An 82,581-nucleotide genomic window follows, 5' to 3' on the forward strand; every position below is an offset into this window, starting at 1 on the left:
CTTGAACGGCTTGATTCTCTTTTAAGTCTTTCGAACCGCCAATCAGCATCCCGGTCATCGAACCTAGCAGAATGCCGAAAGGTCCTCCGAGAATCCCGACTGCCATACCGATCAACGAACCTTTAAATGCTTTGTTGGAACCGCTCAAGTCGACGGCATCTTCAAAGGAAAAAGCTCCGCTCTCACTTCGTTTAATGACAGCGATCTGTTCAAAATCGACTTGACCATTCGCATGGTATTTTTTTAATTCACTAAATACTTGATACGAGGTCGCTTCTTCTTCAAATGTAAAGGTTATGATATGGTGCTTCTCTTCTTTTTTCGCCACAACTTCCCACCTCTTTCGCAAAAGACAGATTGCCACCACTGACGATGAGGAATACACCATTTATTTACCATTTAAAGCTTAAAACGAAACCTGTTACGGTGTGACCGGTTTACCAGGTTCTAATTGATAATATTCTTCCATTGTCAATCCGGTCATTTTCAGCTGCGCCGCAAGCGTTGCCCCAACATAACGGAAATGCCAGCTTTCATACGTGTACCCTGTCCATGATTCTTTTCCGAGCGGATAACGAAGATGGAATCCGTAACGGTGCGCATTGGCAGCTAGCCATTTCGCTTCTTTTGTAGTTGAAAAGCTGAACTTTGCATATTTCGATGAATCGGCGCCTCCGATATCAAAGCCCAGTCCTGTCTGATGTTCACTTTTTCCCGGTTGTGCACTGTACGTACTGGCTTTCTCAAAACCATCCCGTGCGACATACTTTTCAAACAATGCCTTTTGATACGCATAAGAACGGTATGTACTGAATGCGACAAGCGTAATGCTTTCAGCTTTGGCAGCCCGTCTCATTTTTTCAAATGCTGCCCGTGCGACCGTACTTTCACCAGGTGCATACGTCGATCGTAACGGAAGATTGGGATTGACGATTAGTGTCTTGCCGATGCGTAATCCGCCGATTTGTTGATCTGTCAGCAAATATTTTGTGCTCGCATACCCTGTCTGTGTTCCATAACGGACTTTTGACCATGTCCCAAGTCGGCTGATCTCGTTGACGTAGACAGTAGTCGGAATGACTGCGACGACTGCTTTAGTTGTCGAAGCCCCGCTTCGAAGATTGAGCGGTGTTTTCGCTTGACGGTAACTGGATGCTTCTGCTGCCAGTGAAAAACTGACAAGTGACAGGAGGATCGCCAGCAACCCGATCACCGTTTTCTTTAATTTTTTCATATCTCTTAAAACTCCTTTTTTCCAAAACAGGGTAATTAATCTTAGATTTTAGAATAACATTCATTTCAAAACGTCACCATTTTTTGTACAGGGTGTAATCAAAATGAATTAATTCTCCCACTCTTAAAAGAGCTTCCCCCGTCAGATACGAGGATTGAATCTTTGTTTTTTGGGGTAAACATTTCTTGTATGCGTTTTCTTTAAATAATAATGATTGGCATCAGTCAGGGGCGAATCTTATGACCATTTTAGACAAAGTGTTCATCGCCATCTCTCTTCTTTGGTTACTGGAATTGTTTCTTTTCCGAAACCGTAAGAAGGAACCTTCTCCACTCGAAGAACGGCGAAGTTTTTATTGGATTTTAGCTACATTAATCGCCACCATCCTCTTCTCCGTTGTATTCAGTGATTCAACCGCCCTTTCTTTTTCACGCGAAATCGGATTGTTTCTGTTAACTGCCGGTGTCGCTGTGCGGTACTGGGGGATTTATCATCTCAAGCATCAGTTCACCCGCCACGTCACTGTCAATCCAGGCGATCAGCTTGTCAGCACGGGTCCTTATCGGGCACTACGCCATCCCCTCTATACCGGTCTGTTTTTTATCACATTAGGCTTCCCGTTATACTTCGGGAACTTACTCGTCACGTTATGTGCCGGCGTCCTGATGTTCATCGCTTTGCTTCACCGCATTCGAATCGAGGAACGGATGTTGACGGAAGGATTTGGTCCTACTTACACTGCCTGGGCCCGCAGAAGAAAACGTTTGATTCCATTTATCTACTAAGACATAAGGAGATGTGATTTTTTTGAAGAAACAAGCAGTCGTCATTGGAGCAGGTTTAGCAGGTATGTCAGCCGCAATCCGCCTCGCAGGAGACGGTTATGAAGTCACGATGCTAGAACAAAACGGAAACGTTGGCGGTAAATTAAACCAACGCAGTGGTCAAGGATTTACGTTCGATACCGGCCCTTCTATCTTGACGATGCCTTGGGTACTCGAGCAATTGTTTACGAGTGTTCACCGTCGACTCGACGACTATCTCGAAATCGAACGCATCGAACCGCAATGGCGGACCTTCTTCGAAGATGGGACACAACTTGACGTCAAAGGCGATCTTCCAGGCATGCTGGAAGAGTTCAAAAAAGTTTCCGACCAAGCAGATTTCGTCGAACTGTTCAGTTATTCCAAAAAAATGTACGACCTGTGTTTGGATAGTTTCTACAAATACAGTCTCGAAGATTTAAAGGACTTAAAAAAATACCATACGATGTCTGAATTACTTAAGATGGACCCTCTCAATACAGTAGCAAGCGGTACAAAAAAACATTTGAACAACAAATACCTGGAGCAACTGTTTAACTATATGGTCATGTATGTCGGTTCCAACCCTTACGAAGCTCCTGCTGTCTTCAATCAAATGATTTACGTTCAGATGGGTCTCGGCATCTATTATGTCAAAGGTGGTATGTACAATATCGCCCGTGCCATGAAGACGGTGCTTGACGAACTCCGGGTAACCATTCACGTCAACACACCTGTCGAACGTGTCGTCACAGAAGGCAAGCGTGCAATCGGCGTGGAAACGACAGACGGTACATTTTATCCGGCTGATGTCGTCGTCTCGAACCTTGAGGTCATTCCGACCTATCAACATCTCATTTCAGAGAAAAAAGGACCAAAACATGCTAAAAAATTAAATCAGTCATTCTTGCCATCTGTTTCCGGTCTTGTCCTGTTACTTGGAGTTAACCGCGAATACAAAGACTTGAAACACCATAACTTCTTCTTCTCCGATGATCCGGAACGGGAATTTGCCCAAATGTTCAAGGATGGGGTTCCACCAGAAGATCCAACGATTTATGTCGGTGTCTCTTCTAAATCGGACGCTTCACAGGCTCCTGAAGGAAAAGATAATTTGTTCGTCTTGACACACGTGCCACCACTGACGAAACAAGACAGCAAAACTGATTGGGATGCGTACCGTGAAGTTGTCCTCGATAAATTGGAACGGATGGGACTGACTGATTTACGCGAATCGATTGAATTTGAATACCGCTTTACACCAGAAGACTTGAAATCCCTATACGGTCCGAACGGCGGCTCGATTTATGGCGTGGCAGCCGATCGGAAAAAGAACGGTGGATTCAAGATTCCATCGAAGAGCGATCTTTACGAAGGTCTTTACTTCGTTGGTGGTTCCACACATCCGGGTGGTGGTGTCCCAATGGTCACTTTATCGGGTCAGCTGACAGCTGATTTAATCCAAAAACATGAAAATGTAAAGGCATAATCAAAACAGGAGATTGTCCCTTCAGTGAAGGGACGATCTCCTGTTTTTTTAGTTGTGCTGACAGACTTCTTCAATATGAAGGAAGACTCCGTCTTTAAATATCATTCGATAGACAGCCGGCATTTTTAACGTTTTCCAGAAATCATATCCGTATGTCGGATCAAAGTGTTGCATCAATAACACCATAATATTTCCATGTGTTCCGATGACGACGGTTTGATTTTTATGTTTTTTCAACAATTGTTTGATTTCATGAACGATCCGTTGTTGTGCCGTAACGTTTGATTCACCTCCATACGGATTTTCATCCGGATGTTCCCAGACGTAGCCGACAGCCTGTTGAAAGTCCGACAGTTCTCCCGGTGCCAATAACCGTTCTTGAACAGCCGCTGTTTCTTGAATGACTAATCCGTATTGTGCCGCTAGAGGCTGGACCGTCTCAATAGCTCGTCGGTACGGACTCGCGTAGATATGGTCCGGTTTAATCCCTTTAAAAAGCGTCGTCAATTGTTCCGCATCGTATCTACCTTGTTCCGATAGAGGACGCGCTTGTTCGTCTGTAGAATAGGTCGAATGCGCATGACGAACCAGATAAATCGTCGTTGTCATATTAACTCCCCTTTCAGCTATTTTTTGCCTGCTCCAGCAAACGATAACCCACACCTCGGACAGTTTCCAAGTACTCATCGATTGGAAAACCAGAACGGCGCAGTTTTTCACGAAGATGACGCATATGAGAATCGATAGTTCGTGGTTCAATCGATTGGTCGTCGCCCCAAAGTGACAGAACCAATTGTTCTCTTGATAAGATACCATTCACGGACGCCAGGAGCTTTCCTAAAAGTTGAAACTCTGTTTTCGTCAGTAAAATCTTTTGTTCGTTGAATGTACAGTGATACCCTGCGACATCATACTGCAGTCCATGAAATGTATACTGTTCCCGCTTTTCTCGACCAATCAATAGTTCGATTCGTCCCAATAATTCGCCTTCATGAATTGGTTTTGCCACATAATCATCTGCCCCTACTTTGCGTCCCCGTAACACATCTTCCATTTGGTTCCGCGCTGTCACCATAATGATTGGAAAATCAACCATTCGTCTTATGTTTTCACATAACGTCCATCCATCCATATCGGGCATCATGACATCAAGTAAAGCCAAATCAATGGGAACCGTTTTGACGATTTCGAGCGCTTTTTCGGCCGAATCGACCAAATGACACGTATGACCATATGGTTCCAGATATAACTTCATCAATTGAAGCATCCGCTGTTCATCATCAACGATTAAAATTCGAGCCATCTCTTCACTCCTTCCATTGAATCATCACACTCGTCCCAATATTCTTTTGACTCTTGATATCTAATGTTGCATCGTGTGCTTGAACGATTGCTGACGCAATCGTCAATCCAAGTCCTGATCCGCCTCGACTTCGCGATCGTGACGGTTCACTCCGGTACAAACGTTTTGTCACATGAGGTAAACTTTCTTCGCTGATACCGATTCCGGTATCCCGTACTTGAAAATACGGTCCTGTTTCATTCCTGCCGTATCGGACGATGATGTCGCCGGTTACTGTATATTTCCTGGCATTATCCAAGAGATTCACCAACACTTGCTTGAGCCGAATTTCATCTCCTACTATCTCTACTGGTTCCCCCGATACATGAAAATGCAGTCCTTTTTCTTCAATCGCAGGTCGCATTTTCTTTGTCGTCGAGACAATCAAGTCATCGAGTGAAAGTCGCAACCGTTCGACTGAAAATGCATTCGTATCGGAACGTGCCAGTAACATCAACTGTTCAATCAATGTGCTCAAATGATCGCTTTCTTCTTTGATAATTGACAAATAGGCTGTTTTTTCAGATTCCGGCAAGTCTGGGCGATGTAATATGTCAGCATATCCTTTCATGTAGGTCAGCGGGGTTCGGAGTTCGTGGGAGATATTTGCTAAAAAATCCGTCCGTTCACGATTCAAGAAATCGAGATCTTTTGCCAATTGTGTGATGGACCGTGCCAGTGCCCCAAGCTCATCTGAACGGTTCACCGGTAAATCCACGTCAAGGTTTCCTTCTTTCAACTGGGCGGTCGCACGTTCCATCTCAATGAGTGGTCTTGAAATCAATCGTGTGCATAACATAACAGTCGCAAGCGACAGGAGAATAGCAATGATACCGACTTGAATGAATTGTTGCCTTAACGGATTGACGACTTGTTGAATCAATGTTTCCGGAGCAAACATGAAGACATGTCCACGATGAACACCTGAAATCGTGATTGGACTATCTGTTATTAAAAAACCGTTCGCTTCCGCTTGAGATTGTAAAATCCGATCTTTTCGTTGCGTTTGAAATTCCGTATGGACAAGTTCTTCTGTCATTTTTGGAGTAAGAGGATGCGAAGATTTTAAAATTTTTCCTTTTTGATCCGTAATCACGACAGTAAATTCAGATGCCGATTCCATCAAACTGACATGTTCCAACGTTTCTGCATGAAATGATTTCTCAAGGACATCGCGGTGTGTATTCCCCCGGTTCAGCAAACCGAGGACCACTTCATCCGTCCTTTGATTCACGAGGTTTAAATAGAGGGTACTGAACAGAATACCGCCGATGACAAGAATCGCAGTCAAAAAAAGTAAACCAATATAGTACGAAATATGTCGCATGTCCTGCCCCCTTCTTTCCCTTCAGTATTACGATACACTTTTTCAAAGACTCGTTCAGTCAGGCAATTGAATTGTCACTCTTTCTGCACGGTTTCTGCACGAAACACGGGTATAGTAGTGACATAACCAGATTACTACAGGAGGTATTTTTTTATGAAAAAACAACTATTCGTTACATCACTTGCTCTTTCTGCTGTCCTAGGTTTAGCTGCCTGCGGATCGGATTCAAATTCCTCTAATTCAAATGACATGCACGATAACATGAATGATTCCCATGCAGGAATGATGCATTCAAGTGACGGAAAAATTCCGGCCGGACTAAAACAAGCCGAAAATCCAAAATTTAAGGACGGTGCAAACGTCATTTTGTCATCGGACCATATGAAAGGCATGGACGGGGCAGAAGCAACCATCGTCGATTCATTTGATACGACAGTATATGCAGTCAGCTTTACACCAACAAGCGGAGGAAAAAAAGTCAGCAATCATAAATGGGTGATCCAGGAAGAACTTAAACCGGTTCCGGAATCACAGTTACAAGCAGGTGACAAAGTGACTTTAGCGGCAGATCACATGAAAGGCATGGATGGGGCTAAAGCGACTATTGATCAAGCCGATGAAACAACCGTGTATATGGTTGATTTTAAACCGACGACTGGCGGAAAAAAGATTAAGAATCATAAATGGGTGACAGAAGATGAACTTCAATCCAACGATTAAAACAAAAAAACCCGCTCATCCAAGGATGAACGGGTTTTTAGTATGATTCTGACTGGGCTCGAACCAGCGACCTCTACCCTGTCAAGGTAGCGCTCTCCCAGCTGAGCTACAGAATCATGATGCAGTACGTTATGTACTTGCTAGGACATGTATTAATATAGCAAGAAACTAACCATCTGACAAGTACTTTTCTAAAAAAATTAAAAATAAAAATGAACGGGACCGAAACTTGATTTCGAGTCGGCCCCTTCACATTTACTTATAGAATTGTCGTGACTTGATTGACCGGCAGACGAAGGGCCGGACGTTTTTTCGCATCTTCCACTGCTTTCCCGACGGCAATCAACATGACCGGAACATAACGTTCATCTGTAATAAACGTTTCCGTGAAGAGTTGATGATTGAATCCACCCATCGCAAGTGTTGATAATCCTTTTGCTTCAGCGACCAACATGAGTTGCATCGCTGCTAGACTTGCGTTTGACATGGCTGCATCTCTCGCGTAAGCCTCGCTTTGGTAAGCTCCTTCCACTTGTCCTTTGATCGAGTCGAACAAGTCTTCCGTCATGCCTCCTGCTTCTACGGCTGGACCATAAACCGGATTATAGTTTCGGTTTGCCTGTAAATCCCCTAGTACGGCAATGACGACTGAAGAAGAACTGATGGCAGGCTGATTGTAAGCGATTGGAGCCAATTGCTGCTTCGCTTCTTCCGAATGGAAGGCGACGAAATGCCAATGTTGCAAGTTCCAAGCACTTGGCGCAGCTGTCGTCAATTCGATTAATTCTTTTACTTCTTCCTGCGAAAGCGTAACTGTCTCATCGTAATGACGAACTGAACGGCGTTCTGTCAAAAGTGATAGTGTATCGGATAGTGTTTGATTCATAATGATCCCCCTTTAAGTACATCTGTTTACTTTGTTATCGTATCATCCTCTCCACTACCTGTCATATGACAAGACTTGCTGATGTTCCATCTGTTATAAAACAATAATTGACATAATCTATCTGTACTAGTACAATAAAAGAAATTCAGTGTTTCTTGCTGCCAAATCCATATATTAAGAGGAGGAACAAAATCATGGAACAACCCCTTTACCAAGAAACTTCTCCGGAGTTTTACCGTCAACTTCCGGTCAAGACCTGCTCTCATTGCGGAAAAGAAATGGATGAACAGTGCGAATCATATAAAACAGAATGTGATGAGTGTGCTGTTACAGAACACTGATCGAGAATTGTCCGAAAAAAGAAGTCTCCGATAACGGATGGACTTCTTTTTTTGTTAAAAAAACTTTTTCGGTTTCTATTTTAACAACGTTTTTTTAGATTACAGCTCTTTCGGTCATCTTTTTGTAATATTTTTGTTACAAATGAAACAGACAAAATGTTACATTTAACTCATAAGATTTTCCGTAAAGGAGCTCAGACATCAATGGATCCATACAACTCAGGTAATCCAATCGGCCTTGGACCAAGGTACCGAAAACCAAAACGAAAGTATTTCGCTAAGCTTTTTATTACGCTGGCGCTGATTCTTCTTCCGATTGGCGGTTATATCGTTTATCAGTACCTTACTTCGACACAACAACAAGTCAGTGTAAAATCTGTCCAATCTTTGCGGGAAGTTCCGACTCCGAACTTAGACAAGGCACGCGTCGAGAAATGGAATGGAATTACTAAAAAAGTAGCTTATCTGACATTTGAAGATGGACCAACCGCATTGACTCCGGACATCTTGAAATCATTACAAGAACAAGACGTCAAGGCGACCTTCTTCCTGATCGGAAGTAACATCGATGAGCAACCGGATGTCGTCCGCCTGATGGCAAAGGATGGACATTATATCGGGTCCCACAGTGAAACACATGATTACGACACGTTGTATAAGAAAAAGCAGTATGTTTCCGAAATGCTCCGGGTTCAAAAACAAATCAAGCAACTGACGAATCACAGCCCGTTGTTGACACGTCCTCCTTACGGATCAACACCCGGCATTACCAAGTCCATTGCAAAAGAAATCGAACAGGCTCATCTTCGGGTTTGGGATTGGTCGATTGATTCAATGGACTGGTACTACAAAGATAGTGCCAAGGAAGTCGCAAAAACCGTTATTAGCCGAGCGGAAGATCCGGTCGAAATCATCCTGTTGCATGAACAACCACAAACATTGCGGGCATTACCTGCAATTGTCGCTGGATTAAAGAAAAAGGGCTATCAATTTTCCATCTATGATGAAGATTTTCATATCCCGTATAATTTCGCAAAATTCTCTAATTTATAAGGAGTTCCTTTCATGATTAAAAAACGGATGATCCTCACCAGTTGTTTGACCTGTCTCACCTTCTTGATTCTCAGTGCCTGCTCGAGTGATCCCGCCTCCTCGATGTACGATCAGCTAGAAGAACAAGCGAAGTCCGAACAAAAAGCAGCCGCTGTCGCTGAGCAACGGACGCGCCAAGATGAAATTTCCGTCAATACCTATCAAGCCGTCCTCGAAGCTGGGGCCGATGACATTAAACGGGCACAAAATGAACGGGATGAATTAGCCGCGTTGAATCAAGATCGTGTCGCATTGTTAAAACAGGAACAAACAATCCGTACCCGTGCTTTTGATGAGTTGGATCTTAAAAAATTAGCGAATAGTTTATCTTCGTTACCTGTTGCAGCAAAAAAGGACGGGAAAGTTCTTCTCGATGTCTTCAAGGAGCGCGAGAAGGCTTTTGATACGTTTTTAAAACGTTATGCGGCTACGATTGACTCAGAAAAGAAAGTGCTTTCCTACTTGACCGAAAAACCGAACTTCGTTAAGATTGATGAAGCAACAGCTGATTTAAACCGGACTTCCCGTCAAGCGACAGAGGCACTTAAAACCTTCAATCAATTGACCGTCCGCTACAATGAATTAAAGCCAACCTTTTACAAAAAGGCTGGACTCAACATTAAATAACTCACACAGGTTGCAACCAAACCCTGTCCAAAAAACCTGGACAAGGCCCCGTTGCAACCTTTTTTGTGCGTTCTAAAACATGGAGGAATCTGTATGAACCGTTCAAAAGCAACACTTTTTGTCTTAATCGGCGCCATTAGTTACGGTGTCTTATCGACGATCGTCAAACTGGCTTACGGTGCCGGTTTCGACTCGGCCGCTGTTTCCGGAAGTCAATTCTTCTTCGGATGGCTGATGATTTTTATCTTAGCTCTGTTGTCGAAGAACCTTCGTCTCCGTCCTAAAACGGCCTTTACTTTGATGGCAATCGGAATTTCAAGTGGAACAACCGGCTACTTGTATTATCAAAGCCTTCAAACCGTTTCAGCTTCAGTCGCAATCATCCTCCTCTTCCAATTCACATGGATTGGCGTCGTGATTGATTCGATCCTTGCAAGACGTCTGCCGTCGCGCTCCCATTTCTTATCTGCCATCCTGTTGATTGGTGGTGCCATTTTAGCCAGCGCGGCTTACTCCAGCGCTCTTGATGTGCGTGGTACTTTGTTCGGACTTGGAGCAGCCGTCAGTTTCTCAATATTCTTGCTTGCCAGTGGTCGGGTCGCAAATCATGTACCTGTCATTAAAAAGAGTTTTTACATGATGACGGGTGGACTTCTGTTCGTCATGATCATGTATCCGCCTACGACATTCTTGACTGCAGCCAATTTCGAACAAGGACTGATCTGGTATGCCCTTCCACTTGGTCTGTTTGCTTTAATTTTACCGCCGTTGTTATTCGCAGCGGGAGCTCCACACCTAAGTCCTGCCAGTGTCTCACTGCTTGGTGCAGCAGAACTGCCGACTGCAGTCATCTGTTCTGTCCTCATACTCGGTGAACATCTTACCGGTTCTCAATGGATTGGAATCATCATTATTCTGATCGGGATTTTCTATCCGATTTATGTCAGCAGCCTGAAACAGTCGACCAGTTCTGTCCCACGTCAAAACGACCTCTCCTGATCAATCAGGAAAGGTCGTTTTTTAACATTATTTTTGACGTTTCATCGCATCAGCGACGAATTCAACATCCGTCCCAATAATGATTTGGACATTTTTGGCGCCCATCTTCATGACACCTTTTGCGCCTGCGGCTTTAATCGCCGCTTCATCAATGATAGTTGAATCTTTCACCTGGAGACGGAGACGTGTCGCACAGTTATCAATTGATGTGACATTTTCCGTTCCTTGTAATCCCGCAAAAATCCGGGCTGCTTGTTGCTCATACTTATCTTCCGATACTCCTGTGACAGGACCTGCATCCGTCACAAGTGTTTCATCCTCACGACCAGGCGTCTTCAAATCGAATTTCGTGATCATGAAGTAGAACAGGAAGTAATAGATGACGGCGAATACCAGACCGACGACCAGTAAAAGTAATGGTTTCGTCGCGATTCCGAAGTTCAAGACATAATCGATGAACCCGGCTGAGAAGGAGAATCCGTGCAATATACCGAGTAAGTTGACGACAGCCATTGAAACACCCGTCAGCACGGCATGGATGACATATAGTACTGGAGACAAGAACATGAACGAAAACTCAATTGGTTCCGTGATTCCTGTCAGGAACGACGTTAATCCAAGGCCAATCATCGCTCCTGCGACTGCTTTCCGATTTTCTTTACGTGCTGCCATGACCATCGCTGCGGCCGCTGCCGGTAAAGCGAACATCATGATCGGGAAAAATCCTGCTTGATAAATACCGGCTGTCGGATCTCCTGCGAAGAACCGTGCGATATCTCCATTCGCAATCGTTCCATCTGCTTTTTCATATGAACCGAAGACAAACCAGAAAATATTGTTTAATACATGGTGAAGACCAACAGGAATCAACAGACGATTGAAGAATCCAAACAGTGCGGCTCCTCCTGCTCCGAGACTGACCATCCATTCTCCCGCATTATTGATACCATCTTCAATGAACGGCCACAAGTAACCGAAGACGAATGCCAGGACCAGCATGGCAGCCGAAGTAATGATTGGAACGAAACGACGTCCACCGAAGAACGCCAACCAATCCGGTAATTTAATATTGTAAAATCGATTGTATAACAAGCCGGCGACGATACCGGCAATAATCCCACCGAATACAGCCATATTGACCATTGACCCCAAGGTAGCCTGATTGGCAATGGAACTTAAGGTCGCTCCATCCACTTTTGTCGAGGAGTCATTTATAATGGCGGCAATCGCATCATATTTGGCCTGAATTTGAGCGTTTGAATAATCCTTGTTCATAGAGTCGACGCCCGTTTTTAAGACCAAATATCCGACTGCCCCTGCCAAACCGGCAGCTCCACTGGCATCAATGGATAATCCAATCGCGACACCAATCGCAAAAATCAGTGGAAGGTTATCAAAAATCGCACCACCTGCTGCCACCATTAATGGAACATCCAACATGTCGGCTGAACCGAGTCGAAGGACAATTCCTGCGGCTGGTAAAACGGCGATCGGTAGCATTAAAGCCTTACCGATTCGTTGAAGAAACTGCAACATATACTTCATCCTTTCTTAAATAAAAAACAAATAATGACATGACGATGAAAACGCTTTAACATTTATTATTATTCCACATACACATCTAAATGACTAGACCTTTATACATATTTTTTTCATAAAAAAAGATCCCTATATCCAAGGGACCTTACTGGGTACAGATTAACGACGATTTGTATCTTCGAGATTCTGTTGAACATTCCCAACCGTTTTTTTAGCATCGCCTTTAAGCTGATCTTTTTTTCCTTCACGTTCTGTTGACTTATCTCCTGTTGCTTTTCCGAGCGCTTCTTTCGCTTTTCCAGCAACTTTATCAACTAAACCATCCGTTTTTTTGCTTAATCCGCTATCGTGTGACATGTTCATTACCCCCTATTTTTTTAACGCATAGTAGTATGTTCCCACCTGAAACAGATTCAAACATCACTCCACTATCATTTGATCCAAGTCTTAGGGGTCCATCAATCGAAAAACTCCCTATCGCTTTCCGATAGGGAGTGGACTGTTACTGTGCGACCGAAACACCGAGGACTTGTTCAATCCGTTCGAATGCCCAATCTAACTCTTCTTTTGTAATGACGAGTGGTGGTGCAAAACGGATGACTGTCTCGTGTGTTTCTTTGCAGAGTAAACCTTTTTCCTTTAATGCTTCGCAATACGGACGAGCCGCTTCTGTCAATTCAACACCAATGAATAATCCGCGTCCACGAACTTCTTTAATCATTGGATTGTCGATTTCTTTTAGACGGTTCATAAAGTATGTTCCGAGCTCTAGTGAGCGTTCCGGTAACTTCTCTTCTTCCAGTACTTCGAGTGAAGCGACTGACACGGCACAGGCCAATGGATTGCCGCCAAATGTCGAACCATGCGATCCCGGATTAAAGACACTCAGGATATCATGATTGGCAGCTACACAAGAAATCGGGAATACGCCACCACCAAGTGCTTTTCCTAAGATGTACATGTCTGGTGTTACGTTGTCCCAGTCCGAAGCAAACCATTTACCCGAACGACCTAGTCCTGATTGGATTTCATCTGAGACGAGTAATACGTTTTGTTCTTTACAGACGTCTTGGGCATCTTTCAAGAAACCTTCATATGGAATCAGGATACCCGCTTCCCCTTGAATCGGCTCAACAATGAAGGCCGCCGTATTTTCCGTAATGGCGCCTTTAAGTGCTTCCAGATCTCCGTACGGAATCGTTTTAATCCCCGGTAAGAGTGGTCCGAATCCACGTTGATACTCGGCTTCTGTCGACATCGAGACCGCTGTCATTGTCCGACCATGGAAGTTACCTTCGCAAACGATGATTTCGGCATCGCCTGGAATTTGTTTAACTTCGTAAGCCCAACGACGCGCTGCCTTGACTGCTGTCTCGACCGCTTCTGCCCCTGTGTTCATCGGCAAGACCATGTCTTTCCCTGTCAATTGTGCGACTTTCTCATAAAAGAATCCCAACTGGTCATTATGAAATGCACGGGATGTCAGCGTAATTTTATCCGCTTGTCGTTTCAGTGCCTCGATGATTTTCGGATGACGGTGTCCTTGGTTCACGGCTGAATAGGCACTGAGCATATCCATATATTCGCGTCCTTCTGGATCTTTAACGAAAACCCCTTCTGCCTCTGAGATGACGATTGGAAGTGGATGATAGTTGTGTGCCCCAAATTTTTCTGTCTGTGTGATGATTTTCTCTGTCTGATTCATAAATAATCCCCCTTTTTCACTTAGAAAACGCTTTCATAATGATTATAACAGATTCTTACGGATAATCTTCAAACGAAATACAGGATTTATCCGCATGAAAATTGAATATACTGGGAATAGACAAGACAAGTGAACCGTCATCTCTGTTAATTTAAAAGGAGTGTGCGTCCGTAATGGATCGTTCGACCATTAATTCCTACGAAACTGTCATGCAAGGATTTCCTTTACCTGCATTTATCTTACACGTTGATTTAACCGTCCATTCTTGGAATGAGGCTGCCGAATCCTGCTGGGGCTGGTCGGCACAAGAAGTTACCGGACAACTGGTTCCGCTCCTTAATCCGGAAGACGCTGCGTTTAGTCGGCAAATCTGGCATTCATTTTTAGAAAAACGACAGTCGATGCAATTACCGAATACAACATTTCTGCATAAATCAGGTGACCGTTCAACATCCATGTTGCTCATCTCACCGCTCTTTGACGAAAAAAATGAGCCCGCAGGTGCTTTTTTCTGTCAGCTTCCCTCTTCCAGTCAACAGAACGGAAGCAAACCATTATTTCAAGGATTGATGGATTTACGATATGCGTTTGATCAAATCGCTTGTGTCGCAATATTTGATGCACGGGGAACGATTCAATATGCCAATACCAATTTGACGGATGTCACGGGATTTTGTCCACACCTGTTGCTCGGTCAACCTTGGGCGATATTATTAGATTCGTCCGAAGAGGTCCTCCCCATGATCCGCTCCCAAATCAAGAAGAAAAAAGCTTGGTCCGGAAAGCTATCGATATCGACCCAGGATGAGTCTAAAAAAGTGTTTCATGCCACTTTGATTCCGATTTATGACGTAAACGGTGTCCGTTTCCAACATATTTTCATCGGTACCGATATTACGGAAACCGAACATCTCGAACAGGAACTTGATTTTTTAGTCCATCATAACGAAATGACACATCTGCTGAATAAACGAGGGTTTCTCCGTGAAGGTCAGACATTATTTTCAAAAGCATCCGACGAAATTCCCGTTTCACTCATCCTATTTGATATTGACCGATTTAAAGTCATCAACGATTCTTTCGGGACACATGTAGGGGATCAATTGTTACAGGCGCTTGCCAAACGTTTGTCCCAACATGCCAAACAGCTGTTGACGTTCCATCCGACGAGTGACTTGTTTGGTTTATTGCTAGAAGTCACCGACCGGAATGCCTTGTTCCAGTATGCTCGGAAACTGCAACAAGTGTTGCAACGTCCATATTATATTAACGGACACTCCTTAATCATCTCCTGTACGTTCGGAATTACCGTCTATCCTTCGGAAGCCAAATCACTGGAAGATTTGTACCGTCGTTCGGAGATGGCTTTGTATGCCGGAAAATCAATCGGAACAGGAACGATTCAATATTTGACTCATGAAATGGACGAACAGTTCACCCGGAAATTACAGCTCGAACGATCGCTATTTACGGCTTTAGAGGATCAGGCCCTTCATTTGGTATATCAGCCGATCATCAATCTGAAGACGAAGCATATCGATGGATTCGAAGCGCTGTTACGGTGGAATCATACGGCACTCGGGAGCATTCCTCCTGATGAGTTCATTCCCCTCGCGGAAGAAGCCGCTTTGATTACTCCGATCAACAACTGGGTTGTCATCGAAGCCTGCGAACGACTCGCACTTTGGCAGAAACAGATTGCGGCTGATTTGACGATGGCTATCAACATTTCACCGCACCAGTTCCAAAGCGATTCGTTTGTCCGGACCTTACAACATGTCGTAGCGCAAAAAAATATCAATCCTCAATTCGTGACACTCGAACTGACGGAAAATATCGCGATTTTGCAGACACAACGGACGATCGAACGGATGCAACTGATTAAAGCCCTTGGTTTCCGGTTATCCATTGATGATTTCGGAACAGGTTATTCTTCCTTACAGTATTTGCGTGCCTTTCCGATTGATGAACTCAAGATTGATAAAGTCTTCATTGACGGAATCGATTTAGGAGAAAACGGATTGCTCGATTCAATCATTCAACTTGGTCAAAACTTAAAGTTGAATCTTGTCGCGGAAGGTGTCGAAACGACAACTGCTCTTAATTATTTAGAAGCGACCGCTTGCCAGCAAATGCAAGGATTTATTTTTTCAGAACCGTTGTCTGTTGATGAAGTAGAACTTCGTTTTGGTTCATCAAATCCCGAAGACTGAAATATAAGCAGTAACTAAAAAAACAGGAGCCGGACTCTGACCCGGCTCCTGTTTTGCGTATGAAGACTGACATTGAAGCCCGTCTTGTTGTTTCGTTCATTCGTCTTACAATTGAATTTGTCCACCGACCATCCCGTAAACGGCAACGGCGGCTAATAAAATTAAAATCCCACTCGCAATCATTTCGTAACGGGACATGCCGTCCCGTTTCTGTTCCCGCTCTGCCATTAGGTAAGCAATGATACCCGGTGCATAGACGAGAGCTGCGATGACGATATACCAAATACCTGAAGCATAGACGAGCCAAAGTGAATAGGCAGCGGCAATGGTCGAGAAGATCAACATCTTCGTATTACGTTCTGCTCGTGAAAAACGAACACTGTACACGGCAGACAACAGATATGGTAACAAGGCACAAATTCCGGCAATACTGGATAAGACCAGATACGTTTGTGCCGAAAATAAAGCGATACCCGCAACGAATTGGGTCGCAATTTGAGTGATCAGCAATGCACCAACCGGCGCTCCTTTTCGGTTCGTCTTTGCAAAGAATTTCGGAAACGCACCGTCTTTAGCGACGAGGTAGGAAATTTCAGATGCAAGAATCGTCCATCCGAGCAATGCTCCGGATAACGAAATGATCAATCCGATCATAATCAACGTCGCTCCAAACGGACCAATGGCAGCTTCGAGCACATAAGCCATTGTCGGTTCTTGTAATCCAGCCAATTGTTCCTGATTCAAAACACCGAGAGATAAGACGGAAATCAAGATGTAGATGACAAGTACCCCGACAAGTCCTACGACTGTCGCTTTCCCGACATCACTCCGTTTGTTGGCACGTGTTGATAACACGACAGCACCTTCAATCCCAACGAAGGCCCAGAGCGTCACAAGCATCGTCCCTTTGACTTGCGTAAAGATGCTGCCTAATTCTGTTCCTTCTCCCCAAAAATTAAGGTTAAACGTCTTCACATTAAAAGCAATCGCTACTAATAAAATAAAGATCAAAATCGGAACGAGTTTCGCGATTGTTGTAATCAAGTTGACGAGCGTCGCTTCTTTAATCCCGCTCGAAACGATGAAAAACAGTCCCCATACGACAATAATACTCATCACTAACAAAAATACACGATTTTCTGATGAGAAAATCGGGAAAAAGTAACTGAGTGCATTAAAGACCAACGTGATGTTGGCAACTGTCCCGATCCAAGCCGAGACCCAATATCCCCAAGCGCTGTTAAAACCGACAAAGCGTCCGAATCCTTCACGGGCATACGCGTAAATGCCCCCCTCGAGTTCCGGTTTACTGTTTGCCAAGTGTTGGAAAACCAGGGCCAACATGATCATACCAAGACCCGTAATTCCCCATCCGATTAAAATCGGACCCGCACTCGCTTTTTGAGCCATTGCTCCCGGCAGATTAAAGGCACCTCCACCGACCATCGATCCAATGACCATTGCGGCTAAAGCAAAAAAGCCGATTTTTTGTTGATTCATCCTCTAACACGTCCTTTATTTCTTGTATATCTATTCATATCAAACGTATATTCATTCGAAAGACACAAAATTCATTATAACAAAATCAAAGCCGTTGTAAAGAAAGGATTTGATAAATATGAATTGGATCCATTCGTTCCAACTAGAGGACTTTTTTAAATTGATGATAGCCGCACTGTTCGGTATCATCATTGGATTCGAACGCGAAATCAAAAATAAGCCTGTTGGTATACGTACTAGCCTCGTAATTACCCTGATCAGTTGTCTGTTAACCATCGTTTCCATTAAATCCGTCTTACTGTACAGCACAATTGCCCCCAATGTCCAAATGGACCCGATGCGGCTTGTCGCCCAAGTCGTAGCTGGAATCGGTTTCATCGGTGCCGGTGTAATTTTACGACGGCCGCACGATATCGTCAGTGGCTTAACGACGGCTGCCATCATTTGGGCGGCTAGTGGAATCGGAATTGCACTTGGAGCCGGATTTATCTTAGAAGCGACGTTTTTAGTTCTCTTTTTATTTTTTTCGTTAGAAGGACTGACCTGGGTCATGAAACAGTTCAATAACAGCCGATTCGAAGCCAATGTCATCGTTGCACACCTGACTCTCGCAGCAGGAACAGATGCCCAAACGGTCAAAAAAGCATTGGAAGATCAAGGTGTCCGCATTACCAACATTCGGTTACGCGGTCATCCACAACAGTTGACTTTACGGATGTATTCGCCTCATAAACTGACGATATTCATACTTTATGACTACTTGAAAACACTCGGAATTGAGCATATAGACCTTGATCAATAGAAATTGTCAGAAAATTTGTGTTGCATTTTTACTCGCTTTCACTTAAATTTACATTATGTTCACACTTTTCTGAAATCATTTAAATCTAATCGGGGGGTCATCTTTCACATGAAGAAACAAACTAAAATTGCCTTTGCTGGATTATCCAGCATGGCGCTGCTCGCTGTAGCAGCTTGCGGCCAAAGCAATGAGTCAGATGGAAATTCTTCTTCATCAAAAGAAAAAAAGCAAGAGGTGACGCTCATTTCGACTACGGATGTGCCACAACTTGATCCAACAAAAACAACGGACTCAACATCCATCATCGTTACGAACAACGTCTTTGAAGGTCTGTACCGTCTTGACGGCGACAACAAACCGACTGCAGGGATCGCAGAAAGTGTGGAAGTATCAGATGATAAGAAAACATACACATTCAAACTCCGCAAAGATGCCAAGTGGTCAGATGGTTCAGCTGTCACGGCAGACGACTTCATCTACTCTTGGAAACGTGCACTCGATCCAAAAACAGGAGCAGAGTATGCGTACATCCTCCAGGATTTAAAAAATGCCAATAAAATCTTAGCCGGTGAAGCAGAACTCGATTCGCTCGGTGTCAAGAAAGTGGACGATCAAACTCTTGAAGTTCAATTGGAAGCTCCGGCTCCATATTTCCTTGGATTAACAAGTTTCCCTACTTACCTACCACTCAAGCAATCGTTTGTTGAAGACAAAGGTGATAAGTTTGCGACAAACGTCGACTCGATGCTCTTCAACGGACCATTTATCTTAGATAAGTGGCAATCCAATGCCGGTTGGACATACAAGAAAAACCCGGATTACTGGGATAAAGCCAACGTCAAAATGGAAAAAATCGATGTAAAAGTCGTTAAAGAAATTTCGACTGGGGTCAACTTGTTCGAGTCTAAAGACGTCGACTTCGCACCAATCACATCAGAGTTCGTATCACAATACGAAAAATCGGAAGATTATAAGACTCGTCCAGATGCACGGATCAACTTCCTCCGTTTCAACCAAAAAAATAAATCACTTAAAAACGAAAACATTCGTAAAGCCCTTGCACTTGGTTTTGAGAAACAGGGAATTACAGATGTCATCTTAAATGATGGTTCAAAACCGGCTAACTTCATTGTCGCAAAAGACTTTACGTTCACACCGGACGGTGAAGATTTCCGTGCCAAATATCCGGATCTCCAAAGCTTTGATGCAACAGAAGCGAAAAAAGCATGGGATGCCGGTCTAAAAGAACTTGGGGTCAAAACAGTAGAACTTGACATGTTGTCACGTGACGAAGATGCCTTTAAGAAAGTTTCTGAATTCTTAAAAGGTGATCTCGAGAAAAACTTACCGGGTCTTACTGTCAACATCAAGCAGCAACCGTTCAAAAACTTCTTGGACCTCGAGTCTAAAGGTGATTACGACATCTCTGCTGCCGGTTGGGGCCCTGACTACCAGGATCCAATGACGTTCCTCGATATGTGGTTAACAGGCGGAAGCTTTAACCGCATGGAATACTCGAACAAAGAGTTCGATAAGATGATCAAAGAAGCAAAAGCGGAGCCGGATGAAGCAAAACGTTGGTCAACACTTCAAGAAGCTGAAAAAATGCTCTTGGCAGAAGACTATGCAATCGCTCCGATCTACCAAAAAGGTGAAGCGTACTTGCAACGGGCGAACATCGACAAACTATATCGTCACCCATTCGGAGCAGACATGAGCTTCAAATGGATGGAAGTTAAATAAGTATCTTCCTACCGGTTACCAAGTTTCCCTTGGTGACCGGTTTTTGTATACAACAAAGACCCCTTCTGCCGGAGCCGAGCGGGGTCTTTACTGTGCGATTTGTTTATAAAATTCGATTTCTTCCCGTTGCCCTTCTTCGACAGCACGGAAAAATTCAGCAAAAAATGCGTACAAGACGGTTCGTTCCTGGTAGGTCGGACCAGCCTGTCGAATCACTGAAAACGCAAGATTTCGTAACTGACGTTTTGTACGTCGGTTGTTCGGTAACTCATGAAACTGATCGATAAACGAACGGTACACATCAGCAATCAACTTTTCATGACCTTCGAAATATGACTTATCCATTGAATCTGTCCTTTCTGATTGTTCTATCCTTTTCTACGGAATATCCTTCTAAAAAGTTTCATCAAGCTACACTTTTCACAAAGATATAAGACCTACTATAACAAGGATCAAATAATGATTCAACCGGAAAACTATTAAGAAAAGGTAAAGTCCATGTCATCACGCTTCGTGGACTTTACCTTTTCACTTATGCTTGGACTGTAATATGTTGGAACGTTTTGACATCAAACAATCCACTATCCGTCAACTTCAAATTCGGGATGACCGGCAAACAGAGGAAAGACATCGTCAAGTACGGATTAAAAGAGCGGTCGGCTTCAAGTACATCGAGCGCATCATTGAGTGCTTCCAGTGTATCTCCGACTTCCTGGAAAGGACGACTCGTCATCAATCCAGCGATTTCAAGCGGTAACTCCGCCAAAACTTCTGTACCGTTGACCGCAATGACACCTCCACCAGCCTTGATCAGACGTTCTGCCGCAAGTTTCATCTCGGCATCAGATGTTCCGACGATGACAAGATTATGTGAATCATGAGCGACCGTCGCCGCGATGGCACCACGCTTCATGCCAAATCCTTTAACGATGCCGACAGCTGAGAAGTTAGTCGCATTATGGCGCTCGATGACGGCGATTTTTAATAAGTCCTGCTCCGGAACGGGGATAAATTTCCCATCTTGCAAAGGCACATCCAAAATCAAATGTTCCGTGACGATACTTTTCGGGATGATTCCGATGACGTGTGCTTTGGGTTTCTCTAATACTAATTCAAAAACTTGATCCGTAATCAGCTTCGTTTTCAGTTCGCCGCGCAGTGTCGACGGTACTGCTATCTTTTGCGACGAGATGATTGTTTTACCGTCACGGGCGACTTGCTCACCACTGACAAATACTTCGTCAATCTTCACTTGATCGGCATCCTGTAAGATAACAAAGTCCGCACGACGTCCCGGTACGATCGCTCCACGATCATTTAGTTGATACGCATTGGCTGCATGAAGAGAAGCCATCGCATAGGCTGTTTCCCGCTTAATCCCATGCTTTATGGCATAGCGGATATTGTAGTCAATCGTTCCTTCACGTAACGTGTCGTCCAGGTGCTTATCGTCCGTACAGAAGAGGAATCGACCGGCATTACTTTCCGTGACCGCGTCGAGCACTTCCTTGAGATTCCGAGCGGCCGACCCTTCCCGGACTTCGACGTATAATCCGCGACGTGCCCGTTCAATCGCCTCTTGCTTGCTGACTGCTTCATGATCCGTCCGAATACCTGACACACCGTAGATGTTCAATTCACGTGTCCCAAGTCCTGCCGCATGACCATCGACCAGTTTTCCGGCAGCTTCGATCTGCTCGATTTTTTTCAGCATATCACGATCAGCCCGTTCGACTGCCGGATAGTCCATGACTTCCCCTAAGCCATGCACTCCCGGATGATGGACGAAAGGTTCGAGTGCCACTGCATCAAGCGACGCCCCAGCATGCTCAAACGACGTCGCCGGAACACAGCTTGGCAACATCATCCGGACGTCGAGCGCTAGTCCTTCTGCATCATCTAACATGAATTGGAGCCCTTCCGCTCCCTTCACGTTCGCAATCTCATGCGGATCTGCGATGACTGTCGTCACACCAAGCGGTAAAATTGCCTGCTCGTATTCACTTGGTGTCACCATCGACGACTCGATATGGACGTGTCCATCGATGAAGCTTGGCGCGATGAACTTACCTGTTCCATCAATCGTTTCAATCCCTTCATACCCGTCCCCGACGGCGGCAATATAGCCGGAATCCACCGCGACATCTGCTTGATAGGTCTCGCGTGTCATCACATCGATGACCTGAATGCCTTGATAGACGACCGCTGCTTTTTCTTTTTTAGCGGCAATTGTAATAAGTCGTGCCCGAACTGTCTGATTCATCCTGTTTCCTCCTGGTGTGAACGGTATTTTTACCATCTTACAATTAGTATGTAAGCAGTTGCAATTTATTTTTCCAACGGTCAAGATGAAAACGTACACTTGAAAGCAAAAGGGAGGAACAGTTATGAAATATCGTGTAGGTCAATTGGTTCCAAACGTGGATCCGAGCGTCTATATTGCGGACGGCGCCAAAGTCATCGGAGAAGTCGAAATCGGCAAGGATTCGACCGTCTGGTTCAACACGGTCATCCGCGGAGACGAAGGTCCGATTAAAATCGGCGAACGTGTCAATATTCAGGATGGATCAATGATTCATCAGTATGAAGGTTATCCGACCATCATTGAAGATGATGTCACGATTGGACATATGGCGATGATTCACGGGGGAATTATTCGCCAAGGCGCCTTGATCGGGATGTCGGCGACCATTCTTGATGAAGCCGAAATTGGACAAGGTGCATTTGTCGCAGCCGGAAGTCTCGTCCCACCTAAAATGGTTATTCCTCCAAACTCGATGGTCATGGGCGTTCCGGCAAAAGTCGTTCGTGAGATCAATGATCATGACCGGTTCATCATGGAGCGGACCATTCGGAAATATGTCAAACGTGGTCAACAGTATACTGCCGATTGCACGCCACTCGAAGAAGATTTGACGACAATGTGAAAACGTTTACAAAGTTCACCTGTTTTTAACAATTCTCTTCTATCCTGTTTACATCTTTCCCTTACACTGTAGAGGTAAGGCAGGAATCACGACGGAGGAGGATTTAAAATGACACCATTGTTCGAAGAACGGTTGATGGCTGATTTATTTTCATCCACAAATAATCCGAGTTACGGTTTACCGACTTTCCCCGTATATGAAACAGATGGGTTGACGAAAGAGGTACAAGCACGTATTGTTAATGATGCCGAGCAAAAATCCTTGAGTTTAGGAATAATTCAATCAAGAGAGGAAGAACATGTATGATTCAGCAAAATACAGTTCGCGCTTGGCTCGCTAGTCGAATCAAAAAATAATGATCTACCAGGATTACCTATTTTCCAAAACGATATAGCGCGTCAGCGCGCATGATAAAGAGCCGAAGCGGATTCCCGCCTCGGCTCTCTTTTTGTTACTTTTTAATTAATCCTTCTTCAATCAAGAAGTCACGTGCCACATCTTCCGGACGTTCTTTTTCGACATCCGCTTTAAAGTTCAATTCTTGCATCTTTTCATCTGTGATTTTATCCTTCAACAGATTCAAGACTTCCTTCAGTTCCGGATGTTCTTCCAGTGTTTCTTGACGCACAATCGGGACTGCATAGTACGGTGGGAAAAACTCTTTATCATCCTCTAGGACCGTCAAATCAAACTTCTTTAACAAGCCGTCTGTCGAGAAACTATCGATGACATTCGTTTTTCCATTTGTCAATGCAGTATAACGAAGTCCACCATCGACAGGCTGAACATCTTTGAATTTCATATCAGGATATTTCTCTTTCAATCCGAGGTATCCATCTTCGCGGTTCGCGAATTCAATCGTTGATCCGAGAATAAGACGATTACTGACCGCTGCCATATCGGATACCGTTTTTAAGTCGTACTTTTCAATATCTTCTTTTGTCATTGCTAACGCATACGTGTTATTAAAACCAATTGAATCGAGAACATCGACTTGACTTTTCTCAGGAATCATTTTGCTGACCTTTTCATAAACGGCTTTCGGATCGGTCTCGACATCTTGTTTCAAGACATCGATCAATAACGTGCCTGTATACTCGACGTAGGCATCGATCTCACCCGTTTCTAAAGCGCCGTAGGCAACTTTCGTTCCACCGAGATTGAGTTGACGTTCAACTTCTAAATCGGTTTTGTCTTCAATTAAATCAGCTAACATATTTCCTAAAATCAATTGTTCCGTAAAGTTTTTTGAACCGATGACGATTTTATCCGTTTTTAAGAACGAGTACGCGACAGTTCCGCCAATCAACAGGAAAATGATACTCACAATCGCAATTTTCTTTCCGGCCGTCATCGCTTTTCGGCGTTTACGCGCTTTATTTTTAATCCGACCGTCTGCCAGTTGAATTCCGTTTGGTGCGACAGAATATTCAATTCGACTGACGATGAAATCGATCGCAAGGGCTAAGATACCTGCAGGAATCGCTCCGGCAAGGATTTGGTTATTATCGACGGTCTGGATACCTGAGAAAACGAGATAACCAAGTCCACCGGCACCGATGAAGGCGGAAATTGTCATCAGACCAACAGCCGTCACGGCAGAAATCCGAATTCCAGCCATCATGATCGGTAACGCAAGCGGAATCTGTACCTTTCCTAAAACTTGTCGTTCGGTCAATCCAATCCCTTTTGCAGCTTCCAACATATCTCCTGGAATACTTGATAAACCTGTGTACGTATTTTTGACAATCGGGAGTAAGGAATACAAGACAACCATGATAATGGCTGGTGTTGATCCAATCCCGATAAATGGAATCAAGAATCCAAGTAAAGCAAGGCTAGGGACGGCTTGGACGACACTCGTCAAGGCAAGTACGGGTTTTGCAAACCGTTGATACCGTGTAATCAGAATACCGATTGGAATACCGAGAACGACCGCAATGACGACGGCAAACACAGTTAACTGTAAGTGTTCGAGTAATAAGTCAAAAATCTGACCGGTATTGTTCTGCACATAATCTAAAAATCCATTCATTGTACTTCCTCCTCCTGAATGAACTGCTCACTCAAGACGGAAAGTAAGCTACTTCTTGTAATTAATCCACGTAATTGACCCAATTTGTTGGTAACGGGTAAATAACCTGTTTCTTCATGGTTCATGACTTCAAGTACATCAAGCAACGAGTCTTGTTCATCGACGGCGACGAGTTCACCTTCCATGACGTCTTCAATCCGTACCCCTTTGTCAGGCGCCGTTTGAATATTCTTCAGTTTGACGATTCCCTGGAGGATGCGATCACGATCTGTGATCAACAGGCTGTCGACTTTTCGGCCCCGCATGATTTCAATCCCTTGCAGCAGGGTCCGTTTCCCACTGATGGAAACAGGATCTTCAATCATGATGTCCTCTGCTTTAATGAACGCCGGACTGCTCCAAATCTTATTTTTCCCAATAAAGGATTCGACGTATTCATCTTTCGGATGCCGTAAGATTTCTTCCGGTGTATCAAACTGAACGATTTCTCCATCGCGCATGATACAAATTCGATCCGCTAGTTTAATCGCTTCATCCATATCATGGGTGACGAAAACAATCGTTTTCTTGACTTCTTCCTGGAGGTTGAATAATTCTTCTTGGAGGTCATTTCGTGTGACGGGGTCAAGCGCACTGAACGGTTCATCCATTAGGATGACGTCCGGATCATTCATCAAGGCTCGGGCAAAACCGACGCGTTGCTGTTGTCCACCACTGAGTTCACTCGGGTAACGGTCAATGAATTGTTTTGGATCAAGGCCGACCATTTGCAGCAACTCTTCCGTTCGAACATCCATCTGATCGTGGTCTTTTCCTTCAAGCCCGGCAATCAATTGAATATTCTCTCGTACAGTCATGTGCGGAAAGAGACCGGTCTGTTGGATGACGTATCCCATATGACGACGTAATTCAATCGTATCCGTCTTCATGATGTCCTTTCCATTGACTAAAATCGTTCCTGACGAGGGTTCAATCAAACGATTGATCATTTTTAAGGATGTTGTTTTTCCACATCCACTCGGTCCGATGAATACAACCAGCTCGCCCTCTTTGATTTCGAGAGTCAAGCCTTTTAAGACAACGTTGTCTTTAAATTGCTTCCCGACGTTTTTAAATTCAATCATCCATTTCCACTCCTTTTACTATTTCCATATACCATATGTTCCCTATTCATTTCCGGACTAAACAATTATTTGAGTTTTTTCAGTTTGAATCCGTAAAAAATCGGGAATTATTTCCCTCTTTTTTAGTTTTTTTACTGAGAAAGGGTAATAGATAAGTAGAGACAAACGAGGCAGAGTCATCCGAGAAAAAGGAGGCGAACTACACATGCACAGCAAGTGGATTCGGATCATCATGATTATGTTAATGTCGCTTTTTCCTTTCTTCAGTTATGGTTTGACAGCAGATGCAGCGAGTTCGACATTTGTCACGAAAGGATCGACGACAAGCAAAGTCGTCGCACTGACGTTTGATGACGGTTCAGATGGTGGCAATATCACGAAGATTCTCAGCATCTTGAAAAGTAAAAACGTCAAGGCAACCTTCTTCCTGACCGGTGCAGGTGCGAACAATCACCCTCAACTGATTAAAAACATTGCAACCGCCACCCCGACGCATCAAATCGGGAACCACTCATACACGCACCCCGATTTCACGAAATTAACCGCAGCTCAAATGACAAGCGAACTGTCCAAAACCGAGACATTGATCAAATCCCTGACCGGTCGGACGACTAAACCGATTTTCCGCGCACCGTTTGGCGCCAGTAACAGCACTGTCCTTGCCGCCGTCGGCAATGCCGGATATACAAAAACGATTCAATGGAACATCGATACGACCGACTGGAAAGGCATCAGTTCAACGGCCATTTTGGCGCGTGTCGTGCCGAACGTCGTACCGGGTTCCATCGTCTTGATGCACACCGGTGTAGGAGCACCGGGTACTCCTGTCGCTCTTCCCTCGATGATTTCGCAACTCAAAGCCAAAGGATATAAATTCGTCACGATCTCCGAATTACTGAAATTGCCTCCAAGCGGCAGTAAAACGTATACGGTTAAATCGGGCGATACCCTTTATAAAATCGCGAGCCTCTACAATGTCACAGTTGCCGCTCTCGCTAAAGCTAACAACATCACGAACTACAATCTGATCACTGTCGGGCAAGTCCTTGTCATCCCGGGGACAACCCCACCTCCAACCACTACCGTCACCTATACTGTCAAAGCCGGTGACACGTTATATTCCATTGCAACGAAGTATGGCGTGACTGTCACGGCTCTTGCCAGTGCCAACAAAATCACCAATGTCAATTTGATTTCGGTGGGACAAGTCCTTGTCATTCCGAAATAACTAAAAAAACACCTTCGTCCGCTAAAGACGAAGGTGTTTTTGGGTCATTTTAAGAAGATGGAATGTTTTCCAATCCCAAATCACACTGAATCAAATCGGCATAGGTCTGGCGACGAACGACTTCACGGGAATCCCCTTCATTAACGAAGACGACGGCCGGACGTAAAAATTGATTGTAATTGCTCGCCATCGAATAGTTGTAGGCACCTGTTCCGAACACAGCCAGTGTATCTCCACTGACAGGTTCCGCTAGATCAGCTGACTCAGCGACTAAATCTCCTGATTCACACGCCGCACCAACAACCGTTACATGACGTGTTTCTCCCTTGATTCGATTGGCGATGACGGTTTCATACACAGCACCATACAGTGCCGGACGGATATTGTCCGCCATTCCGCCGTCGACTGACAGATACGTTCGGACGCCCTGCACTTCCTTGATGGCACCAACTGTATAAAGCGTCGTCCCGGCATTCGCGACGACCCAACGCCCCGGTTCAATCCCGATTCGTGGACGGTCAATCGCAAGACGCGTTGTCTCTTCATCGATGATCGCCATCACCCGCTCCATCGTTTGTTCAAAATCAAGCGGCTGATCGTCTTGCGTATAGGCAATCCCGAATCCACCGCCGAGATTCACTTCGCTTGCGATGAAGGATGTCCGTTCATGAATCGTTTCGACAAATCCCATCATCGTCCGGGCCGTCCGTTCAAACAGCTCAATCTCCTGAATCTGTGACCCGACGTGACAATGAATACCAAGCAGTACCAGGTGCTCCGCTGCCAGAATCGCTTCGACGGCTTCCAGATATGAATCGTCATGCGTCGAAAAACCGAACTTCGTGTCGACACCACCGGTCTGAATTTTCGTGTGAGCCCCGCCAATGACTTGCGGCACGATCCGAATCAGGACGTGGACCGTTTGACACGCTTCTGCGGCAATCTGATTGAGTTGGGCGATTTCTTCATAATGATCGATGACGATTTTCCCGACACCCTCTTCGACGGCATACCGTAAATCCTGAGTCGATTTGTTCGAGCCGTGGAAATAAATCCGTTCCGCCGGCACACCTGCTTTACGGGCGATGAATAGTTCACCGCCTGTCACGACGTCAATGCCAAGACCATGTCGGACGACTTGCTGGTAAACGGCACCAATCGTCAAGGCTTTAGAAGCAAACGAGGCGTACGTATTCGGAAATTTTTCTAAAAAGGCATCGCGTACGGTCGCCAGACGGTCCGTCAATTCACGTTCTGCCATGATATAGAGTGGTGTCCCGTATTGTTCGGCGAGCTTTGTTGCTTCCACCCCGTCAATCTGTAGTGCATTGTTTTGTTCCGTCAAATATTGGCTTCCGTACATCTGAATTCCCCCTTATAAATAACGATGTGTTAAACGCCACGAACGGGCGCACATCTGCTCCGAATTATTGGCTGTCCCGGTCCGGGTGATATCATCGATTTCAATACCATCGCCGTATAACACCACTTTATCACCAATCTCAACCGTCGAATCCACGGCAATGAACGTATGACTCATAAACAACTTACTGATGATCGGATAACGTTTCCCGTTGATAATGACGGGCAGTGAGGACCGTCCGCGAACGACCCCGTCCCCGTACCCGACCGGCAGAACCGCAACACGAATCGCTGTCGGTGCCGTATACGACGTACCGTAGCCGACGTGTTCGCCTGCTTCCACTTGACGAATCTCAACGACTTCCGTCGTCATCCGGAGCGATGGCACGAGCCAGTCCATTTTTTCAATCGGTGAGTAACCGAACAGGAAGATGCCGGGCCGGACGTAATTGCAACAGGCAAGGCGCGGATCATGTTTGACGATCGTTGCACTGTTTTCGGCATGGATGTATGTGAACGCGTGTTTCTCCTGTAACGGATTCCCGATTTTGAGGAATCGTTCGACTTGACCGTCATGATCGGCTCCCGGCTCATCGGCAAGCGGGAAATGCGTATAGAGACCCGTCATGATCAGTTCCTGCTCCTGTACGGTTTCGAGCACTGCTAACGCTTCTTCCAGCGAACTGACACCAAAACGGTTCATCCCGACATTTATTTTTAGATGAAGTTCAATTCCCGATAAATCCGCCTGATGGCGTTGCAGCCAATCGAGCGAAGGAATTCCGAGCGCTACTCCGTGCAAGCGGACCTCTTTGAAGTGCGATGCCGGATTCATCGCCAGGACATAACTGTCTGGAAAATTCGTTTTGATTTCAATTGCTTCGTAGACTTCTGCCACTGCGAAATGCCGGACACCGGCTTCCATCAATGTGGCAACCATCTCAATCATTCCTAAGTTATAAGCATTGTTTTTGACGACGGCAAAAATCTGCTTATTGGACCGGGCGAAAACCGATGCGACATTATGCCGCACCGCTTCCCGATCGATTGTAACGATAGTTCGTGAACTCATTATTCTGCGATGGCTGGTGTCACGTAAGTCAACCACGATGCATATTGTGGCAGTTGACCCGAGACCGCTTGACGGTAAAGACCAAGTAACTCATCTGCGACAGCCCGTGTTCCGCCGTTGATGACGATATGATCAATTTCACCGACACTTGTGATTTCTGCAGCCGTACCTGTTAAGAAGATTTCGTCTGCAACGTATAACTCATCACGGCCGATGTGACGCTCGACGACCGGATATCCCTGATCCTGTGCGAGACGCATGATGACTTGACGTGTGATCCCGTCCAATACTGAACAATCGAGTGAAGGCGTGTAGATCGTGCCGTTTTTCAACATGAACAAGTTGGCAACACTCGCTTCACTGACATTTCCGTTCATATCAAGGGCAATCGCCTCATCAAATCCATCACGAAGTGCTTCCCCTTTTAAGAGTTGCGAGTTCATGTAGTTGGCGGCAGCTTTTGCCTGCATTGGCATCATCGTTGACGAAACACGGCGGTAAGAAGCGACTTTCGCCCGGATACCGGTACCTTTGTCAAAGTATTCACCAAGTTCCCAACAAGAAATACCGACGTGAACCGTCGTATCTTTTGCCATCAATGCCTGCCACGGTGTACCGAGGAAAACAAACGGGCGGATGTAACAAGACTCAAAGCCGTTTTTGGCGACAAGATCAATCGTCGCTTGAACAAGTTCTTCCACTGTATAAGGAATCGTCACGTGATAGAACGCGCAACTGCGGAACAGACGTTCAATGTGTTCCGTCAATTGGAAAATCGCCGGACCATCCGGTGTCGCATACGCACGGATGCCTTCAAAAAATCCGCTTCCGTAATGAATCGCATGGGACATGACGCTCGTATTTGCCTCTTTTGGATCATGAAAAACCCCGTCTAACCAAATTGCTTCTCCATACTGTGTATCCACTGCCATGTGTTTTCCTCCTCTTCGACGTCAATCAGAGTGAACGTAAATCATCCACCAGTTGCGTCTTCTCTGCTGTTTTTGCATCTTTCTGTTTGATGACACGTGCTGGCGTACCAGCCACTACGCTGCCTGCAGGAACGTCTTCTGTGACGACACTGCCTGCTGCGACGACCGCATCTTTTCCGACGCGGACACCTTCTAGGATGACGGCATTCGCTCCGATTAAGACACCATCTTCAATGATGACCGGTGTTTTTGAAGGTGGTTCAAGAACCCCTGCGACCACGGCACCGGCGCCGACATGAACGTTTTTGCCGATTGTGCCACGTGCTCCGACAACGGCGTTCATATCAATCATTGTACCATCTCCGATTGATGCACCGATATTAATGATTGCGCCCATCATGATGACCGCGTTATCGCCGATGACGACATGATCGCGAATCCATGAACCCGGTTCGATCCGGGCATTCAAATGACGTGTATCAAGCATCGGCACGGCACTGTTGCGGCGGTCATATTCGACATGCACTTCAGTAATCCGGTCTGCATATTCTTCTAAGAAAGTTGAAGCAAGTCCTGCATCAGCGAAGAAAATTTTTGATTGATCCGTTCCGAATGCCGTCGCTCCTTCAATCGTCAGTCCTGCCAAGTCACCATTGACGTATAGTTTAACCGGTGTTTGTTTTTTAGCATCTTTAATGAATTTTGCAATTTCATAAGCATCAGTTAATAACATGTGAATCCTCCTGTGTGTAAAGCGTCTCCAGTGTATAGAGTCCCGCTGATTTTTGAATGAGCGCTTCCGCTGCCTTGATTGCACCTGAAGCGAATACTTTTTTGGATAACGCCGTGTGTTTGATTTCGATCAACTCATCGACACCCGCAAACAATACTTCATGTTCGCCGAAAATCGTTCCCCCACGCATCGAGTGCATCCCGATTTCGTTTGGCTCCCGCTTCTCACGCGTCGACTCCCGTTCGTAGACAGGTTGGACATTTCGTAAATCCTGGATGGTCCGGAGCAACAGCTCCGCCGTCCCGCTCGGTGCATCGACTTTTTGATTGTGGTGTTTCTCAAGCAGTTCGATGTCGAATGCTCCGGCGAGCGGAACGAGTGTTTTTAACAGCTGTTGCATCATCGCGATTCCAAACGACATGTTATACGATTGGAAAATCGGAATTTGTGTCGAAGCATCGCGAATCGTCTGCAGTTCCGCTTCCGAGAAACCCGTCGTCGCAATGACGAGTGGTGTCTTCGTTTTAATCCCATAAGCAAGCAAGTCCGGCAAAAGACTCGGATGTGAGAAGTCAATGATTGCATCGACCGATTCCGTCATCTCGGCGAGCGTGCCGTATGAGGGAACACGTTCCGCCGTTTTCGTTTTGTCGATGACGGCGACGACAGCATCCGGTGCCAGTTCATGCACGTAATGTCCTGTCGCTCCGTATCCGTGAATGGCGAGTCTCATCCAACCACTCCTTTATAACTCCGCATCGTCTCAAGCAGGTGCGCATGTCCCGCTTCCGACTGACGGACGAGCGGCAGACGGGGAGCACCAACAGCAATTCCGATTTCTTCAAGTGCTGCTTTGACGGGAATCGGATTGACATCGCTGAACAAGGCGGAAATGACGGGCATCAGATCACTCTGAATCCGGCGTGCCGTGTCGTAGTCATTTGCGAGCAGGGCTTCTGCCAAAGCTTGCGTCTCAGCTGGATACGGATTCGACAAGACGGAAATCACGCCTTGTGCCCCCCATGCCATATAAGGAAGAATTTGATCATCGTTACCGCAGAAGACTGCAAAGCCATCTGGTAAGGCCGTCATCAATTCCCCCATGAAACTGACGTCTCCACTTGCTTCTTTAAACGCTTGGATGTTCGGATGTTTGGCAAGTGTGACGGCTGTTTCGACGGAAATCGCGACCCCTGTCCGTGACGGAACATTGTAGAGCATGATTGGCAAATCGACTGCATCCGCAACCGCCGTGAAGTGGGCGACGAGTCCTGCTTGCGATGTCTTATTGTAGTAAGGTGTGACCAGCATGGCAGCATCCGCACCGAGTCGGGCTGCCGTCTGTGTTTTTTCAATCGTTTGAGCCGTATTGTTCGTTCCTGTTCCGGCAATGACCGGGACACGTCCAGCTGTCACGCGGACTGCCGTTTCAAGTAACGTTTCAAACTCTTCATTCGTCAACGTTGACCCTTCTCCGGTCGTTCCCCCGACGACTAACGCTTGAATGTTCGCTGCGAGTTGTTGTTCGATCAGTTGTTCAAATACCGCTAAATCCAGCTCACCGGTTGATGTAAATGGTGTAGCCAGTGCTGTTCCTGCTCCTTTAAACATATCGGATTCCTCCTCGTTTCTTACGAATGGATTGAACTTTCAAGTGCTTGACGCGCTACTTGGACAGCGTTCGAAGCGGCCCCTTTACGGATATTATCGGCAACACACCAGATATGGAACGTATTGGCGAGACTTTGATCCTGACGAATTCGTCCGACATAGACGTCGTCTGTTCCGCTTGCATCAAGCGGCATCGGATATTGGTTTTGACTGACATCATCGACCAAAACGACGCCTGGTGCTTCAGCTAATGCGGCGCGGATGGCTGCAACGCTTGTCTCCTGCTCGAATGTCACGTTGATCGCGACAGAATGAGAGTTCGTGACCGGGACACGAACACATGTCGCACTGACCGGTAACTCCGGTAACTGGAAGATTTTCCGCGTTTCGTCAATCATCTTCTGTTCTTCTTTCGTATAGCCGTCCGGTAAGAACACATCGATATGCGGCAGGATATTATCGTAAATCGGATGCGGATAGTTGACCGGTTCTTCGCCGCGGCTTCCGCGGGCTAAATCCTCGATTCCTTTTTGACCGGAACCGGACACGGCTTGATACGTCGTATAGTTAACACGTTTCAAACCAAATTGTTGAAGTGGTGCTAGGGCGACGACCGATTGAATCGTCGAACAGTTCGGGTTGGCAATCAAACGGTCATTTGGTCCGATTGCTTGCGGATTCACTTCCGGTACGACAAGCGGGATATCGGCCTGCATCCGGAAGGCGCTTGAATTGTCGACGACCAGTGTGCCTGCTGCAGCCAGTAACGGTGCATACTGCTCACTGATGCTGCCGCCTGCTGCAAACAGCGCCACATCGATGCCGTCTTCCGTGATCCGTTCAGATAATGCTTGAATCGTGACGTCCTGTCCTTTGAACTGGACGGTTTTCCCGGCAGAACGGGCTGAAGCGTACGCTGAAATCTGACGAACCGGAAAGTCGAGTTCCGCCAGGACTTGTAACATTTTTTGACCAACGGCGCCGGTTGCGCCAATGACTGCGACATGATACATATGATTTCCTCCTTACAGGTCGAATGCTTGAGCGATTGCTGCGACGGTCCGTTCGATGTCAGCTTGGGCAATCGTATATGAGATGCTGATCTCTGATGTTGTAACCTGATAAAACGTGATGTTTTCGGCCCGGAAAATCGCAAATAATTTCGAAGCGACGCCGGTTGCATCCCGCATGCCGATTCCGACGACCGATAATTTGGCATGTTGGTTATGACGATCGACTTTGACGGTCGGGAAACGATTGATGATATCCTGCAAAGCCTCTTCCAAAAACTCTTCTTCGTCTAACGGACAAGAGAAGGAAAGGAAGATGTCACTGTCAAACGTCGTCTGACTGATCATATCAATGTTGACGTGGCGACCTGACAACAGTTCAAAGATATCCGCGACCGCTGAATTCGTCTGTGGAACGTGTTTGATTGATACCGTCAGGACGTTTTTCGTCACACTGACACTCGTTACTGCTTTCTGTTCCATCGTTTCCGTTGCCTCCATAATCCAAGTCCCTCTTTTCGATTCTAGTGTTTTTCCGACGAAGATGTGGACGCCGTATTTTTTACCGAGTTCGACACTGCGCATCTCCATGACTTTTGAGCCAAGAGCACTCATTTCCATCATCTCATCGTATGAAATGTGCGGAATCGGCTGCGCTGCAGCATGAATCCGTGGATCTGCCGTATAGACACCGTCAACATCCGTATAGATCTCACAACGTTTATCAAGGACGGCTGCTAAGGCAACGGCTGTCGTATCTGATCCGCCGCGTCCGAGCGTCGTGACATCCCCCAGTTCATTGACCCCTTGGAAACCGGCGACGATGATCACATCGTAGGTTTCAAGTTTTTTCCGGAGCAGTTCACCGTCGATTTGTTTGATTTTACTTTTCGTATGCAGCCCCATCGTACTGATGCCGGCTTGGGCTCCCGTTTGCGACAAGGCTTTTGTCCCAAGTGAATTCAGCGCGATGCTGAGTAACGAAATCGTCTGTTCTTCTCCGATTGCAAGCAGACGATCCAGTTCGCGCCGTTCCGGCCGGTCCGTAATGGCTTGGGCTTGCGCAATCAATGAATCCGTCATTTTCCCCATCGCTGACACGACGACGACTAATTTCTCCCCTTGATCCGTCCGATTCTTCAAATAATTCGCAATTGACTGAATCTGTTCGACAGTCGCAACCGAACTACCACCAAATTTAAGTACAGTTGTCACAATCCTATCTCCTTTTGTCCCGAAACAGAAAAAAACGACGGGCCGGTAGGAGCGTTCCTACGGCCCGTCGTTATCACGATCGGACAAACGATGACAGTGTCATTCGTTCTTTTACGTAAGATAGCGCTCCGAAACGTGGGTTTCGGCAGTACAACGGATCTTAACCGTTGTACCAGCAATCAAGAAAAAGCATTTTCCTGTTCACTTCGGCGGATTTCCCCTTTCACATCACTTGGCATGCTTGCCTTTATAAGTGTTGCTACTGATGTCATCCGCGCCTCTATCTGTCGGTTGTTAGTTACAGTTATAGCAAACATTTTTTGTTAAATCCAGTGATTTGCCAAACTTTTTTTGAATTTTATAATTTTTCAAGGTACTTCTTCGCTAATGTGAGTTGTTCCCGGACGGCTGTAAAACCGGTCCCGCCGTAGCTTCCCCGTCGTGCGACGGCTTGAACCGGATCGAGCAACGGATAGACATCTTCCGCAATGACCGGATGGAACGTCTGATACGTCGACAGCGTCAAATCTTTTAAGAAACATCCGCTCTGCACACAATGTAAGACGGCTTTCCCGACGATTTCATGCGCTTCCCGGAACGGAATCCCTTTTGTGACCAGATAATCTGCCAGTTCCGTTGCATTCGAGAAGTCTTGCATCGTCGCCTTCTTGAGCGCTTCTGTCTTAAACGTAGCGGATTCGATCATCCCTGTAAAAATTTGAACGGATTGTAATACGGTATCAGCGGTATCAAAGACACCTTCTTTATCTTCCTGCATATCTTTATTGTAGGCGAGCGGCAGAGCCTTCATCGTCGTCAGAAAGCCCATCAGGTTACCATAGACACGTCCTGTTTTACCGCGAATCAGTTCTGCAAAATCCGGATTTTTTTTCTGCGGCATCATACTCGATCCCGTTGAAAACGCATCGGATAATTCGATGAATGAAAACTCCTGCGAAGCCCAGATGATGATTTCTTCGCAAAAGCGTGACAAGTGCATCATCACGGTTGAGGCGATACCGAGATACTCGATGACGAAGTCCCGGTCCGAGACCGCATCCAGACTATTCGGATAGACCTGTTCAAAACCAAGCAGCTCAGCTGACTTGAACCGGTCAATCGGGAAAGTCGTTCCCGCCAGTGCCCCGGCACCGAGCGGCGACATCCGGATCCGCTTTAAGTTATCCGTCAATCGATCGGCATCCCGTTCAAACATCCAAAAGTAAGCAAGCAGATGGTGCGCCAGTGAAATCGGCTGCGCCCGTTGCAGATGGGTGTAACCCGGCATGACCGTCTCGACATGTTGCTCCGCTTGTTCCGTAATGACGGATTGCAGGTTACGGATGCTGGTCAGGAGTTCGAGAACATGTTGCTCCATCCAAAGATGAAGATCGGTCGCAACCTGATCGTTTCGACTGCGGGCTGTGTGCAGCTTCCCGGCAACGGGACCAATCTGTTCCGTCAGCAACCGCTCAAGATTCATATGGATGTCTTCATCAACCGTCGTGTAGACGTGCTGATCGAGTGTCGTTTGTAACTGTTTCAGCCCGGCTTCGATTTGTTGCCACTCGGTTTTCTCAAGAATTCCTTGTTCATGCAACATCTGTGCATGGGCCAGGCTGCCTTGCAAATCAACGGCTGCTAATTTCTGATCAAATGAAATCGATGCCCCGAAGGCCTCCGCTTGAGCGGAAGCACTTTCCGTAAAACGTCCGCCCCATAGTTTCGTCATTTTTTCACGCCTTCCTGACGATGGACACTGGCATGTGTCGCAATCGCAAGACCGTGCAATTTAATGAATCCTTTCGCTGCTTCGTGATCAAAGGCATCTTCTTTTGTATAGGTCGCGAGTTTTTCGTCGTAGAGCGAAACGGCTGACTGACGTCCTGTGACGGTTGCGTTTCCTTTATAGAGTTTGACACGGACTTCGCCGGTCACGTCCTGTTGCGTCGCCGTCAAGAAGGCTTTGAGTCCTTTTGTCAGCGGAGCATGGAACAATCCGTTATAAATCGTTTCTGCATATTGTTTGCTGAGAATCGGTTTAAAGTGGGCAACATCTTTTGTCAATGTGATGGTCTCAAGGGCTGCATGTGCTTTGAGTAAGACCGTTGCACCCGGGCACTCATAGACTTCACGTGACTTGATCCCGACCAAACGGTTCTCGACATGGTCAATCCGTCCGACGCCGTGTGCACCGGCGATAATATTCAGTTCGGTAATCAATTTTGCCAGTGGATACGCTGTCCCATTGATGGAAACCGGGACACCTGCTTCAAAACCGATAATGACTTCTTCCGCCTGATCCGGTGCGTCTTCCGGTGCGACCGTCAGGGCATATGCATCTTGCGGCGGCTCTGTCCATGGATTTTCAAGAACGCCACATTCATTACTGCGTCCCCATAAGTTCATGTCGATTGAATACGGGCTGTCGAGATTGATCGGAATCGGCACATCATTTTCTTTTGCATAGGCGATTTCTTCTTCACGTGACCATTTCCATTCCCGAACCGGCGCGATGACTTCGAGTGAGGGATCAAGCGCAGCAACCGAAACTTCGAACCGGACTTGGTCGTTTCCTTTTCCGGTACAGCCGTGGGCGACTGCTGTGGCACCGTGGGCATGCGCCACTTCGACCAGTTTTTCAGCAATCAACGGACGAGATAAAGCGGAAATCAGAGGATAGGCGCCTTCATAATGCGCACCATACTGAAGGGCTGGCAAAACAAAGTCATTCGCGAATTCGTCTTTGACATCAAGAACAATCGATTCGATCGCACCGACGAGTAACGCTTTTTCTTTGATGACCGACAAATCTTTTCCTTCGCCGACATCCATACACAATGCGACGACGTCATAATCCTTGCTCAACCATTTGATGGCGACTGAAGTATCCAGTCCACCCGAATACGCTAAAATCAATTTTTGTTTTGTCATTCTTATTTCCTCCTTGAATTCGGCTGTATCTATCTGTATAAAAATTCACTATGAATTATATATATACATAGACTTTCAAAAAAAGAAACCCTTTTTTCAGGATTTCTCAAAAAATCAGCGTTAAATTTTTTTCTCCATCGTCCGGTGCGGGATGCCGGCATCGTCAAATTCATCGGAAACAATCGCATAACCTAGCCCTTGATAAAACGGAATTGCCTGGACCTGGGCACCGAGTGTCAAAATCGTCCGATCTTCACGGCGGGCAATCCGTTCCATCGCCTGCATCAGTTCGCCGCCATACCCTTTTCCTCTTGTCGCAGCAAGTGTCGCGACACGTTCGACCTTCATCCGTTGCTCGTCATACGGGCGGGTCCGCCCCGTCGCTACCGGACGGTTCATCTCATCGAGGACAAGCAAATGAATCGCTGTTTCATCGTGTGTATCATATTCCAAATGGCGCGGAACCCCTTGTTCCTCGACAAAAACACGTTCCCGGATCATTCGGACCGCTTGCTGCTGTTCTGCTGTTTTCACTTGAATCACTGTCATGTATGTAATTCCTCCTTTAATGCTTCTACATAAGCTTGTGCCTCTTCATACGTCTGGAACAATGCCTGGGCATTGTTTTCACTTCCACCGCCACGTCCATTAAACTGCTTTAGATGTGTTTTGGCAAATTGTCCGAGATGAATCGAGCCGGCACTGCACATGAATAATTTTTTAGCTGTCTCGTTCCAGACGAATCCTGTCCGTCCTGCTTCGGCTAGAGCTTTCAGCAGTTTTTCTGAAAAGCGGATGTCCTCTTGACCATGTCGTACGGTGAGAACCGGTTCGTCTGTCGCCAGGATTTGTTTCAAGACCGTTTTGACATGCATATCTTCAGTCTGTCCGATCTGACGGTTCAGACGCACTTGCTCCTGCTTCAGTTCCTCCACGACGAGATGGACCTGGTCTTTTTTAGCAGATAATGCACGTGCAGTCTCTGCTAAGACACGCCGTTCGGTCGTCAGTAATCGAAATGCCCGGTCTTTCGCCACATACGCCAAGCGGATATTTCCCCGAACCTTTTCCAGTCCTGTGAATAAAATCAGTTCCAATTCCGATGTCGAGGCCAGATGTGTCCCTCCGCAGGCACTATAATCGAGTTCACCGATTTGAACGACTCGGATTTTCCCTGTTACCTGTGGTGTTTTTCTTAAGGGTAACTGGAGTGCCGCTTCTTCTGTATACTCTGTCGCCGTGATTGGCAGTTTGGCTTGAATCACCGTCCGCAACCGTTCCTCCAGACGCCCTTGAAGAGTGTCGTCCCATGCATCAAGATTGAGATCCAGGGTCGATTCTTCCGTACCGGTCCGAAAACTGATTGTCTTGATTTGGAACTCGTCTTGAAGAATCGCGGAAATGACGTGTTGCGCCGTATGTTGCGCCGCGTGATCGGTTCGAATGACATCATCGACTTCACCCTGCACTTCGGTTTTAAGAAGCGGACTTTCGAGGCGATGCCAGACGTGTCCATCTTCAAGCTGAACATCTAGGACGGGAATACCGTTTAGCGTGCCCCGATCAGCAGGCTGTCCCCCACTCTCCGGATAAAAGTAACTTTGTTGTAGCGTCACCCAGTATCCTTGTTCGTCCTTCGTACCCGTCACGATTGATTCGAAGGTCCGGACGTCCGGATAAATTTGCTCAGAACGCATCTTCATTCCACCTTTTTGTACTGAATTTGCTTCTATTATGACACAAATCACTTACAATCGTTTGTCGACATCTTCATTTCCTAGTACACTAGATGAAAGACTATCGACCGCGAAGGGACGAAATGCCGTGATTCAGCACATCAATAAAAATTCACCACTTCCAATCTACTACCAAATTGAAGCTGCCCTAAAACAACAAATCGAGGATGGTCTGTTACAACCCGGCGATTTAATTCCCTCGGAACGCGAATTCGCCGAGGCCCATCAAATCAGCCGGATGACTGTCCGCCAAGCCATCTCGAACCTCGTCAACGCCGGTTATCTGATTCGTCAAAAAGGACGCGGCACATTCGTTGCCAATAAAAAAATCGTCATGCAACTGTCTGGTTTGACCAGTTTTTCTGAAGAGATGGAACATCTTGGATTGGAACCGGCAAGTGAATTGTTGTCCTACCAAACGATTGCTGCTGAAATGACGATTGCGAATAAACTCGGTATCCGGGAAGGTGCCAAAATTTATGAATTAAAACGTTTACGCATCGCAAACGAACAACCGCTTGCGCTCGAAACCGTCTATATCCCTGAACAGTTGTTACCCGGTTTGAACCAGGACGTTGCCATCACGTCACTTTATGCCTTTGCAGAGGCCAGTGGACTGAATCTTGGTCGTGCCAGTCAAACTTTCGAATCACGTCTCGCGACAAAAGAAGAAGCGCAACATCTCGGTCTGTCGGTCAGTTCACCTGTTTTGTCCGTCGAGCAACTGACTTTCCTTGCCACCGATCAACCGTTTGAATATGTCATCTCCGCTTATCGTGGCGATCGGTACACATTCACAGTCGAAATGGAACGGCAACGCTGAGTCTGATTCGAAAACAGGAGAGAGCCCTCTCCTGTTTTCGAATCAAAAAGCACATGTTTCGAGATACTTTTCAAGAAAGTATCTGAAACATGTGCTTTTTTTAGGATCATCCGTCTTAAACGGTTATTGAACCGGCTGCTCGACTGTCGTCGAATCCGTTTCCGACGGTGTGCTTGTCTCTTCTTTCATTGGTGATACTTCTTGTCCTTGCATCGCCTTTGTCAGATTGGCTTTGACACGATCAAGTTGATTCGGATCAAGATGGTATTCCCATTTCCCGCTGATTCCGATGTATCCTTCACCTGCGAGCTGGTATTCCGTCGTATTACGTAAAGCTGTCGTAAAATCAGCTAAACGGAGATAATCGTTTGGACCTAAATTCGTCTCGACATTGTCGCCTACAGCGTCTAAGATGTCGCGATACGCACCGAGCGAACGGAAACTTGCCGCTTCTTTCGCAACAGCTTGAATGACTTGCATCTGCTTTTGTCCCCGGCCAATATCTCCGAGTGGATCATCATGGCGATTTCGGACGTAGGCGAGTGCCTGTTCCCCAGTCAAATGCTGCAGACCTTTCGGAACGGTGATCGTTCCTGCTTTACGCGCTGAATCCTGTTCTTTGAACGCATAACGCACATCGATATCAACTCCATCAAGGGCATCGATCAACTGAACGAATCCTTGGAAGTTAACTTTAACGACATGGTTGATTTCAATGCCAAGCAGATTTTCAGTCGTCTCACGTGCCAGTTTAATGCCGTTGTATGAACTCGATTTGTCCATCGAACCAAAATAATGCGCATGGGTGATTTTATCCTGCTCGACACCCGTTTTTCCGTACGGCACATCATATTTAGAGTAATCAATATTGACGAGTGAATCCCGTGGAATACTAGTCAGTACCAATTGCTCGGTCTTCTTATTCAAGACACCGACAATCATGACATCCGATCGTGCCGGTTCCTTGCGTTCTTTACTAGCTTTCGTCTCATCCGTTCCTAGAATCAAAAAAGATTCGGACGGAACATCATCATATTTCGAACTGACTTTCGAACCCGGAATGTTGATTTGTGTTCTCGCCAGAGTTTCCTGCGTCTTTATGAAAACCGCTCCCGCATAACCGGAACCGATAACGGTCAAAAGTAATAACAAGGCAGCGATCACTTTGATGAACATCTTGCCAGCACTCGGTTGCCTCTTTCTTGCTGATCTCGTCTGCATCTGTAAGCCCTCATTTTCATGTAAATTTTCTGTAAAGTTCACTATTCTCCATTATCCCGACTTTTATTAAAATGTCAATTTACGATTCGATTAAGAAGATGTGATTTCACTGTTTTTGCGATGAAACAGCTAAACCAAAATTAAATACAAAACTCGCCTCTTGAGAAGACCGGTCTGAAGCAGTCCGGTCTCATCAAAGACGAGTTGTTGTTTCATTTCATGAAGTTGGTATAGGCAGCTCGGCCTGTACGTTTTGCTTCGTCCGATAACAAGCTTGCGGCTTCTTCGTCCAGGACAACCATCACATCGGCATGCCGTTGTAAAATCGTTGCCGGGCATGCAGTCGTCGCCGGACCTTCCATCATATCGCGAATCGCCTCCGCTTTTCGCTCGCTTGAAGCCACTAACAGAATCTTCTTCGCTTCCATGATCGTTCCAATCCCCATTGTGATGGCTTCTGTCGGCACATCCTCCAACCGGTCAAAAAATCGTTGGTTGGCAATCCGGGTCGACTCGGTCAGTTGGGTGACGTGGGTTTTGGCATCAAAAGGTGTGCCAGGTTCATTAAACGCGATATGACCATTCGAACCGATGCCGAGCAACTGAATATCGATGCCTAACTTCCGGACAAGCTGTTCATACCGTTCACTCTCTTGACTTGGATCAACTGTATTTCCAATCGGTACATACGATTCTTTGAAGTCGACCGCATCAAACAAATGCTCCTGCATGAACGTATGATAACTGTGCGCATGATCCGGACTGAGTCCGACGTATTCGTCCAAATTGACGGTCGTCACATGCCGGCAATCGACTTGATCCTTGCGCCATTCTTCATATACACCGAGCGGAGAGCTGCCGGTCGCAAGTCCGATCGTCAATCCTTCCGGGTGTCTTACAATCTCCTGTTTGAGCAGTTGGTAAGAGACATTTGCCAATTCTTCTGCTTTTTCTACAATCATCCATTTCATCAGTTGTTACCCCTTTCCGTTTGTAAATCGGTGCACTTCCCCGCGGTGAACGGTTTGTTCCACTTTCAAGTCTGCCGTCAATACTACAAAATCAGAATCCTTGCCCCGCTCGAGTCGTCCTTTATGTGTTAAGCCAAATTCTTCTGCCTGGTTGATTGAAGTCATCTGTACTGCTTGTTCGAGTGAACAGCCGGTAAAGGTGATGATATTGCGTAATGCCTGATCCATCGTCAGGACACTGCCTGCCAAGTTCCCGCTGGCAAGACGCGCAGCTCCATCCTTGACGTGCACCGTCTGTCCGCCGAGTTCATATTCTCCGTCCGACAATCCCTTCGCTCGCATGGCATCAGTGATGACCGTCAAACGGTCTGGTCCTTTCATCCGGTAAGCAAATTCGACCATCTCTTTCGAACTGTGAATCCCGTCCGGAATGATTTCCGCGTATACCGATCGTTCGAGGAGGCAATATCCGACGGTGCCGGGTTCCCGGTGATGCAAGGCACGCATTTGATTATAGAGATGTGTCCCGTGGGTGACATTGCCTAAATGATTTTGGTCAAATGTCGCATCGGTATGTCCGGCAGATGGAATCGCGCCCGTCTCTCGAACAGCCGCTTCAAAATCACGGGCACCCGACCGTTCCGGAGCGTACGTGACCAGTTTGATCTGATTTCCGGATGCTTGTTGCCATTTTAAAAATTGATCCACATCCGGTTCGACGATGTATTCCAACGGTTGGGCTCCGGCATAGTCCGGATTGATGAATGGTCCTTCTAGATGAATGCCTTCAATCGTCGTCTGCCGGGAATCGATGACATCTCGCGTGACTTTCAATGCCTGCGTAATCTGATCCCAGTCTTGTGTGATCGTCGTCGCAAAAAAAGACGTGACGCCTTCCGCAAGCATCGCCTTACTCAACCGGTGCATCGCTTCCGCATCCGCATCCATCGTGTCGACATCATATCCACCATGGATATGAACATCAATCATTCCTGGAATCAGTCGTTTCCCTTCAAGATTGATGACGACTTCGTCGCGTGGTGTGTAATCTGACATCTTTCCAATTTCTTGGATGGTCTCTTCAAAGCGGATGAATCCATCTTGAATGACGGTTTGTCCCGTATAAATTTCTGCATGAATCATGCTTGGCATCTTGTTTCTTCCTTTCTCTTTTTGATTCCGACAAGTGATATATCTTCACCATTAGTATACCGTTGTTGATTCTAGTTGTATAGACCTTTATACATTTAATCAACTATGAAAAAGAAGATTCCGGAGTCTAGTCCAGAATCTTCTTTATTTACGGCAATAAAATCCGGTCTTTTTTCTTTGAAATCAGACGTGTCGCTTTTAAAATCGCAATCGTTAACGATTGACGTTTACGGTATGCGAGGTAACGTCCTTCCCACTTCGGATCATATTTTTCCTTATAGCGTCTCAACCCGGTAAAGCTGTACATGTAGCGGATGTTGTTGAATACATCGGCAGCTACACGTTCCTGCCAAAATGATGTTTCGTCCTCACCAACGGATGAGAGCGGAGCCATTCCCATATTAAAGGTATGGTAGCCCTGCTCAGTCGCATAGTCAAACAAGCGGATAAACATGGCATCCATAATCCCGTTCGGACCATCCGGACGAAAACGCATCAAATCAATCGAGAGAACACCTTCCTGATACGCCGGCATGAATGTCATGAAGCCAAGGATCTGCCGATTGGCATCACGCATGATACCAATCGGGGCTTGATTCAAATAAGACTCGTTGAAATAGCCCAATGAAAATCCTTTTTCGGACTTCCCTCCTAACCATTCATCCGAGACGTCACGTAATTGGTTCAGCAACGCTTCACTGAACGGAGGTGATACGACTTCAAATGTCATGCCTTCCCGTTCAAAACGATTTTTAATGGAACGTAATCCGGCCCGTTTTTTCCCGGAAACGGTAAAGGTCGTCATGTCGACGATTGCTTCTTCCCCGAGTTTAAAGAAGTTAAAGCCAAAATCATGATACAACGACATGTTCTGTGCCTGAATCTGATAGATATTCGGGATATAACCCAAATCCTCGACACGCCGTAAAAAACAGGCAATCAACTGGGAATGTTCTTCCGGATTTCCGCTCGGATCACCAAGCATCATAATCCGGTTTCCGGTCTGACTGAACTGAATAAATGAACGTCCGGACTCAGAGAAGAAAAAGCGTTTATCGCCGAGAAAAGCCAGGTGACTTAAATAATTTCCCCCTTCTTCCGTCAAGACATCCTTAACTTTTTGCAGATCTAACTTTTCACCCAAGACCGGCTGATTAAACGTATTGAATAAACGAATGAAGACGAGTGTGTAGACAAGTGCAAAAATCGAGGCACTCGCAGCAAACATGAAGATCTCATGCGCAGGATAGACCTTTGTTCCGTCAGCCGAACCGAGTGTATAAAAGGCATATCCGAAGAAGATGAATCCGCCGATGTATAAAAAACCGGCAAAAGCTGCCCGGATCAGTCGAGTCGTCGTAATCAGCGTCCGTTCACGATGAAAGGCATTTCTTGACATTGTGACCAACACCAAGACAATCAGAACGACGGATAAGGAGATCAAGTTAAATCCACGCAACGCCATCCCAATCAAAGCAAAAGCCGAAACACCATAAATCATATACAGCGAACGTTTCGTCCGTCGGTACAGAGACGGGGCAAGCAGTACATACAACAAGCCGGCCATCAAAAAGAAACTGTTCGCAAGCAGCAACAATTCATGCGGCAGACGGGCTTCCAAGTATTCATACTGCGTCGAGTTAGGGGGTAAAATCGCCAACCCCCAAATCGCGATGCCTGCGAGTAACGTAATCAAGGCTAATGTAAAATGTCGTACTTTACTTAAAAAGCGTAACTGAAGCCGCCAAATGACACCACCGACCTCAACAGACGGACCGACAATCGGTTTATCCTCAATCATCTTGACGACCGGACCACTGAACTCACGCGCCGAGAAAATGACGCCGATCACGAATGGAATCAAATAATACACCAGACGATAAATCAGCAATCCGGTAAGGACGATACCTTCTTCGACACCGGCGCGCTGCATGCCAATCAAAAAAACCAAGTCGAACGAACCGAATCCACCCGGCACCATCGAAATCAATCCGGCAGTTGCGGCGATGATGAAGACGCCGATGACTTTAGAAAAACTGACATCCGTTCCGAGTGCCGCCAGAATGAAATAGACGACGACTCCCGCACTGAACCATTCCGCCAGTGAGACAAGCGAATAGAGGGCAATGGATGACGGACGGATACTGCTGCTCCCCCGTCGGAAAGTAAACAACAGATAGACCGGGAAGAAAAAGGCAACACCGATGATGACCGGCCATAACCATTTCTTTAAATCCAACACTTCAAACGCCGGAAAAACGTTTAATAAGGATAATGCCGATAAAATCGATAATCCGCTGATCAGTGTCGGAGCCATCCAACCGATGGCTTTCAATAACCGGGTTCCTTCGACGAACGGTCGATAGAGGGCTGTTCTGACGCCCATTCCGGCAAGTCCTCCAAAACCGATGATCCCGTTAAACGAGTTGGCAATCCAAGATGCCCGGAAAATCAGCCCGATCGGAACCTTCACTTGAAGCGAACGCAATAAAAAGAAATCGTAAAAAAACATCGTCGCGACCGCTGCAAGTCCCGACACAATCAATAAAATGAACTTCCAGGACGGAATTTGCTGAATCGCCCGAATCGATTCTTTTAACGATAGACTTCTTAATTCGTTTTGTCCTTGATAAAAAATGAACGCAATCAAGATAATCGGCAAAATGATTTTCGCCATTGTCAACACACGTTGTTTATTGAATCTCATTTCACGACCTCCTTTGATTTTCTGACAAGATGCATCAGGCGGAGCAGGAGAAGACTGGCTCCAACGGCAAGTCCGATGATCAATCCCCACCAATACCCGTCCGGTCCAAGTTCCGTAAACCGCTCAAAATAAAATCCGAGTGGCAGTCCGATGACCCAGTACGCGGTAATCGTCAAAATAAACGTGACGTTGACATCTTTAAATCCACGGAGCGCTCCTTGCGTCGGCGCTGCGACCGCATCGGATAACTGAAAGAAAATCGCTAAAATCATGAAATGAGCCGCCATTTTGATGACTGCCGGATCATTGCTGTAAAGTGCCGCAATCCGTTCATTTTGAATGTACAGCAATCCACCTGAGAAAAGGGAGACAACCAGGCACAGCAACAGGCCAATCCATACGTATTGAACAGCATCCTTGACCCGCTTGGCTCCCATCTCGAACCCGACCGTAATCGTCAGGGCTGATGCAGCCGAGAGCGGAATCATGTAGACGAACGAGGCAAAGTTGATCGCTGCCTGATAGGCTCCAATGACGACATCGCCGTAGGCGCCAAGCAGCAAAGTCACGGCTGAAAAGATACTGACTTCCGAAAAGATCGCTAAGCCGATTGGCGCACCGAGCAAGACCAATTCCTTGATTCTTTTTACATCCGGTTTATAAAAACGACGGAGAATCCCGAGCCGTTGAAACAGTTCACCTTTTAAGACGACACCAATAACTGCAATACATAAAATCCAGTATGTGATGGCTGTCGCCACTCCTGCTCCAATACCGCCCAGTTCCGGGAAACCAAACTTTCCGAAGATAAACAGATAGTTGAAAGCAACATTAATGGGTAAAGAGAATAATAATAACGTCATTGTGATGTTCGATTTGCCTAACGAATCAATTAAGGTACGCAGGACGAAGAAAACGAACATCGGAATGATACCAAAACCTAACATGACAAGATAGATGCGGGCAACATGGCGTGCCTGATCCGATAATTCCATTTGGTTCAAAATCGGATTAACGAGCACTAGTCCAAGCAGAATCGTCAAAACGATAATGACGACGGACACATACAATGCCTGTATCACGATTCGCTTCACTTCCCGCTCTTTTCTTGCTCCCATTGCTTGGGACACAAGTGGCGCCACGGCTAATAAAATACCCGTCAATCCTGTATAAACAGGTGCCCACAGACTGGCTCCGACGCCGACGCCCGCTAAATCAGCCGACCCGTATCGTCCGGCCATGACCGTATCAAAAAAACTAATTAAGTAAAACGCTACCTGTGTCACCAGAATCGGAAAGAAAATCTTCATGAACTGTTGAATCTTTCCCGATAGCGTAGTTGTCTCTAACATTGTTCCACCACATTCCAGGGCAACCTGCGCCCTATTTTTATTAAAGCATTCAGTTTCGCACTTTGTTCTACGTAAATTATTTAAGGAGGGATTCATTTGAATCATCGTGATGCGGAAAATTTAACTTTTGAATTACTCGAGACCTGGTCGACATTTAATCATTATGCCGGGGAAGCTCAAACCTTTAAAAATCCTGAAGACGTCCACCAAGCGCGGATCCGTTTACGTAAATTAATCACATTCGCGAAGTTGGTGGATCAAACGGAGGAACCGATTTATCTCATTTGGAAACGATTGATGGCTGCGTTCGGTCAAGTCCGGGATCTTGATGTCCAACTCAGTCAACAAGCTGTTACTTCTCCCATTGAACAGTTATTCGCGGAACATCTTGCCTTACAACTGCAAGGCAAACGGGCCACGTTACTGGAAACGATGCATCTGTTGATTTCTGATGAACTGGACCGCTCCGTCCGTCGATTTTTAGCCGGCCGGTTAACAAAACAATTAAAACGGATTGATGAAAAAGATCTTCTTCAGACAGCTGAAAAACGATTTGATAAAAAGAAACTTCACTATGAAAAAGTTCAGCATAAGGAAGGGAACAAGCGGATTCAGATGATGCATGAGTTACGGCTTGCAACGAAGTTCTACCGCTATACGGTCGAGTATTTACGTCCTTATACCGATTTTCCGAAATCGTCCGTCGACCGGTTAAAACGGATTCAAACCCAATTAGGTGATATCAATGATACGTATAACCGCCTCGAACGTTGGCGCATCTTCAGCGTTCCTGACGATCAGCTTGCGCAACAACAAAAAGAAATCACCCGGCTTGAGAAAAAGCTTTCGAAACTGCTTGATCAAATGACGTTTGATTAAGGATGACGCTGGACGAGCAACTCTAACATCTTCGTTCCGGCAATCGAATTCCCTTTCAAGTCAAGTGCCGGTCCGAAGATGCCGATTCCAAGGTCCGCCATGTCGAAGTCACTTCGACCACAGGCAACGATGGCACCTGATACCCCGCTTTTTCCGGGTAACCCGACCTGGACTGAAAATTCTCCGGACGCATCGTACATCCCGCATGTCGTCATGATCGCTCGGATGATTCGTGCATTACGGCGGGAGATGACTTGATTCCCGGATGGTGTTTTTCCGGACTGACTTAAGATTTTCCCCATCATTGCGAGTCCTTTACAATTGGTCAAAATCGCACACTGCTTCGTATAGACATCGATGATTTCTTCCACGTTTCCTTCGATGACTCCATGATACCGCATGAAGTACAGCAGAGCCCGATTTAAGTCGGTCGTCTCGAATTCGGATTTAGCGACCTCTGCGTCATATTTGACCATATCAAGTTCGATATCCAGCAGATCGGCAATGAATTGGCGTAACCGGTTCAGCTTATCGGCGGCGTCTTCCCCCGGTAACATGCTCGTCACCGCGAGTGCACCGGCATTGATCATCGGATTAAGGGGTTTCGTCGGAATCGTCTCTTCAAGCTTCGCAATCGAGTTGAATGCGTCTCCCGTCGGTTCCATACCGACCTTCGAGAACACGTAATCTTCACCAAATGTCTCGAGGACAAAGGCTAACGTGATGATTTTTGAAACACTTTGTAAGGTGAACATCGTTTCGGCATCTCCCGCTGATACAAAACTGCCGTCTGCATTACAAACAGCGATTCCAAGCTGGGTCGGTTCCGATTTTGCCAGTTCTGGTATATAACTCGCCACCTGTCCAAGTACGGTATAGGGGCGACATTCAGCGATCAACTCTTCTAGTTGTTGTTGCGTTACGTTCATCGTAGTCCCTCTTCCTGTCGTTTTCATTAGCTTATCATGCTTTTTCGTCACGAGATATGCCGTTGTTCTTTTTAGTTTTCCCTCTCATGAAAAAGGTCGTCTCCCCTCTGACAGTCAGAGGATGAGACGACCTTTTGAACTATACTTTAGCGGATAACCAATTCTGTACCGTCTGTATCAATCGCGACATGCGAACCATCCTGGATGGAGCCACTAATCAGAGCCCGTGCCAGTTTCGTTTCAATCGTCCGCTGGATGTACCGGTTGATTGGACGTGCTCCGTATTGTGGTTCAAACGCCTCGTTGAAAATTAACGTTTTTGCCGCTTCTGTTACATCGATTGTAATTTCACGACCGGACAGACGATCTGCCATCTTGCTGACTGCTTTGTCGATGATCCGTTCGATTTCCGCCCGGTGGAGAGGATGGAAGAGGATCGTGTCATCAATCCGGTTCAGGAATTCCGGCCGGAAATACTTTTTCAGCTCTTGACGGACCGCTTCTTCTTCTGCCGCATCAATCTCCCCGTCTTTTGCCGCTTCGAGCAAAATATTCGATCCGATGTTAGATGTCATGATGACAATTGTGTTCTTGAAATCGACCATTCGTCCTTGAGCATCAGTCAAACGGCCATCGTCCAATACTTGAAGTAAAATATTAAAGACGTCACCATGTGCTTTTTCGATTTCGTCAAACAACAACACCGAATACGGACTCCGGCGGACGGCTTCCGTCAATTGACCGCCTTCTTCATAACCGACATAACCGGGAGGTGCTCCGACCAGGCGGGAAACATTGTGTTTCTCCATGTATTCGGACATATCGATCCGAACGATGTGTTCCTCACTGTCAAACATGGCTGCTGCGAGAGCTTTCGCAAGCTCCGTTTTCCCGACCCCTGTCGGTCCAAGGAACAGGAACGAACCGATTGGACGATTCGGATCTTTGATTCCCGCCCGTGCCCGGATGACAGCATCCGAAACCAGCCGGACTGCTTCATCCTGACCAAAAACACGTTCATGTAATGTATCTTCTAAATACAGTAACTTTTCGCGTTCCCCTTGTGCGAGACGGCTGACGGGAATTCCCGTCCACTTCGACACGATATCGGAAATTTCTTCGTCTGTCACAGCTTCCCGGACGAGTTCATGCGAGACGTGTTCCGCTGATTCTTCCGCCACTTTCAACTGATTTTCAAGTGCCGGAATCTGTCCGTATTTGATTTCAGACGCTGTATTCAAATCATATCGTCCTTCTGCTTCCTGAAGAGCGAGTTTTGCTTTTTCAAGATCTGCCCGCAACTGCTGAACGTTTTGGGAACTGTCTTTCTCGCGTTCCCATCGTGTCCGGAGCGCACTTTCGTCTTCCCGGACAGAACTGAGTTCCTGTTGCAGAGTCTCGAGTCGTTTCCGGGATGCTTCATCGGTTTCTTTTTTCAGTGCTGCTTCTTCAATTTCAAGTTGCATGACACGTCGGACTAACGAATCCAGTTCCGCCGGCATCGATTCCATGTCGGTCCGAATCATCGCACACGCTTCATCCACTAAATCAATGGCTTTATCGGGCATGAAACGGTCCGTGATGTACCGGTCTGACAGGATGGCTGCCGCAACCAGGGCATTATCATGAATCCGGACACCATGATGGATTTCAAACCGTTCTTTCAGCCCACGTAAAATCGAAATCGTATCTTCGACATCCGGTTCCGCGACCAGCACTTGTTGGAAGCGGCGTTCAAGCGCAGGATCTTTTTCGATGTACTTCCGGTATTCATCTAAAGTCGTCGCACCGATACAGTGCAGCTCTCCGCGGGCAAGCATCGGTTTCAGCATGTTTCCGGCATCCATCGCGCCTTCAGTCTTCCCGGCACCGACAATCGTGTGCAATTCGTCGATGAACAACAGAATCTGTCCTTCTGCTTCCTTAACTTCATTTAAAACCGCCTGAAGACGTTCTTCGAATTCACCACGGTATTTGGCACCCGCGACAAGCGTACTCATATCGAGGCTGAACAACTGTTTGTTTTTCAGGCTCTCCGGTACATCGCCCCGGACGATCCGTTGGGCCAGGCCTTCGACGATTGCCGTTTTCCCGACCCCCGGTTCGCCGATTAAGACCGGGTTATTTTTCGTTTTGCGGCTGAGAATCCGGATGACCCGGCGAATCTCGTCATCCCGTCCGATGACCGGATCCGTTTTACCGGACCGGAAATCCGCGACGAGATCCCGCCCGTATTTCTTCAGGACATCAAAGGTGGCTTCCGGATTTTTCGTCGTCACCTTCCGATTACCGCGCATTTCAATGATTGCTTCTCGCAAGACCTGTTCCGTCACACCTTGACTCCGCAAATATTGTGTCGCCGGACTGGATTGTTTCACAAGACCTAATAATAAGTGCTCGACAGATACGTAATCGTCCTGCATCAAACGGGCTTCGGTTTCCGCTTCCGTCAAGACCTGCAACAAGGAGTTGCTGATGCGCGGCGTCGAGGATTGAGCAAGCGCCGGTAACCGTCCGAGTGCTTCATTGACTCCTGTCTCTAGCTGATCAATCCGTTGGTCGAGCTTCTCAAAAACAATCCGTGCAATCCCCTCTTCTTGTGAAAGCAGAGCCAGCAACAAGTGCCACTCTGTAATCTCACTGTGTCGACGTTGTTTGGCAATGGCTTGTGCCGATACGATGGCTTCATGTGCCCGGTCCGTTAATTTTTCGAAATCCATTTTTCCGTCACTCCTTCACAGATAAACGATTTTCCCATTCTTCATAAAATGCTGGTTCCATTTCCGGCAGTTTGACTTCCAGTTGTACCAACAAGGCACCGCGATGTCCTTCCCGGTTACTGAGTCCCCGATTCGGGATACGGAGACGGGACCCGGGTTTTGTGCCGGGCTTGATTTTCAATTTGACACGTTTTCCTTCCAACGTATCCGCCACGACTTCTCCCCCGAGAACAAATACCGTCGGATAAACACGGACGGTCGAGATGACATCGGTTTCCTGACGGCGGAACTGCTCATCATCCTTCAGATGAATCGTCACATACACATCTCCCGCGATTCCTTTACGGTTACGTTTCGAACTTTTCCCGCGTAACCGGACTTTTTTTCCGTCATACAAATCTTTTGGCAAACTCATTTGGATGGCACCTGTCGCTAATCGGATCGTCACTTTATCATTTTGACTCAGATGACTTAACGGAACCGTCAATTCGAGTTCTTCGTCCGTTTCTTCCGGTTCTTGACTAAAAAACGAACCGAACATATCTTCAAATCCAAACGATTGCCCTGCCGATCCGGTCGATCGGGATTGACGTCCGTTGAATTGGCGGAAAAGATCGTCATAGTCGGCTGACTGTCCATACCCTGCTCCAGCCATCCGTTCATAGTTACTTCCATATTGATCATACTGCGCTCGTTTTTCTTCATCCCCGAGGACATCAAACGCTTCCTGAATATCTTTGAAACGCTGATCTGCACTCGCTTCCTGATTGACGTCCGGATGGTATTGTTTCGCAAGCTTCCGGTATGCCCGTTTGATTTCCTGGTTCGATGCTGTCTTCTCGACACCAAGCGTTCGATAATAGTCTTTCGCCACTCCGATCACTCCCTTAACTTTTTATTCTGTATCTTAATTATAGAATTGGTCAGTCAATTGGTCAAATATAGTCAAACTTTTTTTGACGATTCTTTTGTTCTTTTCACTTTACGCATTTTCCTCAAACAAGTTTCGTTCCAGGAAACCATGATATACTGACAACTAGCATTATGAAAAAGGAGCGATCAAGACATGGATGGTAAAAAACGCGCCGACGTCAAAATCGGGCAACACGTCAGTATCGTATTAAAACAAGACCAGCGGACAGGAAAACGGACGGAAGGTATCGTCAAGGATCTGTTAACCAAGTCACCGAATCACCCGCACGGTATCAAAGTCCGTCTCGAAGACGGGCAAGTCGGTCGGGTTCAGGAAATCTTATAAGAGAGCACATGAAAAAGACACCCGCTTTCCGGTCATCTGCCGGAGTACGGGTGTCTTTTCGTCAATTACCGGAATGTTCGAGGTAACGTAAGGTCACTTCGATTAAGATCCGGGCCGCATGCTGCATCGCCTGTTCTTCAAAATCAAACTTCGGATGATGATGGGGATAAAAGGTTTCGTCTCCTGCGCCCGTAAAGAAAAAGGTACCAGGCACTTGTTGCAAATAATACGCGAAGTCTTCACCGCCCATCGTCGGAGCAATTTCAAAGACGTGCTCCGCACCCATGATGTCAGACGCAACAGTCCGCAAAAGGTTCGTTTCTTCCGGATGGTTGACGACCGCCGGATACCCTCTTTCGTACGTAAACGAATAGGTCGCTCCCGCCGCGTCACACACCCCTTTAATCGTCCGTTCCATTTCCCGGACGATTTGTTCGGCGACTGCTGGATCAAACGTCCGGATCGTCCCGGTCAGTTCCGCACTGTCGGCAATGACATTAAACGTATTCCCGGCATGGAGTGTACCGATGGTCAAGACCGCTTGCTGAAGCGGATCGAGACGCCGGCTGACAATACTTTGTAATTCTTTGACAATGGTCGCCCCGAGTACGACGGCATCAATCGTTTCGTGTGGCTTCGCGCCATGTCCTCCGCGCCCGAACAGTGTCAGCTCGAACTTATCGGCCGCTGCCATGACAGGACCAACCCGATAACCAATCGTTCCAAGTTTCGTCGTCGACCACAAATGGGTTCCGAAAATGACGTCGACACCGTCGAGGCATCCGTCGGCAACCATGTCCCGTGCCCCGCCCGGAACGACTTCTTCCGCGTGTTGATGAATCAAGACGACATTTCCTGCCAACTGTTCCTTTTGGCGGACAAGAATTTCTGCGACTGCAAGCAGCGTCGCTGTATGTCCGTCATGCCCGCATGCATGCATGACACCGGGTACGGTCGACCGGTAATCCACGGTTTTTTCATCCTGAATCGGCAATGCATCAAAATCTGCCCGCAGTGCGACCGTTTTTCCCGGTTTCCCTCCGCGAATCGTTCCGACCACACCACGTCCGCCGACACCGGTCCGGACTTCAATTCCAAGCTCCGTCAACCGGTCCGCAATGAATTGCGGGGTATCGACTTCATGAAACGATAACTCCGGATGTTGATGTAAATACCGGCGCCGTTCGACCATCACTGGAAATAACTGCTCCACCATCTCTTCCACCGTCTGTTTCATTATGTACGCCCCCTATTTTTTACTGTGCAACATCTTGACACTTTCCCGTGTATACTGCAGCCGTTCAATCGTATCGTCATAATGGACGGCGGCATAGGATAAAAACAATACATCAATCGCAAACAACTGGGCGAGACGCGAACTCAAGGCCGCACTGCGTAACGGCGCTTCCGGAGCCCGTGACGTCCATAAGGCGATATCCGCCAGTTGACTGACACGATTATCCCCGAACCGCGTCAAACTGATGACCTTCAGCCCGCGAATCTTGGCGAGCCGGATCAACTCGACGACTTCCTCGGTTTCCCCGCTGTAGGAAATCGCAAAAAAGACATCATCCGGGCTGGCATTCGCAAGAATCGTCGCAACGAGATGTTGATCCGATTCCTGAATCGTCAGTTTCCCGACACGTGTCCATTTTTGGGCGGCATCCAGTGCGACGACGTTCGATGCACCAATCCCGTAAAAGTAAATCGCCCGTGCCTGGTCCAATATATCCGTCGCTTCGGCAATCCGGTCTTCACTCAATTGTTTCGCCGTATCTTGTAAGGCTTGAATGCTGTTGCTGACCGTTTTTTCCACTAAGTCAGCAGGCCGTTCATTTTTTTCAATATCATGATACCCCTTTAAATCTGTTCGTGCCGTATCCGCTGAAATCCGCATCCGGAGTTCTGGATATCCTTTTAAACCGAGTGCCCTGCAAAAACGGACGACAGCTGCGGCACTTGTTCCCGATTCCTCGGCTAAATGATGAATCGTCATCCCCGCGATTTCATTCATATGCGCTAAAACAAAATCAGCGACTTTCCGCGAAGAAGAAGGCAACTCTTCGTGGACAGCGTTAATCTGTGAAAAAATACCACCTTTCATGCGACCCGCTCCCTTACCATGGATTAAAACAGGCGAATCCAGCGTGTCTCTGCTGATTCGCATGATGCTTCTTTTCTATTATGCGCTTTCAAGACGGCTTTCGTAAATCTAAAGAAATCTGACAATAGTAAATCGTTGTTTTGTTGTGCTTAAAAGTCTGCTTAGACTCAACAAAAAAGACTCCTGCTTGCGCAAGGAGTCTGTCTGTTCAAATGAAATCAACGGATTTTGACAATCGGTTTTTTCGTATCCGGCTCGATGAATAACATCGCTTCCGTATCGCCGTTCAAGTTCGTGACGGTAATCGTTGTCGGGACATTCCGATTGTATTCCCAACGATTTTCGAGCAAGTAGGTCACGTATTGAATGAACGCTACGAGTTCTGCTTTTCCGTAAAACTGAACCGGAATCTTGATTTCCAACTTCTTCAGTTCACCTTCCTGATAAAAGCCTTCTCCCATCATACCGGTGTAGTTCGGGAAATAGTCTTCGAGGCGGTCCTTGAACAAATCAAACTTCGCGGCATCATCACGGACATCGTTCGTTGCGGCACCCGATGGGTAGTAATAATATTTTTCATCATAGTTCTTCCAGTCGTTCGAACTGATCTGATTGCCGCGCCCGATAAAGGCGGAAGATACATAATGTCCGGAAACCGGTGACCCTTCACTTTCCTGTAAATACAAGGCGACGTGGATCGGTGTCGTTTTGATACCGTCCGTTTTCCGCATTTTCTTGACCAATTCATTTGCCATCCGTTTTCCTTCTGCGATGACTTTTTTCTCGTCGAGTTTCACGGTATAGGTCGGACCGTAGTTTTCATCCTGGAAAACATATTCGCTGTTTAAGACTAAAGCGACGGATGTCCCGCCGAGTTCGAGTTTTTTATCTTCTTCCAACATGTAGTCCTGTTCCAAAATGTGCGATAGAATCAAAGGAGACTTTTGGTTTTTTTCTTTGTAAGACTTTCCGGTCGTATAAGCAGGGTTCAAGCCGTTCGGATCACTGACGCCATCCCCGGCTTTTCCTTTTCGTAACAACCACTGGGCAATTTGATCGGCCTCGAGCAGTTGTCCTTCTTGATAATAGTATTTATCCGGAGCAAAAAATTGAGTGGAGTGACGCATCAATCCGGTCTCGATTTCATCCAGCTCCAGGCGTGAACTGACTCGTTTTTGTGTCATCCCGCGGGCGACACTCGGCCGGAACGGTAAGACGGTCCGGTAATAGGAATCGGTCGTATCAATCGCCGGACTGACGACAGCCTGGACTTCTTTTCCTTGTTCACTCTCTGTAATGACTTCTTTTGTATCGCTTTTTTGTGATAAATCAAACGAACACGCGCCGAGGAATAATGTACTCGTCAACGTCAACGCGACTATTTTTTTAGATTTCATCTGTTTTCGCACCCCATGTTTTCAAAATCGTTCTCTCTATCATAACAGAATAGTTTTCCATCGGGGAAGGTGTAGTTTTTCCCTGATTTTCAAAAAAGTATATCCTGCTTTTCAGCAGATGAAAGGATTTTTTTATGAAACGACGACTTCTTGGTCTCCTTCTCTTGATTGCCGGCATCCTGCTCATTCTTTGGCCGATGTATACCAATCATCAAAAACAACAGGCCGCTGACGAACTAAAACAGCAATGGACACAAAATTTAAAGGCGGTCGATGCCAAAGAAACGAAGAAACCGGTCGCAACGAACGGTAGCGGCTTACTGACGATTCCGTCACTTGATTTTGAACAAGTCATCTTAGAAGGGGCTTCGACGACCATTCTTGATCAAAGCATCGGTCACCTGAAAGGAACCGGTGCGCCCGGTAAAGGGAATTACGCCTTAGCGGGACACCGCAGTTTCACGAAAGGACTCCATTTCAACCGTCTGCCCGAGTTGAAAACGGGTGCACATGTGATTGTAACAACAAAAAGTCACCGCTATACCTATCAAATGAAGACATCACAACTTGTCAAACCCACCGATTTGTCCGTCTTGCACCAGGACGTGAAACAAGCAACTATTACACTGATTACGTGTGATCCGCCGGAAACGGCAACCAATCGGTTAATCAAACAAGGTGTTCTAATTAAAACCGAGTCGCTGTAACACATCGTAAAATCATATGCAAAAAGGGAAGGCGCACAATTCTGTCGCCTTCCCTTTTCCTATTCCAATCATCCGTTTGACGAATTTCGTATTATCCTTCGTATTTCGCCAACTCTTCAAGCAGTTGCGTTTCATTCCAAATCTCGATTCCGAGCGACTCGGCTTTCGTTAACTTCGAACCGGCTTTTTCTCCGGCCACCAAAATATCCGTCTTTTTACTGACGCTGCCGGTCACGTCCGCACCAAGCAACTCGAGCCGTTTCCCGGCTTCTGAACGTTTTAACGTCTCCAGTGTTCCGGTCAACACAATCGTCTTCCCGGCGAGCGGTGCATTCGATTGATCGACCCGTTGTCCGAGAAACTGTTGGTTCAATCCGAGTGCTGCCAAGTCCTTGATCAGGTCTTGCGCTTCCGGATGTTCAAAATACTTCGTGACGGAATCGGCAATTTTACTGCCGATGCCATCAATCGCTAAAATTTCTTCATACTCCGCCTGTGCGATCCCGTCCAGTGAATCAAAGCGCTCTGCGAGCAGGTAAGCCGCTTTTTGACCGACCAATCGAATTCCGAGACCAAACACCAGTCGTTCCAAGGAATTCTGCTTCGAAGCTTCAATTGCGGTGAGAAGATTATCGACCGACGTTTCACCCATCCGTTCATACGTCAACAACTCATCCCGGTCGAGACGGTATAAATCGGCGAGCGTCCGGATGGCTTCATGTTCATACAATTGACGCACCACTTTTTCACCGAGACCATCGATGTTCATCGCTTGACGCGATACGAAGTGAATGATGCCTTCCACAAGTTGGGCCGGACATTCCGGACTGACACACCGAATATCCGCTTCGCCTTCTAACCGGACGAGTTCCGATTGGCAGGCCGGACAATGGGCCGGGAATGCAATCGGCTGTTCGTCGCCCGTCCGTTCGGAAACGACGACGCTGACGACTGCCGGGATGACGTCCCCGGCTTTTTTGATGATTACTTGATCGTGCAGTCGAATGTCTTTTTCCGTGATGAAATCGGCATTGTGGAGTGTTGCATAACTAACCGTCGAGCCGGCGACGACGACCGGAGCGAACCGTGCACGTGGCGTGACTTTCCCTGTCCTTCCGACACTGAAATCGACTTCTTCGACCGTCGTCATGACTTCTTCTGCGGCAAATTTATACGCCGTCGCAAAGCGGGGACTTTTCGCCGTGAAACCAAGTTCTTCCTGATCGTCATACCGATCAACTTTCAGAACGATGCCGTCAATTTCGTACGGTAAATTGGAGCGTTCCAGCGTCCAGTGGGCAATGTAGGCTAAAATTTCTTCGACCGTCTCACACGTCTGCATCTCCTTGTTCGTCGGTAATCCGAGTTCAGCTAGTTGCAACATCGCTTCGCTATGCGAACGGGCACTCAGTGTATTGACACCGACACCGTAGACGAACAGTGACAGATTACGGGATGCGGTAATCGAAGAATCGAGCTGCCGCAAACTTCCGGCTGCCGCATTACGCGGATTGGCAAACAAGGCTTCCTCACGTTCTGCCCGGTCTGCATTCAAGCGTTCAAACGATTGTTTCGGCATATAGGCTTCACCCCGGACCTCGACCGTCTGATTTTGACGCAGGCGGAGCGGCAAGGCTTTGATCGTCCGCAGGTTTTGTGTGATGTTCTCGCCGACCGTTCCGTCCCCTCGTGTCGCACCACGGACAAGTTGTCCGTCTTCGTACTTCAGGGAAATCGCGAGTCCGTCAAACTTCAACTCTGCAACATATGTCGTCGAACGTCCGAGTGAACGTTCGATGCGGGCGACCCACTCCCGAATTTCCGTCTCATCAAAGACGTTGCCGAGCGATAACATTGGTAAATCATGGGTCACCTTCTCAAAGGCATCGAGCGGCGCAGCACCGACGCGTTGCGTCGGTGAATCTGCCGTGATCAGTTCCGGATGTGCCGTTTCAAGTTCCGTCAGTTCCCGTAACAATTGATCATAGGTGCTGTCCGGAACAGTCGGCTGATCCTGCACGTAATATTCATAACTGTATTGGTTCAACTTTTGGCGTAATTCCTCGATTCGTGCCTGTTCTATCATCTTGACGCCTCCACTCATACCTTTTTGATTGGTGCGAATTTCGCAAGTAACCGTTTGACACCAACTTCCGGGAAGGCGATATCGATTTCTAAGCTGTCTCCTGCCCCGCGTGTCTGCACGACGGTTCCCCGGCCCCATTTTCCGTGTTCTGCTTTGTCACCGACGTTCCACCCGAGTGACTCTGCTCCTGACGTCTTCATCGCAGTCGGTTTCGTGACTGATCGGCCGATGACGGCTTTTCCTTGCGGTACCGGACGATCTTCCCATGGCAATGGTTTCGGTTTTTTACCGGTCCGTTCCAGTACTTCCTCCGGTAATTCGGCAAGAAAACGGGATTCGAGATTGGCATTGGTCCGGCCATACAGCGAACGCATCCGCGCGTGCGAAAGATACAATCGTTTTTCTGCCCGCGTGATGCCGACGTAGGCGAGGCGACGCTCCTCTTCCATCTCATCTTCATCCTGCAACGAACGGCTGTGCGGGAACAAGCCTTCTTCCATTCCGATCAGGAAGACGATTGGGAACTCGAGACCTTTGGCCGAGTGTAACGTCATCAACGTCACTTGTTCACCCGGATCACTTTCATCCAGAGAATCGACATCGGCGACCAGCGTCAAATCCGTTAAGAACGCGATAATCGTTTGTTCTTCCGAATCTGCTTTTTCGGTCTCTTTTTCAAAGTTTTGCGCAACCGTGATGAACTCGTTGATGTTCTCAAGACGGCTTTGTGCTTCGAGTGTCTTGTCTTCTTTTAAGACTTGACGGTAGCCGCTCTTCTCAAGCACTTCTTCCACCAATTCGGACAGGCTGATGAACTCTTGCATCTGTTGCAGACCAAGAATCATCGTCCGGAAATCCGTCAGTTTGGCTGCCGTTTTCGGCGCAATGCTCGACAATTCGATATCGCGAATCGCTTCCATCAGGGAAACTCCCTGCAAGTCGGCAAAATCACGCAATTTATCAATCGTTGTCGCGCCGATTCCGCGCTTCGGTTCATTGACGATTCGGGCAAACGATAAATCTTCGTTCGGATTCGAAATCAGACGCAGATAAGCCAAAACATCCTTGATTTCCTTCCGGTCGTAGAACTTCGTGCCGCCAATCATCTTGTACGGAACATTGGATTTGAGTAACGTTTCCTCAATCGCCCGCGACTGGGCATTGGTCCGGTACAGAATCGCGACATCGTTTAATTTCATTCCGTAACGTAAGGCATTGCGGATTTCCTGAACGATATAGAACGCTTCTTCCCGTTCATTTTCTGCTGTATGGACCACCAGTTTTTCGCCTTCCGCGTTTTCCGTCCAGAGTTTTTTATCTTTACGGGTGCTGTTGTTCTGAATGACGTGGTTCGCTGCGTCCAGAATCCGTTTTGAAGACCGGTAGTTTTGTTCAAGCAGGATGACTTTCGCTGTCGGATAGTCTTCCTCAAACGACAGGATATTGGCAATGTCGGCTCCGCGCCAACGGTAAATCGACTGATCCGAGTCCCCGACGACACATAAGTTTTGGTGCGCCGCTGCGAGCAGATTGACAAGATCATATTGGGCTTTGTTCGTATCTTGGTACTCATCGACATGGATGTATTGGAACTTGCGTTGGTAAAACGCCAGAACGTCCGGATTTTGTTTGAACAACTCGGTCGTCTTCCCGATCAAGTCGTCAAAATCCAGCGCGTTATTGCGGCGCAAGACGGCTTCGTATCCTTTGTAGATTTCAGCAACGGTTTTTTCGTACGGGTTCGTGACGATCGAGGCGTAAAACTCCGCGCTCCGCAATTCGTTTTTTTGACTCGAGATGATCGACAACATCGACCGTGGATCCCATTTCTTCGGATCAAGATTTTGTTCTTTTAACACAAGTTTAAGCGCCGACTGCTGGTCGCTTGAATCGAGAATCGTGAAGTTTCGGTTGTAGCCGATTTTTTCGATGTCCCGACGTAACATCCGGACACACATCGAGTGGAAGGTCGACACCCAGATGTCGTTGGCGACACCGCCGACGAGCCGGGAAATCCGGTCACGCATCTCGCGTGCCGCTTTGTTCGTAAACGTAATCGCCAAGATGTTCCACGGGGCGACTTGTTTCGCAGCCATCAAATAGGCGACACGGTGTGTCAGGACACGGGTTTTCCCGGAGCCTGCTCCCGCCATGATTAACAGCGGTCCATCGGTATGCTTGACTGCCTTTGCTTGTTCTGGATTCAATCCGCTGACAAGCTGTTCACTTAAATTAAACATCTAAATAGCCTCATTTCTATCTAAATTAGGCGAGAGTACTCGCACTTCTAAACGTAGTGAAAGTGGGAGGTGAATCGCCAGCCTCCCTTTCGGGTATAAACCTCTCAAGGAGGTGAAAATCATGTTGAAGCATAAGGCCTACAAATTCAGAATCTACCCGACAAAAGAGCAGGAAATCCTGATTGCGAAGACCATTGGTTGTTCGCGCTTCGTCTTCAACTACTTCTTATCGAAGTGGGATGAGACGTATCAAGCGACAGGCAAAGGAATGTCTTACGGTTCTTGTTCAAAAGAAATCCCGATGCTGAAGCAAGAGCACAACTGGCTGAAAGAAGTCGATAGCCATTCGCTTCAATCGAGCGTCAAACACCTGACCGATGCGTATGAACGCTTCTTCAAGAAGCAGAACGAACGGCCTCGATTCAAGTCGAAGCGCAATCCCGTTCAATCCTACAAGACCAATATCGAAAAGAAGAACCAGCTTCCCGAGGTCTCAATCGTCGGCAACAAGCTCAAACTTCCGAAGCTGAAGTGGGTGCGTTTCGCCAAATCGAGGCAGGTCGCAGGACGCATCTTGAGCGCAACCATCCGGCGTAACGCTTCAGGAAAATACTTCGTCTCCCTGCTCGTCGAGCAGGAAATCCACGAACTGCCGAAGACCGGTTCCTCCGTCGGCGTCGACGTCGGGTTGAAAAACTTTGCCATCCTGTCGGATGGTACGGTATACAAGAACGACCGCTACTTCCGTTCGCTCGAGAAAAAACTGGCGCGCGAGCAACGCAAGCTCTCTCGTCGTCAGCGCATGGCCTTGAACAAGAAAGTGAAACTTTCCGAGTCGAAGAACTACCAGAAGCAGAAGCGAAAGGTCGCCCGCATCCACGCAAAGATTGCCAACAAGCGAATCGACTTCTTGCACAAGGTATCCACCGAAATCGTCAAAAACCACGACGTCATCGGCATCGAGACCTTGCAGGTGAAGAACATGCAGAAGAACCGCAAGTTGAGCAAGTCCATCTCCTATGTCAGTTGGTCGGCGTTCTTCCGCATGCTCGAATATAAGGCGGACTGGTACGGGAAGACCATCGTGAAGGTCGGCAAGACCTTTGCTTCGAGCCAACTGTGCTCCAGTTGCGGTCATCAACACAAAGACGTGAAACATCTTGGCTTGCGTGAATGGACATGCCCGATTTGTGGCATCCACCACGACCGTGATGTGAATGCAGGACTGAATCTTAAACGAGAAGCGGAACGTATCTTGGCTTCTTCAACCGTCGGGACGACGGGGTTAGCCTGATCAGGTTTCGACCGTTAGGTCGAATAACTCAGGAATCCTACACCTCTAAGCAAAGCGTAGGTGGCGGTAGTTCAAATTCCGAACTTTTGTTCTTATATTTTATCGTGTTGCTGCAACGGTCGCAAGTGCCGCTTCTAAATTGTCATAGATGATGTTGCCGACGACGATGGTATCCGCATGTTTCAACATTTCCTGCGCCCGTTCAACAGAGTCGATACCGCCGCCGTAAAACAACCGACCTTGCTTCAGCACGCGTTTGACCGAGGCGACCAGTTTCGGATCACCGTAGATCCCGCTGTACTCCAAATAAACGACCGGCATCCGGAAGACACTGTCTGCGAGTTGTGCGTAGGCAATGACCGTGTCGTCCGCCAATGGCTTGGCTTGCGTGACACGGGCGACCTTAGCATCAGGATTCAGTACGATATACCCTTCCCCGACAAGATCGGCGTGCGCCAACATATGACCCACTTCCTCGAGCGCCTCGACTTGTTTTTCAATGACGTGCTCAAGCGTTCCGCTGTTGAGGACGCTTGGTGTCAAATACGTATCGAACCCCATCGTCGCCGCTTCGAGCTCTGATACTTCCAGGGCAACGGCTACCGGATAACGACGCAATCGCATCAGTAAATCAAGTGTCGCATCGAGCGTGATGTCATCGGTTCCTCCGACGATGATGGCGTCGGTTCCTGACGTGGCAATCGCTTGGAGGGCGTCTTCTTCAATCTCCTTTGCCGGATCGAGCTTAAAGACATGACGCCATTCATTATACGGTAACAACATGTTCGTTCCATCCTCTCTTCTCATTCTCTTTCCCCAGTATAAAACAAAAACCCATCCCGCGCAGAGCGAGATGGGACAGACCTTTCAAGTCCGGACTTGGCGTTTCGTCAACAACGCGGCAAGTCCAAGGGCGAGGAAGGCATAGAGGACGGCAAACGCCCATGGTTCAGCCAAGAAAAAACCAAGCACCGGCACGTCCAGTAACGGGGAGTCCGGCGAACAGAGCGCCCGCCCGTTGACGATGGCCAGAAACGGTAACGCCGGAACCATGAAGATATAACCAAAGTTGATCCAAAATGCACGTTGCATGACGCAACCTCCTTAACCGATGATGACCGATTCTTTTGGATAATTGTAATTCCGTTTCGGCTGGTTGGCTTTGAGCAGCAAGACAAACGAAATGACACCAATCCGTCCGATGAACATCAAGACTGATAACGTCCATTTGCCGACATCGGATAGTTCACTCGTAATCCCAAGCGACAGCCCTGTTGTTCCGAATGCGGAACAAGCTTCAAAAAACAGGACGAGGAACGGTGCATCTTCAAAAATCAGTAAGACAATCAGTCCAATCATCGTCACACCGGTCGATACGACGATGACGACAAAGGCTTTCCAAATATCCGATTGTCCGATCTCGCGTCCGAAAATCTTGATGCCGTACTCGCCGCGAATAAAGGCGATGACACTGAGCACGGCGACGGCAAACGTCGTCGTCCGGATGCCTCCTCCGACCGAGGACGGCGAGGCTCCGATGAACATCAGAATCGATAAAACGAAAATGGAGGCTTGCGAGAAGGTCGTGATATCGACCGTTGTCAGTCCGCCATTTCGGGTCGTCACCGATTGGAACAAGGCATCGACCATTTTTTCATTAATCGGTAATCCTTTAAACGATTGATTCCACTCAAACAGCAACAGGCTGACCGTTCCGAACAAAACCAAGATGAAAAAGGTCGACGCCGTTAATTTCGTGAATAATGAAAAGTGGTACGGTTGACGGGTCGCTTGACGGGTCGCGCGGTAAGAGATGTACCGCCGGACTTCAACCAAAACCGGAAAACCAATCGCACCAAGCGTCAACAGTAAAATCTGCATAAAGACGACAAATAAATCTCCCCGAAACGGCAGGAGGGATTCTCCGGTAATGTCGAACCCGGCATTGGTCGTCGCACTGACCGAACCAAACAATCCTTGCAACATCGCTTCACCAAGCGTCGGAAAATATTTCGTATAATACAAACCTAAAATCAACGCGCCGATGATTTCAATCGACAGGATGATCAAAATGACTTCCCGAATGTATTTAACGACCCCTTGCATCGTCGTCTGATTTTGGTCACGGACAACAAGTTGCCGTTCCCGAAAGCCGATCCGTTTGCCGAGGATGACCCACATCGCGATATGCAGGGACATCAAGCCGATTCCGCTGACCTGCACGAGAATCATGATCATAAAGTAACCGAACGTCGTGAATGTGTCCGAGACGGAGACGGTCGTCAATCCGGTCACGCTGACGCAACTGACCGCCATGAAGACAAGATCCGTGAAATCCCAGTTGTAATTCCCCTGTGTCGACCAGGGCAACCCGAGTAAAATGACACCGATGATGACGGCAATAAAATAAATAATGACGAGTGACTGGATCGGCGTCAATTTTCGAATGAAGTGTTGCAGTCTTTGTTGATACGCTAAATCCATCCGGCTTCGTCCTCCTTCACAGAAATAGCGGATAACCGGTTAGTTATCCGCTACTTCCTCTTCTACGAGACCTAATCGTGCGAGCGCCAAATCGTAGCCGCCGGAACCGTAATTCAGACACCGTTTCACACGCGAAATCGTTGCTGTCGAAGCACCTGTCGCCTTTTCGATTTTATGATATGTGTTACCTTCGCGTAACTGACGGGCGACTTCGAGACGTTGTGCCAATGCTTGAATCTCATTGACCGTCGCTAGGTCTTCAAACAGCGTATAACAATCTTCTAATGAATCCATCTTCATGATGGCTGTAAATAATTGATCGAGTTCTTTTCCACGCAATTTATCGAGTTGCATCGTCTAACTCCCTTTCCCATGTGTTGCTCTTTAACAGTTTAAAGTGCGACGTTTTAAATTTCAAGCGTCATCGCAAAATTGCCGGGAAAAGTACTTTTTTCCGTAACACTTCATAGATACCTTGCGGAGTAATCCGGACATACGGCAAATGGGTCGACGCCAGGAACAAGAGCGTATAGATCGGGTCTTCATACTGATAACCGCGTGCGAACAAAGCTTCCCGCAGTGCCGTTTCCTGCACAATCAAGTCTTCAAGCGGTAAATCGGATGTCTGCCCCATCAAGGTCAATGGAACTTCTGCAATCACTTCACCGTCATCGACAAGGACGACACCGCCGCCGAATGATTTCATCCGCTCAAAGGCAATCTGCATATCTCGTTTCGATTTTCCAATCAATAAGATATCGCCGCTGATCGAATACGAACTGACGAGTCCGCCGACATGTGTCGCAAAGTTTTTTAAGACCGTGTTCAGACGCCATTTACCTTCCCGGTCGATCAGCATCAAAAATGACTCATCACATCCGGCGGGCAATACCTGCATGCTTGTATCATGTTCAACCTGATACAGCTTCATGATGACCGAATTGACCATCTCAAGACCAACCGGCATGCTGAAGGAAAAGTCCTGTTCGGTCAACTCAATCCCCACTTGCGAGGCTGGCATCAAATCAATCGCCCGATCCAGTGCTTCGACCGGATAACACGGAATATCGTTTTTCCGAACCCAGGTGCCGCGTGCTACGACATCGACCGGTGTCGGCTTATCTTTTGCCTCGAGTATGTTTAAATGAGCAATCCGTCCGGGTGCGATACTGCCAAGCAGATGATCGAGATTAAAGTGACGCGCTGCGTTGTACGAAGCAATCCGGTACGCTTCTTCCGGAGCAATTCCCGCAGCAAGCATCAATCGGATCGTCTCGTCCATCAACCCGGCTTTATAAAAGGAGGGTGTCGATCCGTCCGTCGTCACCAACACCTTTTCATAATTTTGTAATCCGGCTTCGACCAGGCCGGCAAAGATATCCGGTAAATCCGGACGAATCGACGAATATCGGATCGTCGTCGTATAACCAAGTTCGAGTCGGGTCAACGCTTCTTCGACCGTCATCGCTTCATGATCACTCGTGACGCCGAACAGAGCCATTTTCGTCAATGTCTTAGCAGAAGCACCCGGAAAATGTCCTTCGATCGGCTTGCCAAGTTTCATCGCATCCTGCATCCACTGCAACAGCTCGTCGTCACCTTGCGACAGGCGCGGCCAGCCCGTCAATTCACCGGCTTGGATGACTTGCGGATGTTTCAGCCACGCTTGAATCCGTCGGTTATCAATCGTGATGCTGTCGGCATCGAGTTCCGTTTGGGCATCCAGTCGCGCCCACCAGTACATCGATGTCGGAAGGTCTGCCAATGCGTCGACCTGCGCAAACGCTTGCTCCGTCGGCTCTAATAAAAGCAGCATATTATCGTTAACGAGTGTCGTTGTTCCGCGCTCTGCTGCAAATTTTGCGAGTGTCGCCGGATTATACAACTGAAACGGATGGGCATGCGGTTCGATGTAACCCGGGACGATGAATTTGCCCGTCGCATCGTAGACTTCATCCGCCATTTCCGGCATGTCCGGTCCAACGTAAATAATGCGGTCGCCGCTGATCCAGATGTTTGCTGTCCGCCATGCTTTGAGTCCTTGATTTAAGTACGTCGCATTTTCAATCACGAGTGTAGGTGCAAGCTTTCCGTTGATGACCGCTTGATGCGTGCGGACTTCTGTTTTCGTCCATGGGGACCGTCCACAATTTTTTTTCATGAAAGCTCGACCTCCTTTTTAATTTGAAAACGCTTTCTTATAGTTCTTATACTAAAATGTTACCGGAAAAGTTTCAAGCTTATTCGTCGCCAATTCGAGTCATTTCGCCAAAATAACACAAAACCGCCACGGAAGACAAGTCACGTTTTGCTGTACCCGTCAAAAAAAGCCGGTCCTCTCACATTGACGTGAGCAGAACCGGCTTATGGAAAGTAAGCAATTACGTCGTGCGAAATGCTCTTTTGGCGATATCCGTCCGGTAAAAGAAGCCGGTCCGGTCAAACGAATCGAGTCCGCTGTAAACGGTCGATACGGCCTGTTCCATGTCTTTTGCTTTGGCCACACAGACAAGGACACGTCCTCCGGCCGAAAGAATCACATCATTATCCCCTACGGCCGTTCCCGCATGGAAAATGAGCACGTCAGAACCAATCGTCGATGTCTGGACAGGGTGTCCCGTGATCGGTTGTTCTGGATAACCGTTCGCCGCGATGACGACACCGACGACGGCATCGTTCGACCAGACGACTTCCGGAATGCCCCCCTGCATCAATGGCATGATGACGTCAAGCAGCTCCGTTTCAAGCCGCGGCAGGATGACTTCCGTTTCCGGATCACCGAAACGGGCGTTGAACTCAATGACGGATGGTCCACGACTCGTCAACATCAGACCCGCATACAGGAAACCGGTAAACGGAATTCCTTCGCTTGCCATCTGTTCGACGAGCGGACGGAGGACACGTTGCATCGCTTCTTCCGTCACGGCCTGTTCGTCAAATTGCGGTAAGGGACTGTAAGCCCCCATTCCGCCTGTATTCGGACCGGTGTCCCCGTCAAAAGCCCGTTTATGATCTTGTGATAAGACCATCGGAATGACGGTTTCTTCATGCACGAAGGCCATCAACGAACATTCTTCGCCGACGAGACATTCTTCAATCACGACACTGCTCTGCTGCCCAAAGTCACCGGCAAAAATCTCATCGACTGCCTGAATCGCCTGATCCGTCGTCGTCGCAACCGTAACGCCTTTACCTGCCGCAAGGCCGTCGGCTTTGATGACGATCGGCGCCCCTTGCTTGCGGATGTAGGCATTTGCTTCCACCGCTGATGTAAAGACGGCATAGTCGGCCGTCGGAATACCAGCCCGGTCCATCAAAGCTTTTGCGAATTGTTTACTGCCTTCAATCGCCGCCGCTTCACGTGACGGTCCGAAAATCTTTAAACCGGCTGCCTGAAACGCATTGACGATCCCGAGCACAAGCGGTCCCTCTGGTCCGACAATCGTCCAGTCAATCTGCTCATCCTGCGCAAACCGAACTAGCTCGTCAATCGCGTCTTCCCGGATCGGCACACAGACCGCTTCCGTCATTCCGACGTTGCCGGGTGCTGCATAAATCGTCTCGATCCGGACATCCTGTGCCAATTTCCATACGAGCGCATGCTCGCGTCCACCTTTACCGACTACTAATACTTTCATTCGGATCGCCTCCGCTTAGTGTTTGAAATGACGCACGTTCGTAAAGATCATCGTGATGCCGTGTTTATTGCAGGCATCGATTGATTCCTGATCACGGATTGATCCGCCCGGTTGAATGATAGCTGTAATCCCGGCCGCTGCTGCTGCTTCGACCGTATCGCCCATCGGGAAGAACGCATCCGAGCCCATTGCAGCCCCGATCGCTTTCTCACCGGCTTGGGTAATCGCGATATTCGCTGAACCGACACGATTCATCTGTCCGGCACCAACACCGACCGTCACTTCGTCTTTTGCAATGACGATCGCATTGGATTTCACATGTTTGACCGCACGCCAAGCAAGTTTCAAGTCTTCCCATTCAGCGGCTGTCGGTTTCCGGTCGGTCACGACACGTGCTGATGCATCATCAAGTGTTTCGTCATCACTGTCTTGGACGAGCATCCCGCCGGCAACTGCCGTATAGCGGATTGCTTGGACGCGTTTGACATCCAGTTCGAGTAACCGGAGATTTTTCTTCGCCGAAAGTAACGCAAAGGCGTCTTCCGTAAAGGACGGAGCAATGATAATTTCAAGGAAGATACCGCTCAGTTGTTCCGCTGTCGCGAGATCGACTTCGCGGTTCAAGGCGACGATTCCACCGAAAATCGAGATTGGATCCGCGGCATGGGCACGACGGAACGCTTCATCAATCGTCGGACCAACAGCGACACCACACGGGTTCATGTGTTTAACAACGACCGCTGCCGCTTCACGGAACTCATCGAGAATCTCAAGTGCCGCATTAGCATCCTGGATGTTGTTGTAAGACAATTCTTTGCCGTGGAGCTGCTTCGCTGAAGCGAGCGATGCCCCGCGATAAATCGGAGTTTTGTAAAAGGCCGCTTCCTGGTGCGGGTTTTCTCCGTACCGTAAGTCCTGCACTTTTTCGAGCGTAATCGTCAGTTGGTCCGGGAACTTTTCTCCCGTCTGCGTCAGGAAGTAGTCGGCAATCAACGCATCGTACGCCGCTGTATGGCGGAAGGCTTTTGCTGCCAGCTTTTGACGGGTTTCAAATGTCGTTCCACCGAGATGAATTTCCTGGATGACGGCTTGATAATCCGCCGGATCGACGACGACCGTCACGGCGGCATGATTTTTGGCAGCCGAACGGATCATACTTGGTCCGCCGATATCGATGTTCTCGATCGCATCGGCATACGAGACGTCCTCATTCATGACTGTTTCTTTGAACGGATAGAGATTGACGACCACAAAATCAATCGGTTTGATCTGTTGTTCCGCCATCTGTTCCCGATGACTTTCAAGGTCCCGCCGTCCGAGCAGTCCACCATGGACCATCGGATGGAGGGTCTTGACCCGACCGTCGAGCATTTCCGGGAATTGTGTGACTTCACTGATGCCAATGACCGGAAGTCCTGCTGCTTCAAGGGCTTGATGTGTCCCGCCTGTCGAAATCAATTCGATCCCGGCTTCATGCATCGCCTGTCCTAGTTCGACGATACCTGTTTTGTCTGATACGCTGATTAACGCTCTCATACGTTTGCCTCCTCTTTCATCCACTCTTCGATGACTTGCGGGTACAATCTGTGCTCCACCTGCTGAATCGCCTGTTGGAGCGTTTCCCGCGTCATATCCTCTGTGATCCGAACCGCTTCTTGTGCGATGATCGGTCCTGTATCCATGCCTTCATCGACTATATGAATTGTAACACCTGTGATTTTGACTCCGCCACGAAATGCTTGCCCGATCGCATCTTTTCCCGGAAACGCCGGGAGCAGCGACGGGTGGATATTGACGATCCGTCCGGCATAATGCGACAGCAGGACGTCTCCGATCAAACGCATGTATCCGGCTAAGATAATCCGTTCCACGCCCCGCCGCTCCAGTTCCGCAACGATTTCCCGTTCGAACGACGGTTTATCCGGATAGTCTTTTGCCGTGAAGACGAAGATATCACAGCCGCGGGCCTGAGCCCGTTCAATCACTTTTGCTTGTTTTTGATCACAGACGACGAGTTCAATCGTAGCCTGCAGACGTCCTGTTTCAACTGCTTCGAATAACGCTTCGACATTACTGCCACTTCCCGAGGCAAAGCAGGCAATCTTCATTGGTCGACTCCAAGAATCCGGACACCCGGCTCACCTGTCACTGTCCCGATCGTATAGACGGTCTCATTTTCACGGGCAAGGCGTGCCGTGACTGCTGCGACATCTTCCGGTTTAACGATCATCATGTAACCAATCCCCATATTAAAGACATTGTACATATCGTGACGCGGAACGTTTCCGGCTTGTTCGAGCCAATCGAAGACCGGTAACGTCGGCCATTTTTTCGGATCAAACGTCGCACCGCATCCTTCAGGAAGAACACGCGGAACGTTTTCGTAAAAACCGCCGCCCGTAATATGGACCATCGCTTGAATTTTTTCTGTCTCAAGGGCCGCTTTGACCGCTTCGACGTAAATCCGGGTCGGCATCAACAATGTATTGCCGATCGTACTGCCGAACATCATCAGCTCATCTTCGTAACGAAGACCGCTTTCGGCGACGATCTTCCGGACAAGTGAAAAGCCGTTCGAATGGACACCGGATGAAGCGAGACCGAGAATGACATCTCCCGGTTGAACGTGTTCTCCTGTGATCAATTTTTGCTTTTCGACGGCACCGACTGCGAATCCAGCGATATCGTATTCACCGTCTGCATACATCCCCGGCATCTCTGCCGTTTCCCCGCCGATCAGCGTACAGCCGGACTGGACACAGCCTTCAGCAACACCGGCGACAATCCGCTCAATTTTAGCAGGAATCGCTTTCCCGAGGGCGATGTAATCGAGGAAATAAAGGGGTTCCGCGCCTTGGACGATGATGTCATTGACACACATCGCGACACAATCAATCCCAATCGTATCGTGCTGATCGAGGGCGAAAGCGAGCTTCAGCTTTGTGCCAACGCCGTCCGTTCCGCTGACGAGGACCGGTTCTTTCAGATTCAATTGACTGAGGTCGAACATTGCACCGAAACTGCCGAGTCCCGTCATGACTTCTTTGCGCATCGAGCGGGCCACGTGTTTTTTCATTCGAGAAACGGATTCGTATCCTGCCGTCAGGCTGACACCTGCTGCTTCGTATTGTTTACTCATGCTTTGTTCCCCCATCTGTTCAAAGTTTGGCTTCTAGTTCTAATGCACCGATTGGTGTTGGATATTCGCCTGTGAAACAAGCCGTACACTGACCTTTTAACGGACCATCAAACGGTCGATCAATTGCATTGACCATTCCGTTGACCGTCAGAAACTCAAGTGAATCGGCTCCGATTTCCCGGCAAATCTCGTCTGGTGTCAAGCGGGCGGAAATCAATTCATCTTTTGACGACGTATCGATGCCGTAATAACACGGATTCGTGATCGGCGGTGCCGTAATCCGGACGTGGACTTCCGTTGCCCCGGCTTCCCGTAACAAGCCGACGATGCGGCGGCTTGTCGTCCCGCGAACGATTGAATCATCGACCATGATGACCCGTTTGCCGTTGACGACACCCCGTAACGCCGATAACTTCATCTTGACGCCGCGTTCGCGCAGTTCTTGCGACGGCTGAATGAATGTCCGACCAACATAACGGTTTTTGATCAATCCCATTTCATACGGAATGCCGCTCGCTTCCGCGTAACCGATCGCTGCGGAGATACTGGAATCGGGCACACCTGTGACGACGTCTGCCTCGACCGGTGCTTCTTCGAACATCTTTTTACCAAGTGCTTTTCGTGCCGTATGCACGTTGACCCCATCAATCATCGAATCGGGACGGGAAAAGTAGATGTATTCCATCGAACACATCGCCCGCTCATGTGGTTCCATATACTGACGTGATGACATGCCGGATGTCGTGATGGTCACGAGCTCCCCAGGCTCGATATCCCGAATGAACTCCGCACCGACGATATCAAACGCACACGTCTCGGATGAAAAGACGATCCCGCCGTCCGGTGTTTTCCCGAGCGACAACGGACGCAGACCGTGTGGATCGACAGCAACGTACAACGTATCTTCCGTTAAGAATAAGAAGGCGAATGCGCCGACGAGTCGTGCCAGACTATCGGCAATCCGGTCTTCAAGCGTCGGTAACTTACTCCGTTTGACGAGGTGGGCGACGACTTCCGTATCACTCGTCGTTTGGAAAATCGCGCCTTCTGCTTCGAGCAAGTGTTTCAACGAATCGGCATTGACTAGGTTTCCGTTGTGCGCAAGCGCCAAGTCGCCCGTCCGTGATTTAAAATGGAGCGGTTGTGTATTCTCGAGCGTATTTCCCCCGGCCGTCGAATAGCGGACATGTCCGATGGCGTGGTGCCCCGATAAGGAATCAAGTGTTTCCTGTGAAAACACTTCCGTGACAAGTCCTTGTCCGCGGTGCGGCAGAAGCAGTTTACCGTCGCTTGCGACGATTCCCGCTCCTTCCTGTCCCCGGTGTTGCAGGCTGTGGAGACCGTAATACGCAAGTTGCGCCGCTTCCGGTTGTCCGAAAATCCCGAACACCCCACACTCTTCATTTAATCCTTTGATGTCATATAACACGCGATCGCCCCTTCCCAGTCGGCTTGCAGTGTTGAACGTTTCGCTTCGATGAGTGTATCGTTAGTCTTGATTTGCAAAGCATCTTGATCGGTAACGTATCCTAGTTTATGTGCCCCTGTATGTTTGATGAAGGCTGCTTCCTGTTCCGGCTTCACCGTCACGACGAAACGTGATTGCGATTCACTGAACAGATGCAGGGCTGGTCCGTCAAATGTCACGTCCAGACCAAGCGTCGTTCCGAATGTCATTTCGGCTAAGGCAACGGCGAGACCACCTTCTGCCACGTCATGGATTGCCGTGACGAGTCCCGCTTGAACCGCTGCTTGCAAGGCAAGTAACCGCTCTTGTTCGACGGCTAAGTCAATCTGCGGTGCTTTCCCAAATGATTTTTCGAATTGCAGGTATTGCAGTTCACTACCGCCGAATTCAGCTGTCGTTTCTCCGAGCAGATAAATCGCGTCGCCCGCTTGCTTGACGTGTTGCGTCGTAATCCATTCCGTTTGTTCATGGAGACCGACCATTCCGACGACCGGCGTCGGATGGACTGCTTTGCCAGCAGATTCATTGTATAAAGAGACATTCCCGCCGATGACCGGCGTCTCGAGCACGCGGCACGCTTCTGCCATTCCGGCCGTCGCTTGCTGTAGTTGCCAGAAGCCTTCCGGTTTATCCGGATTTCCGAAGTTCAGACAGTCGGTGATTGCCAGCGGTGTCGCACCACTCGCAACGATGTTGCGGGCTGCTTCAGCGACGGCAATCTGTCCGCCGACGAACGGATCGAGGTAAACGAAACGGCTGTTGCAGTCTGTCGTCATCGCGAGTGCTTTGTTCGTTCCGCGAACCCGGATGACCGCTGCATCAGAACCCGGTGCAACGACCGTTGACGTTTGGACCATATGATCGTATTGGTCGTAGACCCAACGTTTTGAAGCAATCGTCGGTTGTTTGAGCAAGGCACGCCATGTTTCGACCACATCCTCAACGACCGGTAACGTTTCGTCCATCGCTTGGAACTCTTCATAATATGCCGGGACACGGGATGGTTTGTTATAGACCGGAGCTTCTTCTGCGAGCGCATCAACCGGGACTTCAGCGACGATTTGACCGTGGTGGACCAGACGAAGGACTTTTTCATCGATGACTTCTCCGACGTGCACCGCATGGAGTCCCCATTTGCTGACGATTGCTTCGATTTCCGATTCGCGTCCGCGTTCAACGACCAGCAACATCCGTTCTTGTGACTCTGATAACATCATTTCATAAGCTGTCATGCCTGTTTCGCGTTGCGGCACATCATCAAGATGCATCTCAATGCCCATACCGGCTTTCGAAGCCATCTCGGCTGATGATGATGTCAGTCCGGCAGCTCCCATATCCTGCATCCCGACAAGCGCCGGATGACCGACGATTTCAAGACACGCTTCGATCAAGAGTTTCTCCATGAATGGATCTCCGACCTGAACGGCCGGACGTTTTGCTTCCGTATCTTCCCCAAGATCCTCTGAGGCAAAGGTCGCCCCGTGAATACCGTCGCGTCCGGTTGCGGCTCCGACGTACATGACCGAGTTCCCCGCCCCTTTGGCGAGACCCTTTTGAATGTCTTCATGATTGATCAAGCCGATACACATCGCATTGACAAGCGGGTTGCCCTCATACGAATGATCAAAACCGACTTCTCCTCCGATCGTCGGAATTCCGACACAGTTCCCGTATCCGGCAATTCCAGCGACCACTTGTTCAAACAGTTGATTGACACGCGGTGTACCGAGGTGACCGAAACGAAGCGAGTTCATCAAGGCGACCGGACGGGCTCCCATCGAAAAGATATCGCGAATGATGCCACCGACACCGGTCGCTGCCCCTTGGTACGGTTCGACGGCTGACGGATGATTGTGACTCTCTATTTTAAAGACGACGGCTTGATTATCCCCGATGTCGACGACACCGGCTCCTTCACCCGGACCTTGCAGGACGCGTGGACCTGTCGTCGGAAACTGACGTAACACCGGCTTCGACGTCTTGTACGAACAGTGCTCCGACCACATGACGGAAAACAATCCGATTTCTGTGTAGTTCGGTTGGCGTCCGAGTAAGTTGACGACCATCTCATATTCCGCGTCGCTCAGTCCCATCGTTGCGTAGATCCGTTGTTCCTGAATTTGCTCCATCGTTGGTTCAGACTGTTGTTTTAACATGATGTGCCCCCTGTTTGACGAGTGAAGTGAATAACTTAAGTCCATCCGTTCCGCCGGTCAGCAGCTCAACTGCCCGTTCCGGGTGTGGCATCATGCCGAGAACGTTACCGGCTTTATTCGTGATGCCGGCGATATCGCCGCGTGATCCGTTCGGGTTATCGGTATACGTAAAGGCAATTTGTCGGTTCGTCTGTAACATCGCATACGTCGCATCGTCACAGTAGTAGTTGCCTTCTCCATGCGCGATCGGAATCGTAATCGTTTCTTGCGCTGCATAGTCGGATGTAAAACGCGTCTCATTGTTTTCAACCTTCAGTTCAACCGTACGGCACATGAACTTCAGTCCCGTATTGCGGTGTAAGACACCCGGGAGAAGTCCGGCTTCAACGAGAATTTGGAAACCGTTGCAGACGCCGAGGACTGTTTTTCCTTCTGCCGCAAATCGTTTCACTTCCTCCATGATCGGTGAGAATTGAGCGATCGCTCCACACCGGAGATAGTCACCGTAGGAGAAGCCGCCCGGTAACAAGACGCCGTCGTATCCTTCAAGGGACGTTTCTGTATGGAAGACATAGTCCGCTTCTTCGCCAAGTGCATCTTTGACAGCATGATACATATCTAGATCACAGTTCGATCCGGGAAAAACGATGACGGCAAACTTCATACGGTCGTCACCTCTTCTACGTCAAAACGGTAATCTTCCATCACAGTGTTAACGAGCAGTTTCTGACACATCTCATGAATCATCGCGTCCGTTGTCTCATCTGAAACGAGCAACTCAATCCGCTTGCCGATCCGAACTTCTTCGACACCTGCAAAACCAAGCTGGCTAAGACCGCCTTTGACCGCGACACCTTGTGGATCTAAAATGCTTTCCCGTAATGCGACCGCTACTGTAACCTTTTTCATTGTCCGTTTCCCCCTAGGCGATTGAATAGTGTTTGGTACGTGTCGATGAGTGATCCGATATTGCGGCGAAAAACATCTTTGTCGAGGTGTTCGCCTGTTTCCTTATCCCATAACCGGCATGTATCCGGTGAGATTTCGTCTGCTAGTAAAATATCACCCGCGGGTGTTTTACCGTATTCGAGTTTAAAATCAATCAGTGTGATTCCTTTTTCATCAAAGTAAGGACGTAAGACATCGTTGACACGATTGGCTTCCTGTTCGAGCAAGGAAAGCTCCTTCGTAGTCGCAATCTTCAGTAAATTGATGTGTGCCGGTGTGACAAGCGGATCGCCTAAGCTGTCATCTTTATAATAAAACTCGACGATCGGTGTTTCGAGCACCGTTCCTTCTTCGATGCCCAGCCGTTTACTGAGGCTTCCGGCGACGACGTTTCGAACGACGACTTCCAGTGGAATGATCGTGACACGACGTACGAGCTGTTCGCGCTCCGATGTCCGTTCAATGAAGTGGGTCGGAATTCCGGCCGCTGCGAGGACCTCAAAAAAGTGGCTCGTCAAACGGTTGTTGAGTTCTCCCTTACCGGCAAACTCTGCCTTCTTCTCTCCATTGAATGCCGTAGCTTCGTCTTTGTAGACGATGCGGAGCACATCCTGATCCTGCGTCGTGTATAATCGTTTTGCTTTTCCTTCATAAAGTGGTTGCATCGATTTCGTCCCCCATGATCCTAAGATGTAGACGGGAGCACAGCTCCCGTCCCAGGTTGATTAGTTCAAGCCACACCGTTCAAAGATTTCATCCACTCGGCTCGTATGATACGTTGGATCAAAACAAGCATCGAGTTCTTCTTCTGTAAAGAGTTGTTGAATGTCCGCTTCCTGCCATAAGACATCGCGGAACATGATTTGTTCTTCCCATGCCTGCATCGCCCGCGGTTGGACGAAGTCGTATGCCGCTTCACGTGACCAACCTTTTTCAATCAAGGCGAGTAAGACGTGACCGGAGAAGATGACACCAAACGTCCGGTCCATGTTGCGTTTCATATTTTCCGGGAAGACCGTCAGATTTTTAATGATGTTACCGAACCGGTTCAGCATGTAGTTGAGTAATCCCGTCGCATCCGGCAAAATGATCCGTTCCGCAGACGAGTGCGAGATATCGCGTTCATGCCACAGCGAAACGTTTTCATACGCTGTCACCATATGGCCGCGGATAACCCGTGCAAGACCGGTCATGTTCTCTGAACCGATTGGATTGCGTTTATGCGGCATCGCCGATGATCCCTTTTGACCTTTGGCGAAGAATTCTTCGACTTCACGTGTCTCCGTTTTTTGAAGGCCACGAATTTCCGTCGCCATCTTTTCAATCGATGTCGCGATTAAGGCAATCGTCGACATGTAATGGGCATGACGATCACGTTGCAGGGTTTGCGTCGAGACCGGTGCCGGTTTCGTACCAAGCTTCTCGCAGACATATTTTTCGATGAACGGGTCGATGTTCGCAAACGTTCCGACCGCTCCCGACATCTTGCCGTATTCGACTGTTTCCCGTGCTGCCTCGAACCGGACTTTATTGCGTTTCATTTCTTCGTACCAAAGGGCGAGCTTCAGACCAAACGTCGTCGGCTCGGCGTGTACGCCGTGTGTACGTCCCATCATGACCGTATATTTATGTTCGTTGGCTTTGACTTTTAAAATCTCGATGAAACGATCGAGATCGGCCGCCAAGATATCATTTGCTTGTTTCAACAGATACGATAACGCCGTATCAACGACGTCCGTTGACGTCAGTCCGTAATGAACCCATTTGCGTTCTTCGCCAAGTGTCTCCGATACGGCACGTGTGAAGGCGATGACGTCGTGTCGTGTCTCTTGCTCGATTTCATTGATCCGATTGACATCAAACGAAGCGTTTTCCCACAGCAACTCGACGTCTTCTTTTGGAATCACCCCAAGTTCACTCCATGCTTCACATGCTAAAATCTCAACTTTCAACCAAGCCTCGAATTTATTCTGTTCTGTCCAGATCGCTTTCATCTCAGGACGTGTATAGCGTTCGATCATCTAACCGTCTCCTTCCATATCTGCAGGCGCGCAACTTCGGCTAACGCTTCTTCGACCGAATCCGCCAAGATGTTCAGATGCCCCATCTTCCGCCCTTGTTTTGCGTCCTGTTTTCCGTATAAATGGACTTTCGTCCGTGAGGATAACATCGGTAATGCCTCGTCTAATGCTGTGATATGTTGACCTAGGATGTTCGCCATGACGACCGGTGTCGTCAAGCGGGTATCGCCGAGCGGCAGTCCGCAGATGGCTCGTATGTGTTGCTCGAACTGTGACGTCTCGCACGCATCAATCGAATAATGACCCGAGTTATGTGGGCGCGGCGCCAGTTCGTTGACGATCAGTTCGGAACCGACGACGAACAGTTCGATTGCCAGTGTGCCGATCAAATCGACATCGTTCGCGAGACGCGTCGCCAGGTCAACCGCTTGTTGTTCCAAGCCGCTTGAGATACGGGCGGGAACGATCGACAGATGCAGGATGTTGTCTTGATGGATATTTTCACTGACCGGGAAAACTTTCGTTTCCTGCTCACTTCGCGCGACAATGACGGAGATTTCTTGATCAAACGGCAACCATTTTTCTGCAACATACTCGGTTGATTCAAAGTTCTTCATCGCTGTTTGTAAATCCAGCTCTGTCCGAATGACCATCTGTCCTTTTCCATCGTAACCAAAGCGTGCTGTTTTCAAGACGAACGGGAGACCTAACTGCTGTTTGGCTTCGAGGAGATCTTCGCTTGTCTGAACTGCCTGGTAAGGCGCTACCTTGTAACCAAGCTGTTCAATCAGTTCTTTCTCCCGAATCCGGTGTTGGGTCCGAAACAAAAGTTCTGTCCCGTGAATCAGTTTATTGCCGATTGCTTCCGCTACTTCGTGTGAGATATTCTCAAACTCATAGGTCACGACATCTGATTCGGCGGCAAGTCGTTTCGCTGCCTCGACGTCCATAAACGGTGCTTGAATCTGTTGATCCGCTACTTGCGCACACGGTGCGTTTTCAGTTGGATCAAGCGTGATGAGCGAATAGCCCATTTGCCGTGCAGATAAAGCCATCATCCGACCTAGTTGTCCCCCACCTAAGATACCGATCCGTTTCATGTCAGATGCACCTCGGAAGCGATGACATCTCCTTCTAGTTCGACCCGCATATGGTCTAAAGCTCGGGCAATCCGTTCGTCGACCGTTCCAAGAATCTGAGCAGCAAGTAAACCCGCATTTTTTGCTCCAGCGTCACCAATCGCAACTGTCGCGACTGGAACACCACCGGGCATTTGGACGATTGAGAGTAAGGAATCGATGCCTTGAAGTGCTTTGCTTTGAATTGGGACACCGATTACCGGTAATGTCGTCTTTGCAGCAACCATTCCCGGAAGATGGGCGGCTCCGCCTGCACCGGCAATGATGACTTTTAATCCTCGTTCCCGAGCAGATTCCGCATAACGAAACATTAAGTCAGGTGTCCGGTGTGCCGACACAACTTTCTTTTCGTACGCAATATCCAACTGATCCAGTACATCACACGTTTTCTGCATGGTCACCCAATCCGATTGACTGCCCATGATGACTCCGATTTCCACCTTACTCATCTGCGTGTCCTCCTTTTTGCATAAAAAAAGCCCAAACCACGTCTAAAAGGGTGGCTTAGGGTATAAAAAGGTACGCCAAAGAATCATCGACGAACATCCATATACCCCATAGTCCAACGATTTAGGGTCGTCGGGTAGAAACTTGCAAGCCATATCCCTGCTATTATACGAGGTGTTATATTCAATCTTCCTATCACGCCTTCATCTTAACAAGACTTCGGTCCGTTCGTCAACCAAAGACGAACAATTTAATTATCTGAAAATTCATCGTTCGGTTTTATGGATGAATTGTTCTATTCACTTAGTTCAGCATTCGGAAATTTAAAAAGCTGCTAAACTAACGACAAGAAAATCACAAAAAAATACGACCCTTTCTTTTACGAAAGAGTCGTATTTTTGAAAAGATATCTCGATTCAGACATTCTCAGCTTCGAGTTTCGGTTTGCAGTCAAAAATGATTTGCTGACGAATAGGATACGGTTCGCCATTCGCATCCAGTCCAAAAATCGGTTCTTCTCGTCGTACGGTCGGACGATAACCCATGGCATCGATCCGATCCAGACAATCACTGATCGTTTCATTTTCTTCTACGGCAACTCGCATTTTTTGCTTTTTTGCCATGAGTATCACATTCCTTCCTTATTATATATATGAAAAAACCAAAAAAAGTCCATAAAAAAGCGGCGGCCCTTGAGCGTATGCTCCAGAACCACCGTTTGCCTGGCAACGTCCTATCCTCACAGGGGGAAGCCCCCAACTACTTTCGGCGTTCAAGTGCTTAACTTCCGTGTTCGGCATGGGAACGGGTGTGACCACTTGGCTATCGTCACCAGACGACGGGCTCGCGCCCTCAAAACTGAAGTCATCAACAATGCATCTGCTAGAACAAGGCCTCGACCGATTAGTATCACTCAGCTCCGCATGTCGCCATGCTTCCACCCGTGACCTATCTACCTCATCGTCTCTGAGGGGTCTTTCTTGATTACTCAAAGGGAAATCTCATCTTGGAGGGGGCTTC

The 82,581-nt window shown here is 47.8% G+C and carries 75 protein-coding genes, 1 tRNA gene, 1 rRNA gene and 2 riboswitches (1 of these 79 running past the window's edge); of the genes, 18 read left to right on the plus strand and 59 right to left on the minus strand.

Annotation, left to right across the window (positions count from 1 at the left end; translation table 11 throughout):
- Together P402_RS0113970 and P402_RS0113975 are read right to left on the minus strand one after the other, a co-directional pair.
- On the minus strand, nucleotides 1-328 hold the 5' portion of the coding sequence (locus P402_RS0113970; RefSeq protein ID WP_026829246.1) for a DUF456 domain-containing protein. It extends 149 nt beyond the left edge of the window; 328 of the gene's 477 nt are visible here — the first part of the coding sequence; the start codon lies at nucleotides 326-328; the stop codon falls past the left edge of the window.
- Nucleotides 329-421: 93 nt separating this feature from the next.
- Nucleotides 422-1,234 carry a D-alanyl-D-alanine carboxypeptidase family protein gene (locus P402_RS0113975; RefSeq protein ID WP_026829247.1) on the minus strand — a complete coding sequence of 271 codons (813 nt, stop codon included), beginning with the start codon at nucleotides 1,232-1,234 and terminating at the stop codon, nucleotides 422-424.
- A gap of 239 nt (nucleotides 1,235-1,473) precedes the next feature.
- Here P402_RS0113975 and P402_RS0113980 point away from each other — a divergent pair, with 239 nt between their 5' ends.
- Nucleotides 1,474-2,019, plus strand: a complete 546-nt coding sequence (locus tag P402_RS0113980) for a methyltransferase family protein (protein ID WP_026829248.1) — start codon at nucleotides 1,474-1,476, stop codon at nucleotides 2,017-2,019.
- A 22-nt stretch (nucleotides 2,020-2,041) separates the two neighbouring features.
- Complete coding sequence (locus tag P402_RS0113985; protein WP_026829249.1) at nucleotides 2,042-3,526, plus strand: phytoene desaturase family protein; 1,485 nt, start codon at nucleotides 2,042-2,044, stop codon at nucleotides 3,524-3,526.
- Between the two features lie 48 nt (nucleotides 3,527-3,574).
- Here P402_RS0113985 and P402_RS0113990 read toward each other — a convergent pair whose 3' ends face one another.
- Genes P402_RS0113990 through P402_RS0114000 form a run of 3 tightly spaced genes read right to left on the minus strand, consistent with a single transcriptional unit; the run spans nucleotide 3,575 to nucleotide 6,195 of the window.
- Nucleotides 3,575-4,135, minus strand: a complete 561-nt coding sequence (locus P402_RS0113990; protein WP_026829250.1) for a histidine phosphatase family protein — start codon at nucleotides 4,133-4,135, stop codon at nucleotides 3,575-3,577.
- Nucleotides 4,136-4,148: 13 nt separating this feature from the next.
- Nucleotides 4,149-4,829 (minus strand): response regulator transcription factor, encoded by a 681-nt coding sequence (locus P402_RS0113995; RefSeq protein WP_026829251.1) that lies wholly within the window; start codon nucleotides 4,827-4,829, stop codon nucleotides 4,149-4,151.
- 4 nt (nucleotides 4,830-4,833) lie between these two features.
- Entirely contained in the window at nucleotides 4,834-6,195 is a 1,362-nt protein-coding gene (locus P402_RS0114000; protein ID WP_026829252.1) for a sensor histidine kinase, read from the minus strand.
- Nucleotides 6,196-6,348: 153 nt separating this feature from the next.
- Here P402_RS0114000 and P402_RS0114005 point away from each other — a divergent pair, with 153 nt between their 5' ends.
- Nucleotides 6,349-6,915, plus strand: coding sequence for a YdhK family protein (locus P402_RS0114005; RefSeq protein WP_026829253.1), 567 nt, complete (start codon nucleotides 6,349-6,351; stop codon nucleotides 6,913-6,915).
- A gap of 43 nt (nucleotides 6,916-6,958) precedes the next feature.
- On the opposite strand, the gene P402_RS0114010 is transcribed toward P402_RS0114005, so the two are convergent.
- A tRNA-Val gene (locus P402_RS0114010) sits at nucleotides 6,959-7,031 on the minus strand.
- Between the two features lie 143 nt (nucleotides 7,032-7,174).
- The gene (locus tag P402_RS0114015) at nucleotides 7,175-7,801 is read right to left on the minus strand and encodes a nitroreductase family protein (RefSeq protein WP_026829254.1); all 627 of its coding nucleotides are present in this window, start codon (nucleotides 7,799-7,801) and stop codon (nucleotides 7,175-7,177) included.
- A 194-nt stretch (nucleotides 7,802-7,995) separates the two neighbouring features.
- Here P402_RS0114015 and yhfH point away from each other — a divergent pair, with 194 nt between their 5' ends.
- From yhfH to P402_RS0114035, 4 genes are all read left to right on the plus strand, one after another.
- On the plus strand, nucleotides 7,996-8,142 hold the full coding sequence (gene yhfH, locus P402_RS16565; protein ID WP_251135546.1) for a protein YhfH: 147 nt from the start codon (nucleotides 7,996-7,998) through the stop codon (nucleotides 8,140-8,142).
- 204 nt (nucleotides 8,143-8,346) lie between these two features.
- Nucleotides 8,347-9,195, plus strand: a complete 849-nt coding sequence (locus P402_RS0114025) for a polysaccharide deacetylase family protein (protein WP_081776658.1) — start codon at nucleotides 8,347-8,349, stop codon at nucleotides 9,193-9,195.
- A gap of 12 nt (nucleotides 9,196-9,207) precedes the next feature.
- On the plus strand, nucleotides 9,208-9,861 hold the full coding sequence (locus tag P402_RS0114030; protein ID WP_026829256.1) for a YkyA family protein: 654 nt from the start codon (nucleotides 9,208-9,210) through the stop codon (nucleotides 9,859-9,861).
- 93 nt (nucleotides 9,862-9,954) lie between these two features.
- A complete protein-coding gene (locus tag P402_RS0114035) occupies nucleotides 9,955-10,860 on the plus strand; it encodes an EamA family transporter (protein ID WP_026829257.1) in 906 nt (301 codons plus the stop codon).
- A gap of 27 nt (nucleotides 10,861-10,887) precedes the next feature.
- On the opposite strand, the gene nagE is transcribed toward P402_RS0114035, so the two are convergent.
- From nagE to P402_RS0114050, 3 genes are all read right to left on the minus strand, one after another.
- A complete protein-coding gene (nagE, locus tag P402_RS0114040; RefSeq protein WP_026829258.1) occupies nucleotides 10,888-12,396 on the minus strand; it encodes an N-acetylglucosamine-specific PTS transporter subunit IIBC in 1,509 nt (502 codons plus the stop codon).
- 162 nt (nucleotides 12,397-12,558) lie between these two features.
- Nucleotides 12,559-12,756: a CsbD family protein gene (locus P402_RS0114045; RefSeq protein ID WP_026829259.1), complete on the minus strand. Its 198-nt coding sequence runs from the start codon at nucleotides 12,754-12,756 to the stop codon at nucleotides 12,559-12,561.
- A gap of 145 nt (nucleotides 12,757-12,901) precedes the next feature.
- Complete coding sequence (locus P402_RS0114050; RefSeq protein ID WP_012369410.1) at nucleotides 12,902-14,104, minus strand: ornithine--oxo-acid transaminase; 1,203 nt, start codon at nucleotides 14,102-14,104, stop codon at nucleotides 12,902-12,904.
- 173 nt (nucleotides 14,105-14,277) lie between these two features.
- On the opposite strand from P402_RS0114050, the gene P402_RS0114055 reads away from it, so the two are divergent.
- The gene (locus P402_RS0114055; protein ID WP_026829260.1) at nucleotides 14,278-16,317 is read left to right on the plus strand and encodes a bifunctional diguanylate cyclase/phosphodiesterase; all 2,040 of its coding nucleotides are present in this window, start codon (nucleotides 14,278-14,280) and stop codon (nucleotides 16,315-16,317) included.
- A 105-nt stretch (nucleotides 16,318-16,422) separates the two neighbouring features.
- Here the strand turns inward: P402_RS0114055 and P402_RS0114060 are convergent, their stop codons facing one another.
- The gene (locus P402_RS0114060) at nucleotides 16,423-17,817 is read right to left on the minus strand and encodes a basic amino acid/polyamine antiporter (RefSeq protein WP_026829261.1); all 1,395 of its coding nucleotides are present in this window, start codon (nucleotides 17,815-17,817) and stop codon (nucleotides 16,423-16,425) included.
- Between the two features lie 118 nt (nucleotides 17,818-17,935).
- Here P402_RS0114060 and P402_RS0114065 point away from each other — a divergent pair, with 118 nt between their 5' ends.
- Both P402_RS0114065 and P402_RS0114070 read left to right on the plus strand, forming a co-directional pair.
- Nucleotides 17,936-18,619: an MgtC/SapB family protein gene (locus P402_RS0114065; protein WP_034770039.1), complete on the plus strand. Its 684-nt coding sequence runs from the start codon at nucleotides 17,936-17,938 to the stop codon at nucleotides 18,617-18,619.
- Between the two features lie 108 nt (nucleotides 18,620-18,727).
- Entirely contained in the window at nucleotides 18,728-20,362 is a 1,635-nt protein-coding gene (locus P402_RS0114070) for a peptide ABC transporter substrate-binding protein (RefSeq protein ID WP_026829263.1), read from the plus strand.
- Nucleotides 20,363-20,449: 87 nt separating this feature from the next.
- Here the strand turns inward: P402_RS0114070 and P402_RS0114075 are convergent, their stop codons facing one another.
- Together P402_RS0114075 and ade are read right to left on the minus strand one after the other, a co-directional pair.
- Nucleotides 20,450-20,707 carry a hypothetical protein gene (locus P402_RS0114075; protein ID WP_012369405.1) on the minus strand — a complete coding sequence of 86 codons (258 nt, stop codon included), beginning with the start codon at nucleotides 20,705-20,707 and terminating at the stop codon, nucleotides 20,450-20,452.
- A 187-nt stretch (nucleotides 20,708-20,894) separates the two neighbouring features.
- On the minus strand, nucleotides 20,895-22,625 hold the full coding sequence (ade, locus tag P402_RS0114080; protein WP_026829264.1) for an adenine deaminase: 1,731 nt from the start codon (nucleotides 22,623-22,625) through the stop codon (nucleotides 20,895-20,897).
- 124 nt (nucleotides 22,626-22,749) lie between these two features.
- Here ade and P402_RS0114085 point away from each other — a divergent pair, with 124 nt between their 5' ends.
- Both P402_RS0114085 and P402_RS0114090 read left to right on the plus strand, forming a co-directional pair.
- Nucleotides 22,750-23,289 (plus strand): gamma carbonic anhydrase family protein, encoded by a 540-nt coding sequence (locus P402_RS0114085; protein WP_026829265.1) that lies wholly within the window; start codon nucleotides 22,750-22,752, stop codon nucleotides 23,287-23,289.
- A 108-nt stretch (nucleotides 23,290-23,397) separates the two neighbouring features.
- Nucleotides 23,398-23,595, plus strand: coding sequence for a hypothetical protein (locus P402_RS0114090; protein WP_026829266.1), 198 nt, complete (start codon nucleotides 23,398-23,400; stop codon nucleotides 23,593-23,595).
- A gap of 145 nt (nucleotides 23,596-23,740) precedes the next feature.
- Here the strand turns inward: P402_RS0114090 and P402_RS0114095 are convergent, their stop codons facing one another.
- Both P402_RS0114095 and P402_RS0114100 read right to left on the minus strand, forming a co-directional pair.
- Nucleotides 23,741-25,324: an ABC transporter permease/substrate-binding protein gene (locus tag P402_RS0114095; protein ID WP_026829267.1), complete on the minus strand. Its 1,584-nt coding sequence runs from the start codon at nucleotides 25,322-25,324 to the stop codon at nucleotides 23,741-23,743.
- Nucleotides 25,321-26,448, minus strand: a complete 1,128-nt coding sequence (locus P402_RS0114100; protein ID WP_026829268.1) for an ABC transporter ATP-binding protein — start codon at nucleotides 26,446-26,448, stop codon at nucleotides 25,321-25,323. Before P402_RS0114100 ends, P402_RS0114095 begins: the two co-directional genes overlap by 4 nt.
- A 205-nt stretch (nucleotides 26,449-26,653) precedes the next feature.
- Here P402_RS0114100 and P402_RS0114105 point away from each other — a divergent pair, with 205 nt between their 5' ends.
- Complete coding sequence (locus P402_RS0114105; RefSeq protein WP_026829269.1) at nucleotides 26,654-27,676, plus strand: LysM peptidoglycan-binding domain-containing protein; 1,023 nt, start codon at nucleotides 26,654-26,656, stop codon at nucleotides 27,674-27,676.
- Between the two features lie 49 nt (nucleotides 27,677-27,725).
- Here P402_RS0114105 and lysA read toward each other — a convergent pair whose 3' ends face one another.
- The 12 genes from lysA to P402_RS0114165 all read right to left on the minus strand — a co-directional run bounded on the left by lysA (nucleotide 27,726) and on the right by P402_RS0114165 (nucleotide 40,242).
- Complete coding sequence (lysA, locus tag P402_RS0114110) at nucleotides 27,726-29,039, minus strand: diaminopimelate decarboxylase (protein ID WP_034770048.1); 1,314 nt, start codon at nucleotides 29,037-29,039, stop codon at nucleotides 27,726-27,728.
- Nucleotides 29,040-29,051: 12 nt separating this feature from the next.
- A complete protein-coding gene (gene alr / locus P402_RS0114115) occupies nucleotides 29,052-30,110 on the minus strand; it encodes an alanine racemase (RefSeq protein ID WP_026829271.1) in 1,059 nt (352 codons plus the stop codon).
- On the minus strand, nucleotides 30,110-31,042 hold the full coding sequence (locus P402_RS0114120) for a branched-chain amino acid transaminase (RefSeq protein WP_026829272.1): 933 nt from the start codon (nucleotides 31,040-31,042) through the stop codon (nucleotides 30,110-30,112). Before P402_RS0114120 ends, alr begins: the two co-directional genes overlap by 1 nt.
- A 25-nt stretch (nucleotides 31,043-31,067) precedes the next feature.
- Nucleotides 31,068-31,775, minus strand: coding sequence for a 2,3,4,5-tetrahydropyridine-2,6-dicarboxylate N-acetyltransferase (gene dapD / locus P402_RS0114125; RefSeq protein WP_026829273.1), 708 nt, complete (start codon nucleotides 31,773-31,775; stop codon nucleotides 31,068-31,070).
- Nucleotides 31,762-32,508: a 4-hydroxy-tetrahydrodipicolinate reductase gene (gene dapB, locus P402_RS0114130; protein ID WP_026829274.1), complete on the minus strand. Its 747-nt coding sequence runs from the start codon at nucleotides 32,506-32,508 to the stop codon at nucleotides 31,762-31,764. The genes dapD and dapB overlap by 14 nt, the downstream gene beginning before the upstream one ends.
- The gene (gene dapA, locus P402_RS0114135) at nucleotides 32,505-33,386 is read right to left on the minus strand and encodes a 4-hydroxy-tetrahydrodipicolinate synthase (RefSeq protein ID WP_026829275.1); all 882 of its coding nucleotides are present in this window, start codon (nucleotides 33,384-33,386) and stop codon (nucleotides 32,505-32,507) included. Before dapA ends, dapB begins: the two co-directional genes overlap by 4 nt.
- Nucleotides 33,387-33,406: 20 nt before the next feature.
- The gene (locus P402_RS0114140; RefSeq protein WP_026829276.1) at nucleotides 33,407-34,399 is read right to left on the minus strand and encodes an aspartate-semialdehyde dehydrogenase; all 993 of its coding nucleotides are present in this window, start codon (nucleotides 34,397-34,399) and stop codon (nucleotides 33,407-33,409) included.
- Between the two features lie 12 nt (nucleotides 34,400-34,411).
- Complete coding sequence (locus tag P402_RS0114145) at nucleotides 34,412-35,611, minus strand: aspartate kinase (protein ID WP_026829277.1); 1,200 nt, start codon at nucleotides 35,609-35,611, stop codon at nucleotides 34,412-34,414.
- A gap of 113 nt (nucleotides 35,612-35,724) precedes the next feature.
- Nucleotides 35,725-35,902: riboswitch (Lysine riboswitch) on the minus strand.
- A 67-nt stretch (nucleotides 35,903-35,969) separates the two neighbouring features.
- On the minus strand, nucleotides 35,970-37,343 hold the full coding sequence (argH, locus tag P402_RS0114150) for an argininosuccinate lyase (RefSeq protein ID WP_026829278.1): 1,374 nt from the start codon (nucleotides 37,341-37,343) through the stop codon (nucleotides 35,970-35,972).
- The gene (locus P402_RS0114155) at nucleotides 37,340-38,545 is read right to left on the minus strand and encodes an argininosuccinate synthase (protein ID WP_026829279.1); all 1,206 of its coding nucleotides are present in this window, start codon (nucleotides 38,543-38,545) and stop codon (nucleotides 37,340-37,342) included. Before P402_RS0114155 ends, argH begins: the two co-directional genes overlap by 4 nt.
- A gap of 120 nt (nucleotides 38,546-38,665) precedes the next feature.
- On the minus strand, nucleotides 38,666-39,094 hold the full coding sequence (locus P402_RS0114160) for a GNAT family N-acetyltransferase (protein WP_026829280.1): 429 nt from the start codon (nucleotides 39,092-39,094) through the stop codon (nucleotides 38,666-38,668).
- A complete protein-coding gene (locus tag P402_RS0114165; RefSeq protein ID WP_026829281.1) occupies nucleotides 39,091-40,242 on the minus strand; it encodes an alanyl-tRNA editing protein in 1,152 nt (383 codons plus the stop codon). Before P402_RS0114165 ends, P402_RS0114160 begins: the two co-directional genes overlap by 4 nt.
- A gap of 127 nt (nucleotides 40,243-40,369) precedes the next feature.
- On the opposite strand from P402_RS0114165, the gene phnF reads away from it, so the two are divergent.
- Nucleotides 40,370-41,104, plus strand: coding sequence for a phosphonate metabolism transcriptional regulator PhnF (phnF, locus tag P402_RS0114170; RefSeq protein ID WP_026829282.1), 735 nt, complete (start codon nucleotides 40,370-40,372; stop codon nucleotides 41,102-41,104).
- Nucleotides 41,105-41,227: 123 nt separating this feature from the next.
- Here the strand turns inward: phnF and P402_RS0114175 are convergent, their stop codons facing one another.
- From P402_RS0114175 to P402_RS0114195, 5 genes are all read right to left on the minus strand, one after another.
- Nucleotides 41,228-42,325 carry an LCP family protein gene (locus tag P402_RS0114175; protein WP_034770050.1) on the minus strand — a complete coding sequence of 366 codons (1,098 nt, stop codon included), beginning with the start codon at nucleotides 42,323-42,325 and terminating at the stop codon, nucleotides 41,228-41,230.
- Between the two features lie 212 nt (nucleotides 42,326-42,537).
- A complete protein-coding gene (gene nagB / locus P402_RS0114180; RefSeq protein ID WP_026829284.1) occupies nucleotides 42,538-43,296 on the minus strand; it encodes a glucosamine-6-phosphate deaminase in 759 nt (252 codons plus the stop codon).
- 6 nt (nucleotides 43,297-43,302) lie between these two features.
- Nucleotides 43,303-44,448 carry an N-acetylglucosamine-6-phosphate deacetylase gene (gene nagA / locus P402_RS0114185; RefSeq protein WP_026829285.1) on the minus strand — a complete coding sequence of 382 codons (1,146 nt, stop codon included), beginning with the start codon at nucleotides 44,446-44,448 and terminating at the stop codon, nucleotides 43,303-43,305.
- A 148-nt stretch (nucleotides 44,449-44,596) separates the two neighbouring features.
- Nucleotides 44,597-47,155, minus strand: a complete 2,559-nt coding sequence (gene mprF, locus P402_RS0114190; protein ID WP_026829286.1) for a bifunctional lysylphosphatidylglycerol flippase/synthetase MprF — start codon at nucleotides 47,153-47,155, stop codon at nucleotides 44,597-44,599.
- Entirely contained in the window at nucleotides 47,152-48,507 is a 1,356-nt protein-coding gene (locus tag P402_RS0114195; RefSeq protein ID WP_026829287.1) for an MATE family efflux transporter, read from the minus strand. The genes mprF and P402_RS0114195 overlap by 4 nt, the downstream gene beginning before the upstream one ends.
- 96 nt (nucleotides 48,508-48,603) lie before the next feature.
- On the opposite strand from P402_RS0114195, the gene P402_RS0114200 reads away from it, so the two are divergent.
- Nucleotides 48,604-49,386, plus strand: coding sequence for a CHAD domain-containing protein (locus P402_RS0114200; RefSeq protein WP_026829288.1), 783 nt, complete (start codon nucleotides 48,604-48,606; stop codon nucleotides 49,384-49,386).
- On the opposite strand, the gene glsA is transcribed toward P402_RS0114200, so the two are convergent.
- The 3 genes from glsA to P402_RS0114215 all read right to left on the minus strand — a co-directional run bounded on the left by glsA (nucleotide 49,383) and on the right by P402_RS0114215 (nucleotide 53,909).
- Entirely contained in the window at nucleotides 49,383-50,315 is a 933-nt protein-coding gene (gene glsA / locus P402_RS0114205; protein ID WP_012369379.1) for a glutaminase A, read from the minus strand. The two genes, P402_RS0114200 and glsA, sit on opposite strands and share 4 nt — an antisense overlap.
- 146 nt (nucleotides 50,316-50,461) lie before the next feature.
- Nucleotides 50,462-53,035, minus strand: a complete 2,574-nt coding sequence (gene clpB / locus P402_RS0114210; RefSeq protein ID WP_026829289.1) for an ATP-dependent chaperone ClpB — start codon at nucleotides 53,033-53,035, stop codon at nucleotides 50,462-50,464.
- Between the two features lie 7 nt (nucleotides 53,036-53,042).
- Nucleotides 53,043-53,909, minus strand: coding sequence for a DnaJ C-terminal domain-containing protein (locus tag P402_RS0114215; protein ID WP_026829290.1), 867 nt, complete (start codon nucleotides 53,907-53,909; stop codon nucleotides 53,043-53,045).
- 192 nt (nucleotides 53,910-54,101) lie between these two features.
- Between P402_RS0114215 and P402_RS0114220 the strand changes: the two genes are divergently transcribed.
- On the plus strand, nucleotides 54,102-54,293 hold the full coding sequence (locus P402_RS0114220; protein WP_012369376.1) for a YwbE family protein: 192 nt from the start codon (nucleotides 54,102-54,104) through the stop codon (nucleotides 54,291-54,293).
- Between the two features lie 61 nt (nucleotides 54,294-54,354).
- On the opposite strand, the gene P402_RS0114225 is transcribed toward P402_RS0114220, so the two are convergent.
- The 3 genes from P402_RS0114225 to P402_RS0114235 form a co-directional block, all read right to left on the minus strand.
- The gene (locus P402_RS0114225; protein WP_026829291.1) at nucleotides 54,355-55,530 is read right to left on the minus strand and encodes an amidohydrolase; all 1,176 of its coding nucleotides are present in this window, start codon (nucleotides 55,528-55,530) and stop codon (nucleotides 54,355-54,357) included.
- Between the two features lie 12 nt (nucleotides 55,531-55,542).
- Nucleotides 55,543-56,397, minus strand: a complete 855-nt coding sequence (locus tag P402_RS0114230) for a MurR/RpiR family transcriptional regulator (RefSeq protein ID WP_026829292.1) — start codon at nucleotides 56,395-56,397, stop codon at nucleotides 55,543-55,545.
- A 218-nt stretch (nucleotides 56,398-56,615) separates the two neighbouring features.
- Nucleotides 56,616-57,794: a CamS family sex pheromone protein gene (locus P402_RS0114235; RefSeq protein ID WP_026829293.1), complete on the minus strand. Its 1,179-nt coding sequence runs from the start codon at nucleotides 57,792-57,794 to the stop codon at nucleotides 56,616-56,618.
- Between the two features lie 134 nt (nucleotides 57,795-57,928).
- On the opposite strand from P402_RS0114235, the gene P402_RS0114240 reads away from it, so the two are divergent.
- The gene (locus P402_RS0114240) at nucleotides 57,929-58,501 is read left to right on the plus strand and encodes a class D sortase (protein ID WP_026829294.1); all 573 of its coding nucleotides are present in this window, start codon (nucleotides 57,929-57,931) and stop codon (nucleotides 58,499-58,501) included.
- A gap of 91 nt (nucleotides 58,502-58,592) precedes the next feature.
- Here P402_RS0114240 and ligA read toward each other — a convergent pair whose 3' ends face one another.
- Complete coding sequence (ligA, locus tag P402_RS0114245) at nucleotides 58,593-60,587, minus strand: NAD-dependent DNA ligase LigA (RefSeq protein WP_026829295.1); 1,995 nt, start codon at nucleotides 60,585-60,587, stop codon at nucleotides 58,593-58,595.
- A gap of 14 nt (nucleotides 60,588-60,601) precedes the next feature.
- Nucleotides 60,602-62,827, minus strand: coding sequence for a DNA helicase PcrA (gene pcrA / locus P402_RS0114250; protein ID WP_026829296.1), 2,226 nt, complete (start codon nucleotides 62,825-62,827; stop codon nucleotides 60,602-60,604).
- A gap of 121 nt (nucleotides 62,828-62,948) precedes the next feature.
- Here pcrA and tnpB point away from each other — a divergent pair, with 121 nt between their 5' ends.
- Nucleotides 62,949-64,121: an IS200/IS605 family element RNA-guided endonuclease TnpB gene (tnpB, locus tag P402_RS0114255; RefSeq protein WP_026829297.1), complete on the plus strand. Its 1,173-nt coding sequence runs from the start codon at nucleotides 62,949-62,951 to the stop codon at nucleotides 64,119-64,121.
- A gap of 99 nt (nucleotides 64,122-64,220) precedes the next feature.
- Here tnpB and P402_RS0114260 read toward each other — a convergent pair whose 3' ends face one another.
- The 19 genes from P402_RS0114260 to rrf form a co-directional block, all read right to left on the minus strand.
- On the minus strand, nucleotides 64,221-64,904 hold the full coding sequence (locus tag P402_RS0114260; RefSeq protein ID WP_026829298.1) for a heptaprenylglyceryl phosphate synthase: 684 nt from the start codon (nucleotides 64,902-64,904) through the stop codon (nucleotides 64,221-64,223).
- A gap of 84 nt (nucleotides 64,905-64,988) precedes the next feature.
- Nucleotides 64,989-65,213 (minus strand): hypothetical protein, encoded by a 225-nt coding sequence (locus P402_RS0114265; RefSeq protein ID WP_026829299.1) that lies wholly within the window; start codon nucleotides 65,211-65,213, stop codon nucleotides 64,989-64,991.
- Nucleotides 65,214-65,225: 12 nt separating this feature from the next.
- A complete protein-coding gene (locus tag P402_RS0114270; RefSeq protein WP_026829300.1) occupies nucleotides 65,226-66,605 on the minus strand; it encodes a TrkH family potassium uptake protein in 1,380 nt (459 codons plus the stop codon).
- 39 nt (nucleotides 66,606-66,644) lie between these two features.
- Nucleotides 66,645-66,959, minus strand: a complete 315-nt coding sequence (locus P402_RS0114275) for a YerC/YecD family TrpR-related protein (RefSeq protein ID WP_012369366.1) — start codon at nucleotides 66,957-66,959, stop codon at nucleotides 66,645-66,647.
- Nucleotides 66,960-67,026: 67 nt separating this feature from the next.
- The gene (locus tag P402_RS0114280; RefSeq protein WP_026829301.1) at nucleotides 67,027-68,766 is read right to left on the minus strand and encodes an adenine deaminase C-terminal domain-containing protein; all 1,740 of its coding nucleotides are present in this window, start codon (nucleotides 68,764-68,766) and stop codon (nucleotides 67,027-67,029) included.
- A 220-nt stretch (nucleotides 68,767-68,986) separates the two neighbouring features.
- On the minus strand, nucleotides 68,987-70,243 hold the full coding sequence (gene purD, locus P402_RS0114285) for a phosphoribosylamine--glycine ligase (protein WP_026829302.1): 1,257 nt from the start codon (nucleotides 70,241-70,243) through the stop codon (nucleotides 68,987-68,989).
- 15 nt (nucleotides 70,244-70,258) lie between these two features.
- A complete protein-coding gene (gene purH / locus P402_RS0114290; protein WP_026829303.1) occupies nucleotides 70,259-71,779 on the minus strand; it encodes a bifunctional phosphoribosylaminoimidazolecarboxamide formyltransferase/IMP cyclohydrolase in 1,521 nt (506 codons plus the stop codon).
- A complete protein-coding gene (gene purN, locus P402_RS0114295) occupies nucleotides 71,776-72,351 on the minus strand; it encodes a phosphoribosylglycinamide formyltransferase (protein WP_012369362.1) in 576 nt (191 codons plus the stop codon). The genes purH and purN overlap by 4 nt, the downstream gene beginning before the upstream one ends.
- The gene (gene purM, locus P402_RS0114300; RefSeq protein WP_026829304.1) at nucleotides 72,348-73,382 is read right to left on the minus strand and encodes a phosphoribosylformylglycinamidine cyclo-ligase; all 1,035 of its coding nucleotides are present in this window, start codon (nucleotides 73,380-73,382) and stop codon (nucleotides 72,348-72,350) included. The genes purN and purM overlap by 4 nt, the downstream gene beginning before the upstream one ends.
- A 19-nt stretch (nucleotides 73,383-73,401) precedes the next feature.
- The gene (purF, locus tag P402_RS0114305; protein WP_026829305.1) at nucleotides 73,402-74,811 is read right to left on the minus strand and encodes an amidophosphoribosyltransferase; all 1,410 of its coding nucleotides are present in this window, start codon (nucleotides 74,809-74,811) and stop codon (nucleotides 73,402-73,404) included.
- A complete protein-coding gene (purL, locus tag P402_RS0114310; RefSeq protein WP_026829306.1) occupies nucleotides 74,787-77,006 on the minus strand; it encodes a phosphoribosylformylglycinamidine synthase subunit PurL in 2,220 nt (739 codons plus the stop codon). Before purL ends, purF begins: the two co-directional genes overlap by 25 nt.
- The gene (gene purQ / locus P402_RS0114315; protein ID WP_026829307.1) at nucleotides 76,987-77,670 is read right to left on the minus strand and encodes a phosphoribosylformylglycinamidine synthase subunit PurQ; all 684 of its coding nucleotides are present in this window, start codon (nucleotides 77,668-77,670) and stop codon (nucleotides 76,987-76,989) included. Before purQ ends, purL begins: the two co-directional genes overlap by 20 nt.
- Nucleotides 77,667-77,915: a phosphoribosylformylglycinamidine synthase subunit PurS gene (gene purS, locus P402_RS0114320; protein WP_026829308.1), complete on the minus strand. Its 249-nt coding sequence runs from the start codon at nucleotides 77,913-77,915 to the stop codon at nucleotides 77,667-77,669. Before purS ends, purQ begins: the two co-directional genes overlap by 4 nt.
- Nucleotides 77,912-78,619 carry a phosphoribosylaminoimidazolesuccinocarboxamide synthase gene (gene purC, locus P402_RS0114325; RefSeq protein ID WP_026829309.1) on the minus strand — a complete coding sequence of 236 codons (708 nt, stop codon included), beginning with the start codon at nucleotides 78,617-78,619 and terminating at the stop codon, nucleotides 77,912-77,914. Before purC ends, purS begins: the two co-directional genes overlap by 4 nt.
- 60 nt (nucleotides 78,620-78,679) lie before the next feature.
- Nucleotides 78,680-79,975 carry an adenylosuccinate lyase gene (gene purB / locus P402_RS0114330; protein ID WP_026829310.1) on the minus strand — a complete coding sequence of 432 codons (1,296 nt, stop codon included), beginning with the start codon at nucleotides 79,973-79,975 and terminating at the stop codon, nucleotides 78,680-78,682.
- On the minus strand, nucleotides 79,972-81,075 hold the full coding sequence (gene purK, locus P402_RS0114335; protein ID WP_026829311.1) for a 5-(carboxyamino)imidazole ribonucleotide synthase: 1,104 nt from the start codon (nucleotides 81,073-81,075) through the stop codon (nucleotides 79,972-79,974). Before purK ends, purB begins: the two co-directional genes overlap by 4 nt.
- Nucleotides 81,072-81,563, minus strand: coding sequence for a 5-(carboxyamino)imidazole ribonucleotide mutase (gene purE / locus P402_RS0114340; RefSeq protein ID WP_026829312.1), 492 nt, complete (start codon nucleotides 81,561-81,563; stop codon nucleotides 81,072-81,074). Before purE ends, purK begins: the two co-directional genes overlap by 4 nt.
- 89 nt (nucleotides 81,564-81,652) lie before the next feature.
- A riboswitch (purine riboswitch) is annotated at nucleotides 81,653-81,754 on the minus strand.
- A gap of 223 nt (nucleotides 81,755-81,977) precedes the next feature.
- The gene (locus P402_RS0114345; protein WP_026829313.1) at nucleotides 81,978-82,184 is read right to left on the minus strand and encodes an NETI motif-containing protein; all 207 of its coding nucleotides are present in this window, start codon (nucleotides 82,182-82,184) and stop codon (nucleotides 81,978-81,980) included.
- Between the two features lie 97 nt (nucleotides 82,185-82,281).
- A 5S ribosomal RNA gene (gene rrf / locus P402_RS0114350) occupies nucleotides 82,282-82,397 on the minus strand.
- Between the last annotated feature and the right edge of the window lie 184 nt (nucleotides 82,398-82,581).

This window comes from Exiguobacterium sibiricum 7-3 (assembly GCF_000620865.1).
Lineage (GTDB): Bacteria > Bacillota > Bacilli > Exiguobacteriales > Exiguobacteriaceae > Exiguobacterium_A > Exiguobacterium_A sibiricum_A.

What these genes read in the sequence shown, in the direction of transcription:
- P402_RS0113975 (WP_026829247.1), bottom strand. Translation starts at nt 1,234, where the DNA reads ATGAAAAAATTAAAGAAAACGGTGATCGGGTTGCTGGCGATCCTCCTG.
- P402_RS0113980 (WP_026829248.1), top strand. Translation starts at nt 1,474, where the DNA reads ATGACCATTTTAGACAAAGTGTTCATCGCCATCTCTCTTCTTTGGTTA.
- P402_RS0113990 (WP_026829250.1), bottom strand. Translation starts at nt 4,135, where the DNA reads ATGACAACGACGATTTATCTGGTTCGTCATGCGCATTCGACCTATTCT.
- P402_RS0113995 (WP_026829251.1), bottom strand. Translation starts at nt 4,829, where the DNA reads ATGGCTCGAATTTTAATCGTTGATGATGAACAGCGGATGCTTCAATTG.
- P402_RS0114000 (WP_026829252.1), bottom strand. Translation starts at nt 6,195, where the DNA reads ATGCGACATATTTCGTACTATATTGGTTTACTTTTTTTGACTGCGATT.
- P402_RS0114005 (WP_026829253.1), top strand. Translation starts at nt 6,349, where the DNA reads ATGAAAAAACAACTATTCGTTACATCACTTGCTCTTTCTGCTGTCCTA.
- P402_RS0114015 (WP_026829254.1), bottom strand. Translation starts at nt 7,801, where the DNA reads ATGAATCAAACACTATCCGATACACTATCACTTTTGACAGAACGCCGT.
- yhfH (WP_251135546.1), top strand. Translation starts at nt 7,996, where the DNA reads ATGGAACAACCCCTTTACCAAGAAACTTCTCCGGAGTTTTACCGTCAA.
- P402_RS0114025 (WP_081776658.1), top strand. Translation starts at nt 8,347, where the DNA reads ATGGATCCATACAACTCAGGTAATCCAATCGGCCTTGGACCAAGGTAC.
- P402_RS0114030 (WP_026829256.1), top strand. Translation starts at nt 9,208, where the DNA reads ATGATTAAAAAACGGATGATCCTCACCAGTTGTTTGACCTGTCTCACC.
- P402_RS0114035 (WP_026829257.1), top strand. Translation starts at nt 9,955, where the DNA reads ATGAACCGTTCAAAAGCAACACTTTTTGTCTTAATCGGCGCCATTAGT.
- nagE (WP_026829258.1), bottom strand. Translation starts at nt 12,396, where the DNA reads ATGTTGCAGTTTCTTCAACGAATCGGTAAGGCTTTAATGCTACCGATC.
- P402_RS0114045 (WP_026829259.1), bottom strand. Translation starts at nt 12,756, where the DNA reads ATGTCACACGATAGCGGATTAAGCAAAAAAACGGATGGTTTAGTTGAT.
- P402_RS0114050 (WP_012369410.1), bottom strand. Translation starts at nt 14,104, where the DNA reads ATGAATCAGACAGAGAAAATCATCACACAGACAGAAAAATTTGGGGCA.
- P402_RS0114055 (WP_026829260.1), top strand. Translation starts at nt 14,278, where the DNA reads ATGGATCGTTCGACCATTAATTCCTACGAAACTGTCATGCAAGGATTT.
- P402_RS0114060 (WP_026829261.1), bottom strand. Translation starts at nt 17,817, where the DNA reads ATGAATCAACAAAAAATCGGCTTTTTTGCTTTAGCCGCAATGGTCATT.
- P402_RS0114065 (WP_034770039.1), top strand. Translation starts at nt 17,936, where the DNA reads ATGAATTGGATCCATTCGTTCCAACTAGAGGACTTTTTTAAATTGATG.
- P402_RS0114070 (WP_026829263.1), top strand. Translation starts at nt 18,728, where the DNA reads ATGAAGAAACAAACTAAAATTGCCTTTGCTGGATTATCCAGCATGGCG.
- P402_RS0114075 (WP_012369405.1), bottom strand. Translation starts at nt 20,707, where the DNA reads ATGGATAAGTCATATTTCGAAGGTCATGAAAAGTTGATTGCTGATGTG.
- ade (WP_026829264.1), bottom strand. Translation starts at nt 22,625, where the DNA reads ATGAATCAGACAGTTCGGGCACGACTTATTACAATTGCCGCTAAAAAA.
- P402_RS0114085 (WP_026829265.1), top strand. Translation starts at nt 22,750, where the DNA reads ATGAAATATCGTGTAGGTCAATTGGTTCCAAACGTGGATCCGAGCGTC.
- P402_RS0114090 (WP_026829266.1), top strand. Translation starts at nt 23,398, where the DNA reads ATGACACCATTGTTCGAAGAACGGTTGATGGCTGATTTATTTTCATCC.
- P402_RS0114095 (WP_026829267.1), bottom strand. Translation starts at nt 25,324, where the DNA reads ATGAATGGATTTTTAGATTATGTGCAGAACAATACCGGTCAGATTTTT.
- P402_RS0114100 (WP_026829268.1), bottom strand. Translation starts at nt 26,448, where the DNA reads ATGATTGAATTTAAAAACGTCGGGAAGCAATTTAAAGACAACGTTGTC.
- P402_RS0114105 (WP_026829269.1), top strand. Translation starts at nt 26,654, where the DNA reads ATGCACAGCAAGTGGATTCGGATCATCATGATTATGTTAATGTCGCTT.
- lysA (WP_034770048.1), bottom strand. Translation starts at nt 29,039, where the DNA reads ATGTACGGAAGCCAATATTTGACGGAACAAAACAATGCACTACAGATT.
- alr (WP_026829271.1), bottom strand. Translation starts at nt 30,110, where the DNA reads ATGAGTTCACGAACTATCGTTACAATCGATCGGGAAGCGGTGCGGCAT.
- P402_RS0114120 (WP_026829272.1), bottom strand. Translation starts at nt 31,042, where the DNA reads ATGGCAGTGGATACACAGTATGGAGAAGCAATTTGGTTAGACGGGGTT.
- dapD (WP_026829273.1), bottom strand. Translation starts at nt 31,775, where the DNA reads ATGTTATTAACTGATGCTTATGAAATTGCAAAATTCATTAAAGATGCT.
- dapB (WP_026829274.1), bottom strand. Translation starts at nt 32,508, where the DNA reads ATGAGACTCGCCATTCACGGATACGGAGCGACAGGACATTACGTGCAT.
- dapA (WP_026829275.1), bottom strand. Translation starts at nt 33,386, where the DNA reads ATGTTTAAAGGAGCAGGAACAGCACTGGCTACACCATTTACATCAACC.
- P402_RS0114140 (WP_026829276.1), bottom strand. Translation starts at nt 34,399, where the DNA reads ATGTATCATGTCGCAGTCATTGGCGCAACCGGCGCCGTTGGTCAAAAA.
- argH (WP_026829278.1), bottom strand. Translation starts at nt 37,343, where the DNA reads ATGACGAAACTATGGGGCGGACGTTTTACGGAAAGTGCTTCCGCTCAA.
- P402_RS0114155 (WP_026829279.1), bottom strand. Translation starts at nt 38,545, where the DNA reads ATGACAAAACAAAAATTGATTTTAGCGTATTCGGGTGGACTGGATACT.
- P402_RS0114160 (WP_026829280.1), bottom strand. Translation starts at nt 39,094, where the DNA reads ATGACAGTGATTCAAGTGAAAACAGCAGAACAGCAGCAAGCGGTCCGA.
- P402_RS0114165 (WP_026829281.1), bottom strand. Translation starts at nt 40,242, where the DNA reads ATGCGTTCTGAGCAAATTTATCCGGACGTCCGGACCTTCGAATCAATC.
- P402_RS0114175 (WP_034770050.1), bottom strand. Translation starts at nt 42,325, where the DNA reads ATGCAGACGAGATCAGCAAGAAAGAGGCAACCGAGTGCTGGCAAGATG.
- nagB (WP_026829284.1), bottom strand. Translation starts at nt 43,296, where the DNA reads ATGAAATGGATGATTGTAGAAAAAGCAGAAGAATTGGCAAATGTCTCT.
- nagA (WP_026829285.1), bottom strand. Translation starts at nt 44,448, where the DNA reads ATGCCAAGCATGATTCATGCAGAAATTTATACGGGACAAACCGTCATT.
- mprF (WP_026829286.1), bottom strand. Translation starts at nt 47,155, where the DNA reads ATGAGATTCAATAAACAACGTGTGTTGACAATGGCGAAAATCATTTTG.
- P402_RS0114195 (WP_026829287.1), bottom strand. Translation starts at nt 48,507, where the DNA reads ATGTTAGAGACAACTACGCTATCGGGAAAGATTCAACAGTTCATGAAG.
- glsA (WP_012369379.1), bottom strand. Translation starts at nt 50,315, where the DNA reads ATGAACGTAACGCAACAACAACTAGAAGAGTTGATCGCTGAATGTCGC.
- clpB (WP_026829289.1), bottom strand. Translation starts at nt 53,035, where the DNA reads ATGGATTTCGAAAAATTAACGGACCGGGCACATGAAGCCATCGTATCG.
- P402_RS0114220 (WP_012369376.1), top strand. Translation starts at nt 54,102, where the DNA reads ATGGATGGTAAAAAACGCGCCGACGTCAAAATCGGGCAACACGTCAGT.
- P402_RS0114225 (WP_026829291.1), bottom strand. Translation starts at nt 55,530, where the DNA reads ATGAAACAGACGGTGGAAGAGATGGTGGAGCAGTTATTTCCAGTGATG.
- P402_RS0114230 (WP_026829292.1), bottom strand. Translation starts at nt 56,397, where the DNA reads ATGAAAGGTGGTATTTTTTCACAGATTAACGCTGTCCACGAAGAGTTG.
- P402_RS0114235 (WP_026829293.1), bottom strand. Translation starts at nt 57,794, where the DNA reads ATGAAATCTAAAAAAATAGTCGCGTTGACGTTGACGAGTACATTATTC.
- P402_RS0114240 (WP_026829294.1), top strand. Translation starts at nt 57,929, where the DNA reads ATGAAACGACGACTTCTTGGTCTCCTTCTCTTGATTGCCGGCATCCTG.
- ligA (WP_026829295.1), bottom strand. Translation starts at nt 60,587, where the DNA reads ATGATAGAACAGGCACGAATCGAGGAATTACGCCAAAAGTTGAACCAA.
- pcrA (WP_026829296.1), bottom strand. Translation starts at nt 62,827, where the DNA reads ATGTTTAATTTAAGTGAACAGCTTGTCAGCGGATTGAATCCAGAACAA.
- tnpB (WP_026829297.1), top strand. Translation starts at nt 62,949, where the DNA reads ATGTTGAAGCATAAGGCCTACAAATTCAGAATCTACCCGACAAAAGAG.
- P402_RS0114260 (WP_026829298.1), bottom strand. Translation starts at nt 64,904, where the DNA reads ATGTTGTTACCGTATAATGAATGGCGTCATGTCTTTAAGCTCGATCCG.
- P402_RS0114265 (WP_026829299.1), bottom strand. Translation starts at nt 65,213, where the DNA reads ATGCAACGTGCATTTTGGATCAACTTTGGTTATATCTTCATGGTTCCG.
- P402_RS0114270 (WP_026829300.1), bottom strand. Translation starts at nt 66,605, where the DNA reads ATGGATTTAGCGTATCAACAAAGACTGCAACACTTCATTCGAAAATTG.
- P402_RS0114275 (WP_012369366.1), bottom strand. Translation starts at nt 66,959, where the DNA reads ATGCAACTCGATAAATTGCGTGGAAAAGAACTCGATCAATTATTTACA.
- P402_RS0114280 (WP_026829301.1), bottom strand. Translation starts at nt 68,766, where the DNA reads ATGAAAAAAAATTGTGGACGGTCCCCATGGACGAAAACAGAAGTCCGC.
- purD (WP_026829302.1), bottom strand. Translation starts at nt 70,243, where the DNA reads ATGAAAGTATTAGTAGTCGGTAAAGGTGGACGCGAGCATGCGCTCGTA.
- purH (WP_026829303.1), bottom strand. Translation starts at nt 71,779, where the DNA reads ATGAGAGCGTTAATCAGCGTATCAGACAAAACAGGTATCGTCGAACTA.
- purN (WP_012369362.1), bottom strand. Translation starts at nt 72,351, where the DNA reads ATGAAGATTGCCTGCTTTGCCTCGGGAAGTGGCAGTAATGTCGAAGCG.
- purM (WP_026829304.1), bottom strand. Translation starts at nt 73,382, where the DNA reads ATGAGTAAACAATACGAAGCAGCAGGTGTCAGCCTGACGGCAGGATAC.
- purL (WP_026829306.1), bottom strand. Translation starts at nt 77,006, where the DNA reads ATGTTAAAACAACAGTCTGAACCAACGATGGAGCAAATTCAGGAACAA.
- purQ (WP_026829307.1), bottom strand. Translation starts at nt 77,670, where the DNA reads ATGAAGTTTGCCGTCATCGTTTTTCCCGGATCGAACTGTGATCTAGAT.
- purS (WP_026829308.1), bottom strand. Translation starts at nt 77,915, where the DNA reads ATGAAAAAGGTTACAGTAGCGGTCGCATTACGGGAAAGCATTTTAGAT.
- purC (WP_026829309.1), bottom strand. Translation starts at nt 78,619, where the DNA reads ATGCAACCACTTTATGAAGGAAAAGCAAAACGATTATACACGACGCAG.
- purB (WP_026829310.1), bottom strand. Translation starts at nt 79,975, where the DNA reads ATGATCGAACGCTATACACGTCCTGAGATGAAAGCGATCTGGACAGAA.
- purK (WP_026829311.1), bottom strand. Translation starts at nt 81,075, where the DNA reads ATGAAACGGATCGGTATCTTAGGTGGGGGACAACTAGGTCGGATGATG.
- purE (WP_026829312.1), bottom strand. Translation starts at nt 81,563, where the DNA reads ATGAGTAAGGTGGAAATCGGAGTCATCATGGGCAGTCAATCGGATTGG.
- P402_RS0114345 (WP_026829313.1), bottom strand. Translation starts at nt 82,184, where the DNA reads ATGGCAAAAAAGCAAAAAATGCGAGTTGCCGTAGAAGAAAATGAAACG.